General features: G+C 44.9%; 93 protein-coding genes, 2 pseudogenes and 2 riboswitches (2 of these 97 only partly in view). Of the genes and pseudogenes, 56 read left to right on the forward strand and 39 right to left on the reverse strand.

Annotation, left to right across the window (positions count from 1 at the left end):
• From ACXX53_RS06620 to ACXX53_RS06640, 5 genes are all read left to right on the forward strand, one after another.
• On the forward strand, window positions 1-336 hold the end of the coding sequence (locus tag ACXX53_RS06620; protein ID WP_458567841.1) for a sensor histidine kinase. The gene continues 1,122 nt to the left of window position 1, outside the view; only the last 336 of its 1,458 coding nucleotides appear in the window; its start codon lies beyond the left edge, outside the window; it ends in the stop codon at window positions 334-336.
• A gap of 331 nt (window positions 337-667) precedes the next feature.
• A complete protein-coding gene (locus ACXX53_RS06625; RefSeq protein WP_458567842.1) occupies window positions 668-1,477 on the forward strand; it encodes a transporter substrate-binding domain-containing protein in 810 nt (269 codons plus the stop codon).
• A gap of 94 nt (window positions 1,478-1,571) precedes the next feature.
• Window positions 1,572-2,225 (forward strand): amino acid ABC transporter permease, encoded by a 654-nt coding sequence (locus ACXX53_RS06630; protein WP_458567843.1) that lies wholly within the window; start codon window positions 1,572-1,574, stop codon window positions 2,223-2,225.
• A complete protein-coding gene (locus tag ACXX53_RS06635) occupies window positions 2,218-2,940 on the forward strand; it encodes an amino acid ABC transporter ATP-binding protein (protein WP_458567844.1) in 723 nt (240 codons plus the stop codon). Before ACXX53_RS06630 ends, ACXX53_RS06635 begins: the two co-directional genes overlap by 8 nt.
• A 259-nt stretch (window positions 2,941-3,199) precedes the next feature.
• Window positions 3,200-3,385: riboswitch (cyclic di-AMP (ydaO/yuaA leader) on the forward strand.
• 8 nt (window positions 3,386-3,393) lie between these two features.
• Window positions 3,394-4,188, forward strand: a complete 795-nt coding sequence (locus tag ACXX53_RS06640; RefSeq protein WP_458567845.1) for a 3D domain-containing protein — start codon at window positions 3,394-3,396, stop codon at window positions 4,186-4,188.
• Between the two features lie 55 nt (window positions 4,189-4,243).
• On the opposite strand, the gene ACXX53_RS06645 is transcribed toward ACXX53_RS06640, so the two are convergent.
• Window positions 4,244-5,254: a polysaccharide deacetylase family protein gene (locus ACXX53_RS06645; RefSeq protein WP_458567846.1), complete on the reverse strand. Its 1,011-nt coding sequence runs from the start codon at window positions 5,252-5,254 to the stop codon at window positions 4,244-4,246.
• Window positions 5,255-5,521: 267 nt separating this feature from the next.
• On the opposite strand from ACXX53_RS06645, the gene ACXX53_RS06650 reads away from it, so the two are divergent.
• The 7 genes from ACXX53_RS06650 (at window position 5,522) to ACXX53_RS06680 (ending at window position 10,222) form a co-directional block, all read left to right on the forward strand.
• On the forward strand, window positions 5,522-6,223 hold the full coding sequence (locus tag ACXX53_RS06650) for a dihydroorotate dehydrogenase electron transfer subunit (RefSeq protein ID WP_458567847.1): 702 nt from the start codon (window positions 5,522-5,524) through the stop codon (window positions 6,221-6,223).
• Window positions 6,204-7,136 carry a dihydroorotate dehydrogenase gene (locus ACXX53_RS06655; protein WP_458567848.1) on the forward strand — a complete coding sequence of 311 codons (933 nt, stop codon included), beginning with the start codon at window positions 6,204-6,206 and terminating at the stop codon, window positions 7,134-7,136. The genes ACXX53_RS06650 and ACXX53_RS06655 overlap by 20 nt, the downstream gene beginning before the upstream one ends.
• 1 nt (window position 7,137) lies before the next feature.
• Window positions 7,138-7,512, forward strand: a complete 375-nt coding sequence (gene lpdD / locus ACXX53_RS06660) for a prenylated flavin chaperone LpdD (RefSeq protein WP_458567849.1) — start codon at window positions 7,138-7,140, stop codon at window positions 7,510-7,512.
• 143 nt (window positions 7,513-7,655) lie between these two features.
• Window positions 7,656-8,348, forward strand: a complete 693-nt coding sequence (locus tag ACXX53_RS06665) for a PspA/IM30 family protein (RefSeq protein WP_458567850.1) — start codon at window positions 7,656-7,658, stop codon at window positions 8,346-8,348.
• Between the two features lie 163 nt (window positions 8,349-8,511).
• Complete coding sequence (locus ACXX53_RS06670) at window positions 8,512-8,916, forward strand: DUF350 domain-containing protein (protein WP_458568361.1); 405 nt, start codon at window positions 8,512-8,514, stop codon at window positions 8,914-8,916.
• Between the two features lie 41 nt (window positions 8,917-8,957).
• On the forward strand, window positions 8,958-9,467 hold the full coding sequence (locus ACXX53_RS06675; RefSeq protein WP_458567851.1) for a DUF4178 domain-containing protein: 510 nt from the start codon (window positions 8,958-8,960) through the stop codon (window positions 9,465-9,467).
• Window positions 9,468-9,478: 11 nt separating this feature from the next.
• The gene (locus tag ACXX53_RS06680) at window positions 9,479-10,222 is read left to right on the forward strand and encodes a DUF4247 domain-containing protein (RefSeq protein WP_458567852.1); all 744 of its coding nucleotides are present in this window, start codon (window positions 9,479-9,481) and stop codon (window positions 10,220-10,222) included.
• A 57-nt stretch (window positions 10,223-10,279) separates the two neighbouring features.
• On the opposite strand, the gene xerS is transcribed toward ACXX53_RS06680, so the two are convergent.
• Window positions 10,280-11,350 carry a tyrosine recombinase XerS gene (gene xerS, locus ACXX53_RS06685; protein ID WP_458567853.1) on the reverse strand — a complete coding sequence of 357 codons (1,071 nt, stop codon included), beginning with the start codon at window positions 11,348-11,350 and terminating at the stop codon, window positions 10,280-10,282.
• Between the two features lie 132 nt (window positions 11,351-11,482).
• On the opposite strand from xerS, the gene ACXX53_RS06690 reads away from it, so the two are divergent.
• Entirely contained in the window at window positions 11,483-12,850 is a 1,368-nt protein-coding gene (locus ACXX53_RS06690) for an MATE family efflux transporter (protein WP_458567854.1), read from the forward strand.
• Here ACXX53_RS06690 and ACXX53_RS06695 read toward each other — a convergent pair.
• Window positions 12,789-13,085, reverse strand: coding sequence for a hypothetical protein (locus ACXX53_RS06695; RefSeq protein ID WP_458567855.1), 297 nt, complete (start codon window positions 13,083-13,085; stop codon window positions 12,789-12,791). The two genes, ACXX53_RS06690 and ACXX53_RS06695, sit on opposite strands and share 62 nt — an antisense overlap.
• A 198-nt stretch (window positions 13,086-13,283) precedes the next feature.
• Between ACXX53_RS06695 and murB the strand changes: the two genes are divergently transcribed.
• The 6 genes from murB (at window position 13,284) to ACXX53_RS06725 (ending at window position 17,787) form a co-directional block, all read left to right on the forward strand.
• Entirely contained in the window at window positions 13,284-14,198 is a 915-nt protein-coding gene (gene murB / locus ACXX53_RS06700; protein ID WP_458567856.1) for a UDP-N-acetylmuramate dehydrogenase, read from the forward strand.
• Between the two features lie 251 nt (window positions 14,199-14,449).
• Complete coding sequence (locus ACXX53_RS06705) at window positions 14,450-15,388, forward strand: tyrosine-type recombinase/integrase (protein ID WP_458567857.1); 939 nt, start codon at window positions 14,450-14,452, stop codon at window positions 15,386-15,388.
• A gap of 253 nt (window positions 15,389-15,641) precedes the next feature.
• A complete protein-coding gene (locus ACXX53_RS06710) occupies window positions 15,642-16,046 on the forward strand; it encodes a CidA/LrgA family protein (protein ID WP_458567858.1) in 405 nt (134 codons plus the stop codon).
• A complete protein-coding gene (locus ACXX53_RS06715) occupies window positions 16,028-16,717 on the forward strand; it encodes an LrgB family protein (protein ID WP_458567859.1) in 690 nt (229 codons plus the stop codon). The genes ACXX53_RS06710 and ACXX53_RS06715 overlap by 19 nt, the downstream gene beginning before the upstream one ends.
• A 196-nt stretch (window positions 16,718-16,913) precedes the next feature.
• Window positions 16,914-17,105: a hypothetical protein gene (locus ACXX53_RS06720; protein WP_458567860.1), complete on the forward strand. Its 192-nt coding sequence runs from the start codon at window positions 16,914-16,916 to the stop codon at window positions 17,103-17,105.
• Between the two features lie 247 nt (window positions 17,106-17,352).
• Window positions 17,353-17,787, forward strand: coding sequence for a thiol-disulfide oxidoreductase DCC family protein (locus ACXX53_RS06725; protein WP_458567861.1), 435 nt, complete (start codon window positions 17,353-17,355; stop codon window positions 17,785-17,787).
• A gap of 86 nt (window positions 17,788-17,873) precedes the next feature.
• Here ACXX53_RS06725 and ACXX53_RS06730 read toward each other — a convergent pair whose 3' ends face one another.
• The gene (locus tag ACXX53_RS06730; RefSeq protein ID WP_458567862.1) at window positions 17,874-18,788 is read right to left on the reverse strand and encodes an aldo/keto reductase; all 915 of its coding nucleotides are present in this window, start codon (window positions 18,786-18,788) and stop codon (window positions 17,874-17,876) included.
• A 184-nt stretch (window positions 18,789-18,972) separates the two neighbouring features.
• Between ACXX53_RS06730 and ACXX53_RS06735 the strand changes: the two genes are divergently transcribed.
• From ACXX53_RS06735 to ACXX53_RS06755, 5 genes are all read left to right on the forward strand, one after another.
• Window positions 18,973-20,628 carry a PASTA domain-containing protein gene (locus ACXX53_RS06735; protein WP_458567863.1) on the forward strand — a complete coding sequence of 552 codons (1,656 nt, stop codon included), beginning with the start codon at window positions 18,973-18,975 and terminating at the stop codon, window positions 20,626-20,628.
• A gap of 405 nt (window positions 20,629-21,033) precedes the next feature.
• Window positions 21,034-21,537, forward strand: a complete 504-nt coding sequence (locus ACXX53_RS06740) for a GNAT family N-acetyltransferase (RefSeq protein WP_458567864.1) — start codon at window positions 21,034-21,036, stop codon at window positions 21,535-21,537.
• A gap of 24 nt (window positions 21,538-21,561) precedes the next feature.
• Window positions 21,562-22,446 (forward strand): SMP-30/gluconolactonase/LRE family protein, encoded by an 885-nt coding sequence (locus ACXX53_RS06745; RefSeq protein WP_458567865.1) that lies wholly within the window; start codon window positions 21,562-21,564, stop codon window positions 22,444-22,446.
• A 176-nt stretch (window positions 22,447-22,622) separates the two neighbouring features.
• Window positions 22,623-25,763: a GNAT family N-acetyltransferase gene (locus ACXX53_RS06750; protein ID WP_458567866.1), complete on the forward strand. Its 3,141-nt coding sequence runs from the start codon at window positions 22,623-22,625 to the stop codon at window positions 25,761-25,763.
• Between the two features lie 4 nt (window positions 25,764-25,767).
• Window positions 25,768-26,622, forward strand: a complete 855-nt coding sequence (locus ACXX53_RS06755) for an amidohydrolase family protein (RefSeq protein WP_458567867.1) — start codon at window positions 25,768-25,770, stop codon at window positions 26,620-26,622.
• 111 nt (window positions 26,623-26,733) lie between these two features.
• Here the strand turns inward: ACXX53_RS06755 and mgtA are convergent, their stop codons facing one another.
• Window positions 26,734-29,364: a magnesium-translocating P-type ATPase gene (gene mgtA / locus ACXX53_RS06760; RefSeq protein ID WP_458567868.1), complete on the reverse strand. Its 2,631-nt coding sequence runs from the start codon at window positions 29,362-29,364 to the stop codon at window positions 26,734-26,736.
• A 335-nt stretch (window positions 29,365-29,699) separates the two neighbouring features.
• A riboswitch (M-box (ykoK) riboswitch) is annotated at window positions 29,700-29,870 on the reverse strand.
• 386 nt (window positions 29,871-30,256) lie between these two features.
• Between mgtA and ACXX53_RS06765 the strand changes: the two genes are divergently transcribed.
• Window positions 30,257-31,108 (forward strand): DUF2785 domain-containing protein, encoded by an 852-nt coding sequence (locus ACXX53_RS06765; RefSeq protein WP_458567869.1) that lies wholly within the window; start codon window positions 30,257-30,259, stop codon window positions 31,106-31,108.
• 73 nt (window positions 31,109-31,181) lie between these two features.
• Here the strand turns inward: ACXX53_RS06765 and ACXX53_RS06770 are convergent, their stop codons facing one another.
• The 7 genes from ACXX53_RS06770 to ACXX53_RS06800 all read right to left on the reverse strand — a co-directional run bounded on the left by ACXX53_RS06770 (window position 31,182) and on the right by ACXX53_RS06800 (window position 40,796).
• Window positions 31,182-31,769 (reverse strand): DUF1273 domain-containing protein, encoded by a 588-nt coding sequence (locus ACXX53_RS06770; protein WP_458567870.1) that lies wholly within the window; start codon window positions 31,767-31,769, stop codon window positions 31,182-31,184.
• 179 nt (window positions 31,770-31,948) lie between these two features.
• Window positions 31,949-32,653: a peptidylprolyl isomerase gene (locus ACXX53_RS06775; RefSeq protein WP_458567871.1), complete on the reverse strand. Its 705-nt coding sequence runs from the start codon at window positions 32,651-32,653 to the stop codon at window positions 31,949-31,951.
• A 300-nt stretch (window positions 32,654-32,953) separates the two neighbouring features.
• Window positions 32,954-34,651 carry a DUF2339 domain-containing protein gene (locus tag ACXX53_RS06780; protein WP_458567872.1) on the reverse strand — a complete coding sequence of 566 codons (1,698 nt, stop codon included), beginning with the start codon at window positions 34,649-34,651 and terminating at the stop codon, window positions 32,954-32,956.
• A gap of 215 nt (window positions 34,652-34,866) precedes the next feature.
• A complete protein-coding gene (locus ACXX53_RS06785; RefSeq protein ID WP_458567873.1) occupies window positions 34,867-36,741 on the reverse strand; it encodes an Ig-like domain-containing protein in 1,875 nt (624 codons plus the stop codon).
• A gap of 16 nt (window positions 36,742-36,757) precedes the next feature.
• Window positions 36,758-38,872, reverse strand: coding sequence for a hypothetical protein (locus ACXX53_RS06790; protein WP_458567874.1), 2,115 nt, complete (start codon window positions 38,870-38,872; stop codon window positions 36,758-36,760).
• A gap of 36 nt (window positions 38,873-38,908) precedes the next feature.
• Complete coding sequence (locus ACXX53_RS06795) at window positions 38,909-39,289, reverse strand: RidA family protein (protein ID WP_458567875.1); 381 nt, start codon at window positions 39,287-39,289, stop codon at window positions 38,909-38,911.
• Between the two features lie 127 nt (window positions 39,290-39,416).
• The gene (locus ACXX53_RS06800) at window positions 39,417-40,796 is read right to left on the reverse strand and encodes an extracellular solute-binding protein (protein ID WP_458567876.1); all 1,380 of its coding nucleotides are present in this window, start codon (window positions 40,794-40,796) and stop codon (window positions 39,417-39,419) included.
• 367 nt (window positions 40,797-41,163) lie between these two features.
• Between ACXX53_RS06800 and ACXX53_RS06805 the strand changes: the two genes are divergently transcribed.
• The 23 genes from ACXX53_RS06805 (at window position 41,164) to ACXX53_RS06915 (ending at window position 73,877) form a co-directional block, all read left to right on the forward strand.
• Window positions 41,164-42,291, forward strand: a complete 1,128-nt coding sequence (locus ACXX53_RS06805; RefSeq protein ID WP_458567877.1) for an ABC transporter ATP-binding protein — start codon at window positions 41,164-41,166, stop codon at window positions 42,289-42,291.
• Window positions 42,291-45,278 (forward strand): extracellular solute-binding protein, encoded by a 2,988-nt coding sequence (locus tag ACXX53_RS06810; protein ID WP_458567878.1) that lies wholly within the window; start codon window positions 42,291-42,293, stop codon window positions 45,276-45,278. The genes ACXX53_RS06805 and ACXX53_RS06810 overlap by 1 nt, the downstream gene beginning before the upstream one ends.
• A 3-nt stretch (window positions 45,279-45,281) precedes the next feature.
• A complete protein-coding gene (locus ACXX53_RS06815) occupies window positions 45,282-46,289 on the forward strand; it encodes a carbohydrate ABC transporter permease (RefSeq protein WP_458567879.1) in 1,008 nt (335 codons plus the stop codon).
• Window positions 46,290-47,147 (forward strand): carbohydrate ABC transporter permease, encoded by an 858-nt coding sequence (locus ACXX53_RS06820; RefSeq protein WP_458567880.1) that lies wholly within the window; start codon window positions 46,290-46,292, stop codon window positions 47,145-47,147. It begins immediately after the preceding gene.
• An 18-nt stretch (window positions 47,148-47,165) separates the two neighbouring features.
• Complete coding sequence (locus ACXX53_RS06825) at window positions 47,166-49,193, forward strand: YIP1 family protein (RefSeq protein ID WP_458567881.1); 2,028 nt, start codon at window positions 47,166-47,168, stop codon at window positions 49,191-49,193.
• Window positions 49,186-51,468, forward strand: a complete 2,283-nt coding sequence (locus tag ACXX53_RS06830; protein ID WP_458567882.1) for a DUF5696 domain-containing protein — start codon at window positions 49,186-49,188, stop codon at window positions 51,466-51,468. Before ACXX53_RS06825 ends, ACXX53_RS06830 begins: the two co-directional genes overlap by 8 nt.
• A gap of 1 nt (window position 51,469) precedes the next feature.
• The gene (locus ACXX53_RS06835) at window positions 51,470-52,366 is read left to right on the forward strand and encodes a carbohydrate ABC transporter permease (protein WP_458567883.1); all 897 of its coding nucleotides are present in this window, start codon (window positions 51,470-51,472) and stop codon (window positions 52,364-52,366) included.
• The gene (locus tag ACXX53_RS06840) at window positions 52,363-53,346 is read left to right on the forward strand and encodes a carbohydrate ABC transporter permease (RefSeq protein ID WP_458567884.1); all 984 of its coding nucleotides are present in this window, start codon (window positions 52,363-52,365) and stop codon (window positions 53,344-53,346) included. The genes ACXX53_RS06835 and ACXX53_RS06840 overlap by 4 nt, the downstream gene beginning before the upstream one ends.
• 28 nt (window positions 53,347-53,374) lie before the next feature.
• On the forward strand, window positions 53,375-54,829 hold the full coding sequence (locus ACXX53_RS06845) for a M81 family metallopeptidase (RefSeq protein WP_458567885.1): 1,455 nt from the start codon (window positions 53,375-53,377) through the stop codon (window positions 54,827-54,829).
• A 60-nt stretch (window positions 54,830-54,889) separates the two neighbouring features.
• The gene (locus ACXX53_RS06850; protein ID WP_458567886.1) at window positions 54,890-56,203 is read left to right on the forward strand and encodes an aspartate aminotransferase family protein; all 1,314 of its coding nucleotides are present in this window, start codon (window positions 54,890-54,892) and stop codon (window positions 56,201-56,203) included.
• Window positions 56,204-56,216: 13 nt separating this feature from the next.
• On the forward strand, window positions 56,217-56,846 hold the full coding sequence (locus ACXX53_RS06855; protein ID WP_458567887.1) for a carbohydrate-binding family 9-like protein: 630 nt from the start codon (window positions 56,217-56,219) through the stop codon (window positions 56,844-56,846).
• 97 nt (window positions 56,847-56,943) lie between these two features.
• On the forward strand, window positions 56,944-57,789 hold the full coding sequence (locus ACXX53_RS06860; RefSeq protein WP_458567888.1) for an IclR family transcriptional regulator: 846 nt from the start codon (window positions 56,944-56,946) through the stop codon (window positions 57,787-57,789).
• A 219-nt stretch (window positions 57,790-58,008) separates the two neighbouring features.
• Window positions 58,009-60,345, forward strand: coding sequence for a hypothetical protein (locus ACXX53_RS06865; protein WP_458567889.1), 2,337 nt, complete (start codon window positions 58,009-58,011; stop codon window positions 60,343-60,345).
• A gap of 12 nt (window positions 60,346-60,357) precedes the next feature.
• Complete coding sequence (locus ACXX53_RS06870; protein WP_458567890.1) at window positions 60,358-62,658, forward strand: FAD-dependent oxidoreductase; 2,301 nt, start codon at window positions 60,358-60,360, stop codon at window positions 62,656-62,658.
• Window positions 62,659-62,729: 71 nt separating this feature from the next.
• On the forward strand, window positions 62,730-63,500 hold the full coding sequence (locus tag ACXX53_RS06875) for an SDR family NAD(P)-dependent oxidoreductase (RefSeq protein ID WP_458567891.1): 771 nt from the start codon (window positions 62,730-62,732) through the stop codon (window positions 63,498-63,500).
• Window positions 63,497-64,279, forward strand: coding sequence for a creatininase family protein (locus ACXX53_RS06880; RefSeq protein ID WP_458567892.1), 783 nt, complete (start codon window positions 63,497-63,499; stop codon window positions 64,277-64,279). The genes ACXX53_RS06875 and ACXX53_RS06880 overlap by 4 nt, the downstream gene beginning before the upstream one ends.
• Complete coding sequence (locus tag ACXX53_RS06885) at window positions 64,276-65,412, forward strand: hypothetical protein (RefSeq protein WP_458567893.1); 1,137 nt, start codon at window positions 64,276-64,278, stop codon at window positions 65,410-65,412. Before ACXX53_RS06880 ends, ACXX53_RS06885 begins: the two co-directional genes overlap by 4 nt.
• 544 nt (window positions 65,413-65,956) lie before the next feature.
• The gene (locus ACXX53_RS06890) at window positions 65,957-66,337 is read left to right on the forward strand and encodes a PadR family transcriptional regulator (protein WP_458567894.1); all 381 of its coding nucleotides are present in this window, start codon (window positions 65,957-65,959) and stop codon (window positions 66,335-66,337) included.
• 106 nt (window positions 66,338-66,443) lie between these two features.
• Window positions 66,444-67,304, forward strand: coding sequence for a methyl-accepting chemotaxis protein (locus ACXX53_RS06895; protein WP_458567895.1), 861 nt, complete (start codon window positions 66,444-66,446; stop codon window positions 67,302-67,304).
• Between the two features lie 139 nt (window positions 67,305-67,443).
• On the forward strand, window positions 67,444-68,214 hold the full coding sequence (locus tag ACXX53_RS06900) for a GNAT family N-acetyltransferase (protein WP_458567896.1): 771 nt from the start codon (window positions 67,444-67,446) through the stop codon (window positions 68,212-68,214).
• A 24-nt stretch (window positions 68,215-68,238) separates the two neighbouring features.
• Window positions 68,239-69,252 (forward strand): phosphotransferase enzyme family protein, encoded by a 1,014-nt coding sequence (locus tag ACXX53_RS06905; RefSeq protein ID WP_458567897.1) that lies wholly within the window; start codon window positions 68,239-68,241, stop codon window positions 69,250-69,252.
• Window positions 69,253-69,569: 317 nt separating this feature from the next.
• A complete protein-coding gene (locus ACXX53_RS06910) occupies window positions 69,570-70,370 on the forward strand; it encodes a hypothetical protein (RefSeq protein ID WP_458567898.1) in 801 nt (266 codons plus the stop codon).
• A gap of 240 nt (window positions 70,371-70,610) precedes the next feature.
• Complete coding sequence (locus tag ACXX53_RS06915) at window positions 70,611-73,877, forward strand: family 10 glycosylhydrolase (RefSeq protein WP_458567899.1); 3,267 nt, start codon at window positions 70,611-70,613, stop codon at window positions 73,875-73,877.
• 223 nt (window positions 73,878-74,100) lie between these two features.
• On the opposite strand, the gene ACXX53_RS06920 is transcribed toward ACXX53_RS06915, so the two are convergent.
• Entirely contained in the window at window positions 74,101-74,487 is a 387-nt protein-coding gene (locus tag ACXX53_RS06920) for a YmaF family protein (RefSeq protein WP_458567900.1), read from the reverse strand.
• Between the two features lie 146 nt (window positions 74,488-74,633).
• On the opposite strand from ACXX53_RS06920, the gene ACXX53_RS06925 reads away from it, so the two are divergent.
• From ACXX53_RS06925 to ACXX53_RS06940, 4 genes are all read left to right on the forward strand, one after another.
• A complete protein-coding gene (locus ACXX53_RS06925; protein WP_458567901.1) occupies window positions 74,634-75,329 on the forward strand; it encodes a response regulator transcription factor in 696 nt (231 codons plus the stop codon).
• A 3-nt stretch (window positions 75,330-75,332) separates the two neighbouring features.
• A complete protein-coding gene (locus ACXX53_RS06930; RefSeq protein ID WP_458567902.1) occupies window positions 75,333-76,268 on the forward strand; it encodes a sensor histidine kinase in 936 nt (311 codons plus the stop codon).
• Between the two features lie 138 nt (window positions 76,269-76,406).
• Window positions 76,407-77,330: an ATP-binding cassette domain-containing protein gene (locus tag ACXX53_RS06935; protein WP_458567903.1), complete on the forward strand. Its 924-nt coding sequence runs from the start codon at window positions 76,407-76,409 to the stop codon at window positions 77,328-77,330.
• Window positions 77,323-78,000, forward strand: a complete 678-nt coding sequence (locus ACXX53_RS06940) for an ABC transporter permease (protein ID WP_458567904.1) — start codon at window positions 77,323-77,325, stop codon at window positions 77,998-78,000. The genes ACXX53_RS06935 and ACXX53_RS06940 overlap by 8 nt, the downstream gene beginning before the upstream one ends.
• A 573-nt stretch (window positions 78,001-78,573) precedes the next feature.
• Here ACXX53_RS06940 and ACXX53_RS06945 read toward each other — a convergent pair.
• Entirely contained in the window at window positions 78,574-79,002 is a 429-nt protein-coding gene (locus ACXX53_RS06945) for a hypothetical protein (RefSeq protein WP_458567905.1), read from the reverse strand.
• Window positions 79,003-79,209: 207 nt separating this feature from the next.
• Here ACXX53_RS06945 and ACXX53_RS06950 point away from each other — a divergent pair, with 207 nt between their 5' ends.
• Complete coding sequence (locus tag ACXX53_RS06950; protein ID WP_458567906.1) at window positions 79,210-79,368, forward strand: asparagine synthase; 159 nt, start codon at window positions 79,210-79,212, stop codon at window positions 79,366-79,368.
• A gap of 114 nt (window positions 79,369-79,482) precedes the next feature.
• Here the strand turns inward: ACXX53_RS06950 and ACXX53_RS06955 are convergent, their stop codons facing one another.
• Window positions 79,483-79,695, reverse strand: coding sequence for a DUF378 domain-containing protein (locus ACXX53_RS06955; protein ID WP_458568362.1), 213 nt, complete (start codon window positions 79,693-79,695; stop codon window positions 79,483-79,485).
• A 391-nt stretch (window positions 79,696-80,086) separates the two neighbouring features.
• On the opposite strand from ACXX53_RS06955, the gene ACXX53_RS06960 reads away from it, so the two are divergent.
• On the forward strand, window positions 80,087-80,530 hold the full coding sequence (locus tag ACXX53_RS06960) for a MarR family winged helix-turn-helix transcriptional regulator (RefSeq protein ID WP_458567907.1): 444 nt from the start codon (window positions 80,087-80,089) through the stop codon (window positions 80,528-80,530).
• A 73-nt stretch (window positions 80,531-80,603) separates the two neighbouring features.
• Window positions 80,604-81,470: an SDR family oxidoreductase gene (locus tag ACXX53_RS06965; protein ID WP_458567908.1), complete on the forward strand. Its 867-nt coding sequence runs from the start codon at window positions 80,604-80,606 to the stop codon at window positions 81,468-81,470.
• A 297-nt stretch (window positions 81,471-81,767) separates the two neighbouring features.
• Here the strand turns inward: ACXX53_RS06965 and ACXX53_RS06970 are convergent, their stop codons facing one another.
• From ACXX53_RS06970 to ACXX53_RS07075, 22 genes and pseudogenes are all read right to left on the reverse strand, one after another.
• On the reverse strand, window positions 81,768-82,208 hold the full coding sequence (locus ACXX53_RS06970; RefSeq protein WP_458567909.1) for a DUF6097 family protein: 441 nt from the start codon (window positions 82,206-82,208) through the stop codon (window positions 81,768-81,770).
• A 491-nt stretch (window positions 82,209-82,699) separates the two neighbouring features.
• Complete coding sequence (locus ACXX53_RS06975; protein ID WP_458567910.1) at window positions 82,700-83,251, reverse strand: hypothetical protein; 552 nt, start codon at window positions 83,249-83,251, stop codon at window positions 82,700-82,702.
• Between the two features lie 402 nt (window positions 83,252-83,653).
• The gene (locus ACXX53_RS06980) at window positions 83,654-84,544 is read right to left on the reverse strand and encodes a phosphotransferase (RefSeq protein ID WP_458567911.1); all 891 of its coding nucleotides are present in this window, start codon (window positions 84,542-84,544) and stop codon (window positions 83,654-83,656) included.
• Window positions 84,545-85,022: 478 nt separating this feature from the next.
• Window positions 85,023-85,574, reverse strand: a complete 552-nt coding sequence (locus ACXX53_RS06985; protein WP_458567912.1) for a hypothetical protein — start codon at window positions 85,572-85,574, stop codon at window positions 85,023-85,025.
• Between the two features lie 56 nt (window positions 85,575-85,630).
• Complete coding sequence (locus tag ACXX53_RS06990; protein WP_458567913.1) at window positions 85,631-86,641, reverse strand: serine hydrolase domain-containing protein; 1,011 nt, start codon at window positions 86,639-86,641, stop codon at window positions 85,631-85,633.
• A 233-nt stretch (window positions 86,642-86,874) separates the two neighbouring features.
• Window positions 86,875-87,219, reverse strand: a pseudogene (locus ACXX53_RS06995) (IS110 family transposase); the annotation flags it as partial.
• Between the two features lie 250 nt (window positions 87,220-87,469).
• Entirely contained in the window at window positions 87,470-90,064 is a 2,595-nt protein-coding gene (ppsA, locus tag ACXX53_RS07000; protein ID WP_458567914.1) for a phosphoenolpyruvate synthase, read from the reverse strand.
• Window positions 90,065-90,893: 829 nt separating this feature from the next.
• Window positions 90,894-93,371 (reverse strand): DUF4855 domain-containing protein, encoded by a 2,478-nt coding sequence (locus ACXX53_RS07005; protein ID WP_458567915.1) that lies wholly within the window; start codon window positions 93,369-93,371, stop codon window positions 90,894-90,896.
• Window positions 93,372-93,710: 339 nt separating this feature from the next.
• Entirely contained in the window at window positions 93,711-94,547 is an 837-nt protein-coding gene (locus tag ACXX53_RS07010; protein WP_458567916.1) for a hypothetical protein, read from the reverse strand.
• A gap of 214 nt (window positions 94,548-94,761) precedes the next feature.
• Window positions 94,762-96,774, reverse strand: coding sequence for a Na+/H+ antiporter (locus ACXX53_RS07015; protein WP_458567917.1), 2,013 nt, complete (start codon window positions 96,772-96,774; stop codon window positions 94,762-94,764).
• Window positions 96,775-96,910: 136 nt separating this feature from the next.
• The gene (locus ACXX53_RS07020) at window positions 96,911-99,247 is read right to left on the reverse strand and encodes an FAD-dependent oxidoreductase (protein ID WP_458567918.1); all 2,337 of its coding nucleotides are present in this window, start codon (window positions 99,245-99,247) and stop codon (window positions 96,911-96,913) included.
• Between the two features lie 21 nt (window positions 99,248-99,268).
• On the reverse strand, window positions 99,269-100,372 hold the full coding sequence (locus tag ACXX53_RS07025) for a M14 family zinc carboxypeptidase (protein WP_458567919.1): 1,104 nt from the start codon (window positions 100,370-100,372) through the stop codon (window positions 99,269-99,271).
• Between the two features lie 66 nt (window positions 100,373-100,438).
• Window positions 100,439-101,947, reverse strand: coding sequence for an extracellular solute-binding protein (locus tag ACXX53_RS07030; RefSeq protein ID WP_458567920.1), 1,509 nt, complete (start codon window positions 101,945-101,947; stop codon window positions 100,439-100,441).
• Between the two features lie 51 nt (window positions 101,948-101,998).
• Window positions 101,999-102,859, reverse strand: coding sequence for a carbohydrate ABC transporter permease (locus ACXX53_RS07035; protein WP_458567921.1), 861 nt, complete (start codon window positions 102,857-102,859; stop codon window positions 101,999-102,001).
• Window positions 102,853-103,767, reverse strand: a complete 915-nt coding sequence (locus ACXX53_RS07040; RefSeq protein ID WP_458567922.1) for an ABC transporter permease — start codon at window positions 103,765-103,767, stop codon at window positions 102,853-102,855. Before ACXX53_RS07040 ends, ACXX53_RS07035 begins: the two co-directional genes overlap by 7 nt.
• A gap of 123 nt (window positions 103,768-103,890) precedes the next feature.
• Window positions 103,891-105,366 carry a response regulator transcription factor gene (locus tag ACXX53_RS07045; RefSeq protein WP_458567923.1) on the reverse strand — a complete coding sequence of 492 codons (1,476 nt, stop codon included), beginning with the start codon at window positions 105,364-105,366 and terminating at the stop codon, window positions 103,891-103,893.
• Window positions 105,344-107,143 (reverse strand): sensor histidine kinase, encoded by a 1,800-nt coding sequence (locus tag ACXX53_RS07050; protein ID WP_458567924.1) that lies wholly within the window; start codon window positions 107,141-107,143, stop codon window positions 105,344-105,346. The genes ACXX53_RS07045 and ACXX53_RS07050 overlap by 23 nt, the downstream gene beginning before the upstream one ends.
• Window positions 107,144-107,332: 189 nt before the next feature.
• The gene (locus ACXX53_RS07055; protein WP_458567925.1) at window positions 107,333-109,429 is read right to left on the reverse strand and encodes a hypothetical protein; all 2,097 of its coding nucleotides are present in this window, start codon (window positions 109,427-109,429) and stop codon (window positions 107,333-107,335) included.
• Between the two features lie 436 nt (window positions 109,430-109,865).
• A pseudogene (locus ACXX53_RS07060) lies at window positions 109,866-110,132 on the reverse strand (ABC transporter permease); the annotation flags it as partial.
• An 11-nt stretch (window positions 110,133-110,143) separates the two neighbouring features.
• Complete coding sequence (locus ACXX53_RS07065; protein ID WP_458567926.1) at window positions 110,144-111,013, reverse strand: pentapeptide repeat-containing protein; 870 nt, start codon at window positions 111,011-111,013, stop codon at window positions 110,144-110,146.
• Window positions 111,014-111,027: 14 nt separating this feature from the next.
• Window positions 111,028-111,357, reverse strand: a complete 330-nt coding sequence (locus tag ACXX53_RS07070; RefSeq protein ID WP_458567927.1) for a PadR family transcriptional regulator — start codon at window positions 111,355-111,357, stop codon at window positions 111,028-111,030.
• Between the two features lie 334 nt (window positions 111,358-111,691).
• Window positions 111,692-112,489, reverse strand: a complete 798-nt coding sequence (locus ACXX53_RS07075; RefSeq protein ID WP_458567928.1) for a phosphotransferase — start codon at window positions 112,487-112,489, stop codon at window positions 111,692-111,694.
• Window positions 112,490-112,676: 187 nt separating this feature from the next.
• Between ACXX53_RS07075 and ACXX53_RS07080 the strand changes: the two genes are divergently transcribed.
• On the forward strand, window positions 112,677-113,564 hold the full coding sequence (locus tag ACXX53_RS07080; RefSeq protein WP_458567929.1) for a GNAT family N-acetyltransferase: 888 nt from the start codon (window positions 112,677-112,679) through the stop codon (window positions 113,562-113,564).
• A gap of 112 nt (window positions 113,565-113,676) precedes the next feature.
• Here ACXX53_RS07080 and ACXX53_RS07085 read toward each other — a convergent pair whose 3' ends face one another.
• Entirely contained in the window at window positions 113,677-114,750 is a 1,074-nt protein-coding gene (locus ACXX53_RS07085; protein WP_458567930.1) for a phosphotransferase enzyme family protein, read from the reverse strand.
• Window positions 114,751-114,972: 222 nt separating this feature from the next.
• Window positions 114,973-115,343: the end of a CAP domain-containing protein gene (locus ACXX53_RS07090; RefSeq protein WP_458567931.1), read on the reverse strand. The gene runs 1,717 nt beyond the window's last position; only the last 371 of its 2,088 coding nucleotides appear in the window; its start codon lies off the right edge, out of view — the gene reads right to left on this strand; its stop codon occupies window positions 114,973-114,975.

Below are 115,343 nucleotides of genomic sequence, written 5' to 3' on the forward strand. Positions count from 1 at the left end.
CAAGTGCTGCTGAACTTGCTCGATAACGCCATTAAATTCTCGCCTTTACATTCTACGATTGAGGTACGAATGGTACGGGAGGAGAAGAGATGTGTCATTCGCGTCAAAGATCAAGGAATAGGCATCAGTGAAGATCATCTGACTAAAGTCATGGATAAATTCTATCAGATTAATCCTGAGCGTGGAGGTACCGGACTTGGTCTCGCGATCTCGAATGAAATCGTGAAATCGCACGGTGGAGAAATGACGATTGAAAGTGAAACGGGCCAAGGAACGACGGTTATTCTTACGTTACCTTGTCAAGAAGAACCACCTAAGATGATTATTGAAGATTAATGGATTATGAATAAAAGGACGTACGAAGGTAGAACCGCGTACGTCCTTTTTTTCTGTCGTCGATTATGAATTATATCTCTACAGCTTGTTTATGCTCATCATGCATAATAAGTGGTGTTCGTATGCATGACAAATATGAGAAAGGGAATCATACTTACATAAATAAAGGATAATAGGTCCAGTCTTGCCACTATCAAAAGTAGATGAGTTTTGATTAACAAAAAAATACATCTAGCAAAAGGGATTGTATAACTATGCATCCTATTGTATAATGTGTTTAGTCCAAGAGACAGTATTCAATTAAAATAATTCATATAAAGTGGGGATCATCATGAAATCACTCAAATTGTTGACAGTATGTGCATGTGTAATGGCATTGCTCGTTGGTTGCGGTTCAAAAGATAATGAAGAATCGAAGAGCGCGGATAAGTATGACAGTGTGATGGAGTCGAAGAAGCTAGTGCTCGCAACAAGCGCGGATTACCCTCCATTTGAATTCATTAAGATGGAAGATGGCAAGGAGAAGATCGTAGGCTACGATATTATGATCGCTGAGGAAATTGCGAAGGATCTCGGAGTAGAGCTTGTCGTCGACAATATGGGCTTTGATGCTTCTCTCGAAGCGATTCGAGTAGGTAAAGCTGATATGATGATGGCTGGTATGGATCGTAAGCCGGAACGTGAAAAGGTAATGGGCTTCTCCGATACTTATTATCAAGCAGAAGCAGGTGTTTTGGTTCGAGCTGAAGATGCAGATAAATACAAATCGCCAGAAGATATGAAAGGCTTGAAGCTCGGTATTCAGAAGGGCAGTACATTCGTCGATGTGGCGGCACAGGTGCCGGATTCGCAACAGGAATTGCTAGTAAAGGTCAATGATCTGGTGCTCGCCTTGGAAACGGGGCGTGTTGATGCGGTTCTTCTCGACAAGCCCGTTGCAGGGGCCTATGCGAAGAACAATAGCAAAGTGGTTGTCGCGCCAGTAGCATTGAATGCTGCTAGTGAAGGATATGTGGCTGGGTTCACTAAGGATAGCGTGAAGCTGAAGGAAGCTGCTAACAAAACGATCAAACGCTTGAAAGACGAAGGCAAACTGGATGAATTCTTTACAGAAGCCAATGCACTAGCAGAGGGCCAATAATCGTTAACATATGATGTATGAGAAAGTGCGGTATATACCGCTCTTTTTCATTTAATAAGCGAATAGGGAAGATGTGGAAGGCGGCGAATGATAGATGAGTATGTTTGAAGCATTATCGGAGTTTCATCTAAAGTATTTATCCGGAGTAAGCGTTACGTTAATATTATCATTAAGTGCGGTATTGGTCGGGGTTGCGCTGGGGCTTATCCTTGTATTGATGCGACTATCGAAGATTAAGCCTCTGAGATGGTTTGCAGTCACTTATATCGAGGTATTCCGCGGAACTCCGCTGCTCGTGCAATTGTTTATCATCTATTTTGGCCTTACGGAAATGGGTCTTGATTTAAACAAGTTTACGTCAGGTGTAATAGCAGTTGGTCTTAACAGTGCGGCATACTTAGCAGAAATATTCCGTGCCGGCATACAAGGCGTTGACAAGGGGCAGGTTGAAGCAGCGCGTTCACTTGGGATGAAGCAATCAGCAACGATGCGGTATATCGTTCTGCCGCAAGCAATTCGTTCTGTACTGCCAGCGATCGGCAATGAATTTGTAACGATGATCAAGGAGACCTCCATTGTGAGCTTTATCGGGATTGCTGACCTTATGTTCCAGACGGAGCAAATTCGCAGTATAACGTATACGGCAATGGGTCCACTGCTCGGAGCAGCTTTGTGCTACTTCGTTATGACCTTTACATTGTCCAAGATTATCGGTCGTTTTGAAAGGAAGTTGAATACGAATGATTAATATACAACAGCTGCATAAATCTTTTGGTAAACTGGATATTCTCAAGGGGATCGATCTGGAGATTAAGAAAGGCGAAGTTGTCGTGATTATTGGACCGAGCGGCTCTGGTAAGAGTACGCTGCTACGCTGCATTAATATGCTCGAGACTCCGACCAAAGGAGATATCGTGTTTGAAGGCGAGAAGATTAATAATAAGGGTCATAACATTAATAAGACACGGGAAAAGATGGGAATGGTGTTCCAATCGTTCAACCTGTTTCCCCATATGTCCGTGTTGGACAATATCATTATCGCCCCGATTAAAGTGAAAAATGTTCCGAAGGATAAAGCGGTGCAAATCGCAATGGATCTGCTCACGAAAGTCGGTTTGGCGGATAAAGCGAACGCATATCCAGCTCAACTGTCCGGTGGACAGAAGCAGCGGATCGCCATCGCTCGTGCTCTCGCGATGCAGCCTCATGTGATGCTGTTTGACGAGCCAACGTCTGCACTTGACCCTGAGATGGTTGGAGAAGTGCTTGAAGTTATGAAATCACTCGCTGCTGACGGGATGACTATGGTCATTGTCACACACGAGATGGGCTTTGCCAGGGAGGTAGGCGACCGGATCATCTTTATGGATGGCGGTCAAATCGTAGAGGATGGAACACCTGATCAGGTGTTTGGGAATCCCCAACATAATCGAACCAAGAATTTTTTGAGTAAAGTATTGTAAACCTTATATTGAACGATGTGAAATATTCAAAGAGCGCTGGTTGATCCGGCGCTCTTTTTATTTAGTCTCCTAACCTAAATTATGGATAATCCTACCCTGTTTTCATCCATCCTTACACCACTTCTGAATTACCGTAATCATCCTTATTTATTGTTGAAGCAGTCATTATTGTCATCGTGTTGTAATCTCTGAACCCGTTGTGCCCCAAGGATTTGAAGGATATTACATTATATAACATTTGATAGGTTACAAATCTGTGATAATATGTAAGCCAAGCCGAACGACAACGTACGGGGGACGCCTGATTGATGTTTCAGACGAGATTAATCGATCTGATCATCTTGGGGTGAATCGTATCGCAGCTCTCTATCGGAGAGAAGCGAACGTAGGGTACTCCTTAACCCGAATCCGACAACTAACCCCGGAGGCAGATTCTAAGGAGGTAATAACAACATGAAGAAGAGCTTAACACTTAAGATTACGGGCTTGATGCTCGGAGTAGTCACATTACTACAGATTATTCCTGTATATGCGGAAGGAAGCCAATCAACGAGCAATGCTACATTCTATCAAACAGCAGAACAATATAATGTGAGCATTGAAGGTTTTCTAGCAGATCATCCTGTGATCGAGAAGAAGAAGTTGTATGCTGGTAATGAAGTTATGGTTCCAGATGTGATGCAGAATAGTCCCGTCGCTAACCTAACGGTAGATGAGCAGGGTAAGAAGTCGGAAACTGCGACAGTAACAACTAATGCAAAAAATGAAGCAAAAGATAATGCAAAAGCACAAGCGGCAACTTCAAAAGCAGCAGCAGCTTCAGTGGCAGCAGCGGCTCCGAAGAGTCAAACATCAAAAGTTAAAGCTGCGTCAACAACAGCTGAGAAAGCTGCATCTAACACAGTAACTGTTGCAGGAAGAGATATGACGTATACGGATAAGCTTGACATGCGTGCGACTGCTTATACTGCAGACCCGAGCGAGAATGGATGGGGCGCGGTTGATGCATTAGGTAATCCACTGCGATTAGGTACAGTTGCTGTTGACCCGGATGTAATACCGCTTGGAACCAAGCTGTTTGTGACTGGCTATCAATTTAGTCATTTGCCTGGTGGAGGTTTCGTTGCGACTGCATCTGATACTGGCGGTACGATTAAAGGAAATAAGATTGATATCTTCGTTCCAGTAAGCAAGAGTACAGGTGATGAATTCGGTATTCAAGATGTACAGGTATATGTACTGAAATAAGGAAAAAGATACGAGCTTGTCCGTTGAAGGAACGGATAAGCTCGTTTGTACTTAATCAGTAATCTCTCTTTTCCTTATGATCATGAAGTAAATCGGGCAGTGTAACAAACTGATAATTCTGTTCGCGAAGCTGTCGGATAACCTTGGGCAGAGCTTGAACCGTGTTCTGCAAATATCCTGGTTTTCCTCCTCCGCCTGCATGCTGCAGAATGATCGAGCCGGAGCTGACTTGACTCATGATGTTCTGTTCAACACGACTAGACGGTATGCCGCGCCAATCATTAGAATCTACATCCCAATTGACGACGATATAACCATGGTCGCCAGCCCACTGAAGCTGCTCTTCGGTAATCTCACCGAATGGAGGTCTGAAGAATCGAGGTTTATAGCCTGTAATATTCGAGATGATCGTTTCTGTATTCTGGATCTGCTTGACGAATGATGACATGGTCGTCTTCGTAAGCAGCGGATGATCGTATGAATGATTTCCGATGATATGCCCTTCAGCTACCATTCGTTTGATCATATCTGGATTAGCCTTAGCTCGATGACCCTCAATAAAGAAAGTAGCTTGTATGCCATGTTCCTTCAATATATCAAGGATAACCGGAGTTACCGTTCTGTCTGGAACATCATCAAAGGTCAACGCAACTTTCTTTCCATTTCTGCTTGCAGCGCGGAACTTAAATATTTCGGGATACTTTTTCCATAGCTGTGCGATGTTTAATTGTTGACTTGTAGTGCTTCCCATCTCTGAGTAAGTTTTATATCGCATACTTTGGGCAGTTGAAGTTGATTGCTTTTCATACATATGTCCGGGTATATGATTGCCCTTGGATTTAGATGTTGTATCTTCATGATCGGATGATTGCTTATTGACAGTGTGAGGTTTCGATAGTTGCAACTTCACAGTAGGCAATAGCTTATCTTCTTGTCCTTCAAAGTGCTGGAGATGCTCAGTTGTTGGAGTCATCTCAGGCAACTGTCCAGCGGCTTTTTCCCCAATGGAGCATCCATTCATTATCATCATGGCAATTGCAATGATACCTAAAACGTTATTGCGCATGGATACGGCTCCTTTCCTCCCAGGTCTACGTACTCAGTAGTACATCTTTGTTATGTCCTTAGACAGCTAGAAATATGCCCCTTAACATTAAGGGAGAATCCTTCCATTTTAGAATTGCGGATATCCATTAAAATGTAAATTGCATTGAAAAAGAATCAATTTTTGATCAATTATCAAATTGTTTGCATGGATTGTGACTTTCGTCACGGTTAGAGCTCGTTCGACATGACATCATGTAAATGTTAAAGCTGAAAAAGGAGAGGGAATGTGCATACTATAGTTTCGAACGAACGCATAACAGAAGGTATTTACCTCATGACAATTGAGGGGTGTTTTCAAGCTCGGATGGGTCAATTTTACATGCTTCGTGCTTGGGGCAACTCACCGATACTTTCACGTCCAATTAGTATTTTTAATATTGAAAAGGACTGCATCCAATTCTTGTATAAGGTCGCTGGGGAGGGTACGCGCTTATTCGCCAACCTAAGAGCAGGTGATCAGATTCAACTTGAAGGCCCGCTAGGAAACGGATTTCCAGATGTTAAAGGTAAAACAGCGCTTATCGGTGGAGGCATCGGAGTTGCTCCGTTGTTATATACTGCGAAGCATTTGGATAAACCAGACATTTATTTAGGGTTTAGAGGTCAATCTTATCTTACTGAAATGTATGAGCCTTACGCGAATGAGCTTCATGTTTGTGTTAACGGAAACCTTCTAGAAGATTTGGATTTATCACAGTATGATAACGTTCTCGTATGCGGTCCCACTGGTATGATGAGGGCTGTTTCTCTCATGGGTGCTGATCTGGATACCAACATTTACGTCTCGTTTGAAAAGCGGATGGCGTGCGGAATTGGCGCTTGCTACGTGTGTTCGGTAACGAATAAAGATAGCAATCGTAAAGTTTGCGCGGATGGACCTGTATTTTTGTCGAAGGAGGTTAATTGGAATGCGGAGCTTAGCTTGTGAGGTAGCCGGCATCAAGTTTAACAACCCGATCGTAATGGCATCAGGGACGTTCGGTTTCGGTAGAGAGTACGCAAAACTTTATGACATTAATAAATTAGGTGGCATATCCTGTAAAGGTTTAACCCTGCATCCAAGAGCGGGAAACACAGGAACTCGTGTGTTCGAAACATCAGGCGGCATTATGAACAGTGTTGGTCTGGAAAACCCGGGAGTCGATGCATTTCTTCAGGAAGAGATGCCGTTCTGGGAAAATATCGAGCCTGTTAAGATTGCGAACCTCGGCGGCAGCAACATCGAAGAGTATGTGCTTGGCGCATTGAAGATTACACACGATGCAGAAGAGCGGCGCAAGCAGAATCGTAAAGCGATCGATATGATTGAGCTCAACATTTCTTGCCCGAATGTAAAAGAAGGCGGGATTGCCTTTGGCATCAAGACTGAAGTAGCACGTCAAGTCATTAGTGAAGTAAGACAAGTTACATCTCTGCCGCTTGCTGTCAAGCTGTCGCCGAACGCAGAAGACATCGTAGATATGGCAGTTATGTGTGAGCAAGAGGGCGCTGAGAGCATATCGCTCGTCAATACTTTTTCAGCTATGAAGATCGACATCTACCAACGCCGCAGCGTGTTCAATAATCTGTATGCAGGCTTGTCCGGTCCGGCTATTAAGCCGATTGCGCTTCGTATGGTTAACCAGGTATCTAAGGCTGTCAGCATTCCTGTTATGGGAATGGGCGGCATCTCATCCGCTGCAGATATCATTGAGTTTATTATGGCAGGAGCGTCTGTCGTACAGATCGGAACGTATAACTTCATGAATCTTCGTGCCGGTGAAGAGCTGTTAGCGGGCATCCAAAGCTATATGGAACTCGAAAACATTAATAGCCTCGATGAAATCAGAGGTATCGTTTAGCATGAACTGGTCAGTACCGGAGCTTTCGATACGGTGCCGCATCGAGCGGATCGGTCGAGATTGGTTGATTGTCATTACAGGCGGTGAACAAGAAGAACATCATCATATCGGAGCGGTCACGATCGCTTATCGAGATGATCTTCAAGCTGCCGTGAAGACTTCAACGCAGGTTGTACCAGGTCATAAGGAACATTATATAACGGAACCAATGGCTGTTGAAGCTATGCAAACGTTAAGTGGCGGCAATGTGACGGTAGTCGCGGGAATCCACTATGATAATCTGGATAAAGAACAGATTGAAACCGTAGTAGATGCAGCATGGAGCTGTTTTCGTCACGAGCTATTGCATGCATGTAACGCAAATTCCAGCATATGATATAAGGGTCGACATGATGATTCATGTCGGCCTTTCTTTTTAAAAAAATAAATAGGTTTGAAACGAAAAAACAATACGCACGTATTACATCAATAATAACGGATTAGTTATTAATCTTTCGTCATTTCAAAGGAGAGACCAACATGGCTTTATTTAAACGTTTACGTGATGTTACGATGTCCAACTTGTACGCTCTGATCGAGAAAGCGGAAGATCCTGTGAAACTGACAGATCAATACCTACGTGATATGCAAGAGGATCTGGAAGAAGCGGAAAAGGCGGTTGCTCAACAAATCGCAATTGAAAAACGCTTCAAAATGCAGTTGGAAGAGCAAGAAGCACTCGTTAAGAGACGTGAAGAGCAAGCGATGCTTGCTGTTGAAGCAGGCAATGTAGAACTTGCTCGTCGTGCGCTTGAGGAGAAGAAGGCGGCCGAACAGAAGGTTCAAGAATTCCGCACAGGATACGATCAGAACCATACAGCGGCTAACAATCTACGTTCGAAGCTTGATGAAATGCGCAAGCAATACACAGATATGAAGAATAAGCGTGAAACACTCGTTGCTCGTTTCAACGCAGCCAAAGCTCAGAACGATATCAACAAGGCAATGGCTGGTTTCAATTCTGACACAGCCATGTCCGGCTTGAAGCGTATGGAAGACAAGATGCTTCATATGGAAGCTCAAGCAGATGCTAGCAATGAGTTGAATGCTCCAGCTCGTTCACTTGATGATGAGTTTGCCAAGCTTTCAGCAAATTCCGGTGTAGAAGACGAGCTTGCGGCTCTGATCAGAAAAGCTGAGGAAAAGAAAAACGGTTCTGCTGACAACAACTAATGTCTTCAGCAATAACGGAGGACGCTTGCAGAAGCAGGCGTCCTTCTTAAATGAATGTCAGCTGAAGGATTGCATAATATTGTAGTAACAGCTTGATTAACACCGATGTGATCTACAGTATCTAGTGTTAGGAAAGGGGTACATGCTGTTGGACAGCTTAAAGATTGCTTTTGAACAAGTTCCGGCAATTGCCTTATGGACGGGTACCGGCGTCATATTGTTAGTTGTACTCATGTGGGTTGACGCATTATTTACGAAATATAACGACATGGAGGAAATGAAGAACGGAAATGTCGCGGTTACTACCCGCTTCATCATGAAGCTGTTTGCTCAAGGTTATATCTTATCACAATCGATAAGTGTCGCTTATTCTTTGGGTGAAGCTTTAATTATGTCTGTTATCTCCTTCGTGCTGCTGCTCATCATTGAAGCTATAGTACGGTTTGCATTGCGCGCAATCGCAGGGATCAACCTAGAAGAAGGCACAAAGAATGGGTTGATGTCGCATGCGCTCCTGGCAGGCTCACTCCATGTGGTCGGAGCGTTTATCATTGCGTCATGCCTGTAATACCCGAGAGCACACGTACTTGGTAGAAAGGAGATATATACATGAGCTTATGGAAGAGAGTGCGGGGTATCATGCAGAAACCAGAGCCCCCTAAAGTGGAAAAGACACCTCGGGACCTGGCACCTGGAGATATATGCGAAGTATCTTTAGTTACTTATGAAATAGTAGGGCGTACGGAGTGGAAAGCTCGCGCGTTGATATGGTACACCTTAAGAGATGGATCTCAGATTCGATATTTGCGAATTGAACAGCGAGAGAAGCTGGATATTTCCTTGTATGAAGCCATTGATGGCCGTTTAGATTCCGTTGATGAAGTTCCGAGCGAGATTGAACTTGACGGAAGTTGGTATTATCTAGAAGATAATTACAACGGCTTCGTGCAAACGAAGGGTGAGACTCCATTTGGCGTAAATGGAGAACAGTATGCATGGGAATATCAAGCGGATAATCGCAATCGGCTGCGTATTGTTTGGCATGACGGCCGATTTGGATTGTATGAAGGTGAATCGGTGCTGCCGGCTGATCTTCGAATCATTCGGCACACTTCCTAAGGAATGATAACATGAATAAACGATTCGTTAAAAGCACAGTATGGCTCGTTATCATCACACTTATCTTTCCTCTCCTTACTGCTTGCGGTCAGCTGGACCTCTCTGATACTTATCCGCTGGAATCTGTTGCTCGTGATGGCAACAGCACCTCATATGTGTATCGAGCAGAGAATACGACAGTTCCAGCTGCTGCCGCTGCAATAGCAGAGAAACGAAGTCCCAAAGAAATGTCCAAGGAAGATACGGAACGAATGTTCCTTGTCTACTCGGATGAGATGATCCAAGTCATGCAGGATCCGGAAGCCCCAGAGGATAGTCTTATTGAGGTTGACTCATTAGAATATGTCTCGCGCAATTATGATTATAGCTTTCTGCAGATGTATTTATCAGCGCAACTGCTGAATTCTGTCTTTGACGGGATGAGTAAGGTTGGGAAAGGTGCATACCGCGGTTATACGGACCGCAATGTGTATAAACCAGCCAAAACCTATAAGACGCCTACGAAAGAGGATTATAAGAAAGCGCCGCCGATCACAGTGGATAAAAAAGGATCTGTGACTCGCCGAGATACGAACAAGGACACAACTGTTGGCAGCGGTGGCAAGATAACGGAACGGACTCCTTCTTCAACTTCTAAAGGATCAATCAAGCGGGATCAGAGTGGAGGCAACTTTAACTCTAAGAAACCGACTGTAAAGAAGTCGAAGCCGCCGAAGACAAGTGTTGGCAAAGGTAGTGTCAAACGAAGACGTTAGTAATGCATATAAACAAGCCCCGATGAAACCTCCAAACAGGGATCAGCGGGGCTTGTTTTATTTATCGATCGCTTCGGACATCGTCTTGTCTGTCAGATGCGCATATATTTCCGTCGTCTCGGTTGAAGCGTGACCAAGCTGCTCTTTTGTTTTATAGATGTCATTTTGCAAATAATAGTCAGTGGCGAATGAATGGCGAAGCTTATGAATCGTCAGGGCGGGCTTGCCGTAGTGCTTAGCGTACTTGATGATCATCTGCTGCATGGCGCGTTTCGTCATCCGTTTTCCTTCTTTCTCACCATTCTTAATAGCCAGGAAGAAGGCTTTCTCACGCTTAGGTGCTTGGTATCGAGTGCTGCGCAATTCAAGATAAGTATCCAAATCCTCCTTCGCACGCTCTCGAAAGTAGACAGGCGTCTTAAATGTCTCGTCATTATTGCCCTTGCGATGCACATAGACCAGCTTGTTCTTCATATCGACTTCGTCCAAACTTAGGTTTACAACCTCGCTGACACGCAAGCCGGAATTCAAGATCAGACTAACGATAGCCGCATCACGAGCTGCGTTCAGCTCGTGAGCATATAGAGCTTGCTTATTACTGGCCACATCCTGTGCGTAGCCTTGCCGAATATATCGAATGAAGCTGTCCAGCTCATGCTCCTCAAGCAGCTTTCCTTTCAGCTTGGCGGCTGTATCTTTAGGCTTCTGCACGCGTTTGATCTCGATCTTGGCCATAATATTGCGTTTAAGCAGGGGATAGTAGTTCTCGTCTTCCGCAATCTGACTTAAATAATGAAAGAGCGAACGGAGTGAGGAAAGCTTTCGTGAGACGGTAACCCTTGTGTTCTTCTCTTCCTTGTAGGTCGTCAAGTAGATCCGGAAGGAAGTAACCTGCTCCATACGCAAGCCTTCTAGCTCGAGCAGCGTAACATCTCTCATCGATGCAGCCGAGCTGATGCCTTCCATGATGAGCCAGCCTAGGAATATCTCATAATCCCGCACATACTCAAGCAGTGTAGAAGGGGACAGGTCTGGCAGCTTGTACTCAATAAATTGCTGTATATACCAAGGCATCTCGGGTAATTTGCGATCAAGATGCTCGCGGTCTTTCAACTTCTGAATGGTCACGATAACGTACTCCTTTAGCTAACCAATATTTCTGTACATGAATATTTTATCATAATATGCAAATGACTTGGTTTTCTTTTCGAGCATAAAAGTTTACACTTAGATAGATCATGCTGCAGAAAGGTGCTACATATGAAACAGACTTACACGTTTAAACAAAAGGTAATTCAAATGCTCTACATTCTGCTGCCTATCTTCGTAACTCAGGTAGCTTTGCAATTAATGTCTTTTTCCGATACGGTGATGTCTGCTAACTTTAATCCGGAGAATATGGCAGGGGTTGCGATTGGAGTGAGCCTCTGGACACCGATCTATACCGGTATTAGCGGTATATTTTTGGCGGTTACTCCGATTGTAGCGCAATATCTTGGCGCAAATAAGAAAGACCGAATTGCTTATAGTGTTCAGCAGGCTGCTTATTTGTCGGTAGTTGTCGGCATTATTGTACTGATCATTGGCGGATTCGTGCTCGATCCAGTTATTCAAAGCATGCCTCTAGAACCGGTTGTTGCTGATGTAGCGACGAATTATTTAACGGCATTAGGCATTGGGGTCATTCCGATATTTATCTACACGGTGATGCGCGCATGTATTGATGGACTGGGGCAGACACGGGTTACGATGTTTATTACACTGCTGTCATTTCCGATCAACGTGTCCTTAAATTACATCTTTATATTTGGTAAGCTGGGTATGCCTAAGTTAGGTGGCGTAGGAGCAGGTGTGGCCACATCAACCACCTATATCATACTGCTCGTTATTGCAACATTTTTTATGAAACGTAATGTAACGTTTCGAGAACTCGGCATGTTCAGCCGGTGGGAGCCTGTCTCATTCAAGACGTGGAAAGAAACACTTCGAATCGGAACGCCGATTGGACTGTCGATCTTCTTCGAAGTGAGCATCTTCTCCATGGTTACTTTATTGATGAGTGAATATGATACAATCACGATTGCTAGTCACCAAGCAGCGATGAACTTTGCTTCCTTGTTGTATATGATGCCGCTTAGTATCGCGATGTCGCTCACGATACTTGTAGGCTTCGAAGTGGGAGCGAAGCGTTATCAGGACGCGAAGAAATTCGCACGAATTGGTCTGATTGCAGCCTTAACTTTGTCATCTACAGCAGCTGTATTTCTCTTCCTCTTCTCGTCGGATATCGCGCGATTATATGGTGATGATCCAGCACTATTAAGTTTGACCCAGCAATTCTTAATGTTTGCGATCTTCTTTCAGTTGTCCGATGCGATAGCGGCGCCGATTCAAGGCACACTAAGGGGCTATAAAGACGTAAACGCAGTCTTTATCATCGCGCTCACCTCTTATTGGATAATTGGACTTCCGATCGGATATGTGATGGCGAATTACACACCATTAGACGCCTTTGGTTATTGGATCGGTCTCATTACAGGCTTAGCAGCGGGGGCAATCGCACTCTTTATTCGATTGGCGACGGTGGAGCGTCGTGCTTCTCGCGGATTATGGAAGCAACAGGCATAACTGTTTCCCGGTGCGCAGCAAGTATTGATCGGTAAAGCTTAAGGCTCTTATAGAGGAGGTAGGCACCAAAATAGCTGCCTCCTAGGGCCAGCCAGTGGCTCAGTGTTAGTTTCTTGACAAAGAGGTAGACGACGGTACCGCCGATAAAGTCTATGACGAAGTAATCCTTTACTCTCGAGATCGGGATAACAATGACGATCAGGTTCGGATGCTTCGGAATGGAGGAACCTTTCAAGGCCCGCACCTCCTGTCATGATGGTCAAAAGCAATATCACAACATCGTATGAGGCAGCAAGATGAAACATGTTTGTGTTCAGAATAAATATGTAATAACCGACCTTGAATCTGCCGTATAGAATCAGATAATATAAAAAGGGTTAAGTATGGCGAGAACATATTGAACAAATAATAACGATAGAATAGGAAGAGCGTAATGAATAACGATTTATTTGATTATAAGGAAATCTTGAAGAAACTATCCACCCAGGATATAAAGCTTAATGAGCCAATTAAAAATCATGCGTATACCAAGCTCGGAGGCAATGCAGATGTATTTATTACACCGTCTAGTTATGAGGAACTCAGTGCCATTCTTCTTCTCGCTAAAGAAGAAGAAGTATCGGTTACGTTATTGGGACATGGTGCTAACCTCATTGTGAAAGATGGGGGGATTCGTGGGATTACAATTAACCTAAACAAAATGAATGAAATCCGCTCCGAAAATGGTACCCTGCATGCACAAGCTGGAGCTTCGATCATAAATGTATCTAGATATGCATTAGAAAGTGAATTAACAGGACTGGAGTTTGCATGTGGGATTCCTGGAACAGTAGGTGGCGCGCTATTCATGAACGCTGGAGCTTACGGTGGACAGATCTCGGATGTATTGGTTAGAGCGATCGTTATGAACGAAGCTGGTGAACTTCTTACCTTATCTAAGGAAGAACTTGAATTAGGATATCGAAAGAGCATTATTTCCGAGAAAAATTACATCGTGCTGGAAGCTGAATTTAACTTAGCGCCTGCTCGATATGCTGACATTAAAGAGAAAATGGATGAGTTCACAATGGCTAGGGAAAGTAAACAGCCTTTAGAGTATCCATCTTGCGGAAGTGTTTTTAAACGCCCTCCAGGTTATTTCGCAGGGAAATTGATTCAAGATAGTGGTTTGCAAGGATTGAGAATTGGTGGTGCGGAAGTCTCTACTAAACATGCGGGATTCATTGTGAATGTAAACAACGCTACTTCTAAGGATTATATCGATCTGATCAACGTCATTAAGAATACAGTGAAGCAAAAGTTTGGTGTAGAGCTAGAGACGGAAGTTATCATTATTGGCGAAGAATAGATGAAATGGTATTAAGATAGAGTAGAGAAAAGGATGGCGACAGTGCCATCCTTTTTTTGTTTGGCTAGGGAGGGTTAATATCACACATATGTGAAAAAATAGGTATGATTATATCGGAAACACTACGCAAATAAGCTGTGAAATGACCCGAACTAAGTATTATTTGCCTCATTAACATTAAACTGCGTATAATAATGATTATATGCAGTTATTTTCATGCTTAAATGAAGCAGTATTGGGGGCATAATTGTATGACAGCAGGAGATTGGAATCGACTCGAGTTGGAGGAGACCTACGAGGAAGAGCTGCAAGCATTTCGCTTATGGATGTCAAATGCCGGCTATACACAGCTTACGCAGCGCAATTATGTCGGTGATGTACTTCAATTTTTACGACGGTTGAATGGACAGTCTATATATGAAGTGAAAAATAAACAGATCTTCACACACCTAGCTTGGTTAAAATCCACAGGAATAAAGGATGCGACTCGTAATCGAAAGCACTGTGCATTAATCAGCTTCTATCGTGCGCTGAACGAACTGGAGATGACGGATATTAATCCTGCGCTCCAAGTCAAAAAATCCAAGACAGAATCCGCTCGTGCGCCGGTCTATTTGGATCCTCAAGACATTAAACGCTTGCTGCACTCGGTAGAAGGTAAATACAGCAATCGCAACTTAGCGATTCTCATGCTTATGTCATACGCGGGTCTGCGCGTTGGCGAAGTGCATCGGCTCAATCTGTCTGATTATTATTCAGAGCGGAGAGCTATTGAGGTATTGGGTAAAGGTCGAAAGTGGCGCACAGTTCCGCTCCCGGCTCCAGTGGCAGAGCAGATAGAGCTTGCGATCCAAGAACGCATTGAGCCTTGGCGTGCGCAGGAGGATGCATTATTTATATCGCAGAAGGGGCGACGAATATCTATTCGTTGCATACAATTGATGGTTCAGCAGTTGATTGATCAGCTGGACGACGGTTCAAGTGACAGGCTTCATGCTTCTAATTGGAAACAAGTATCCAGCCATAAGCTGCGTCACTCCTATGCAACAATGCTTGTTAGGAGCGGGACAGATATCCGTACGGTACAGGAATTGCTTGGACATGCTTCCATCCAAACGACGACGATCTACACCCATGTTAACGATAAGCAGAAAGAAGATGCTACCGCACGATTATCGGCTTGGATCTAAAGTGCTTCATTTCACAAGGAAAGCGCTACATAGTCTTTAAAAAGTAAGGAAATACGCGTTTGACAGCTGTGAGGTACAATGAACAGCTCTACAGCGCTCGATTTCCTCGTATGACCTTCGTAGCTTTATTAGGATTACGAGACTAATGGTGCTAAACTATTTAAGTTAGACCTTGCTAGATCCATCGCATATACATGCGGTGATAAGCAGTAGCAGACTAACATAGAAGAACGATCATAGAAGGTGGAAGGTCATGCAAGTCGCATTAGGATTTATCATATTATTTGGATTTAACGCAGCTGGTGTCTGGTTGCATCAATCGCTTCATATTCCGTTACCAGGTAATGTGCTTGGACTCGTTCTATTTATAGCTGCATTAATGCTTAAGGTGATTCGCTTAGAATGGGTAGAACGCTCTTCCGAGTTTCTCTTGAAGCATATGCTGTTGTTCTTTATTCCATATGTAGTTGGAATTATCGCGTTCTTTCCGGTCATTAAAGCGCACTGGTTCAGTATGTTTGCCGCTATTATCGGCAGTACGCTCGCTGTATTGTTTGCAACTGGTTATACAGCGAAGAAGCTGCAGACGGATACAGACAGCAAGCCAGCCGTAACGTCTCATAGCAAGGAGGATGCAGCATGGATACAGGAAGTGTAATACATCAACTATGGTTTGGGTTGACCGTAACACTTGTCGCTTATATAGGTGCAAAATGGGTTCATAAACGCATCCCTTGGCTGCACCCCATCCTAACTAGCTCAGGTGTGCTTATGGCACTGCTGCTTATCGGCGATATACCGCTGGAAACCTATAAAGAAGGGGCAGATCTGTGGTCCGTTATTCTAGGACCAGCTACCGTAGCGCTTGGAGTTCCAATCTATAAGAATCGAGAACATATCAAGCAGCAGTTTAAAGCAATCATTCTTTCTATTACGTGCGGCGCGGTCGTAGGTGTGGTAAGTGTAGCAGGAATATTGTCCTTATTTGACAATGGCGGTGAGCTTCTGCAAAGTATGCTTCCCAAATCAGTGACATCTCCAATTGCAATAGAGATCGCGAATACAATTGGCGGTGTACCGGAATTAGCGGCGGTATTCAGCGTGATTACTGGGTTTGTCGGCGCGCTAGCGGGAAATGCATTTTTACGAAAAGTGGGAATCCGTGATGAATTATCGCAGGGCATCGCGATGGGAACCGCAGCTCATGGATTCGGTACCGCAAAATGCTTGTCTGAATCAGATAAGCAGGGGATGTTTAGCGGATTAGCAATGGGCTTGATGGGTGTAATGACTTCAGTCTTGTTTGCATTTTTGCAATTTATCTTTTAATAGATGTAGGGTATTGGAGACTGCTCGATAGATGGTGTTGCAACCACTCGAGTATGTCTCTTTTTTGTTGAAAGCTTAGAAATGACGAAAAAAAAGTTAAAAAACGTGGCTTATTTTAATAGTGTGTGATTAAATTCACATGTTATAGTATAAATTTGTGATATAGTAAAGACATTCAAGAAGAGGAGTGATCATAATGAAAGTATTCAAAACATTTGATGATACGAATAAAGTGACTTCCAACTTTTTGCAATTTTGCTACATGTGTGATGATAAGCATAAATGTACAACTGAAGAGGCTTGCCGCCAATGCTGGGCTGACAAAAATGTCGACACAGAAGGCAACCGCAACGAAACAAGCGACATGCTTACAAGTTACTACGCTTAAGGTAAGTACGTATTTATTTAGCTAGTCATGTGAAATTTGTAACAACCTAGTAATGGGATATTGCTCATCCCGTTTACTTCTTTAATATTACGGTTTGAAGAATCCACTTGAAGCCTTCGGTCATTTCGACCGAGGGTAATTTTTTGCAACAAATAGGTTAACATAATGTATCATATGTAATCTTAGATCGTAACTATTTATTCTCTGTAATCGTAGTATAATAAAGAGAGCAAAGGAGGGATTGTCTGTGACAAAAGACACTACATCTGCTCGACGCATCGATCTGGAAGTGTGGTATGACAGCTGGTGCCCGATGTGCAGCGGAATTAAAGCTCGTCTTGAGAAGCTGGATTGGCTGCATGCTTTGCACTTTCGATCCATTCGAGATCACAACGCATTAATGCAATCGCCACTAAAGGACGTATCACCGACTTTACTGGAGCAGCGGATGTACATTCGGAATATGAGCACCGGAACAATTCGTTCAGGCATCGAGGCAATAGAGTCGATCTCGAGTGTCGTACCATTATTATGGCCGCTATGGCCGACGATTGTGGTTAGCAGGATGTTTGGCTTAGGACAGCGCCTGTATGATTATATCGCTTCACGCAGACTGATTGTGCCGACAGGCGCATGTGCGGAAGGCAGCTGCGAGTGGAAGCCGCCTTCATCAGACTCATAAGGTGCGACAGCCTGCATATAGAACGGGGAAAGAGCGCAGAGATAATCTCTGCGCTCTTCTGATGTAAAGCTCCGACACGGCATCGCTTATACTCGTTGAGGATGCTCGGCAGCAACAAGTCTTACTGATTCGGCGTTGCTGCTGACTTGGGCAGCATCTTTGCATCCCGGAATGACGCAGGATACAGCAGGGTGCTGCAAGCACCAAGCTAGCGCCCATTGCGCCATGTTGATTCCTTCCGGCACTTCTTCCTCCTGAATCTTCGCGACAACAGCAAGCTGCTGGTCGAGCCCTTCGCCATTCAGACGGGCACGCACATCATTAGCAGCGAATCGGGCGCCGGCCTTATACTTGCCGGACAATAGGCCACTAGCAAGCGGTACTCGCGCGAGGACGCCTAAATGTTGACGTTCGCATTCTGGAAATACGTCCTGTTCCGGCGAACGATCTAAGCGATTGTAGACGATCTGAATCGTACTTGCGCCAACCAGTGCCGCATTCGTCGTTTGATGCATACTATTGGATTTGTTAAGCGATAGACCCAGATGCTTTATCTTTCCTGCTTGCTTCTGTTTATCCAGCATCGTCCACAGCTCATCATTATCGAATGCTTGATCATTTCCGGAGTGGAATTGGTACAAGTCAATGTAATCAGTCTTTAACGCCATTAATGAACGATCCAATTGAATCAGAGCATCCTGTGTGCTATAGCCGTCTGTGCGATTCATATGGGAGTGAAAGTAGTGTCCAAACTTCGTTGCAATGATCCAGTCCTCGCGTTTATCACGCTTCAAGAAGTCTCCAATGAAAGCTTCTGACAAATGATCCCCATAGCATTCAGCTGTGTCAATGAAATTGATGCCTTCTTCTTTCGCCCGTGTTAATACTTCATCGACTTCTGATTGCGTATAATCATGGCCCCATTCGCCGCCAAACTGCCATGTGCCGACTCCGATAACAGAAACTTTCAGCTCAGTCTTGCCTAAACGTCGGTATTGCATATATGTAACACTTCCTTTCACAGGTATTGTTTGCACATTTAGTGTATAATCATCTTATCACAAACCTCACCAGCTTACGAAATCTACGAGCTTTTGAAAAATGTGATGAAATCCGCAATAATAGAGTAGAGTTGCCCTAAACACGATAACATGTGAATTATGAAATAGAAAGTAGTGAGAAACGATGACTAACCAGTGGATCGCAGAAAGATATGAACTAACGCAGCAGATTATGCAATCGGATGACGGTACTTGGTATCGCGCAATAGACACATCGCTTAAACGAGAAATTATGATACTAATAACAGATGCCGCAGAACATGCGACATTGCTGCAAGCCCAGCGGGACATGAAGGAAGCTGCCCAGCTCTCGAATGAGGAATTTTTACAAATACTTAACGCAGGACATGATGACCAGATCAGCTATATCATATTCCAAGCCATATCGGGAACACCTCTTTATCAATATGCCGAAAACCATGCGGTAACCCTGCGTACGGTGCTGCAATGGGTATTTCGCGCTGGACAATTGCTGCAGCAGGGGCAACTGTGCGGGCTGTCTTCCTTCTCGGTCAGCTTTGACAATCTGTGGATAACAGACGACCATGAACTCGTCGTGATGAATTATTGGAAACAAGCCAGAAGCAGCCGTACAGGCACGCAAGGCTTGCTTCAATTGCTCTATCAATGCTGTACATTGCATGCATTGGCGCCGCGTCAGCTTGATGTATTCATCAGCCGTATTCAATCATCGCTAAAGCATGAGCAGCCTGTTGTTCGCGAATCGGTTATTACGTTAGCGAAGCGAGTATATGAGGATGAGCCTTCTATCATGAGCTTCATGATCATGCTGAAGGAAATGATTGACCAGCCAGCCATACCGATAAAAGATGAACGGCCGCAATCTTATAACGAAGAGCCGACGGTGTCGGATGATACGATTATGTTTGCTTCTCCTGCTTTACAGCAGAAACAGCGTCCAGTACGTCCAGAGCCTGAATCGACTCCAACCGCAGCTGATGCTCGTCATCAAACAAGCAATCTAGAGGAGTTAATGACAGCGCCTGGAGCTAAGGAACGGAACAATCAGCAGACGCGTGACCATAATAATCAACCGTCCTCGACGAATCGTCGCTCTAGTAAGATGAAGATTATCGCAGCCATAACGGGTTGTGTGCTCTTCATCAGCTTGATCGGAGGCGCCGTATTATGGGCTAACTCACTTAGTAAAGATGACGAAACAGCTCAAAATACGGAATCTGTGACAGGAGCGCCTGTGGCTGGAGATACTGAAACTTCATCTAATGACCAGTCACAGAATGTAGCTGCGGATCAGAATGGATCTACCGATTCGACAGATTCGTCATCTCAAGATACGGAGAATACGGATAGCCAGAATCAAGCAACGGGGACAGAGGGGTCCGAGCTCAAACCGTCAGAGCCGAATTCGAACAATGGCAATAGCAGCACTGATAACAGCACCGAAAACAACAATAATAACAACAATGATCAGTCTAAAGTGAAACCAGATCAACCGAATCCTGTCGATCCTGGAACAACTGATCCTGTAACACCGCCTAATACAGGGGAAACAACGAAGCCGGAGACTCCACCAACAGGAGAACCAGCCCCTGAAGGTACTGCGCCTAACTTGGTTGGTCTTACATTAGAGGAAGCTGAGAAGCAAGCACGGGCGGCTGGCCTTAAATACAGCTATGAGAAGAAAAATGCTGAGGGTCAAGAGGCAGGCAAGGTATTTCAACAAGAGCCTGCGGCAGGTACACCAGTCAAGAAAGGCGATCGAATCACCTTCTACATCGCACGTGATCAGAAGAAATAAGATCATATCTACACCATGCAAGCTGGAGATGATGCATCATTCATGATAATGTATTCACATTTATGACTTAAAGTGGACGTTATCAAATGGATTATTATGTTAATATTAAATCAAGGAAATGAATGAAGCTCAATACCATCGGCTTCGATGAACATGACGCATAGGAAGTGTATCCAGTCCAAGGCTGATAAAGGTTGTGCAAGATAACAGGGTGGGGCGCAGTTAGCAATTATAACTGTTCCTCACTCTTTTCATTTTATATAGCTAATAAAGGCTTGATTATCGTGATAATTGTTATCATAATTGGAAGTATCGTGCAGATTGTCTCGATGTCGAACCTGGCAAAAGATAGTCATAGATTTACAGCTTGAAGCAGAATACAAACGGAGATGGAGGACCACCAACATGAGCAATACAGCCATTATCCCAATACTAGAGATTAATCAAATCCATGAGGCATGTGATATCGCACAAGCGATCTGGATCGAGCACTACACACCGATTATTGGCAGAGAACAAGTCGATTATATGGTTGATAAATTTCAGTCTCCGCAAGCGGTGAAAGAGCAGATTGACGCTGGTTATGAATACTTTTTTCTAACTTACGAGAATCAGAACGCAGGGTACTTTTCTATTAAACAAGAACAGAATAAGCTGTTCTTAAGCAAACTTTACGTCGATCGAGCTTATCGCGGCAAAAAAATCGCATCTAGCGCTATTGCATTTATGTTAGATACGTGTAAGAAGCATAAACTGCAGTTCATCTATCTAACTGTTAACAAGTATAATCATCAATCCATCGCCGCATATGAGCAGCTTGGCTTTAAAAAGGTTGATGAGGTTGTAGCCGATATCGGCAACGGTTACGTGATGGACGATTATATTATGGAAAAATGGATTGAAGCTTAATTCAGTGACGGAGGAGCGGGTGAGATGCGGCAATACGAAGCAGAACTGGTAGTCGACTCACAGTGTCAACTGGGTGAGGGACCCGTATGGGATGCGCGTACGAGATCGATCTATTGGGTCGATATTACGGGTAAGAAGCTTCTGCAGTATTTTGCAGATAACGGTGATATTCGATCAATAGATCTGGAGCAGCAGATTGGGTGCTTCGCCCTTAGGGATGACGGAACCGCTGTCGCTGCGGGAAGCCATGGGTTTCAATACATGAATTTGAGCACGGGCGCCTTGCAGGCGATTCATGATCCCGAAGCACATCTGCCAAACAATAGATTCAATGATGGGAAGTGCGACAGTCGCGGCAGATTCCTCGCGGGCTCGATCACCTCAGATAGCAGTCCAAACGGAGCATTATACGTGATGCACCCATCTGGTGAAATAAATCTGCTGCTGGATCAGATCGCATGCTCCAACGGCATCGCATGGTCACGAGATGAAACGAAGATGTATTATATCGATTCTCTTGCGTACGCAGTACATGCTTATGACTATGATGCCGAGACATGCGGGTTAAGCAATAAGCAGGCGATCATTACATACTCCATACCTGGTATCGTACCGGATGGGATGACTTGGGATCAGGAAGGCATGCTCTGGATCGCAGAATGGGGCGGCTGGAATGTAACGCGGTGGAATCCCGCGACTGGCGAGCGGTTGGCCAAGATTCAAGTACCTTGCACGTTTGTCACGTCTTGCGCATTTGCAGGAGATGGGTCAGACGAACTGTACATCACGACTGCAAGAGGCGGATTGACGGAAGAACAATTGGCTGAGCAGCCTCATGCAGGAGGACTGTTTCGTGTGAAGACAGGTGTAGCAGGGGTTGGTGGACATCTGTTCAAGGCTCAGGGGTAAAATAAACAATAATTAATGACATTAAATAAGCATATTCCTTCGCGGAATATGCTTATTTTTCTGTCTACTATTATCCCAGTTTAGTTATATTCATTTTCTATAAAGACAAATGGTTGTCATCCTCGTATAATAAACTCAATATTTCATATATATTGGCAAAAAAGGTGGTTAAACGTATGATAGAGAACAATATCCAAGTTTCGATCGTGAATTACCATCCCGACTATGCGCAGTCAATTGCAGACATGTGGAATAGCAGTCAAGATTCATGGGGTGGAGGCACATCGGTGCGAACCGCTGAGCAAGTTATCCAGCAGGAAGCAAGTTCAGATAACTTAGTCTTATTTCTTGCCATATGCGCTGATGAAGTAGTTGGTTACTGCAGTTTATGCGAATTCCGTGATGATATCGGAGCTTTATATATACAGCTGCTGAATGTACGACCGGACTTTCACGGCAAGGGTGTGGGCAAGCAGCTTGTGCTGCGCTGTGTTGAGGAGACGATTCAGCGAGGCTGGCGACGCCTGGATCTTCACACGTGGGGATCGAATATGAAGGCAGTTCCGCTCTATAAGCGTACGGGCTTCTTCTGGGAAGAACGAGATGATCAGGTGCACCTGATGAACTTCATTCCGAATGTGGTAGCTTGTGAAGCTCTTGCTCCTTATATAAAAGATATAGACTGGTATAAGGACTCGACTCGTATAATTGAAGTCAGACCCGATGGTGTGGTGGAGAATGGATTTCACACATACAGCTACACTTGGGAGAAGGATAGGCATCAATTGCGAGTGGACTTTGAGCGCCGTGGAAGAGGGATCTGTCTGATCGAGACAGAGGATTACCGCATATCCGCCCATGCCGAATCAGCTGAGCCTGTGTTCGGCAAGTCCTATGCGATCGAATATCGAGTTGTGAACAAATCCGGTGCTCCACTGCATATTTCTTTTCAAGGTATAAACGACGGAAACATCAAGTTTGATTGGCAGCAGACTGTAGATGTCATTGACGAGATGGCATTGAATGCCCGCTTCTATGTGGGCGAGATTGAGGAAGAGCCGCATGAATTCCGTACTTGCCCTGCCGTTACAGCCAGTGTACTCATCAACGGTCTGCAAGTCGATATGAAGCTGGGGGTTATTCCCCGCTTCCCAGCTAAGCTGAAGCTGCAGGTGCCTGATATCATGTATGCGCAAAATGGACGCTATGATTTCTATGTAGATGTGGAGAATCAATTTCCGAGCGCCGCAGAATTTTCCTTTATACTGCCTAAGGTTCCGTGGATGGAGCTGGAGCAGGATCAGTTCTCCATCCGTCTAGCTGCGAATGAGAAAGCATCCTTAACTGTTCCATTCCGTCTCTTGGATTACGGATTCTATGAGCCGCGAATTGTGGTTGAGTCAGTAACAGATACAGGAGAAAGCGTGTCCTTCTCACGATCAATCGGCGGCGGTTTCGGAGGCCCTGGCGCCGTATTGCTCGGGGAAAGCGACTCTAAACGTTACGTGTTGAACGGTCGCAGTCGACTCGTCATGTTGAAGGACTACAATCAGATTAGCTTGTACAACGTTGGGCGTGAGCAGAATCGCATCGTCGCTCTATTTCCGCGAATCGGCCTGCCTTATTCAGGAGAGTTCGGCAAGAAGAAGCCGACAAGTGTAGAGCAACTTGAAATGAAAGGAGCAGCAGGCTATAAGCATACGTATCATTCGGATGCATTTCCAAGCCTGGTGCTGCACACCTATACGCTGCTGCATGCTGACGGTACCGTAAAGATGTGGCAGGAGCTCGAGAATGTCGGAGAGTCACCTATACTATCCGACACCCGAGTATCTCAGCGAATCAATATGAGCTTGTACCGAGCTGTGCTGCCATATGAGGGCAGATATGTAGAGATGGAGACGACACATGGCAATGAATTCGATCATTGGGATGCTGACAAAGTATCCGAGCCTTGGATCTACTCGCGCGGAGAGAATTCAGGACTAGGCATATGTTGGTCTGACTCGCATCAGATGTCGTTCGGCAATTGGTTTATTGACTTGGAGTCCGCTATCCAAGAACTGAGTCCGCATGAAAAGAGAAGCACAGATGCGATCACTCTGACGATCGGCGGATTCGAAGACTGGCGGTCATTCCGCAGCTTTGCGCTCAAATCTAGCGATCAAGAGCTTCCGGCTCCAGTCGTTCAGGATATTGAACTTGAGGTGAATCAGGGCAATCCGTTCACAGCTTCTTCTAGTGACGGAATATCGGCAGTGCTGCGCGACCTCAAGAAGAATTCGTGGGAAGGCGAGGTCAAGGCGGAGCTTGCAGGCGAGGTACATAACTGCTCCTTCGCAGCAGATGACGATCGAACGGAAGCCTCCTTCATGCTGAACCATCCGAAACAAGACTTCGATACGTTACAGGTTGAAGCTAGGCTGGGGGTAAGGGATGAAGCTGTTCACGCAGCCTTATTCAAGATGTCCGGAAGCATCGATTACTCACAGACAGAGGATGCCGGACACATTATTCAAGAAGCGGATAATGGCAAGATTCGCATATCCGCTGCTGCAGGATACTATTGCGGCCTTCGCTCTCTTCAAGTGAACGGCCGTGAATGGCTCGCATCTGATTTCCCTAATTACAGCGCGAAGTCGTGGTGGAATCCATGGATTGGCGGGATATATGATCAGGTATCCAATATGCGCGCTCATAATTTGATTCCTGAAGAACGCTCCGGCGGGATCGCGTATATGATCGACCAACATGGCAATGAATGGTCTGGTATTCGCATGAGTCAGAGCATCAAGGAACACAAATTGTTTAAGGGTCTGAAGTGGGATACCTACTACATGATGCTGCCTGGAGTTCCGGCGCTGGCTATCGTAACTGATGTGCATCAGCGTACGGGCACGTATTTGGAAGAGGATCGAAGCTGGTATACCCAGATGTTCCTTCAGCCAGGAGAAGATCAGGATCACGGTTGGCTTCGTACGTATTCGGTTAACGGTAGCCCTATACGCTATCTTCTGGGTCAAGGCGAATTATATGCTGAGGAATCCACTCATTATGCCATCGGTCATCATGGCGAACCGGATATCATGCATGTCGTGACGGACGAATATCGAGTTAGCCCTTCGATACAGAGCAACAAGGAAGTTAGCGTACTTTCCTTTTCACGCAAGCTAGGTATACCTCATGGGAAGAGTGTGCGATTAACTCCAATCATTCTCGTATTTGCAGATGAGCTGCTGCCTGAGAGTTCGTTGAAATCATTGCGTGGACTTACATTTATCTTGAAAGAGAAGCATGCACTTGTCGAAGGAGTATGATCGAATGAAGATTATTGACGCACACATGCATTTATCGAACATTCATTCATTTTACGAGACTGCTGTTCGATCAGGGATCAACTATTCGCTTGAAGGAATACTGCAGGAATATGCGGACAATGACGTTGTGCTCGGAATCGGAATGGGGGTAACAGAGACGCCGCATGAAGGCTTTCCTGATCGCGGCGCTAGAACACCTATGGGGCTAGATCTGGAGGAGAATCTGCCTCCACAGCTTGTGTACTGTCCGGGTATCAATCCGTTTACGTTGGATCAAGCCGCACTTGATGCACTTGAACTCAGCTTGCAGAAGCCTGATGCTGTAGGGATTAAGATCTACCTCGGCTATTATCCGTACTATGCATACGATGATGTGTATCAACCGGTATATGAACTTGCGAAGCAGTATAAAGTACCTGTCGTTTATCATACGGGCGATACGTATTCAGAGCGCGGCTTATTGAAATACGCTCATCCCTTGACGATCGATGAAGTGGCTGTTCAGCACCGTGAAGTTAACTTAATGATGGCACACTTAGGAGATCCTTGGGTACTTGATGGAGCGGAGGTCGTGTATAAGAATCGAAATGTATATGCCGATCTGTCTGGATTAATGGTGGGGGATGCGGAGAACTGCAAGCGGCTGAAGGATTCACCACTCTTTTTCTCGCATCTGCGACACGCGCTTGTCTATTGTGATCATTATGATAAGCTGCTCTTCGGTACAGACTGGCCGCTCGCGCCAGTACGTTCTTATAAGGAATTTGTGATGGAGCTTATTCCTGCTGAGTATCATCAAGATGTGTTCTTTAATACAGCATTGCGTGTTTTCCCTAAGATTGCACCGTTAGTCAAATAACACATATGTCGAGCATGCTCATCTGTCCGACGATAGAAGAATGCCATTATATCATTACTGATACAATGGCATCTTCTTAACATAGCAGGGCATCATGCTGCCTCATCTTTTTTAGAGCCATTCTTTAAATTTGCGGATATACCATTTCTTAATAGCTTGAGTCAGGAAGCAGTAGCTTAGCAATATAGCTGCCAGCCAAGGGAAGTAGGAGAGGGGCAACGGCTGCAGGCCAACGCTGGCTCCGAAAGCACTGAACGGAATGAATATCCCCGCAATAATGATCAAGCTCGTTAATAAGAGTACAGGCATACTAGCTCTGCTTTGAATAAATGGTATTTTTTCTGTCCGAATCATATGCACAATTAAGGTTTGCGACAAGAGTCCCTCAATAAACCATCCGGATTGGAACAAAGACTGACTATCTACAGTATTCGCTGCGAAAATATAATACATCAAGAAAAAAGTTGCATAATCAAAGATGGAGCTGATGGGACCAATGAACAACATAAATCTGCCTACAGATTTGGCGTCCCATTTTCTGGGTTTACTTAGAAATTCCTTATCCATGCGATCCCATGGAATCGATAGCTGCGAGATGTCATAAAACAAGTTCTGAATGAGCAAATGAATAGGCATCATCGGCAGAAAAGGGAGGAATACACTGGAACCCATTACGCTAAATACGTTCCCGAAATTGGAGCTGGCCGTCATTTTGATATACTTAATGATATTGCCAAACGTCAATCGTCCCTCGATGACTCCAGATTCCAGGACCATTAGGCTTTTCTCTAACAAAATGATGTCTGCAGACTCCTTGGCGATATCGACAGCTGTGTCCACCGAAATACCCACATCGGCATCACGCAGTGAAGCAGCATCATTTATACCATCGCCCATAAAACCGACTGTATGACCTTTGGATTGCAGCGCTTTAACGATTCTAGACTTCTGCAAAGGATTTAATTTGGCAAAAACCGTTGTTTTTTCGGCTAAATTAGCAAGCTGCTCATCATTTAAACGTTCGATATCGTTGCCTAACACAATTTGGTTCACCTGCAGGCCAACATCTTTGCATACTTTGCGCGTTACCGCGGCATTATCGCCGGTTAATACTTTAATTTCAACGCCATTTTGCTTCAGAGCCTGAATGGCCATTTTGGCTGTTTCTTTTGGCGGATCAATGAATCCAACATATCCAACAAGGGTAAGGTTCAACTCATCTTGTTTACTATAAGACCCTTGTTTGGAAGAGATGGTTTTGACGGCAACAGCAATGACGCGAAGCCCATCGTTATTCAACTCATGCACCAATTGAATAGCTTTTTGTGTAATCTGAGGCGTTAGCTCAAGGATTTCACCCTGATCCACCACATGAGAGCAAACACTGATGATTTCCTCTATCGCACCTTTACAAATTAGGATATGGCCATTGCCGCTCTTCTCAAGTACGACAGACATCCGACGGCGGTTAAAGTCAAAAGGGATTTCATCCACTTTCACATAATTTTTCTCTGCTCCAAGGACATCAGTCAGCTCAACACGCTCCAATACGGCAACGTCTAATAAATTTTTAAGTCCTGTCTGATGATAACTGTTTAAATAAGCGTATTCGAGAACCTTAACATCTTCATCACCGTGAATATCCATATATTTTTCGAGAACAATTTTGTCTTGGGTAAGTGTTCCGGTTTTATCCGTACAAAGGATATTCATTGCTCCGAAGTTTTGGATTGCGTTGAGCCTTTTGACAACTACTTTTTTGCGTGCCATCACGGAAGCGCCTTTTGCCAGGTTGGTCGTTACAATAACAGGGAGCATCTCAGGTGTCAGACCGACTGCGATCGATAATCCAAATAGTAGGGCGTCCCACCAATCACCTTTGGTGAACCCATTGATGAAGAAAATAATCGGTACCATGATGAGCATAAATCGAATGAGGACAAAAGTAACACTGTTTACGCCTTTATCAAAACTAGTCAGAGGGCGTTTGCCCGTCAATGTTTTTGCTATCGACCCAAAATAAGTTGAAGCCCCTGTTGATACCACGACTGCAGTAGCTGTGCCGCTTATGATATTCGTACCCATATAGCACATGTTTTCGAGCTCTAGCGCGTTGGCTTGCCGAGGTCGTTTTGGCATATTGTGTTTGCCTGCTGAATGGGTATCTTGCTTTTCAACAGGAAGCGCTTCTCCAGTAAGGGCTGACTCGCCAACGAAGAGATCCTTGGAGGTTAGCAGTCTGACATCAGCCGGTACCAGATCTCCTGCGGACAAATGGACAATATCGCCAGGTACAAGCAGTTCCATATCCATTTCCTGTTTGTTTCCATTCCGAGTCACCGTTGCTGTTGTTCTTACCATAGCTTTTAGCTTTTCGACTGTACGTATAGAACGGAACTCTTGGGTAAATGTAATCAATACACTGATTACAACCATTGCGCTGATTACGATTATACCTTTTGTATCGTCTGTAAGAATCGAGAAAACATCCAGCGCCAAGAGAATAAGGATAAAGGGGTTCTTGAAGCATAACAGCAGCTGCAGGTACCAAGCAGGTGGTTTTTCATGGGCAATTTGATTCTTCCCGAAACGATTTAGTTTTTCTTTCACATCAGCATCTTTCAAGCCGGACTGAGACGTTGATAACTCTGTCAGCAGATCATCTGCCATACAAAAAGAGGCATCGATTAAACGATTTGTTATTTCTGGATTGGTTTGTTCGAATGGTTTGTTAGTTTTCATATTTCATTCCTCCACCTTCGTTTATATAAACAAAAAAAGCTCTCCTCGAAGGAGAGCCGTTGGCTTCGGAACCCGTTATGAATCAATCAACCAGAAATCTGCGTACTTAAATAAACCTGTCCTTTGGGCAGAAATGGACAAATTTGAAATAATGACACAAATGGGTGATCGAGAAAAACGAGTTCCTGCTCTTCACAGGACAATGGTGTTCATATTCATTTCTCTGCCTACTCGTACTACTGTCCATGTGAAAAATCACCCCTTTCAAAATGAAAATCCCCCCAGGTTCACCTAGAGGGATCATACATAAGCGCGCACAAAAAAACACTTATATGCCGTTTCCCCCTAGTCGAGCTTTAGCACTATACAACGTAAAGAGCGATTTGCTCTTAGCCACCTTAAGAAGAGCCTTAATCCGGCAATTCCTGTTCTACCCATTGGCATCTTTCGATATTTCCGGGCAGTGGCCTATGTTTGTATAGGAGCCTCACCTAACGAGGTCATATGTTTTACAGGGAAATACTACACCCGCAAATTATAATATGTCAACAACAATTTTTTGTTATCGGTTTTTCCCTAAATGTAAAATATGTATTAGAGCCTAGAAATCAGAAGTAATTAACTTGTTTTGAAAGGATCATCGCGATATTTGAAAACCTTTGTCGAACATATTGAAATGAGGAAGAATGTTGTTAATGCAGTTAATTTATTACGATGTGAACAACCTTTGAGACTCTAGCAACAAATAGATAGGGGAAGTGAAGAATCTTCTGATAGGATAAGAAAACCTGCATTCTTAAGGTAACATATAATGCATTATGTAAACAATCGTTCAAGGATAATGTTTTGCCGCAAAGAGCTAGATTAACGACGATGTAAAGGGGATTGACAAATGATCGATACAAGGACGAAATGTATACAGGACCTACAAAGAATACAGAAGGAGCATTACACCCTTCGCGAGGGTGAGCATGTTCAGGATTTCTTAACTCTGATGCTGCAATATATCGGCGATCCTCAACCGGAATTGCGGGATGATCTTATCTATCCGACATTCTATGAATGGATTCATGAGAAGGATATGTTTACTGAAGCGGAGCTGCGAAGCCTTCTTACTGTTCTAACCGATGGACAGCATTTGTTATATCATATTGGAAGCGAGGGAGACCAGACTGTATTTACTAGGACGTTCTCAATCCTGCCAATAGCTTTGATTGTGCGGCGTCACAGGTTAAAGCCGTTTCTGGACTTCGCTGATTTCCAGCATGTGAAGGATTCAATACTCCGCTATTATAAAGAGGAGAAGGATCTTCGCGGTTATTTGCCCGAAGGAGGCTGGGCTCATAGTGCAGCCCACGGAGCGGATGTATTGAATGAGCTGGTTCAGTGCTCAGAGAGCGATGCAGAGATGCAGCGTGAGGTTCTTGCCGCGATCAAGGGGATGCTGCATAACGGAATACATATATTTAACGATGAGGAAGATGAGCGGATCGCTACCATCGTTGATACGATGATGATCACAGGCTCGCTTCCTCAGCAGGAGATTGCGGACTGGATCAGTTGCTTAGCGCGATACGATTCCCAGACAAATAACCGCGCTCAGGTGATTGCCCGAGTGAACAGCAAGACCTTTCTGCGCTGTCTTTATTTCAGAAGGGGACAGGTAAGTCGAGAGACTTGTATCGCTAATGCCATCCTTGCTACAGAGACCAAATTGAACAAGTTTGCGATAAGCAAGTATTGATTTCGCTCATCTCAAAATTAATAGTTCCATGCGATAGTCGTGAGGTGTTGGAGTACTCTTGGTCAAATGATAATTACTGGGTGCTCCAATCCTCATTCTTGGCGTCATCATACTGCATCCAGTCTTCTTCGATCGATGCTGCTTGGATCTCATCTGCTCCGATACAATAGTAGGCATATCCTTCTTCCTCATGCTTCTTAAGCGCGTGTTCCTTCACATACTTAGGACTCGCTTCCCCAGCATCTTCATCATAGACAAGCAGGATACCATCCGTTTTACGAAATAACAGCTCGTCGCGAGCGATAAACTGCCATTTGCCTTGATAGGGTTGATTGCTGACTGCTGCATAGTAATCTAAGCTGCCTACAATCTGCTGAAAATACGCTTTCTTATCTTCATTCCATTGCTCCTCAGGATTGCGGAAGGCGGATAGGATAGAGCACCTCAACTGCGGATACTGAGCCTTCAGTGAGATTGCTGCCTCACATGCCCAGAGATCAACACCGTATTGGCCAGGGGTAATAATCCATTCCAAACCTTCATCCAGAAGCGGGATCAACCTTGCAGTAATGGCCTTCTTGATATATTCAATTCCTTTATGTTTGCTGCCATATATGCCGAGCTCATGCGCGCGATAGCCAGTAATCAGCAAATTCTTCAATCTTAGGTGCCTCCTTGCATGAAAATATCATCATCCTGTGACATCATCATACCTCGTTTTGGTGCTGGGGTCACGTCGACTCTTGACAGCTCCAAGAAGTAACAAAACGGCAGACCGAGGAAGTTGAATTCCTCATCTGCCGTTCAGATAACGGTTTACTACTGTATAGAAATATGAAGCTATTTTTGAGTTGTTGGTTCCGGGTATTCTTTGCCAAGGGTATCAACAGTAACTTTTTTCATCACTGGAGGTGTAGTAGGGCGATCACTACTGTCTCGATCCAACGCTACGATCTCATCAACGACTTCCATGCCTTCCGTTACCTTGCCGAAGGAAGCATACTGGCCGTCCAAATGTGGAGAGTCTTCCGTCATGATAAAGAATTGAGAACCGGCTGTGTCCGGGAATTGAGTTCTAGCCATAGATAATACACCGCGTGTATGCTTCAGATCGTTCTGAAATCCGTTACTGGTGAATTCACCTGCGATAGAATAATCCGGGCCGCCAGCGCCAGTGCCTTCAGGGTCTCCGCCCTGAATCATAAAGCCAGGGATTACACGGTGGAATATAGTTCCGTCGTAGAAGCCTTTATTTGCGAGCGAAATAAAGTTATTGACGGTGTTAGGTGCGACTTCTGGGTACAGCTCGGCCTTGATCTGCTTGCCGTTGTCCATCTCAATCGTAACAATTGGATGACTTGCATTCGGATCAGGTACATTCAATTTAGAATCAGTGTCGGTTGTATTCTGATTGCTTGCGCTGCCATTCGTGGAATCAGAAGCAGTTCCATTGCTTTCTTTGTTCTTATCTCCACAACCAGTTACCACCAACATTAATGTTAGTACGACAACAAGTATGGAAAGAGTACTCTTGCGATGTTTCATGTGGTGTTCCTCCCAAAGTGTAATTCTAGAGTTCCATGAGTTGTATCTTACCACATGTCGAACACTGTCGAGAAGCGAATGGAGAAGGAATCCATTCAATTTAAAGATAAAAAATTCTTAATGTAGGATCGTGAGCATATAGAAGATTCATAATTATGTATACGGAATTTGCATTATGTAAACTACCATGCAGCAACCAAGGTGACATTTTACAATAGACTCAAATAAAAAACTCCTCTCGTACACATATGAAATCATGCATAGTAGAGGAGTTTATATAGGGGTATTAACTAACTACAGCTAATCTTTGGTGTTCGGCTTATACAGAAAACGTGATACAGTTATGCCTATCGTCCCAAGACCGATGAACAGAACAGCGCGTATGGCCGTTGAGACATCGGGAAGATCAATCAGTATGACTTTCGCCAATGTTAGGAATAAGAATAACAAGCCTGCCATCCGTACTTTCTTTCGGTCTGCTGCTACACCATATACCGTGACTGATATCGCAAAGGCAACCCAAACAGTGGACAAGAGCAGGTGTTGAAGATCATAGGACAGCGATTCAGTCAACACATTCGTAATCTGTGTAAGGAAGAGCAAGAGCAGAAACGCGTTCCCCCATGCAATTATTCGAGCAAGAGAATGCTTAGCTATCGTATAGATCCATGTTAAAGTTGACATCAACACGATCCAGCTAAGAGATTCTACAGACAACACTTTCTCTATAGGCGTGCTAATAACGATGAATGCGCCAATAACGTAGATGATCGTTCCACTGACTTTCTGATTTGTTCCTTCATATTTATTGCTTATATATAGAACAAGTGCACCGAGTAACAGGTAGGAAGATGCTCGGTAATCGAAATGGACGATATCAAGCAGCCAGAGAAACCAGCCGAATGCAGCCAAGCTCATATAGATGTCTATCTGCTTCTTCTGGGTGAAGCGCCAAATGGACGTAACAGTGTATAGGATCGCAGCACAACTAATAACAATCGTATACACACCCGATATAAAGCCAACATTCAACACGTAGATCCAGCCCATCGTGATGAAGAAGCTAGTCAATAGAGTACCAGGGTGTTTAACGATCGCGCTGTTCAATGATGACTTCAGCGAGATCAGATAGATAATGAGATGCTGTAAGATAACAGCTGATGTAATGGCGATGCGTGCATCCTGACCAGAATAAGACACCATCATAAGGAATAACGGGAAGTGAAGTAAAAAGAAAGCAGTGTAATAGGATCCACTGAATGAGTAATAGTGGGAGAGTATGATCATGGTGATGGAGAATATGACTTCAAACATAACAGGTACCCATATATTGATATCGGACGAATCGATAATAAATGGGATTAAGTATCCTGCAGCCATGCTAATAAACATCAAGGATTCAGAATGATAGCGTATGGAGGTGTATACACCTAACGCGATAGAGCATCCATATGCGAGAAAGGCGAACCAATACGGGATAAGCCCATAAAGCATATGAGCTGCTGATACGGACAAGATGAATACACTTATGGATCCGCCAAGCAATACTTGTCCTAATGCCAGCCTATTTGCTTGCATCTGGCGCCAGCCGAACCAGTACATGATCGCAGCAGCAGCAACTCCCAAGAGGCAGCGAGTTGATTCTGTAATGATGCCGGCACTGACGGCTGCCGTAAAGCCCCACAGAACACCAATCAGCAGAACGAACATAAAGATTCTTGGAAGCCATACTCGAGTGAGCAGCACTTCCCAGTCAATCGATTTCTGTTCCATCTGTGGAAAGAAGGCAGGTGGATGTTCAGGTTGAGCTTGCTGGTGCGATTTAGACGGCTGCGTGCTTGCTATTGGTTCACGTTTTGTTGCAAGGTCTTCCATCGGTACAACGGTTGATGAAGCCGTAAGTGACTGTAATTGATCCTGCATCAGTGCTAGTTCCAGCTCCAACTTTCGTACCTTTAACTCAAGTATTTCGATACGGACTTGTTGTTCGTTCGACAATCGTGCACCTCCACATCAAATTCCAGTTTATAGACAATACTATAACATATGGAAGTTGAACCATTAAGCTATTTTTAAAGGTTAATTAATCTGATATGTTATTGAAAATAGCAGAATGTCGCACAATTGACTAGTAATCAGCCAACTCTGCGACATTCCTAGGTACATCATCATAGCCGTTCCCGGCGTTATTTGCCGCTAAACTACAAAAGTAATTAGTTTCCTTTTGGAACCGTTACTGTCGCAGTAGCCGTTGAGGTCAGTCCCGCATTATCAGTTACCGTATACGTTATCAAATATATACGGCCATTTCCGCTTCCTGATCGCTCTGCCCGCAGCATAAACGAAGTATCAGGCGTTCCATACTCAGCGTCTTGAATATCGTCATTCGTATTTCCATCATTAACGCCATTATCGTCTTCATTGCTGGTGATCGAGGTTAACTCGAATGAGGAGATGCCTGATATAAGGTCACTGTGCGTTATTGTAGCTTTAATAGGCACCATCTTATGATTCGGCTGCGACAATACGGTTTTGTCCAGGCTTAATCCGATCGTTGGAGCGGTTTTATCGATCTTAAGCTGAATGAATTGGGAAGCCTCTACATAACCTGCGCTATCAATGCCGCGATACTCTACAGTATGAACACCTTCCTCAGCTACGGTAAACGGAGAATTGTACACCATCCAATCTCCGTCATTGATACGGTATTCTGTCTTGTTCACACTTAACATATCACCGTAGGTGGCCATGGTTACGGTGACGTCAGATGTATACCACCCGTTATTGCCATTAGGTGATGTCGGATTCAGTATAACGTTCGTCTTAGGGCCTGCCGTGATCACCAGATCAATCGTTGAAGTCGCGGTACCGCCGGATGGATCGGAGACGATCACTTGGAATTGATCTTTACCGACATAATCTTGATTCGGCGTATAAGTCCATTTGCCGTCACTAGTCACATGAACCGAACCGTGAGAAGGAGCGGCTCCCAAGGAATAGGTTAGCGGATCTCCATCCGCATCTGTACCCAGAACGATACCGCTGGCTGGTGTATTCATCAAAGTGGTGTAGGTCGCATCGGTTACGGTAGGCGGTTCATTTTCTTGTAACAGTGAGCCTTTAATGTACGCTATGCGAAGATCTTCCGCGTCATAACGCAGTTCAAACCAACTGTTGACATGCTGGTACAACGCGTCAATCTCCGCTGCATTCATATGATCTAGATTCGAAATATGGCTTCCTTTTGCTTGACCTTCGGCTATTAATGGTTGTAGATAACGAGTATAGAAATTCTCATCATCCACATTGCCATTATGCCAGGTTGTGCTTAATTGAGCGGCTGTCGCGTTAAATTTATTCCAGGCTTTGCGAATGATATTTTTCTGAATAGCCATACGCTGATCTGTGGTCGGCGCCTGAAAATCAAGGGTGTTGAATCTTCCTACTTGATGCACACGTCCTCCCCAAGTAGGAGAGAAGCCAGAAGGGCCCCAACGGATCATACTGAACATCCAGTCCTCGCCATTAAGCGGTACATAGTCATAGTAAGTCTCCCAAGGAATCGTGATGACAGTGCCCCATCCCGTAGGGAGCTCTTCATTAACTACGGTCACATTGCCTTTGAGAGGGCGGTTGTTGCGATACTCCGTTTGCCATTCGTAATATTCGATCGGGCTGTCATTGGTAGGCACAATCATCTGGTGGTAGGGAAGATCCTCAAGCCCAGTTTGCAAGAAGAACTCTATTGAACTGTTCTTCAATATGCCGTTACTTTCTCTTTCCGGCTCGTTGGACTGGAAGAAAATGTTGATCCCATCATCGTTGTAAACGATATAGAATCCGGTATCGCGATTACCGCCAGGCGCGATCGGGGTTTCTACCCAATATTGGACGAACCGGTTTTCCTTATAGTTCGGATTATTGAAATAACTGCTGTTATACCAGTCCGATGGTGTTGCCAAATGCTCGGTCGTATATTTCACTTGGTAAACCAGCTTATTCACGTTCTGCGCCGCAGAAGCGCTCGGCATACCTGAAAAGATGAGCGGGAACGTTAGCATCAGCAGGCATCGCAATGTCTTTTTCACCAAGAATATCTCCTCCTTATTCCGCTTGGGCTAGGTTGAGCATCTTCATAATATGCTGGATCATTTCATATCGGATCAGATCCGAATTGGTCGAGCGCTCATCCGTTTCATCCAGCCATGTCAAAGCTTTGGTTGCAGCAGCGATGCGAGCCGCATCACCGGAAGCGAGCGCGTCTTGCGCGACCTGCTTGAGCTTAGTCGCATAACGGATATCGTCGATGCCTTCGCGGAATCCTTCCCAAGCAATCGTGTCGATTATATCCGTACGCGTCGGATAAACGAAGTTGAAGGCGCGGAACGTAGCATCTATGTACTCGCCCCATACGTTGACGTCTTGGCTCTCGAAGAACCAGATGTAGTTGAAGGTCGCATCGTAATTCGCTTTATACAGCCACATGCCGTGACGCTGGCGCATGAGATCCGGGTTCTCCGGTCCTGAGTGCGGGTAAGCGTAGTTCGTGATTAACTTATCGCTGCCCAGCGCATGCCAGGAGTCCGCTTTCTCACGAGTCGGTTCTCCGGCCCAGTCAATATATTCCTCCGTGATCGGAAGCTCTAAGTGTGACGCATTGCCCGTCGCGAACACTTTCGCGCCTATGTCTTCCTTAATATACTTCCAAAGAGGCTGCTGCCATAGCAATCGATTCCATTCTGCTTCATCCCAGCCGTCGAAGTATATGTTGGTATGGCCGACTGCTGCCGAGACGGCATTGAACGTCTGTCGAATGTAGTCCTTCGCAGGCTCCAGCGTTGCCAAATATGCGTTGTACTTGCTCTCCATCGCAGCTCGATTCGCATCCGTCGGATTCGCTTCATAGGCTCGCTTCGCAATTAAATAACTGCTCCATATGCTATAGTATTCATTCGAAGTAAACGCTGGCCCTACGCCAAAGAGCGGGTTCAAATCCAAACCTGCTTGCTCCATCAGTTCAAGCTGGCGGAGAAAGATCTGAGGGCGGTTGACTTCAAATGGCATGTTGGGCGGCAGGTTCAATACGTTATGCTCCGCTAGATTGCGATAGTGGTTCATCAGTGTCTGTTCCGCAAGTGCTGTATTTCCACCGTTCGCGTTCAATGCGTTCTTAAGTGTGGAGCCATGCATCATCATGACGTAGAAGTCTTTATTGAGATCATAATTGGTCTTCGGATCAGGCAGCTCGAACGGCAGGACATGAATGCTGAGTGTCAACTGTCCGGCAGGAGCTCCGTTAGCTGTTACATCAATCGTTCCTGAGTAAACTCCTTGGGGAGTACCGCTTGGCACTTTCGTTGTGATCCACATCTGTTTCGATTGTCCTTGCTTCAGCGCGATCGGCAGCAATACCGGGCTGTCTTCAACCGGTTGAGTCCAACGATTGAAAGGCTTAGGGGGACTTCCCGACATGTCTACATATTGTGATCCTGTTGGATAATCGACTCTCAGAAAATTTTTATGCTGAACATCGTCCGCCAAGACCAGATTCTCATCATGCAGAAGGAGTTCGGGTGTAAGTACATCCTTAGTGTCGTCAAAGAAATAACTTTGCCAAGCCGTTCCACCTTGGTACCAGGTCTTCACCACGTGCATGTCTACAGAACTTGCTGGGATCGTGCCGCCGCTTCCTTGAAGATCGTGGATCGTAAAAGTGACGGAGTTAACATCGCTTAGCGGAGCGAGTACGAACGAAGCAGCCTCGAATTCACCCTGTGCGGATATAATCTTCAGCTGGTCGCTTACTTTACCATCCTCAGGTAGGGTATCTGGCAGTCGCATTTCTGGACTAAGCGCTGCTGCTGAATATACAATGAAAGGTGTGTTGGCCCAGAGCTGAGCGGAGCCGCTGTCATTCGTATCATTCACCAGCTTCAGAGCGTACTTTAATGCCTTGTCGGTTGCCTGACCTTGCACATTGGAAATCTCCGCAGCACTCAACACGGAATTGGCTTGATCGCGTACACTTTCTAGAAACTGTTTCAATAGCGGACGGTTTATCGCTGCGATAGAGGAGTTGAGTATATTTACTTGAGCGGATAGTTCGCTTTCCGACCAGGTTTCACCTGCGGCATGAACCGCCGCAGGCAATCCGATCGAAGTTAGCATCATCAGCATCGTGCAGATCGTGATAGCAGCCAATAATAGGCGCTTTCGCATCATTTAACCTCCCAAAAACCTAATCGTTCGTCGCGGTTATCGTTCCTTTCTCAGCGTGGCAATCACATCAATCTCAACGAGCAGGTCAAAATTCAATTCGCAATAAATGAGAGTACGAGCAGGAAATGGCTGGGGGAGAAGTTTGGAGTAGATTTGATTAAATGGCTCATAATGGTTTCGGTCTGTTAAGAAGACATTGACTTTAACGATATCCTGCAGGCCCAAGCCGGATTGAGACAGAATACGTTCAATATTGCGAACAGTCGCAACGGTCTGCTCCTCAAGGTCACCCGACACAATCTCTCCCGTTACTGGATCCAGGCCGGCTTGACCTGATACAAACAGCAGCGTTTCCGATTGTGAAGTGTTAGAGAAAGGGGGGGCATCTGTTCCATACTTCGGTATATTATCGCTCAACACGTATGTTCCTCTCCAATCCTGATTCAATAATGAACGAGCAGTAAAAGAGAAGGAGAGGCTGCCTGAGATAAGCACAACAGCCTCATTCTCTCTCCGTGGTCCTAATTGTTGTCGAAACTGAAACTTACCACCCTAGTTGCGCGCGGGCCGCAGCCGCATTTTTATTATATTTTTCAACGAACGGAGCAATCTCGTTAAAGTCTCCTCCTTTAACAAGCGCGGTATTAACTCTACCAATAACACCATCCATTAAATACTGAAACTCCGTAATTGCAGAGTCTCTTGAGAAGACAGGCATATTGGCGTTCATCTTGATGGCTTCCACATTTTTACCTTTCCATACCTCAACTTGATCATAATAGCTGTCTAATTCCGGAGTTCTCACGAATGCGCCGGATCCATTTTCAATCATGACCTTCTGTGCTTCATCACTGAACAAGAAGCTAATATACATAAAGGCTTCTTCTTTATGCTTGGATGCTTTCGGAATTGCGATTGCCCCAGCTTGATGAACAGTAGCTTGAGTAACCTTTCCTTTCGGCATTGGGAGGACATCCCACTCGAACTTCGCGTTCTCTTTCAGGCCTGGCAAGTACCAGTCTGCTCCGATCATGAATAAGAAATTGCCTTTATAGAATGCGCCATCCTGATCAAAGCCCAACGATTTAGCTTCTTCTGGAGTTGGCTGGATGTGCCATTTGGTTATTAACTCTTGTGCCCACTTCAAATCTGCAATTACACCAGGTGTGTTCACTAAATTTGTAGTCATATCTTCACTCATCAAACGATAGTTTGCAGCATTGCCGTTCGCGATAGGCATGATCATCGCTATATCGCCAGCCACGCCGATTCCGCCCCATTCGTTTGCGCTAGGGTTTGTCGCTTTTTTAGCCATTTCGAGAAATTGATCATAAGTCCAATCGTTTGATGGCATCTCTTGACCGGATTTCTTCAGCAAGTCTTTGTTGACAACTACCCACATCGGAATATCGGAGTATGGGATTGTATATTGCTTACCTCCAACTTGAAACGCTTCCAAGAATCCTGGAACTGTTTTTGCATTTTTAATTCTCTCGTCCTTCTGAACATAAGGAGTTAGTTCTTCCAATAGGTCGCCGCTCATCCATTCGACTAAGCCGTTGTCCAGGAATAAGAGGTCTGATTCTTCACCAGCGACTATATTTTTAATGATTCCGCCATTAATCTTCGTAACAGGCTCAATGGTGATCCATGGATACATCTCATGGAACTTATCGAACAAGGCTTGGTTAGGTCCGACAAACCAAGTGTGCAGCTTCAAAGTTACCGGATCTTTCTTCTCGGGCTCAGGAGTAGGAGTTGGAGTAGGTGCAGGATCTGTTTTCTTCTCTTCGGTTTTGGCAGGCGGATTATCAGTGTTGTTCGTTGCGGTATTGCCACCGCCTCCGGAACAGGCCGTTAAGACGAGTAAGAAGGTGAGTACGACGAGCAATGAACTCCGCAGCTTGAACTTGCGTGATTTCATTCGAATTCCCCCTAAGAAATAAAATAGATTCAAGTACATGCAAAGCATGGGATTCTGTTTCCTTCTGGGACGTCTGAGCATATAGGACTTCTGTGAGTCCTGTCATCATCCTCCTTATGGAATAGTTGGCACCCTGAATGTCATGACTATAAAATGTATTAGGTGGGATAAAGTGGTTGTAGTTCTTGAGACGATTTTAACACGTTTGATTTTCATGTCAACAAACTTTATTCACATATACTAAAAATATTTTAATTATATTCACGTACATGAAATGATTTTATATTTACGATGATTATTTTATTTGCTATGATTATCCTAAATATGGGAATGCGGAAAATTTCTCGGTTCATGGGGGTATCGATCTATGGCAAACGTAGAGTTCAACCACGTGTACAAATACTACAAAGGAGAAAATAATCCTTCAGTTCATGATTTTCATTTATCCATTGATGATGGTGAATTTCTCGTCATGGTCGGACCTTCCGGATGCGGTAAGTCAACTACGCTGCGTATGTTAGCGGGCTTGGAGGAAGTAACTAGAGGGGATATTTATATTGATGGAAAATTCATTAACTATGTATCTCCAAAAGATCGCGATATTGCGATGGTGTTTCAGAATTATGCCTTATACCCGAACCTGACTGTATACGAAAATATGGCTTTGGGTTTGCAATTGCACAAGGTTGCGAAGCATGACATTGAATTGCGGGTAAATCGCGCGGCCAGAATGCTCGAAATCACACCGTATCTGACCAAGAAGCCGAACCAATTGTCCGGCGGCCAGAAACAGAGGGTAGCACTAGGACGCGCGCTTGTGCGTGAACCGAAAGTATTTTTGATGGATGAGCCGCTCTCGAACCTGGATGCCAAGCTAAGAACACAGACTCGAATGGAAATTAGCAAGCTGCACAAGCAGTTGAACACCACGATGGTATATGTAACGCATGATCAGACAGAAGCGATGACCATGGGAACGAGAATTGTCGTCATGAAAGACGGAAACATTCAACAGGTAGATGCTCCACAGCGATTATATGACTCCCCAGACAACCTATTTGTAGCTGGATTTATCGGCACTCCTCAGATGAACTTTCTTCAAGGAACGATAGAAACTCACGACGGTGACTATTTCTTCGAGAATAAGCGATTGAAGCTGCAGCTCCACGATTCCTACATACAACATATCCAGTCTGCCAAAAGCAATCGGAGAGAGGTGATCCTGGGGATTCGTCCAGAATACGTCGCTTGCGAAGGCTGGGCACTTGATGCATACCCGGAATGGCAAACGTCTGCAAACATCGACATGATCGAGCCGATGGGCTCCAATACGTTCTTATATGCAACTATTGGTGAAGAAACTATAATATCTCGAGCGGAGCCTTATACGCCGATCCAATCTGGCGAAACGGTAAAGCTTGTGATCCGGATGGATAAAGCTCATTTGTTTGATCGTGAAAGCGGTGTATCCTTGGCAGCTCGGGGGGATCGGTGATGACGAGAGTAAGAAATAGGTGGCTTGCCGCAATAGGTCTGCTGCTATTCTGTATCGTCCTGTTTTGGATATGGCGCTCACTGTCCGATAAAGCAGAAGTATTCCCGGAAGTCAATAAGGAAGCGCTTTATAACATATTTAGCAGTTCAGAGAATAAGCAGATGTCCTATATTCAATGGCAAATGAGCGATGACTACAGCAAGTTCATGCCTATACCTGAACGCCAAGCTGACATCGTCCTTCTAGCCAAGGATTATTCTGCTTCAGCAGATCAATCCAATATTGTAGTTCGCCATGATTCGGATAAAGATGCGACTGTTGTAGATTGGAACGATCAAAAGGGTTGGCTGGAATGGAATTTTCATGCACCCGAAGATGGCTTGTATGATCTGACTATCGATTACATGCCGATAAAGAGCAGCTACTCGCCAATCATCCGTGGGATTCAGATCGATGGAGAGTATCCATTCGTCGAGGCGGAACGAATCAAGCTGGATCGCAAGTGGCATGACAGTCAGTATCCATACGAACGCAATGCAATCGGCAATGAAATCCGTCCAATTCAAGCGGAGGTATTGGCTTGGAGTCCGACTCGAGCCTCAGATCATTCGGTATCCGCGGAGCCTCTGCGCTGGGCACTTAAGAAGGGGAATCACACGATCCGTATGATTGGCGTTAAAGAACCTATGTCTCTATATTCACTTACATTGTCAGCGCCAGAACGTGTTCCGACTTATAGCGAGTATGCTGCACAGAATGAGATGAGCGGCAAGATGGAAGATTGGTTTCAACTAATAGAGGCAGAGCAAGTAGAGCAGAAATCATCGGCCAGCATTCGAACACTAAGTGTGTCGGAACCGTTTGTGCAACCTGACCCGAAGGGACATATCGTCTATAACGCGATCGGCGGGGATTCATGGAAGGACGCGGGCGAAACACTAGAGTGGGAGATAACGGTTCCGCAAGCCGGTCGGTATGCAATCGATACGAAATATTTTCAAGGCTACAATGGGCATTCCAGTGTCTATCGAACGATCAAAATAGATGGCAAAGTTCCGTTTCAGGAGATGCTGCATTATCGGTTTGAGCCGAATTCTGAGTTGAATATCAAACCATTGTCAGACGCAGAGGGGAATGCCTATCAATATTATTTGACGGAAGGTACACATCGTCTTAGCATGACTGTCGATACCTCACTCGTTAGTCCTGCCATTCTGGCCTTAAATGCGTTGAATGAAAGAATGACAAAGATAGAATGGGATATACGCACGGTGTCAGGCAATTACGGCTTCGGCTCAGCGCAGAACATGGATTCCAGCCGTGTCTGGGAGATGAGTCGTTATGACCCGGACCTGGAGTCCAAACTGCAGTCTCTGCTCACCGACATGCGGACCGTTCGCGATTATTTGAATTTCTTGAATCAGGCTGAGACCGATTCAACAACAGCGCTAAGTTCTTCTATGAACAAGCTTGAAACTTTGATTGATGATGTGAATAACATTCCGAATAATATAACCGCATTTGAAGATATGAGATCGAGCATTAATACTTGGATCAAACCGATCGAGAGACAGAAGATACAATTGGATTATCTCGTCATTCGTACTCCTGAGACGAAACCAGAATTACCATCGCCGAATGCATGGGATAAAACAGCTTATTCGGTTTCTAACTTCTTCCGCACCTTTGTACAACGCTACGACTCCAACGAACCTCAAGATGACGACGCACTGACGATATGGGTACAGCGCGGACGCGACTACTACGATTTGCTACAGTTCATGATCGAACAGGACTTTACACCCCAGACAGGAATAAAAGTAAACGTTAACCTAATGCCCGACCAGAAGGTACTGCTGATGAGCAGCGCTGCAGGATCTCAACCTGATATTGCGCTGGGAGTAGGGATGGAGACGCCGATTGATTTTGCTATGCGCGGGGCTGCACAGGATCTGTCCGTATTTCCCGACTTTAAAGAAGTAAACAGCAGGTTTAATCCTGGCGTTATGAGATCTTATACATTCGAAGGTGAAACCTACGGCTTGCCTGAAACGCAAAATATGAACATGATGTTTGTTCGGACGGATATACTCGCGGAGCTTGGACTTCAACCACCGGATACTTGGGAAGATGTACTGACCCTTTTGCCAACTCTGCAGGAGCATGGTATGACGTTTATGTATCCGAGGCTGCCGCTTACCAATAGGCCTTTTATGCCGCAAAAGCATGATTTCATCACCGCATTCAGCCAGCAAGGAGCGGAACTGTACACTCCAGACGGCTTGAAGCCCGATCTTGCATCTGCTGCTAGCTTAGACGCCTTCAAGCAATGGACGGATTGGTACACGAAGTACGACCTGCCCAAAGATATTCCGGTGTTCCTCAATCATTTTCGGTCAGGAGATATACCGATCGGAATCGACGATATCAGTACCTATATTCAGCTGACGGTGGCGGCTCCAGAGCTCGCAGGACACTGGAAGATGCTGCCGATGCCAGGAGTCAAGCAGCAGGACGGCACGGTCTCGCGCTGGACCTCGCTCGGAACCACCTCGGCCTTCATGTTGAAGCAAAGCGATAAAAAGGACGAAGCGTGGAAGTTCCTGGAGTGGTGGACATCCGATGAAACGCAAAGCCGATATGCGAATGACATCGAATCGTTCGCGGGAATCGAATATCGATGGCATACAGCTAATTTAACCGCTTTGCAATCGGTTCCTTGGCCGGAAGAGGATCTGTCAGTGTTGAATGAGCAGCTGGTATGGGCTAAGAACATGCCGTTCGTGCCGGGATATTATTTATTCCCGCGTGAAATGGACTTTGCCTGGAACGATGTTGTGTTGAACGGCAAGCCTCCTAAAGAAGCTTTAGAGAAGGCGTATCAATCCTTAACACGAGAGATGACTCGCAAGCAGCTTGAATTCGGCATTACATCTAAAGATGATTTGTCCATTACCCCATACGATAAGCCGTATAGAAGGGAGTAGGCCATGAATACAGCCCCATTGCCTCAAGATGGCACAGCTGAAATCGTGAAAGCGAAGCCAACGTCACCGCGAGCTGTTCAACGCATCAAACAGTTTGCGAATGAATGCTGGAAGAGCCGCATGTCATATTTGTTTCTGGCGCCCTTCATGCTTTGTTTCCTATGCTTCATCCTAATTCCGGTATTTATCGCGGCATTTCTCAGCTTTACGAGCTTTAACGGCATTGAATTCCCGCGATTTATCGGCTTCAGCAATTTCCTAAACCTGCTGACACAGGATATAACATTTATGAAATACACTCTTCCGAATACGTTGAAGTTTGCGGTTATCGTGGGACCTGGAGGATACATTCTCTCTTTTGTATTTGCATGGTTGATCCATCAGCTGCCGAGCCGTATACGTGATGTGTTTACTTTAGCGCTGTACGCTCCCTCTATGGTTGGCGGGGTCGCTCTATCGGTCATATGGATTGCAACCTTCAGCGGTGATCAAGTCGGGTATCTGAACAATGTTCTGATGAGAATTGGATTTATTGATACACCCCAACTATGGCTGCAGGATCCTAAGTATTTAATGTGGGTCATGATCATCGTTTCTTTATGGACCAGTATGGGGGTAGGCTTCTTGGCCATGCTTGGCGGCTTACAAACGGTCAATACCGAGCTGTACGAAGCGGGCAGAATTGATGGAATCAAGAGCAGTCTGCAGGAGGTTTACTATATCACGATTCCCTCCATGAAGCCTCAGATGCTGTTCAGCGCGGTTATGGCGATTGTCGGTACATTGAAAGCTGGCGCCATATCCACCCAGCTGACGGGTCAGACGATTACACCGCAATATGGAGGCCATCTTATTACGAATCACATCGATGATTATGCCTTTCTAAGATACGAATGGGGGTATGCCTCAGCTTTATCTGTCATATTGCTAATTCTGAGTTACTTGCTAATTCTGAGTTACGGCTTGATGAAGCTGAGCTATGCCTTATTCAGAACGAAGGAGGACGAATAGGTGATACGTAAATTCCGCAGGCATGTAACCCTATCCCGAATAGTTCTCATCGTCTTCTTAAGCTGCATCGGTGTATTCATGCTGCTGCCGATCATATTTTTGTTCAATAATGCGTTTAAGCCGTTAAATGAGCTGTTCTTGTTTCCGCCAACGATATTCGTACAACAGCCAACACTGCGCAACTTCGAGCAATTGCTGCTGCATACCGCAGCAGGAGTCGTTCCGTTTACCCGCTATTTGTTCAACAGCATTCTGATTTCCGGTATAACACTCGCAGTGGTTGTGTTGGTCAGTACGATGGCAGGCTATGTGCTGTCGAAGCATCGGTTTCATTTTAAAGGGCTGATTATGGCTCTCATCATGATATCACTTATGTTTGTACCCGAAACGGTCATGATTCCGCGTTATCTGGTGATGAGCGGCATGCACCTTACTGATACTTACTTTGCGCATATTCTGCCGTTCATCGCTTCTCCTGTAGCTGTATTTCTAATGAAGCAGTTCATTGATCAGATTCCGAACGACTTAGTGGAATCCGCTAAGTTGGATGGCGCAACGGATATGACGGTGTTTACACGCATCATTATTCCTTTAACCGCTCCTGCAGTGGCAACGATATGTATTATTACGTTTCAGGCCGTTTACTTGGATACCGAGACTTCTACGCTGTACATGACGAGTGAGACGATGAAGACGATGGCTTATTATGTGACAGCGTTTACGACTAACATTCCAGGTGTTGCAGCTGCCAGCATATCCGCAGCAGTAGGCCTTCTCATGTTCGTACCCAACCTGATCCTATTCCTACTGTTTCAACGGAAAATGATTCAAACGATGCTGCATTCAGGCGTGAAATAAGATGGGGAGGTTAGCATTATGAGGCTTAAAATGAAAATCATGTTGTCATTATGCTTACTATGCTTGTTCTCCCCGTCGATTGCATCTGCGCAAATACCGTATGATACATTCTTCATCGACATCCAAACAGGTCAAGCGATCATGACCCAGCCCCTGTATGCGCCTGATAAGATCATTGACGGAAACAGCATAGGAACGCAGCTTTCCAGTCCTTCCGATATTTTTATCGCGAGCAATGATTACGTGTATATCGCGGATACCGGCAACAACCGAATCGTGGAGCTGGACCCATCCGGCAACTATATACGCAGCATCGGCGAACAGGAGGGCTTAGGCAAATTGAATCAGCCCGAAGGGGTATATGTCGCGGATGACGGCACGATATATGCAGCCAATACAGGCGACCAAACGATCGTGAAGTACAACGCAGACGGAGAAGCCGCGCAAGTATTCGCGAAACCGGAATCTCATCTGCTGTTCAAAGATTATTATTTTCAGCCGACTAAGGTGGTCGTCGATCAGCGCGGCGTGATGTATATCGTCGTGAAGGATACGTACCAAGGGCTGTTTCGGATGAACGCTAAAGGAGAGTTCACCGGATTCTTCGGAGCGAATAAGACTTCGCTTACGTTGATGGATCGTTTCAAACGTTTCATACTTTCGAAGGAACAATTGGCTAAAGAAGCAGCGAAGCGTCCGAATTCGATCGTCAATGCGACTGCTACTCCAGAACACTTTGTTCTGACAGCGACCGCAGGCAAAGACGATGGGCAGATCAAAAAGTTGAATGCCGGCGGCGCGGATGCGCTCAAGAACAAGGACTTCTGGGAAGAGCAATTAATTGACGTAGCTATTGATGAGTCTGGTTTCATGTACGCCATAGACCGAGAGTTCGGCATGATCAGTATTCATGAACCGAACGGGACGACTCTGATCAACTTCAGCCAAGGCAATAAAAATGCGCGTCAGCATGGCATTACGAGCTTTCCAACCAGTATAGCCGTCAACAGCAGCAAGCAGTTATGGGTTGCAGACAGCGCATTGAATATGATCCAAGTGTTCAGCCGAACAAGCTTCGGCGATTCCTTTCTAACGGCAGCTAAGCTGTACTATGACGGTGATTACGAAGCAAGCAAGCCTTATTGGGAAGAAGTGATTCGCGAAAACGGGATGTTGAATATCGCTTATAACGGCCTAGGCAAAGCGGCTCTTCAGAGAGGCGACTATGCTGAAGCGATCGCCTACTTCAAGACATCTCAAGATGCTGTCGGCTATTCTGATGCATTCTGGAATGTCCGCTACGATTGGCTGCAGAAACATTTCATAGTTGCGCTGGTTGTTGCGATCATCCTTGGGTGTGCTCTTATCTATGCAATACGTAGAGGGCTTCAATATGCTCGAACCAGAACATGGCCGAGCAGAGTGCAACGATACAGCACGGAACTTGGGGATGCTGTCTACTTGATCGCACATCCGTATGAAGGCTTTTATCGCATTAAGGAGCGACAGATGTCTTGGTTCGTGGTTATTTTCATTTTAATGATGGCTGCCATCGTTCATGTGTTGTCCTTGTTCGCATCCGGCTTTGTCGTGAATCAATTCGACCTTGCTAGAATCAATATTAAGTTCTCGATCGGCATCATGATTGTTCCGTGGTTAACATGGGTTGTCGCCAATTATCTAGTAAGCGCGATTAAGGGCGGAGAAGGCAGGTTCCGAGAAGTATTCCAAGCGAGCACGTATGCGCTCGTTCCTTACATCGTCATGACGATTCCGATCATTCTACTGACCAATGTCATCGTATTTGAAGAGATGATTGTGGTTGATCTGATGAAGCAGGTGATGTGGATCTGGATTATCTTGCTGTTCTTCGTCATGACGCAGGTTACTCATAACTTTGACTTTATGGAGACGGTGAAGATTGTTCTGATCACATTGTTTACAGTAGCTGTGATCTGGATCTTCTTCACGATCATGACAGGGCTGACGATCAACTTGCTGGACTTTATGAAGCAGCTTTACCAGGAGGTGACCTTCAGTGGCTAATGCAGCGAATGTGGCTAGACGATTATGGCCGAAGAGCGTAACGCTGCGGTTCTTAATAGGGCTTGCGGCAGCTATCTTTATGGTCGCGATAATCATCATGATCGCAAGATGGGATCGGTTACCTAAGCTGGAGGAAATGAGTATAACAGCTCCAACATCCATGCCATTCAAGGTTCAGCAAGACGATGAATGGACACCAACTGATATACAAGCCGATGGCTTTGCGAAGGCAGCGGATAATGAGCGTTATACGCTGCTGCTTGATCCGAAAACGAGTCAGATTGCTGTACGCAACAAAGAGACGGGTTATGTATGGAGAAGCAATCCAACTCCGGAAAGCATCGCACAAGAAACGGTCAAGGGCGCATTGCTCGAGAATCTTCAATCTCCATTTGTGCTGGAATATGTGGCGGAGGGAGAAACAAGAAAGATCTTATCCAATGCGATGGACACGAAGATGAAGGCTAGCTATATTCCGATGGAAGGCGGCATTCAGGTTACCTACACTTATGAGCAGGAAGAGCTGTCGTTCGTCATTCAATATCAATTGACAGATCAAGGTGTTGAAGTGACGGTTCCTGATGAAGGGATCAAGGAAGCGGGACCATTCAAGCTGTATTCGCTTGATATTCTACCATTCTTCGGAGCCGTATCGGGAACGGAGGAGAACGGGTATCTGTTCGTTCCGGACGGCCCTGGAGGCCTTATTCATTATGATTATGAGCGACCAGCGGTCGTTAAAGGATATGAATTCGCTATATACGGAGATGATCCATCGAACTTAAAGGATCACAACATGTGGCCGGTACAACGAGAAGCGATCAGCTACCCGGTATATGGCTTAGTTCGCGGCGATCAAGCTTTCACAGCGATTGTTGAGGAAGGGAAATATACAACAACGGTCAAAGCATCTCCATCAGGGATTGCTGCATCTTATCATTCATTGAGCGCCAGCTTCAAGTATCGTAACGAGTATGGCCGCAGAGTCAGCGGCTTAACGAACGAAGTCGTGAACACCATCCAGAAAGAACGGATGAAGTCAGATCATCGTGTACAATTCCGTTTTCTATCTGGAGAAAATGCGAATTATACAGGGATGGCGAAGGCATACCGCAGCTATATGCTGGAGAACGGCTTGCTTGCAGACACGATGCAGGCAGTGAATGAGATCCCGCTCCAGCTAGCGATTGTCGGCGGAGGAACCAAAGCTAGATTCGGCGGGTACAGCTACGAACCAGCAACGACATTCGAGCAGGCTGGCCAGATGATCGATGACATCATGAAGCAGGGTATCTCCAACATAACCGTTACATACCAAGGCTGGCAGGATAGTGGACGTATGTATTCGGATCAACGGCTGCCCATACAATCGAAGTTGGGAGGAACCGAAGCTGCCAAGACATTTATCGAGAAGATGAATAAGAACGGAATTAACGTACTGTTCGAAGACTTTATCGGTTGGAAGAACGAGGACTATACCCAATTCTCGATCAAGTCGGACGGTGTCCGCAGTATTGATACGACGGTGCTTCAAGAAAAGTACGGTATGATGGGAAATGAAAGCATATTTGGCAGTATGAAAACACGGTTCATCGTGAATCCGATTCTGGCTATTCGGAAGCAAAAGGATGTCATTGATGAGCTGAAGGATATCGGCGTTAACGGAATATTGTACACTGACGGGCCGGGGAACCTTGTCTATACCGACTATCAGACGAATGCGCCACTGACTAGAGCCGATACAGCTTATTATTATAATGCGCTGCTGGATTACACGAAAAAACAGCTAGGATCGGTTGGTGTTGGCCGAGGCCATGATTATTCGCTTAGTCATTCCGATTATGTAGAGGACATCACTTCCGCTCCAAGCTATGACTTTATGGTTGATGAGACGGTGCCGTTCTACCCATTGGTCATTCACGGCTCGATTCCGTATTCGACTGCTCCAGCTAATTTGCGAGAGTCCTACGAAGATGACTTCCTGAGAGCCATTGAGTATGGGGCAGTTCCATACTTCGAATTGACCTATTTGCCTAGCAGAGTACTGAAGGGCACGGACTACGGATATGTGTACAGCAGTGAATATACTGTATGGAAGGATCGCCTGATTGAAGAATATCATCAATTCAATCGGCTGGCATCAGTATACAATCAGCAAATGATCAATCATGAGAAATTGTCTGATAAGGTCTATGTGACAACCTATGCGGATGGAACACAGGTTACGGTGGACTACAATACGAAACAATTCAAAGTGACCGAAGGGGGGAAATAGGATGAACACGGTAAAGGAGCGACGCAAAGGCTATCTTCAGTTCCGTTGGAAAGAATACGGCGTCGGATACTTGTTCATGCTGCCTTGGATCATCGGATTCTCCTTGTTTGTCGCTTTCCCCATCGGTTGGTCACTGTATAACAGCTTCAACAAAATATTGATCACGAGCGACGGCTTTCAATACAAGTGGGTAGGTCTAGACAATTATAAACAAATGCTGATCGTAGACAACGCCTATCCGATCATATTGATCAGTTATTTTCAAGAAGTGATCGTGATCATTCCGCTCATACTCATATTTTCATTTTTCGTAGCGTTAATGCTGAATCAGAAGTTTCCCGGACGCGGGTTTATGCGCGCTGTATTCTTTCTGCCTGTCATATTTGCAACCGGTCAGGTACTGATGGAGCTGTTCACACAAGGCGCCGGAGAGCTCCCTTTTATTAAGGAATACAAAATTAATGAGTTGGTAGAACAAATATTCTACGGCGGACTCGCAACTACGATCATTCAAGTACTTAGCAAGGCAGTTATCATTCTATGGTATTCCGGCGTGCAGATCCTTATCTATATAGCAGGCTTTCAGACGATCCCGAAGACATTATACGAAGCGATTCGTGTAGACGGAGCATCACCGTGGGAAAGCTTCTGGAAGATTACATTTCCGAGCATGGTACCATTTATCGGTCTTAACTCGATCTTTACCATTGTTGATTTGTTTACATTCCCGTTTAATCCCGTCATGGAAATCGTCAGTCGAAATATGTTTAGTCCCGGCACGGGCTATGGTTATGCGAGCGCTATGGCATGGCTGTATTTCGCCATCATATTGCTCCTGCTTGGAGTTGTGATAGCTATTACCTTCAGGGCAGCGAAAAGAAACGGGGGATTGCGATGAAGCTGGCTGAAAGTTACCGGCAGATGAGGTTGGAAGTATCACAATTCTTCTCTAGCCGCCATACACAAAAGGTGAAGAAGCTCGTGCTGGGTCAACATGTGAATGATGGCATTCTTGCCAAGCTTATCATTATTGTCCTATTGACCGTCATTGCCTTCTTGTATCTGAAGCCTGTCATTTATATGATCTCGACCAGCTTGAAGAGTGTATCTGACCTGATCGATCCCACCGTCGGTGTTATACCGCGCGTGATACACATCAAGAATTATATTGAAGGCTGGGTCGGGCTTCGCTATCCCGAAGCCTTCATGAATACACTGATCATCGCCTTTGTTGGATCGATCTTGCAGGTATTTTCCTGCGCGATTACCGGCTATGCGCTGGCGAGATTAAAGTTCCCAGGGAAGAATCTATTTTTCTTTCTCATATTAGTAACTTTCCTTGTTCCTCCTCAAATCACGCTAGTTCCGATGTATATGGTATACAGCAAGTTAGGCTTATTGAATACGCCATTCGTATTTCTCATTCCTGCACTGTTTGCTCAGGGAATGCGAGGCGCCTTATTCATTATCATCTTCCGCCAATTCTTCTTATCGCAGCCTAAGGCTTTGGAAGAAGCGGCCAAGATGGATGGCGCTTCTGTGTTTCGCTTGTTCTTCCGAATTATGCTTCCGCTTGCAAGCTCGGCTTGTCTCGTCGTATTCCTGTTCTCATTCATCTGGTATTGGAACATGTACTACGAGCCGTCGATGTTTCTAAGCAAAGACTTTATCCCGTTGTCGTTGCGATTAAGCTCATTTGAAGCGGAGTTAATGGGGAATTGGGCTGTTAATTTCGACACGGCTGTTGGAAAAGACCCGGTATCAGAAGGTCCGAAGATGGCGGCGGCATTCCTGATCATCTTGCCACCATTGGTCGTGTATCTTATTGCGCAGCGATGGTTTACTGAAGGAATTGAGCGTTCAGGAATGGTTGAATAATTGGATACAGAATGAAGGAGGAGCTGCGATGAACATTGCGGTGGTTGGAATGGTCCATGAAACCAACACGTTCGCTCCCGGAAGGACAGACTTGCATGCATTTCAATCTGAATGGGTAGAAGGAAATGATGACTTCCTGTCACATTATGCGGGCACCCGAACTTCTATGGGGGGCGTCATCGACGCGGCTTTAGCTTATGGATTGGAATTGTCAGTCGGCTTCTACACCACGACGACGCCAAGTGGAATGATATCGTCTGAAACGGCTCAAGCATTAATTCAACATGCAGTGGAATCAGTAGATGAAGCTGCAGATGGGCTCCTCGTAATCCTTCACGGTGCTATGGTTGCAGAAGGAATCACGGATATGGAAGGAGAGTTACTCCGCCGTATTCGAACTAAGGCAGGCAAGCAAAAACCGATAGCCTGCACACTCGATCTGCACGCTAACATAAGCTTGGATATGGTTGAACTATCAGACATTCTAGTCGGTTACGATACGTACCCGCACGTCGATGTGTATGAACGAGCAGTAGAAGCTGTTCAACTGCTCGTTCGACGAATCCGTGGCGAGATCGCACCAGTTCGAGCGTACTCTCGCCCGAATATGCTGGTCGTTCCGCAGATGATGATAACGGAAGAGCCTGGTCCCATGCAAGAAATGATGGAGCGGGCTCATGCCATCGAACGAGAACGTTCCGTACTAAATGTGACAATTGCCGGAGGCTTCCCATATAGTGACGTGCCGGAAGCGGGAGTCTCAGTCGTTGTGACAACAGACGGAGATCAGGAACTGGCGGAGCGATATGCGGAGCAGCTGAGCCAGATGTTCTGGGAGCGGAGGGAGCGCTTCGAGTATACCGCTTTCGATCCTCGGACTGCGGTTGCAATGGCCTTCGCTGAGCCGAAAGGACCCGTCATTCTCGTAGAAGGCTCAGACAACGTAGGTGGTGGCGCCCCTGCAGACGCTACCCATGTCCTGTGCCAGTTGATCAATCCGCCTAAGAAGAGCCTAATTGTCATTCGCGATGAAGCTGCTGTTCGAGCTGCGCATCTCTTAGGTGTAGGCGGACGGTTTCAAGAACGCATCGGCGGTAAGTGCGATGCACTTCATGGTCCACCAGTCGAGGTATCTGGCAGAGTTAAGCTCTTAAGTGATGGTGAGTACACCCATATCGGTGCATATATGACCGGTCAGCGCGCATATATGGGTAAGACTGCTGTCATTGAAGCCGATAATCTAACCGTCGTATTAACGGAGCTCAGAACACCGCCATGGGATCCGGGTCACTTAAGCTCTATCGGAATTCGCGCACAGTACTATCATACGATTGTGGTGAAAGCAGCGATTGCTTGGAAGACCGCCTTTGGTTCCATATGCAAGGCGATCATTCCCGTAGATTCGCCTGGATGCTGCGGTTCTAATCTATCCGCACTCTCATACGAGCAACTAAGCCGGCCTATATTTCCATTCGATCAATAACAGCCCTTCATACAAAGTTTCATTAAGGGTTTCGAACCTAGCATAAGGAGGCAAAGCATAATGGCAGCTTTCAACGTTTCGATAAATAAATATGCTGAAGCACGAGCTTATGTAGCCGGTGGAGTGGCCAGCTCGCTTCGTGCAACCATGAAGCCGGTTCCGATCTATGTGGAATCCGCCAAGGGAGCGAAGCTCCGCGATGTAGACGGCAACGAGTACATCGACTATATGCTGGCTTACGGACCGCTAATATTAGGGCATGCTCATGAAGGCTTGACTGCCTCGATCACGGCCGCAATGCGGAACGGCTATACCTACGGTTTGCAGCATGAGGGAGAGATCGATCTTGCGAAGCAATTAATTGGAGTTCTGCCGTGTGCGGAAAAAGTAGCATTCAGCGGCTCTGGTACAGAAGCAGTCATGCTGGCGCTTCGCTTAGCGCGCGCATACACGGGTAAACGCAAGATCGTGCGTTTCCACGGTCATTATCACGGCTGGTCCGACTCCATTTACACTTCATTTCCCGGTGCAGGCATCATCCAGACCGGTGACATGAAGGGAGCAGGTTCTGTTCTCCCGGGAACGATGGGACAAAGCAACAGCAGCTTAGAGGATATCATCTTGCTTCCGTGGAACGACCCTGACGCGCTAGAAGCTGCACTGCGGGCGAATGCTGACGAGATTGCCGCAGTGATAACAGAGCCTGTCATGTGCAATTCAGGCTGCTTGATGCCTAAGCCCGGCTATTTGGAGCAGATGCGCCGATTGACGGAAGAGCATGGCATTGTGCTAATACTTGATGAGGTCATTACAGGCTTCCGTCTCGGATTAGGGGGAGCGCATGGAAGATTCGGCATCATGCCGGATCTCATTACGATAGGTAAAGCAATGGGCGGAGGAATCGCGATCAGCGCTGTTGCGGGACGCGCTGAACTGATGAAGCTGATCGATGATGGGCGAGTGAGTCATCTCGGAACGTTAAACGGCAACTGCGTTGCGACTTCAGCGGCCCTTGCGACGATATCAGAATTGGCTAAGGATAATGGCTCCGCATTCAAGGTTATGGAGGAGTTATTCGTTACATTGGCGAATGGGATACGCGATAGTCTAGAGAAGTACGGAATTAAGGGCGTCGTCAACCAAGCAGGACCTGTAATGCACATGATGTTCACAGAAGCAGATCAAGTGAATGATTTTGAAACGTTCAACACTAGGGATGCCGGGCTGTATGCTCGATTTGCCGAGCTCATGCTTGGTGAAGGAGTGCTGCTGCGTATGAACGGATTATGGTACATCTCAACCGCGCACACTCATGCCGACGTCGATCAGACTCTTCAAGCGGTTGACCGTGTATTGGGTCGATTGAAAGGATAAGCGGAGGTGGAGGATGCAAGAGGCAAAGTATCAATATACCTGTAAAAAAGTCGAGCTTCATCCAGATCACAGTAACGGTATACCTTGGGATGAGATGGAGGAGATGATGCTTGTCGAGACTGCGTCTGGCGCACCTGCCCGGATGTCAACAGCAGCTAAGGCATGCTGGACTTCAGAGCATGTATGTTTCTTATTCCGCTGCGAGGACGATTATATCGTCTCGAATTATATCAACCGGGACGATCCGATCTATGATGAGGATGTCGTAGAGATCTTCATCGATGAAGCAGGGGATGGAAGACGATACATCGAGCTTGAGGTAAGCCCGAAGCTTGTTGTATTTGACGCGGTCATTGAAAATAATCTATCTGGACATATCAAGCTTGATATAGCTTGGAATATTGATGGCTTGCTCACGAATGTGTATCAGTTGAAGGATTCCATGTATTCATTTGAATATGAAATTATGATTCCGCATCATGCCTTCTCAAGCACAATCTCGGCTAGGAAGCAGTGGAGAGTTAATCTATATCGAATCGATGAACAGGAAGATGGGACTCGAGAGTATCTGGCATGGTCGCCCACAAAAGCGATTGACTTTCATAAGCCCGAATACTTTGGATATATGACTTTTGATGAATAGTAACAAAAGATGCGGCTTAAGTGCATTTTATTGAAAATTACAATATTAGTTAGTTGTACACATGCTCATATAGCGGAAGTATGTAATTGCTGATAGAATGATTATTGTATGGTCAATTATTATCCAAAAGTACTATATTCATGTAACTATGGAAGAAGAGGAAGGATTCCATATGGAACAACCATCACCTAAAGTTAAATCTGCCGACCGAGTGCTGGACATCTTTGAATTGTTTACGGAAGAGAAGGATACCTATACACTTACAGAGATTGCGAAGTCGTTAAATATGCCATCCAGCAGCACCTATCAAATCTTGCAAAATATGCTGAGTCGAGGTTATCTGGAGACGGATAGCTCCGGCAAAAACTTTCAGCTGGGCAATAAAATATTTGAGATTAGAGTGAAGCATCGCCTCAATACGGACTTGACGAAGGAATTCTATCGCTCAGCAAGCAAGATTGCAGAGATCTTGAATGAAACTGTGTTTCTGAGCATTCGCAGTGGAGACAACAATGTGTACATCGCGGAGAAGCAGATTGCGCAGCCTTTGCGTTTCAACAACAATCTAGGATCTGTACTGCCTCTGCATGCGTCTGCCTCGGGTAAGATCTTGCTGTCTCGGCTGTCAGACGTTGAATTTGACGCTTTATACCCTAACGAGCAGCTGCTGACTTATACTAGTAAGACGATCTCGACCGTCTCAGCACTGAAGGCTGAGCTTATTAAAGTGCGCGCTGAGAATATCGCTTACAATTATGGTGAATCAATTGAGGGAGTACATTGCATAGCTGGACCTATTATCGATATGGAAGGCAATGTGGTTGCTTCCGTGAGTGTGTCGATACCACAAGCCCGTATAACCGAGATGTTATGGGAGAATGCGCTCCAAAGCATTGTGAACGCATGCAGCGAGATAAGCAACCGTTTGTATTTGCAAAACTAAGCTATGATGTGGAAACGATCGTGATCAGTGCAGGCTGAGAACGGTCGTTTTTTTATGTGAAAATGGGAGAACCGAGCGAAATCTTCCTGTTATTCACGATCCGTGCACGCACTTCATTTCACAGATAAGAAAAAGATAATCATATATGAAAATTAAATTGACTATATATGGCATTAAAGATAGAATTTGCTTAACGATAGCTAAGTTGGAGGGGTATAGATGACTTCTAATCTGCTTGCCGCGATTCCTGAGCATATCACGCGCTTTGTACAGCTGCCTAATGAAAAAGGACATAACGCGGTATGGGACTTTGTACGATCGCCTGATGATCGCTTCTACATAAGTGTATGCGGAGAGAATGAGAAACCGTTAACTGCCTTGCTGTACGAGTATTACCCAACAACCGGCGAACTTAGATTGATAGTTGATGTTGAAAAGGCTTGGATCGTTGATGCAGAGCAGATGCCCCCTAGCAAGATACATACAAGCATCGATTTCCTTCCAGATGGAAGATTGATCATGGCGACGCATAATACAGCCCCTGCGCCAGGGCATAAGCAGTGGATGTTCGAGCAGTATTATGAGCATCCGTGGGAAGGCTATCCCGGTTCCATTCTCATGATCGTGAATCCGGATACGAATGTAGTAGAGACTAGAGGTATTCCAGTTCCTAGGGAGAGCATATATGGCGGCATGTTGGGCAATGATCCGCGATACTACTATTTTCTAGGCTATATGAGAGGCCATCTCTATCGATTGGATCTGCATACGAATGAAGTGAAGGATTACGGTAAGCTGTCCGAATTCTCGTCCTGCCGCTTGATCAAGGATGATCGTGGACGTTTCTACGGAAGCTCTTATACGGGCGGGATCTGGAGATTCGACCCTGAGTCAGAGACGGTCACCGATCTTAAGGTCAGCTTCCATTCGCCGCATGGTCATAGACATCGAAGACAGTTTATATTTGGACTTCATACTCCTCGCGGCAGCTTGCTTATGGTTGATAACGTAGATTGTGAAATGATAGAGATTCATACCGAGACGTTAGAAGTAACTCGACATGGCCATATCCACCTGCCGGAGCAGATTCCGGTGGAACCTTATGGTATCGGAGGGTTAGCGGCTGATGATCAGTTTGTTCTGTATTACGGCCTCAAGACGAATGACGGCTATAGCCCGATCCGGTTGGTCAGATGGGACATTCTGAACGGAAGAAAGCCGGAGAACCTAGGCCTGGTAATACCGAACGGGAAGGATTCACAATACATTTGTGAAATGATCTTTGATCGTGAAGGCTGGCTTCATATGGTGGATGTATGCGGTGAATTCTCGCCTTATATTCTTGCTGTTGACGTGAATAGGCTGTCACCTCCAGGACCTGATGCGCCATCGGCACCACTCAGACCTTATTATGAACCGAGCTACAACGGTGTTGGTGTTCCCGCATATATGCATATTGTTGCAAAGAAGACACGCACGCTGCCGCTGCACCAGCATATGGATTGGCGGGATACAGCAGTCAGCCATGTGCGGGCTATCAATGACAAAATTTATTGTATAAGCGGAAAAGACCGTGTGCTGCTGACTGAATCCGATTATAAAGCTAGTTCGAACGGTAAGCTGTTAGACATAACAACAGTGTATCAAGGTGGATCGCCCATATCCTGTATCGACATAAATAATCAAACAATAGCTGTTCTAACGAGTGATCGTCACATCTTAATCGTCGATCTATTGTCAGGCAGCTGTACGAAATGCATTCCATTGCCAGCGGAAATCGAGCTGGCAAAGCTGCAGCTGCAACTTGATTCAGGAGAAATTCTGGCTAGCAGTACAGATAAAGCTCTGCATCAAATAGATTACATGATAGGCAATGGAGACTGTAATGTTCGAACGTTGAATAACATAGCGTTGCATACAGCAGATTCATTCGTGATTCCGCTGAGCAATCGCAGACTGCTGTTATCCGGATGCAATGATGACATCCTGCTCTACGATATCGACACTGCGTGTAGTGATCAACTTGAAGTGAAATCTTCATCGATTCAGGGAAGATCGTTTAAGGCCACGATTACAGGCGGCGCCGTATTAGCAGATGGAACGGTTGTGGCAGGTACAACCGATGGCATGCTGTTTACGCTATCTCCGGATCTAAGAAGACGGCGATCGTACGGCAGACTGTACTCCAGCGGACAGCTGCGAAATTTCATCAAGCTGAATGATCGGGAAGTCGCAGGTGTATATGGGGGGATTCGAGATGCAGGGCACGTATTTCACTATGAGAGCGAAAGCGGCTTTGTTGATCTAGGAAGACCTCGCGTATTAAAAGATAATGGCGAGCTGTCTGCTATCGATGCGGAGTGGGCGAGCATTCATTATATATCCAGCATCGCATACTCTCCAGATGATGATTCCCTGCATATTGCTTCAGGCGAGGAGTACGGCAGCGTGGTTCGTTTTACGGGTGTGCGAGTTCAGGGTGCAGGTTCCACAGCTGGCACGGGTGACGAAGTTGTCGAGAGCGTGACAAGAGCACAAGATCCTAAATTAACTTAGGAGCTGAGCAGAGTGAATTCACACGAGATGATGCGATCCGCATATCGCAGGATCGAAGAGACATATGATATCGTCGTTTGCGGCGGCGGGCTTGCTGGTTTATGCGCGGCTGTCGCCGCCGCTCGGCATGGTGCCAAGGTGTGCCTAGTACAGGATCGTCCGGTATTCGGCGGCAACAGTTCTTCGGAGATTCGTGTGCCTCCGCAAGGAGCTGCAAGCTCTCATGCCTATGCGCGGGAAACCGGTATTATATCTGAGCTGCTCATTGAGGAACGAGCGCGAAACCATGAGGATCCGACAGGTGATAATGGCTGGATCAACAGTGTCTGGGACATGGTGCAGTATGAGATGGCAATGGCTACTGCGAATTTGACTTTTCGGCTGAATACGCCAGTTAAAGGTGTGCTCATGAAGGATGAGCTGACTGTTGAGGCCGTTGTCGCCCAAGTTCATCATGCGGAAACGGAGCTCATCCTGCGAGCCCATACGTTCATCGACTGCACAGGCGACGGCATTGTCGCGGCGTTTGCTGGATGTGAGTGGCGCATGGGTTCAGAAGGACGAGATGAATACAACGAGCCGCATGCGCCGTTACAGGCCAGTGACGCGGTGATGGGCAACTCCATCCATTTCAAGGCGAAGGATATGGGACGCCCTGTTCCCTTTACAGCGCCTAATTGGGCGGTAAAGTATGAGGATCCAGATTTCTTCTACAAGCAGGGCCGCTGGCCGGGAGATACAAAGAGCGGCTATTGGTGGATCGAGCTATCGGTTCCTTGGCACACGATATATGACAATGAGGAACTCCGTCATGAGCTGACCAGGCATGTGATGGGGATATGGGATTGGATTAAAAATGGTGACAGCGAGTTCAAGGATATATCGGCGAACTATGCGCTGGACTGGATTGGTCAGGTGCCCGGTAAGCGCGAGAGCCGTCGTATCGTAGGCGAATACTGGATGACTGAGCATGATCCGCTGGAGAAAACGGTGTTTCCAGATGAAATCGCCTATGGCGGATGGTTTGTCGATCTGCACGAGCCAGGCGGCTTGCTGGCTCCATTCAGCGAGAGAACGACTAAGGATGGGCATGACAGCAGCTACGGCGCTAGAACCTACGTTGGCCCGTACGGCATCCCGCTTCGCATATTGATCGCGAAGGGAATGAACAATGTGATGATGGCTGGGCGGAATGTCAGCGTGACACATGCTGCCCTCGGCACAGTGCGGATTCAAGGCACTACGGCTCTGATGGGGCAGGCGGCGGGAACAGCGGCCGCAATCGCGAATCGGGATGGACTATTGTCCGTAAGACAAGTGCCAGAGTTAGCCGTCCATGAAGTTCAACAGGCCCTGCTTCGTGATGGGTGCTTTCTACTTAATACGCGTAACGAGGATCCAGGAGATCTAGCTAGATTGGCTGCTGTATATGCGAGCAGCGAGGCTAAGCTGTCAGGTGCCGAGCCATCGCTTCAAGCTGTGTTGGGAATAGATGAAGCGTTGGCCAAAAGGCGAGGACAATGGATTGCTGTCGGCGCTGAACGCATCGACAAGCTCTCATTATGCCTGAGCAACTTGTCCGACGCCGTTCAGACGGTTGAAGCTCGCCTCTATGCCGTTGAGCATATATGGGATTACCGCACAGAGCCAGGGGAAGCTCTGGCGGCAGCAGAACTTATAGTCGGTCCCGGTCATCACCAATGGATCGATTGGACGACAGACCTGGATGTATCCGAGCTAAAAGGTCGTTACATACGATTAGATCTGCTGGCTAATCCACTCGTATGTTGGCACGCCGCTGACAAGGTGGTACCTGGACATGTCAGCGCGTATGATCTTCAGAACGGCCAGATGCGTAAATACGGCAATGGACTGACCATGAGCTTCCGCATCATCCCGGAACAAGCCTGCTATGGCGCCAATCAGGTGATAAGCGGCGTCACGCGGCCATATCGCAGCACCAATCAATGGCGCTCGGACCCCGCTGAGTCGATGCCTCAGTGGATCGAGCTTGCCTGGACGGAACCCGTTCAAGTCAGCACCATTGAGCTGACCTTCCCTGGATATATCCTTCGCGATTATCGCAGTTATCCAGCCTTCTACCGCGATCCGGAGTGTCCTAGAGATGTGAAAGCAGAAGCACTCCTACAAGGACAATGGCTTGAGATCGGCAGTATAGGTGACAATTATCAGCGAAAGGCCACGATTCGACTGGAACAGCCCGTTCAGACGAATCGTGTGCGACTGACGGTGCTTGCCACGAACGGCGACGCGTCTGCCTCATTGTATGAGGTTCGTATTTACTCCACGTAGACGCTTAACTTTACTTTGCATCTAGGACTTGAACTTTCAGCCGTAAATGAATCTTATTGATTCGTAATCTGATGATAAAAGGTGATTGGATGCAAGTGCTGAATAACAAGGTTATATTGATCACTGGCGGATTAGGCAATTTGGGACGATCCGCTATTAAGATGTTTTTGGATAGAGGCGCTATCGTGTACGCTTGCGATCGCATCCCGATCGATACGTTTCCAGAGCTCCTACATCTACTTGATCAGTATGGTGAGACGAGATTTCGCTTCAAGCAGGCGGATGTGTGCGAAGAAAGGGATATGATCTCCATAGTTGAAGAGATTGAAAGCGCTTATGGAAGACTGGACGGGGCTTATCACACCGTTCATACGAATGTATGGAAGCCCGTATTGGAGCTGACGATGGAGGAGTGGGACGCTACGATTCGCGGAACGCTGACAAGCACATTCGTCGTGAACAAATATGCGCTGCCGTTAATGATCAAGACTGGCGGCGGATCTATCGTCAACACGTCTTCCATTCTCGGACAGATCCCTTCAAAGGGCTGCCTAGCGTACGGAGCCGGCAAAGCTGGCATTAACCAATTTACCAAAGTACTCGCTCTAGACTATGCCCAACATGGAATAAGAGCTAACGTGCTCGTGCCCGGTGATTTTAGATCAGTAGAGAGCTTAGCCGTTCAGTCGGAGCAAGAAAAGGCAGCCATGAAGAACAATTCCATGCTTGGACGAAGTGCCAGCGCAGATGAAATCAATGAAATGGCCTGCTTCTTGTTCTCAGATGCCTCCTCCTATACAACAGGAGCATTATTCACAGTGGATGGAGGGTTCCATCTATGAAGAACTATCTCATGCATCTATGCACCCGCGAAGAGATTGCAGAACGCGCGGCCCAAGGCTGCGCTGCTGTGATTCCACTTGCGGCGACTGAGCAGCATGGTCCGCATCTTCCTGTGTACACGGACAGTCTGATCTGCGAGCATATCATTCATCGCGCAGGTGAGCAGGCTGCACGTGAAGTTCCCATTCTGATTGCACCGGTGCTTCCAATTGGCTGTTCGCAGCATCACTTGTCCTATGGAGGTACCATCTCGTTCACATCCTCCACCTATATGCGAGTACTGAAGGATATCGGTGAAAGCTTAGTGCAGGACGGCTTCCGCAAGATCATCTTCGTTAATGCGCATGGCGGCAATGATCCGATAATGACACAAACAGCCAATGATCTCGCTGTCGCACATCCCATCTGGACGGCATCTGCTTCTTATTGGAGCGTTGCAGGTGAAGCGCTGCGTTCGATCAACGCGCGTGAAGTAGGGATGGTGCCTGGGCATGCGGGCGGGTTTGAAACGTCAGCGATCATGGCCATTCGGCCAGAGCTCGTTAGAGCCGATCGGATCGAAGATGAGCATATTAGCCGTGAGTGGATTAACTCCGGTCCTCCTGGTTCCTTTATCGGCAGGCATGGTGAGCTGACAGGATATGACGGATTCACGGACTCCGCACGTCCTGCAACTGCAGAAAGAGGACGAATCTATCTGGACACGATCATTGCAAGCTTATCGAGCTGGCTGATTCATACGGTTCATGCTATGAACAAAGGGGAGCGGAGCAGATGACCGAGCTTAACTTGAAGGGCAATTTTAACAATCCGAACCGTAAGCGAGTTGCGGCTATTGTAACAGAATACCGCTATAATTCACATGCCGACGTTATCTTAGGGCGGTTGTTGGGCGACTTCGATTATGAGCCGCAGATTGAAGTCGTCTCGATCTACACCGATCAAGTACCTTCTAGCGATATGAGCCGAGAAGCGGCTTCTAGATTGGGAATCCCGATCTATTCAACGATTCGGGAAGCGATTCGTAATGAGCATGGAACCGGCCCAATCGACGGAGTTATCATAATCGGCGAGCATGGAGCCTACCCATTGAATGAAAAGGGGCAGATGATGTATCCGAGACGGCGTATGCTCGAAGAAACGCTGATCGCGTTGGATGAGCTTCAATTGATAGTGCCGATATTCTCAGATAAGCATCTTTCATACGATTATCAGGATGCTGTATGGATGTATACGCAATTGAAAAGTAGAGGTATTCCGTTTATGGGGGGTTCATCGATTCCACATACCGAAATAGTTCCTCCACTTGATGCGAATAAGCTGCGCTCTGTAACCGAAATATTAGTCCTCAGTCATTCAACATTACTTGAAGCCTATGGCTTTCACGCCTTGGAAGTTTTGCAATCGCTGGCAGAGCAAAGAGAAGGCGGAGAGTCCGGGGTACTATCAGTACAATTCATGCAAGGACCTGAAGTATGGGAAAGCATGGACCGCCAGGAATGGCCAGAGGACTTATTGCTTCAAACGTTGCAGCTATTCCCAAATCTTCCTGCCATTCACCCGCGTTTGCTTGATTCCAACCCAATTCTTATGGTCATCAACTATGAAAATGGCTTAAAGGGCTATGTGATACAGCTTGAAAAGCTAGTTGAACAATGGGCGGCAAGCTTCCGCACGAAGCAAGCTGAAACGGTAGCTGTTCTCTATAACAGCGAGTTAGATCGTCCATTTGTTCATTTTGAGCATTTTACCAAGAAGATTGAGGAGTTAATGATGTCAGGTGTGCCGCCGATCCCGTTAGAACGTACACTGATGACGACTGCTCTGACCTGTGCGGTGGTTGATGCCGCTTATTACGGACCGAGCTATCAGTCGGAGAAGATTAATATTGTATATAGGCCTAATTCGTGAGCAGGTTATGAGGAAATTCGGAAATGTTTAATGGCATTAATGATAGTGTCGTGGACACACAGGCCGCTATTTGAGCCATATTGGGCTAATTCGATAGCTTAGCGGACCGTGGTTCCGCTATTTACACCTTTTTCGTTGGAAATAGTACGTTTCATAGCGAATAACGTCTCCTGTGTCCGCGAGATACGCGAAACACAGCGTTTTCGCAGAAATAAGGGCTGTACGGTCCGCTTCGCGTCGCTCGCGAATCCAAAAAGTCCTCTCCCACACGACCTTGATCGTTGGGAGAGGATTTTTTTCACAACTTGAATTCAAGTTGAATTTCCATCCTTGATAACATAATTTTGACCTAGATTCGGATCATGATGCGGAAGTAATATGGATGATAGACACGTTATATTAGCCTCAAGATAACACGTGCAAACACGTATATTCCTAGCACGTGTTATTTGCTTGCTTATTTATGTGATATATTGAAGATAGAGAGTACAATCCTTAGTCTATCAGCGCTCACCTAGCCTATTATTGCACAAGGAGTGAGAAGATGAGAAATCAGAAGCCTGTTGAGAAGGAACAATCGCTTGGCCATATTGTGAAGGTTCAGCAAGTCATCGACTTCATCGTCCTTGCTGAACTGCAGAAAGGCAGACGCTATGGAAAGCAAATCGATCAAGTAATCATTCAAACGCTGAGTGGAGTCGGCGTGAACGATTCTTATCTAGCGAAGCGCTTAAAGGTGCTTGCAGAGAAGGGGCATGCCACTAGTCAATGGGAAGATGATAACCGATATAATCGATACTATGAAATTACGGATTCTGGAAGAGAGTATTTCAATCAGTTGCTGCGAGATTTACCGGAGAAAGTAGAAATTGCTCAGAATGTGTATAGATTGTTTGATAAGGCATTGAAAAAATATAACATGTAGATTAACTTTATATTAATATCTCGCATTACTGTAATTGACAAAGTGGTAAATGATCATACATAAATAGGTTAAATCTCGAAACTACTAAGGATAGGACTGTGGTAAAGTGGAAAACGTTGCAGATTATAAGAAGCATGACACCGAGTTAATAGAAGCATTCGCAAAAGTAGCGCCATACTTGAACAAATTAATGCATGACGATATATCTGTTAGTGTATACAACACGGAGAGGCTGATGATCTCCGTTCCAGCCAAGACATTTTCACTGAATCTTAAGCCTGAAGAGCCGCTGTTGGAAGGAGATATTCTGACAGATGCCATTCGCAATAATAAAGAAATATCAGGTATAGTACCGAAGGAATTATTCGGTGTACCATTTGCTTCACGTGTTATTCCTATTCAAAATCAGCAAGGAGAAGTCATTGGCGGTGTTGGCGTCGGGACGAGCTTAGAGAAGGCGAATGAGCTCTATCATGTTGCAGAAGATTTATCCTCTATCGTGGAACAAACCGCTGTTTCCTTCTCCTCGATCACGAACTCTGTCGTGGAGCTGGCTAGTCGATTAGAAGAAGTATCTAACTATATGAATGATGTGAGCTCTGGCGCGCAGGAGATCGGGAAGATATCGAGCGTTGTTAAGGAAGTCTCTGATCAGAGCAATCTACTAGGCTTGAACGCGGCGATAGAAGCTGCACGTGCAGGTGATGCGGGTCGCGGCTTCGGAGTTGTGGCCGATGAGATCCGCAAGTTAGCAACGTATTCGAAGAATAATGCAATTCAGATTGATGACATTACGAAGAATATGCAGATCGCGATTCGTAATCTACAGCAAGCGTTCCAAGGAATCCATGATTACACGAACAATCAAGTCGCTTCGATTCAAGAACTGTCTGCAACCGTACAGCATATTAATCGGAACACGCAGCAGCTGTCGGAGATGGCGGAGAAGAATTTGATAATCGAATAGTTATCTATGAAACACAACATTACTAGCAGCAGCTTTTTTACTCTTAAGATTTATGGAGTTGAAGGCTGCTTTTTTTCTATCAATTAGGCTGTTTCTAGCATCATGCGGAACAGCCATCCTTATGGGGGAGGATATGAGGATGGACGTAACCAACAAGAAATGCGTTATTCAGTCTGTTCAATCGGTATTAGCAGCAGATCTCAGCTGTTCGACACATGATCTACTGTCTGATCATGTGTCTGTGCATCGAGCAGAACAACATGCTGGAGGCTTTCGTTTCCCATACCGTGAGCAATCTCTATCGATCTTGACTCTAGGAAAAGGAGCAGCTATCTCATGCAACGAAGAAAGAATGGCTTGGGCTCAACATGAATTAGGTCAGATATCGCGAGATCAGCTATTTTCGGTACATACGATGGGTCGAATAGACAACTATTTGCGACAGAACAACCAATATCTCGCTGGTCCTGATCTAAAATATGTATGTACGATTGAGGATCTCCGTGATCTTAATATTCCTCGAGATGTTACAATCACAATTCATGATTGCCATACAGTATCCAGCCTATATGCACATAAGCAATTTCAACATGCTCTCACCTTTAACCCGAACAGTGATCGTCCTGATATGTTAGCAGCAGTTGCTGAATATAAGGGAGCGACCGTGGGCATAGCAGGGGCTTCCGCAGATTGTGATACCATGTGGCAGATCGGGGTGGACGTGCTTCCAGAATATCAAGGCTTAGGAATCGGAAAAGCAATCGTTGGCCGTTTAACTCGAGCCATTTTAGAAGAGGGAATTATTCCTTATTATTCAACCTCATTACATAATCTGCAATCAAGACAGTTAGCAGTCAGCTTAGGCTATTGGCCTGCGTGGATGCAACTGTATGCTCGCTATCTTGAGTAATCGATATATCGGAGGACTTACATCATGGAACATTCGATTAAGGCAATCTTCAATGATGAGATCGCTGCAACAGCCGCTGCTAGATATGGAACGAGCATGGAGGAACTACAATTCGTTGGAGGCTTTCAAAATTTTATATACGAGTATCAGCATAACAACAAGTCCTACATCTTAAGATTCACGCCTAGTGCTCATCGATCCTCTAATCTAGTTCAAGCCGAATTAGATTGGATTCTCTACTTAGCAAGTAGCGGTATAGCAGTATCTGAACCGATACGTTCACTCGATGGCAGACTTGCTGAAGTGATCAAAGCACAAGGGATGTACTTTACAGCCGCTTCTTTCGAAAAAGCACAAGGAAGCAAGATTGGATATCCCGAATGCCTTCAGGACGATATGCTCTATTCCAGACTAGGGCAAATAACGGGGAGAATACATGCTCTATCAAGTCGCTATCAACCTAATGATAATACATTAAGAAGGGATGATTGGAGTCAAAACTATTATTTGCAGCATATTAACATTCTGCCGGACTCGCAATTGCGAATAAAGGATCGCTACTATGAGATAGTGAGCAAGGTTCAACAACTGCCGCAGGATGCTGCGTCATTTGGCCTTATACATGGAGATATAAATGTCGGGAATTTCTGTGTCGATGGGCAGGGGAAGATCACATTGTTTGATTTTGATGAGGCACAGTATAGCTGGTTTGTGGAAGATATCGCCATACAACTATATTATCTTGTCTATGTGTATGGTGGCGATGAAGGAAGAGCGAGTAGGGAAGAACAAGCTTTGCGTTTCATGAAGCACTTTATGGAGGGCTATCGTTCGGTGCATACGTTAGACGATTACTGGTTACAACAGATTCCTCTATTCCTGCAGTTAAGGGAGTTAATCGTTTATATCGGAGCCTTCCGCAACTATGACGGCGATGAAAACTTCAGCAATTCAGACAATCAATGGTTTAAGGATTGGATAGCTGAGTCTCGATACAGGCTGGAGAACGGAATCCCGATCGTTGACATCTGGACTTAATCTTGTTGAAAGTTATATAAGAAGAGCATGGTTTGAACTATAGCGGATCAGTCCATGCTCTCGAATTCTAAGTAAGCTATATACTGTGAACTACAATCTTCGCCAATTCAATCTTTCTCCTCTTAGCAACCTGTTCGCGACCTGATGTCCATATATCGAGTAAGATTACCGTCCCGAATACACCAATAGATATTAACTATGTATGGTTAACGTCCTTAAATAAATCTGTAATCTTTCTGTACGTTAGAAAACCAATATACAATACCGGCAAAATCGCCCCCAAAAAGGCTTGTTCTCTCTTCGAAAGAGACAGCCGTGTGATCAAGCATGCTGATGTTCGCATTCGACAAGTTTATGCCAATACCATCATTCGTTATATGAAAAAGAAGGCTACTAAAGATTTGGCGTTATCTACTTCTTTCCTAGGAGGGGACCGCATCATGAAGGAGCGTTTTTGGTTGATTTTTCACAATCAGACCAAAAAATCAGCCGCTTGGATTTCCTGCCTCATATTAATCTTAATCCTTGCTGGAGGCACTTTAGTCTCTTGTCAAAGCCAGTCCATTCAAAGAGAAGGTAAGGGTGGTTTTGCCAAGCTTTATACCTTATTCGGTTCATCAGAAAAGGATGTGTTTGCATCCTTATCACTGAATACAGGAGAAAATGTCGACAAAACAGTTTTAAGTCCCAACAGTACGGACTATCTGTTGAAGCAACCTGTTCAAGTATACGGTCATTCGAGTCAAGTGCAATTCGGTTTCTATAATGATGTTCTGATGGCACTGCAATATCGGTTTAACAACCATCAGGACGCATTTGATGTCAGTAAGTCGTTAAGAGATGAACTGGGTAAACTGCATGGCCAACCTAGTACGATTGATGGTCATCCAAACAAGCTGGATACATTGACAGCTTTGCCGAATGGACGAACTTTACCTGTAGACTTTTTGGAGGAATGGAGCATCACGGTCGATCCACAGATTTTAATAGCTTTATTCGGAGATACAACTCATTCTGTTAACCTGGAACTGCGACTCTCTTTGCTTGACGAAACCCATGCTTCCGTGACTGTACGCTATTCAGCGAATCGCAATAGTTTACTGAAGTCTAGTCCTTGAACGAAAGGTTGAAAGCGGTAGCCTGGGATGGGAAGATAAAGTCCTAGACTGCCGCTATTTTTTTGAAGAACCCTTTTAGGTCCATTGGATTAATTTGATCATTTCTACAAAAGACGACACAGATGTGCTTATTACGCTATGTACAAGCCTGCATGAAATTTCTATACTATCAATGAAATAAAAAATGAAATTTTATTTCGCGAATAGAAATCCAGATCCCATGTTGAAGGAGGCTCAATCATGAATGTTCCTCATCAATTAAGACGGAAATGGCTAACAGCAATCATCATTACTAGTTTATTCTTCACAAGTGTTGTCAACATTTCGGCGGCGGCATCACAATCACGTTCTAGCAACTCGGACACTACTGATATCCAGATTAACTACGAAGGACCACCAGAGTGGATGCCGCAGATTGAACCGGATTATTCACTCGAATTGCCTGTTTCCTCTTCATCTACAGTCAACAACGCATTTGCCTCCAATGTTATGTCCTCACTGTTGGAAGACTTCGAACAGACGAATCACTTATCGGCATCTTCAGTTAGAGCTGTACTGGGATCGGTGACATTGAAAACCTCAACCAGACCTTATCCCGTCATGCACGGCAATCAGGCTGTCCAATTAAACTATGATTTTACAGGAACAACGGGAACATCCGCAGCCTATCTGAACTTCAAGGCTCAAGATGGTTCTATCGGCGTACCTATGACAGATAATCCAACACAAATTGGATTATGGGTCTATGGAGACGGTCAATCTCATTGGCTTCGCGCACTGATACAAGATGCGACAGGTGCTAAAGCTACAATCGACCTTACGGCAAGCCGGGGATTGAACTGGAAAGGATGGCGTTACATAACGGCTGATTTGCCGGCAAATGCCGCAGCTCCATTACGACTCAATCAGATCTATGTTGTAGAAACGAATGATCTGAACAAGAATGCTGGTGCCATCTTATTTGATGATATACGGACGGTGAGCGGCAGCACCAATATTTATGAAGTCACGATCCAAGGTCTCAAGCCGATGCAGCTTATGGAAAGTCAAACTGTTCGTATCTCCGCTGCTAAGAGTGGAGTGGCAGCCCCGCTAGATGTCAGTCACCAAGCTCAGCTTATTAGCAGCCATCCGGATATCGTGCGGGTGAATCAAGATGGATCACTTACTGCTGTATCTGCTGGTACAGCATCGATCCAAGCGGTTCATCAAGGCATATATTCTGAACCGTACCAGGTGAATGTGACAGAGGTTGCACCGCATTTGCAATCCCTGAAGCTCTATGGGTTACCTAGTCTGGAGATCGGCATGATAAATCAAACTGAAACGTTTGCCCTTTACGAGGGCACAACGAAGCCAGTGAAGATGCTTAATGACATTAAATACACCAGCTCAGCTCCACATATTGCTTTGATAGATCCAAATGGTGTTGTATCAGCACTACAATCTGGTGAAACGGTCATTCAAGCCGTTTACGGCGCATCAGCTTCATCCTATACTTTACAGGTTACAGCCCCAATTCCGACGCTAGCTGAGATCAAGCTGTCAGGTTTGAGGGCGATGCATGTGGGTGAATCGCTTGCTGCTAAAGTCGTTGGCACTTATACTAGCGGCGATCAAAAGGAGATTACAGAAGCCATCACATTCAGCAGCAGCGCGCCTAGTGTGGCAGCGATTGATTCACAAGGAAATGTTACTGCATTAAAAGTAGGAGTGAGCCTTATAACAGCCACAGTGGATGGTAAGAAGGATTATACAACGCTTGTCGTATATGAATCCGAAGCAGCACCAAAACGAGAGCTTAGAGCCGCTTGGATCGCTTCAGTTGTCAATATCGACTGGCCACAAGCAGGTGTGGTGACGAAGGAAGAACAGAAGAAGGACTTTATCGATCTGCTTGATCAACTGAAAGAGATCGGAATGAATGCTGTCGTTGTTCAGATTAAACCGACTGCTGATGCCTTCTATCCATCTAAATACGCACCTTGGTCCGAATGGCTGACTGGGGAACAAGGTAAAGATCCAGGCTATGATCCACTTGCCTTCATGGTAGAAGAAGTACACAAGCGGAATATGGAATTCCATGCATGGTTCAATCCGTACCGTGTCAGCATGCAGCCAGATATCAATAAGCTGGTAAAGGATCATCCTGTACGTCAGAATCCGGACTGGGTTGTATCCTATGGAGGAAAATTGTATCTGAATCCAGGCATTCCAGCTGTAAAACAATACGTTACAGATAGCATCATGGAGGCTGTTCAGCTATATGATATCGACGCGGTTCATTTTGATGATTATTTCTATCCTTACAAAGTGGCAGGTGTTGATTTCCCAGATCAGCAAGCCTTTGAACAATATGGTGCTGGCTTTAGCAGCAAAGATGAATGGCGCCGCAACAACGTAAATACATTTGTTGAGCAGTTGTCTATTAAGATTAAACAGGCGAAGCCTTATGTCAAGTTTGGTATTAGTCCTTTCGGAGTATGGCGCAATAAGTCTACTGATCCTGAAGGGTCGGATACGAGCGCTGGTGTTCAAACCTACGATGATCTATATGCGGATACACGACTCTGGGTTCGCAAGGGATGGATTGATTATGTAACTCCGCAGATCTATTGGAGCTTTGGCTTTACACCTGCAGCATATGAGAAGGTACTTGATTGGTGGACGAATGAAACGAAAGGAACTAGAACCCAACTATATGTCGGCCATGCCACCTACAAGGTAGGGACGACTGGTGATCCCGCGTGGTTGAATCCAGAAGAATTACCGAATCAAGTTAACTATTTGCGCAGCGGTAAAATGGCAGATGGCAGTATATATTTTAGTACAAAAGATGTGTTAGCTAATCCGTTAGGCTCAACCGATCGTTTAAAGCAGGAGCTTTATCGGACGAAGGCATTAGTTCCAGAGATGCCATGGTTGAATGTCGCGCCTCCTGTTGCGCCTAAGGTGCTGACTGCGTTAGTAGATCATCAAGGAGTACAGCTTACTTGGAATGGTGACCTGCGTGACAACAATACCTACTACGTCATTTATCGAGCAGAAGGGAACGAAGCTCCTGACATTACGAATCCAGCCTTCATATTGGATACAGTGAGACCGAAAGCAAAGCAGTTGAATCCAATCATCACCTATAAAGATACGGCTGCTGAGCGTGGTAAAGTCTATACGTATGTAATAACAGCAGTTAATCGCGTGCATCAGGAGAGTAAACCAACACCAAGCGCTACAATTATGAATGAAGAGATTGTGAAGCTCATACTGAAAGGTAAAACTAGTATGAAGATAGGTGAAACGCAGCAACTATCTGTAGTCGGCATAACCAAAAGCGGAACTGAAGTTCAAATGGATGATGCGGTATCGTTCCATACAGGAGAGAATAAAGTGGTCGACATCGATAAAAATGGCGCAGTAACCGCACTGAGGAAAGGAACTTCCGCCATTATGGCCAGATATGGTGTAATGGTCTCACACCCGCTGGTTGTTAGGGTGAGCGATAAGTAGAATAATGTAATTAAGAAAGCTTCACTCTCATATGAGGGCGAAGCTTTCTTTTTTGATGAGATCGGGGCAGATTGAATTATAGTTTACATAATATATGTTATGTTGCTCTATGATTGCGAGTGGAGGAAATTTTCGTTCATTAACATTCAATTGCAATCGTTTATGAGGCATCGTAAACTTGGAATATATTATCTTCGTTTACAGATATGGTGTCTGTATTGAATTAAGTACTAACGACATTTCCTGTTTGACCGCGATAGGCATGCGAATGAGGGTGGGCGCCATTAATTGTCGTATAGCCCTCAAATAAGTGATAATGCCCACCTCCAGGTAGAGTAATAGCTGGGCCAGTCGTTCCCTGAATAATATGCGTATGGCCTTGATCCAATGAAGTAACCGTATTGTATCCATGTACATGTGGTACTCCTGTAGGGGCAGGTGCAGTCCAACTCGAATATTGATGTGAATGTCCATCATTCATAGTAGTAACACCGGAAAAGCCATGTACGTGGACAGGGTTGCCATTCCAAGATGTTATATATAGTTTGTGTGAATGATGCAAATCATCATCTCCAGAATCCATCACGAATCCGGTAACGGGAATTTTCATGTGGAACTCCTTTCGGTAAGTAGTTGTAGTATGGGAATAGCTTATGAATCATGACGTTTGTCTGGAAACGGCTATAGCCTATGTAATATGAAGTAAGCCCAGCACACTGGCGTGGGTTATCAGAATAAATGAATGGAAGTGCTTACATGCAAAAGGTTATTCTTCTTGTGGAGGACGATCGAGAAATTAGTCAACTGGTTACGAGCCACCTAAGACAGGAGAATTATAATGTACTTACGGCATTTGATGGAGAAGAAGCGTTGTCTCTATTTGAAAATAATAAGATAGATTTAATCCTGCTGGATTTAATGCTTCCCAAGCTAAGCGGAATGGAGCTGCTTAAAAAGATAAGAGCAACAAGCTTGACTCCCGTACTGATTCTTTCCGCTAAAGGAAGCGATCTTGATAAGGCGTTAGGCCTTGGCTTTGGTGCAGATGATTATGTTAGCAAGCCTTTTTCAATGATTGAACTTGTAGCTAGAGCTAATGCCGTCATTCGCAGGGCCACACAATATGTTCCTACAGTAGAACTCCCTGCTTCACATAAAATTCAATTTAAAGATCTCTCCCTTGACTTGGAATCCTTTACCGTGCAAGTTCAAGATAAAACCGTACAACTCACATCGAAAGAATTTCATATTTTGAAGCTGTTTCTCACCAATCAAAGCAGAGTATTTACAAAGGAACAAATATTTCATTTTATATGGGAAGAAGACTATTACGGCAATGAAAATGTGATTAATGTTCATATTAGGAGACTTCGCGAAAAAATCGAAGTAGATCCCTCAAATCCGGAATACATTCGAACAATATGGGGAATCGGCTATAAGTTAGGTGATTAGTGTATGGTCATAAGTTTATGTATTCTCATTGTCATTCTGCTTATCGTGATTGGACTCCAGTATCATTCGAAGAGAACAGTGGATAAACAGCTTACCGAAATACTGAACAAGTTATCGGATATAGTTGATCATGAATCAGCTGAAAAGGTGTTAATGCCAACCGATCAGAAAACGATTAGACTCTTCCTCGTTCAGATCAATCGCCTGTTAGATCGCAATCAAAAGGTCATCGCAGACTATGCGAGATCGAAAGATAGCTTAAGGAAAATGATGTCCAACATGTCACACGATCTGAAAACACCATTAACAGTCATTTTAGGCTATGTGGAGCAATTAAAATTAGGTCATGGTATGAGTGAGGTAGAACGGAGCGATGTAACTTTCCGCCTTCACCAAAAGACAGTTAGTGTCATTACGCTGCTGAATCAATTCTTCGATCTTGTGAAACTGGAATCTGATGATTTCATTCTCCCTTTGAGTAAAATCTGTATCAATGAAGTTTGCAGAAAGAATGTGCTCGAATATTATGCACTTTTGCAATCTAAAAACCTTAAAGTAGAAATTAACATCCCTGAGGAGAATGTTTTTATTCTTGGGAATGAAGCAGCCTTAAATCGAGTCTTCAGCAATCTAATCTCCAATGCGATTCGTTATGGAAGTGATGGAGGAGTGTTTGGTTTAACGATCCGAGAAGATGGAGACTCTATCGCCATTGATATCTGGGACAAAGGCAAAGGGATAGATGAGATCCATCAAGATCGGGTGTTTGAACGATTATATACATTAGATGATGCCAGAAATCCGAATTTTCAAGGAAGCGGACTGGGACTGAGTATAACGAAACACTTAACGGAAGCCATGAAAGGTTCGATCTATTTAAAAAGCAGGCCTTATGAGAAAACCGTTTTTACTTGCATGTTTAACCGAATCTCGTATTAATCGATTACAAGAGGGTGCCCGTGGGAAACATCCTCTTTTTCATGTTACATATTCCAAACTTAAGAAATTTGTAAGGATTGAGAAAGAAATAAGAAAATACTGATCTGTATGATTAAAGTACAGAGAGGAGGAGACCGGATGAATTATGTTGTGAAAACAGCCGGACTCACTAAACGAGTTAAGGATAAGGATCTCGTAACAGATATTAATCTTCATATTCGAAAAGGTGAAATTTACGGGTTACTTGGGCAAAATGGTGCTGGTAAGACAACTATTATGAAAATGATCACCGGAATTACGAAGCCAACAAGCGGTGAAATCCAATTATTTGATCAGACGCTAACAGAGCGCTCCAAGTCAGTTTTAAAGAGAGTAGGCAGTATCATCGAATATCCGATTTTGTTCGAACATTTAACAGCATTAGATAATTTGAAGCTGCACTGCGAATATTTGGGGTATTACGATGAAAAAGGGATGATGCATGCGCTGGATATGGTTCATTTAAGAGGAGTTGAGAATAAAAAGGTAAAGGAATTTTCCCTTGGAATGAAGCAGCGGCTTGGTCTGGCAAGAGCAATCGTAGTAAAACCAGAACTCATTATCCTGGATGAACCGACAAATGGTCTAGATCCGATTGGTATAAAGGATATTCGAGATCTAATCATGATGCTTAACAAGGAATATGGGATTACCTTTCTTCTATCCAGCCATATATTAGGTGAGATGGAGCAGGTTGCAGACAGAATTGGCGTTATCAAGAATGGAATGCTTGTCGATGAGGTAAGTTTGGAAGATATACGAAAGCAGCATACTGATTATATCGAGCTACAGACAACGAATGTGGAACAAACCGTTTATTTACTTGAGAAAGAGCTTTGTATAACCAATATGAAAATGATCCATGGGAACAGAATTCGAATCTACGATTTGTCTCACACTCAAAATGACATTTCCAAACTGTTAATTGTGAATGATATCGGATTAGAAGAGATCCAGAAGCATTCCAGTTCATTGGAGGACTATTTTTATAGGCAAATCAATGGGGGTGGGATGAATGACTAAGTTGATTCGATTGGAATGGAGAAAACTAAACCAATTAAACGTTTGGATGGAGTTACTCATTTACATGCTCATCCTTATGTTTTTGCCGGTATTTTTTATTAAGCAGGTTATACCTGCCTTCGGACAAAGTTATGCTGCAGCCATTGAACTAAACGGATTCATCCAGATGGGCTATGTGTTGTTTGGTGGATCGTTAATCAATCATGTCTTTATTGAAGATTATAAGAACAAGACCATCTCGCTTTCTTTCGGATATCCGATCAGCAGACAAAAGCTGTTTACTGCAAAAATACTGTTCATCGCACTCTTTGTCTTTTTGGCCACCATCATCTCATTTATTTTATCTGGATTGGTAACGTATGTGGTGGATCAGGTATATCCCATTATTAATGGAGAGCCTACAATTCAAGATATGTTGAAGTATTTGAACACTATGGTGATTTACTCGATTATGACGACTCTAACTAGTTTTATTCCGCTCTTTTACTTTGGAATATGGAAAAGGGCAGTTGTGCCAACCATCATATGTTCGCTCTTTGCCATGCAATTGCCCAATTTTTCAACATTTATGAATCTCAATCCTGATGTTGTCGTCATCATACTGAGTATATTAGGGGCATTAAGCATCTTTCTTTCGATAAAGACTACGGAAAGTATAAGTGAGATATAGAAGATAAGTTTCCACTATATAATAGTAAGTGAAAAAGGGGATAGAAACACCCTGAGGAGAAATCATTCCAGGGTGTTTTGAATTATTTAGTTTGAAATTAGGCAAAAGTTAGAAGTATGATCTTAGTGCAAAATGAAAAATACAAGAAATGCTTCAAGATTCATAGTGGCCAATACGGATATTGGATTGATGAATTTCTTAGGCATATTGAAATCAATCTAAAAAGGATCACAGAATTAAGTAATTATCATAAACTAGCTTATACAGATGGTGAAAGATTAACTCTGAGCTAAATTCATAAACTTGCACACATAAATACGAATTAATATGGTTAGTTTGAGGTGAATGTAATATAAGTTCAGAATATATGTAATTGGACAAATTTAGGGCTGATCGATGTGCCTCAGACATATTCCGTTAATACTCTTTCACAAAACCCGTATTTTGTACATATGTCTATAAAGTCAGATCCGTCCTTTTTCCGTATACTCTTTTTGGGACACTGATGATATTACTATCTTCCAATGCCCTTCTATATGGTCTATTTCTATACCTCTCATGGCTTGGTGATCTTTACAGAAACTTTTTTAATTGTTGAATGTTATTTTCCTCAAACCTCAACAGCTTTTCCATGAGACCTACAATCTGATGTTCTGCCTGTTGATATCGTTTGATGTTCTTCACCGCATCAATTACACCCATATTACTTCCTATAATTAGAATTTCAGAAATATGAGAAGGTGTTTTGTTGGTCAGCGTTTGCATGTTGATCATCAGATAGGTTTTGATTTTGTCAAATGTGCTAATCCCTTTTTCATCATATCCGTTATTATTTAATAGTGACCTTGCAGTATTATTAATTTCTTGGTACTCATTCAACTGGGAATGTAAATGTTTCTTGAAATTTTCATCTTCGACAATGCCAATCAACTGGTGTATTGTATCTACCCCCATTTGAGAATTCTGATATATAAAATTCAAAAGTTCTGCATTTCCACTCATGTGATATCACGCTCCTTTAACGTTTAGTATGAGTGCCAATCAACTTAAGTATTCATAAAAATTACAGCACCAACAGGAATGTAACCAATCCTACCCGGTTGCTTAATCTTCTTCCTGCAAAAAAACTTCCATTGAGAATTGAATATTTTATTTTATTTGATTCATAGTAATTTCTGTCTTTCAACAAACCAAACAGGAGTGATTACATTGCGTGAAGGATTGGTCCCTACAGTTCTTGGAACAGTGGTTACGGCTTCAGCGGCTTCACTGCTTGGAAGCAAGTATAAACTTGCTGCCGTAGGTGTGCTTGGTTTTGGTCTAGCACATGTCGTATTGGGTGCGATTGACCTATTTGAACACCGGTAATCATCACTTGGAAAGACCAGGGAGAACTTCTCCCTGTTTTTTTATTTTCTCAACCTTAGCTAAAAGGCCCAAAACAAAAAAACATGCCGCCTGATGAGCAGCATGTTACATATTTTACTTGGCTTCTGCGCCGTTACTCACATCATTAATAAATTTAAATGAGTAAATTGCACATATGCCAACGATTATATAGATGGTACGTGCAAACCATGAATCCTGACCGCCGAAAATCGAAGCAACCAAATCATACTGGAATAATCCCACCAAAAGCCAATTAAGCCCACCTACAATCAACAAAATCAAGGCTATGACGTTGAAAGTTTTCATTTTTTCACTCCATTTCATGTAAACATTTTTTTGTCTCAGGGAAAGAAATCTAATAATAGGTTTGCCCTATTCCGCATTTTTATTCCATAATTAAACAAGTTACGATAAATATTTTGCCAAATTTTTCGACAAACACCTAACCACTCAGACAGACTCTATCACTTGAATTATTAAACAAAAAAACCGCGAATTCCGAGACTTCGACGAGCGTGTGTTTGGTTCAATTCAAGATATGAGTCATGATATGAGCGCTCTCATTCATACAACTCCGTTTCAAAGGATAATAATTTTTTTTATACGACTTTGTTTTTATCGTATTGACTTCCCCTAAACTAGTTAGTACACTAACTATTATGGAGAGATTCATAAAACTTGAACAATGGAGGTTGAAATGAAATTTGTCGGTTATTTAATCATGAAAATCGCCAAGGATCTTCGGTATGAACTTGCAAAGGAGCTTGAATCTTTGGATCTAACACCCGCACAATGGGCCGTTTTAAAGTATATTGATATGAAAGAAGAAATGAATAACTCCTTAAATGAACGAACTTCTAAGTCCGTTGCACACGAGCTTGAATTTGATAAACCAACCGTTTCAGGTATCATTAATCGTTTAGAGATGAAAAATATGATCCATAAGCAGCCTCATTCCCAGGATAAACGATCCTTTATATTGTCACTAACAAAAGAAGCAAAGCAGCTTATTCCTCATCTTGAAGAAGCAAGTGAGCGCGTTATGATAAGATCACTGTCTGATCTTTCCCCTGGAGAATGTACACAATTTCTTGAATATCTCCAAAAGGTGAATTCTACACTACATCATGCAAATGTATAAGCACTCTATAAAAATAATTATGTAGTAAGTGCACTAACTAAGTAGTTCGAAATATTCTTTAGGAGAAGTTGATATGACCACCATATTAGTAACAGGATCTACAGGGAATATCGGGAATTACGTTGTAACTGAGCTACTCAAACGAGAGGCAAAGGTTCGAGCCGTAGTGACCAACATAGAGAGAGCAAAAACATTTTTTCAACCGCATCCCAATTTAGAAATTGCACCATTTGATTTTCTCCAACCCTCCACCTATCCAGCAGCGCTCAAGGACATAAAAAAAATCTTCTTAATACGTCCACCTCAACTAGCAAAACCAAAAAAGGATATACTCCCCTTCCTGCAAGCTGCTAAATCGGCTGGAGTTGAGCACATTGTATTCGTATCTTTAATCGGCGTGGAAAAGAACCCTGTTGTTCCGCATCACAAAATCGAAAATTTGATCCTTGAAATAGGCTTTACCTACACTTTCTTGCGTCCAAGTTTTTTTATGCAGAATTTGAATACCACACACCGTGAAGATATTTCGATTCGCAACGAATTATACATTCCTGTAGGGAAGGCAAAAACCAGTTTCATTGATACACGTGATATTGGAGAAGCCGCTGCAATATGCCTTACCCATGTAGGACATGAGAATAAGAAATATGAATTAACAGGTCTCGAAGCCCTTAGCTATGATGAAGTCGCTACCATAATGTCTAGAATCTTAGGTCGCAAAATTGTATATATAAACCCAAATGTTTTTGCATTTAGAAAAACATGTATTAAGCGAGGCATGCCAAAGGGGTTCGCAAATGTGATGACAATGCTCTACACGATGACCAAGTTTGGTACCGCAAAAACGATAACTCATGACCTAGAAAAAATTTTAACTCATAACCCCATCACCTTTGAGCAATATGTTAAAGATCATAAAGGAGACTTCAATAAGAAGTAGAAAACAAGGAGTACTAAACCTTGGAACAGATAAATTGAATATCCTCATAAATGCAATCAGCGTCTGGAAAACGGTCTAACAAATCTTAAAAGGTGTCACCAAAGAAAGGATAAGGACCCCATTGCTCAGAAGAGGAGAAAGCATGTTTCCTGCTGGCTGCTTCAGATACCCTGGGGAGTTATCTAAGTTCTAAACGAATTGGTATCCCATCGATACGAGATCAACCGATAGCGGCTGATCTCAAAATCCATTACAACCGTGTCCAAACTCTAGGAAAGCAGTTTGCCCGAGGGTCAATCAGATGACATTCATCTGCAATTTATATTTCAGTTCGGGGTAAATACGGCCATACAGCTTCCGCCTCAACAACGAATGAAACGCGGCCAGCACCAGGGTCACTACGATCAGCACCGCGGGCACAATATACAAGACAGGATGCTCCACGAAAAAACCGAATACATCATAGTCCCGATTGATCCAGCGCCCATAAACAAAAGCGGCGGCCACAATCAGCAGTACAGGCAGGGCGAATAAACCAGACAGGATATTAACCCTTTTCATTTTTTTGTATGTAGATTGAAAAGTATCTTCGCTGAGATATTGTTCGAGCAGGATGCACTGATTATCAAAGGAATCGCTTTTTTGTACCGGCAGCTGGCTATGAGTAATATGCTTATGCAGCAAATCCAACTCATGGCTGAACTCCAACGAACTTAGAACAGCTCCTCCTACATTCATGATCGTCACCTCCCTTCACTTACAAACTCCGGCGTCATCGACAAAGTGCCGAACCAGGATTTTCCGAACATAATATTGAATTATAACGTACATTCCTGGTTTCGACAATAAATGAGAGTGAATATCAAGATTGGCCTACTGCGCCTACTGGATGCGGCTGTGCCCTAACCGGTTACAAATACCCCCTAGACTACTTGGATTCAATCGATTAAATTGTTTCGCTAAGTACTCCATCAGCAGAGTTAAAGTTATCTCGATTATATCCAGATCACCGAGTACCTTCATCAGCATTTTGTGCTGGAGAGCGTATGCTTTCAATGTTTACGAACTAAATCCTTGGATACGTTTATCAGTCTCAGACAGTCGCCACAACTCACTTAAGATCATAATGTTAGTTGAACACTTTGCTTTGGACATCAGTAAAACGCCCTTCATTTATCAATGCAGATTAACTATCAGGGCAATAATACCCGTCCAGAATATCCGACAAATCAGATGGCAGCTTGAGCCAAGTACTGCTCCACGATTTGTGCGGCGTTTTCCGCAATTTCGAAAGTTCCGTCAACATGTAGAACGGGACAGGAGAGTGTCGCCGCCCATTGTTCATGAACCCTCCGGCACGGCGATCCATCTGAATCATAACGGCGGATCATAGCGAGGAAGTCCTTATGATTCTCGAACATGTCGCCACCCGGAAGTATCCTCTCATCAAACCTAGCAAACTCTCGGGCGTTAACGCGCTCGACTCGCGTCTCAACGGGTGCCGAGTTTAACACAGCCAAGTCAAACAGCGGAACGAAAGGCGCATTATAGCTATCCATCGAGCCGGACATGACGAAGTGCGGGAACTTGGATATATCGCCCATCAATAGCTCGATCCGCTCCTCCCTTGGCTTTGTAACCGTAAATGGGATCTCAGTATCCCAACGCCATAAATAGTCGTCCAGATCAAAATGTTGAAATCCGAGCCGCTTCGCAACTTCCCTGCCAAGCGTAGTCGTCCCTGAGCCGGAGGAGCCGAATATAATAATCCCTCTTGCCATTTAATTACCGTCCTTTGTCTCACGTATCATACTCTACTAATATAAATAATTCCTACTTAATTATTTCTTACCAGTTTACCTTGTGACTCTTTAAGAATTTCCACATTTTAATTACTCGCGAAGTGATCACACAATCCTGCCCGTTAGCTTCATGAAGCATCGTCAGTCTAATACTCTATTTTCTCAGTCTACAACTTTATTTGCTGGGTCTAACACTTTATTTTTCAGTTTAAAACTTTATTATCTCCTGACAATTTGTCCTCCTCATTAAACATTGCAAATTGACTTTTAAGCCATATTTGATTCTGAACTGCAACATATTGCTCCAGATGAATGATCATATTAATTAATTTTACTTACGTTCTCCTATAGCTCAAATAAAGCTCAGGAGCTGCCTCTTTTTTACCTAAAATGATTCACCTGTTCTACCGCTTTCTCCAAAGTTGCCCACAAACCTCTCCAATAGGACCATGCCTGAAGGTATCCCCCTAAATCATTCGGATGATAGAAAATACAGCACGCCATACGTCTGTACAGAGCCAGCAGCACCTCCCTGTGCAAACCTGCGGTATCGACCGGATGCCAGTCCTTCAGCATTGCTGCAGCTGACTGGATTGTATCCAGGTCCAAATCGTCAGGGGTAGAACAGAACGCATAGACCAGATCATAGATCAACTCATCTTTCGCCGGAATCGGATCAATGACGCCGGTCAGACGCCCCTCATCGAACAGAAAGTTGTGCATGCCGAAATCCCCGTGCAGCAGATAGGCGGTCCGAACCTTTTTAATCTCCACCGCCTGCCTGCTAAGTTCGACCACAAACTGGTAGTCCCCCTCTCCGAGATGCTCTCCAATGACATCGCGTGCCCATTCAAAACCACTGATTGAACAGGATAGTCTTGCAGAGGGCTCTGGAGCGGAATCCCCAGGCACTTGCACATAGTGATTCAACACATCCTCCACCAGCGTACACATCCAGTCCTTTTTTTTCACCCGCCGCTCATCTGTCACACCTGGAATATAGCGATAAATCATAAACCGGTGACCCGAATCGACATAATGCAACGTGGGAAACAGCGCAACGGTTTCATAGGTCTTTAAAAAAGCCGCCTCCGCCTGGATGACGGCAGGCTTGTTCATTTTCACCACGAAGCGCGGCAATTTCGAGTCAGCATATCCGACGGATACAAGCGTGCTCACGGTTCCTCCTGTTAACGGAGTGTAGTCAAACGGAACCGGAACCAGCTCTCTGGACCGGACCTCCGCTAAAACCTCTTCTATTGTAATGTTCATGCAAACCATCCTCTCTTCTCATCTTAAACAGAGGGCTATTGGCACGAAGAATACGGCGAACGTCAGCCCAAAACTGACTAGCCCCAGTATATGCTGTATGATGTGGGCTTTTTTTTCTTCCCCCCAACGACCTATCTCATTCAGTATAACATGCTCTTATTAAACTAAACTGCCCGGTAGCTTAACGAAGTACTGGTAGTCTTACATATCATTTACTCAGCAAATCGGTTAACCATTCAAGTTCTAGTCCATTTTCGGCAAACCATACAAGTTCTTGTCCCAAGGAAAAGACAAGAACTTGTATGGATAAAAATAAAAAACCGCACAGCTTGCGGATTTCAATCGATATAAGTTTATGTCCTTCGAACTTCACAAATTAGTTCGTATTTATATATTACAGATTTCCCTACAGATACAACGAACCGCCTCAATCCTGGATTGGATCTGGCGGTTCAAATGATTTCCTATTGCTTAGTTGTCACGATTTATACTTCACGAAATAATCGCCATAAACCATAAGTTTTTTATTCAGTGGTTGATACCCTTTTTGGAGCAAAGATCCAATTCTTTCTGAAGCAATCGGTATCGCTTTTGTGAGAATGGCATTAACATCAAATACTTCATAAAAATTCTCATCAGCGATATCCAATACCTCATTAATTATAGATGGAACTTCGTGCTTGCTCTTTAGATCAATTCTCAAAACGCCGTAATGGTTAAATTCATCTTCGGCGCTTCTATGAAACATTTCGATAGTTCCTATTTTCTCATGAGTCTCATTTAAAATAATGGTCCATCTAACAAAATACTTGTGTTTATAGGAGTAATCCCAAAAATCTATTACCTTTTTCATCCTCTCCACCGTTTTATAGTGGAAATCATCCCCATTGCAATTGTCAGAATTAAATAATGGAACTGCTTTTTCATCAGAATAGCACCCAAGTAATTCTTCTGCATCCCCTTCATTTGTTTGCCTTATAGAAATTTGCATTTTTTTATAAGACGGACATTCTTCATAAACATTGATCATAAATGAAAATACCTCCAAATAGTTATTTTCAAATACCTCACTTATAACGTCATCAGTTACGAATGATGGTTTAAAGCCTGTGCAATAAGATTTCCAAACCTTTGAATATCAGAAACGTAATCGAACCCATTCTTCCCGCCAAAGGTCCATAGACTATTCGTCATTCGTACAACCACCGCATTGTGTTCAGGGATTACAGTACATGAGCAACCCGACGCCCCTAGGATTTGGAATGTTCCTTCAGGAAGTTCTGGTCCAATTTCGGAGTTTGTAACCTTCTTGTTTTGTATCCACCAAAAATATCCTATTCTAGGCAGTTGAACAGGCAGTGAATTAGGAGTCTTAACAGAAGTAACATCTTCAAATAAAGCCTTAGGAAGAATCTGTTGCCCTTGTATAGTCCCCTTATTCAGATGCAGGTTCCCCCACAAAGCAAGTTCTCTTGCCGTTATGTAAAGATTACGATCACTACCTTCATTTGACTCGAGTCTCAAAGTAGGATAAGTATTAGGATCATTTATATCACAGACCAGCGTTTCCTTTCCTTCTGTTCTCCACTCCGTTTGAGTAAATCCTAAAGGTTTAAACACTCGTTCACTAATGATTTCAGCGACAGTTTTTCCTGTAGCTTTTTTAATAATCTCAGCCAAAACCTCGGGTTTTTTCCCTTCAAATGACGTACCTTCTGCAAACTTACGTACTACTACGCTATTCCCCTGAAATTGTAACCCAGTTGTTCTTGTAACTAGGTGTCTTATTGTGGTGTTACCGAGAATGCTATGATCGTAGTTCTTAAGATAATTACTTATTGGCTCATCCAAGCTTTTTATTGCACCATCGTTTATGGCAATAGCAGCGGCAAGCCCAATATACGTAACTCTAGTTGAATAAACATTAAATTGAGAATATTCATCGACCTTCCTAGCACCTTTATGGAAATGATGATAACCAGAATACCATTCATGTATAATCTTGTTGTCTTTCATCACGCATATTGCAGCTGCAGAAGCAGCGATACGGTCTTTGATTTGATTTGTATATTGATCCAAATCATTAAAGAAATCCATTCTATCCACCTCAAAATGGGAATGTTTGTTCTCTTTAATGATAACATTTTTGTTAAATACTGAAAAGGCAGAAAAACAATTAATCTCCCTCTATGTTCTTTTGTTTTTTTAAAATACTAGCTTTTTCACAGCATTTCTGAGTGGACTGTGCAGACAATACGGGTTAATGTTCATCCTAGTTGAGCATCCGGTGAAAAAGGGCGAGCGCAAACAAGGGATTTGTGTACGCAGACTAGGGCTGCTTTACCCTCCCATTCCTTGAACACCTCAGTAAACTCAGGGAAAAATCGATCTAGCCAGTTGTGAACACGCTCTTGTACACGCTTCGGGTTCTTAGACAAACAGTCTCTTTCATTCATTCCCTCCCGTAAGTCGGTGTATATATCTTCAGGAGTGTGGGATACGGTGTACCTTCCGTCTTAGACCAGTTGCGAAATGACGCGTGCATCCTTTTGGTCGCTTTTGGTCGGGTTGTTGTCCCAAGGTTCCTTCGTCTTTTTCACATGCATCGGATTGACCAGAACGACCTGAATCCCTTCGCGACGCAGGAATTGAACTAGATTCATCCAGTAATGGCCCAATAGTTGAGAAAACGGCTGCCGTCGTGTCATCATTGAGCTATCGTTTCCAGGTAAACATCGCGAGGCTGTCGCGGAGTTTGATACGGCAGCCTCGCTGTGCCAGCTGGCTTTTTTTGAAAAACTCGAAATTATCACTCTACAGGAATGCTATCGTCTGATGGATTGCTACCCACATTGAGGACTTTTAGTTTGAGAAACAAGCTCAGAGATCAATGAATCAGAGATACTTACATGACGTATTCAACCATTACAAGATTTCAATGTACCCTTCTGTTCCATTCACGCGAATTCGTTGCCCGTCATTGATCAATCTGGTAGCATTTTCAACTCCGACAACTGCCGGCAAGCCATATTCACGCGCGATAACCGCTCCATGGGTCATCAGTCCACCCACTTCGGTGACTAGACCTTGTATGGCAACAAACAAGGGTGTCCAGCCAGGATCGGTAAAGGAAGTGACTAATATATCCCCCTCTTCCAGATTAGCATCCTCCATGTTTAAGATGACCCTTGCCCGTCCTTCTATCACTCCAGAAGAAACAGGCAGACCTGCAATCGCATTAGTCGGTAGATGTTCTCGTTTGTACTTACCTGCAATGATTTCGCCTTCCGAGGTGATAACACGCGGGGGAGTTAGTTTTTCGAAAAATTTGTAGTCCTCTTTTCGTTTGTGGATGATCTGATAATCCAGCTTGTTCGTACGCACGACTTCGTGAAGCTCCTCGAAAGTCAGAAAATATATATCTTCTTGCTCATGAATCACGCCGGCTTGTGCGAGTTGTTCTGCTTCTTTCAGCATAGCTTGCTTATAAACGAAGTAGCGGCTAATCATGCCGTATTTAGGATATTCGCGATAACCGATGAAATTCCGGATTAGGCTGATCATCCGTTTTGTCTCTTCGGCCTTTTGCTTACCATCCGGTAATGGCTTCAACCGATCTAATAACTCTTGCTCTTTTGCCAAAGCTTCCTGGAGCCCCTGCTCAAATTTTCGCTTGCCGGCATTCGGCTCGATGTTCTTGATATTACCCAGAATCATGGGGACAAGGGTAATTGGTTTTTCACTCCAACGAGTTTTCGTAATATCGATTTCTCCGGCGCATCGCATTCCGTATTTATGGAGAAAAGCACAGATCGCATCTTGAGCTTCCTGTCCGCCATCCAGCTGAACCAGTTCATCCAAGAAGTGGTCATCCTTGGCATGCTGCAAATAATCAATCACTTCTGGATAAAGTCGAATTACATCCGCGACATCCAATAGCGCTAGACCCATTTCCGACGTAATATTGTTGGGTACAGATTGAGAAAGAGTATCTGCTGCGTTTTTTTCGCCTAACCACTTGTTCATGTTTTCATTGATCCATGATGAAGCATTTATAGCAGCCATAAACACAGCCGTACTTTGTGGGTCAAATAAGATCTTCTTTAATTGCTGGATATCTTCCAGAATGAATTCAAACAAATCCGAGCCCGATTTCGCTTGGATGTTTTGTTTTAACTCTTCTATCGATGTTTGACTACGCTTAATCAAATCAGAAACGATTGTCGGATCGTTCTCGAATTGTGTCAGCATATCTGTATTACTTCTGTTGGTAATCGGTGCTGTTTTATCTTCTGGTAACATTTTTATAAAATCTCGTTCTATTATTGTTATGAGTGCGCCTTTTATGAGCGGATCGGATCCCATGGTATTTAATAAAGTTTCCCGGCCGACAGTTGTAGCCAGCCTAGGTGCAACATCAACAAACAACCTTCCACCCGCTTTACGCATCGGTGCAGGAGTAATTAACAGGTAAAAAGACAATCCCAATGGTTTTATGGGATCTGTCATCATTTGTTGATGACCAACAGATAGATAGACGTGTTTTTCTTGATCATTCGCTTCAGGGATCGGGTATAAAGTAGTGATCGGTCGACTCTGGACAATATAAAATGTATCATCAGCTAAACACCATTCGATATCTTGCGGGCAACCAAAATAAGCTTCGATCTGTCTTCCGATGAGTGCTAGCTGTAAAATTTGTCGCTCAGTGAGAGTTTGAGACATCTGCTGATCAGGATGAATCTGCTTTGTCTCTGTTCCGCCTTCTTCCCTTCCATAGACAGCCAATTTCTTTGTTGCGATCCTCTTCTCGACGATTTCCTCATTCCGCACTTTATAACAATCGGCAGATACCAAGCCGGAGACCAGGGCTTCTCCAAGTCCAAAACTGGCATCGATGGATAGCAATTTTCGATTAGAAGTAATGGGATCTGCGGTAAATAATATCCCTGAAGCCTGCGGGAAAACCATCTTTTGGACGATAACCGATAAATAAACTTGTCTGTGATCGAATCCATTCCGCATACGGTAGATTACCGCACGCTCCGTGAACAGGGAAGCCCAACATTTGCTGATATGCTGCAAGATCGCATCTTTGCCGATGATATTTAGAAAGGTATCTTGTTGTCCGGCAAAAGAAGCATGTGGCAAATCTTCAGCAGTCGCGCTAGAACGCACTGCATAAGCATGTTCCTCACCAAATTGGGAGAGATAGTGAGCAACTTCTTTCACAACATCGATAGGGATTTCTGCTTCCGTAATGACTTGTCGAATCTTTCTGCTGATTTCTACAATTTGGTCTCGATCCTCTACTTTTAGCATGGTTAGTCGATCCAACAAAACATGATACGTTTCGTTTTGTTCGATGGCCTGTTGGTATCCCACTGTTGTAACACAAAATCCTTCCGGTACTTGTATCCCTTGAATGTTTGATAATTCCCCTAAATTCAATCCTTTTCCGCCAACGAGCCAAAGCTGCGTTTTTTCTATTTCTTGATAATCGAGAACCAAAGTACTCATTCAACATCTCTCCTTACCATTTGATTGAGAAAAACAATTGACAAGAGCTTACCAGCATGGTAAGCTTAATTTATAAGATGAAATAATTGTGTTCATCTGACTAAACACAGTCGTGGTCTGATTATAACATCGTGTCTGTTTAAGTGCAATATATAAAGAACCTGGTACTCCAGGTTCTTTTCTGATTTTCTGCTAACATCTATCTCATCAAAAACGTGGTCCGAGCCTACCTTAGCCACTTTCCTTAAGATATGCAGCCTACTACCCCTTAATATTTTTTTATTCCTTTGACAGGCCCCATATATTTAATTCTCTTCTTAACGGAAATGCTAATTTTGGACTTAGAAAACGTTTCTTACGTGCTTGTCTTCTGTATGCACCATATCTCGCAAAAATGAATTTATTGAATTGAAAAATGGAGCCCCATATGGGCTCCATTCATTATTTGTTCTCTTCTTGAGATAATCAAAATGACTTTTAGCCAAATTTGATTTTGTACTGCAAAATATTTGTTCCAGCTGAATTATCATGTTAATCAGCAGGGCTCGTTTCTCAATCCTCGTATTTCTTCATAATAGGAATGCTTCCCGTTACTTCAATAAAACAGGCAGCCGAACATTCTAGCCGGCTGTCTCCGTGTTCTTTTTCAGCTATTGTGTCTCGTTTAACAAAGCCTATTTCACAGTAAACTCCGCAAAAGCAGTTGTCTTGTTCCAGTTCACCTGTATCGTATATGACCCAGGTTGTAAGTTCTTAAATATCTTCTTATCCTTGTATTCTTCCCCAACTCCCAAATCAATCCTTTACACATGTTCTTAATGTCGAGTATTTACGGCGTCGTCGGCAAAACCACGGCTCCATTCGCCATGCCGTCAATGCCGAGAACTTCGATTTCATCGATGAATACCCAGACGTTGATCGGGAATTCGACTTTGACGTAACGGGCATACACTTTATCAGCTCCCGGATTCCCAGGCACGCCGTCTATTGCGCCGTTCCATTTCATGAAGTCGGCCGAGACGCCATTTTGCGATGGTGTCTGGGAAACGGTTGCTAGCTTACCCCAGGATTGACCATCTGATGAAACGGATATGACGACGTTCTTAGGGAAATAGATGCCGGGTGCCGCATCCTGAAGGAAATGGGCTTTAATTTGGCCAATCGACTTGTCTTGACCCAAATCAAATGTGATCGTGCGGCTTCGTTCCTCAGGGTAGTCGCTGCCTGCATATCCCTGCCACTGTTCGTTACGGAAATCCGCACCGCCGAATTGGCCGTTGGTGAGCTCATTTCCGGAATCGGGATAGCCACTGTTGGCCGGCTTGGAAATCGTATAACTTTGACCAAGAACCAGGTTGCTAAGGCCCCAACCATCAGACCAAGCGTGAATGAGAACTTGTGCGTAGGAATCAAGCACTGTTGCAATTCGGGCGGAAATCATTCCTTGCGCTTGGACGGCTGGGTCGTGAATATGCGCGAGAAAATCCTGCATATACGTTACGGCATCATTTGGATTGTTTTCATCCAGGAGCTGTTTGATGATCTGCAAACGATAGGATAAGTCTTTGCCAAAAGCCGGATCGATCTCTTTCAAAGCTATATAACGATTTACTAGCTCCGCCATCGTCTCCAGAGATACATTCGTATCATTCTTTTGATAATTTTTGGTTACGAATAGATACATCATATCATATAGAATGCGATTATTCGGGTCATTGCTTCTTGCGCTGTCGAGCAGCGCGACATTACCTTGATAATAGGCTTTGTAGGCATCGTTCATATAACCGTAGTCGACGCCGCCGTTCAAATATTCGATGTAGCGGTCCCTGAATTTTGGAAACGAATTCATCCGTTCATCGAATTCCATCTCCACGCCGATGCCGTATTGCTTGACAAGATTGGTCGTATCTTTAATTCGGGACGGATCACCCGGCTCATCGAAGAAGTAGTTCGGCTGTTGTGCTACCGCGTCGAAGCCAAGCTTCTCCCAAGCGGATATACCATTGCCGAAGAAATAAGGGATCCAGAAAAACTTCTGCTTTTCCTGGTGGACAAGCTGACTCGTATGTTGGATGATCTTCGTATTGTTCTCATCATAGAGGTTGGCGCTTTCATCCATCCAATACATCCCGGCCAGCTCGAGGTTGGAATAATTTTGCTCGGCCCAGCGCTGTTTCACCTGATGCATATACCAATCAATGGCTTTTTGCTTGTCGGCGAAAGCCGCTTCTGTGCCGACCTGATCCGGATTGAAGTTCTCCATCACACCGTCGCCGTCAACATCGCCGAACTCGCCAACCGCATCGCCCGGATTCGGAACCATTAGCACGACCTTCGTCTTGTGCTTCGGTTCGCCCAATTTTACGCTAACCTCTTTGGTCCCTTCATTGAGCTGCCACATATCGCCTTGCGGGGCGAACGTTTTGTCCAGATACCAGTGCCAATCTTCAAGCTTGGCACTCGAGCCAAAATCCCGCTGCCCGTCCTGCGTTCTAATGCCGAGATAAAGTACGCCGTCGTACAACCAGTCGACCGGCTCGCCTTGCGCGTTCACGTAGCTGATGTACGGGATGATATTGTCTTTCGTCCAATCACCGGCACCGCTATCGTAATGTCCATTGTACAGCAGCGCAAGATTGCGGATGCCTCCCGTCGCTTTGCCCGGCTGCAGGTAAGCTGGCTGTTCCGGCTTCAGCTTGACGGCGTGCTGAGCTTTGCCGTCGACGCCCCAAATTTCGATTTCATCGAGAAAGGTCCATACTTGGGTCATGAACGTAACTTTTACATATCGCGTATACACGAACTCTGCATTTTTTTTCTCTTTCGGCAAGCCGTCAGCCGCAATATCCCAGACAAACGTCTGATCTGTCGGTGGCCCCGGCAACCAAAGCGGGATCGCGGTATCTTTGTGCGACAGCGGCGCCCAATTCACGCCGTCATCCGACACGTACATGGAAACCGTATTCGGATAAAAAATACCGTTGCCCGTGTCCTGCATAAAATGCGCTTTCACGGCGTTAATCGATTTAATATCCTGTAAGTCAAATACAACTTCGCGCGTAATTCCCCGAAGGTGCCCCTGCCAGGCGCTATCCATGAAGTCCATCGATGCATACATGCCATCGGTCAATTCATTTCCGGAGTCAGGGTAGCCCTCATAAGGGGCGGCAGAGAACAGGTAGCTTAAACCTGTAGCCAAGTTTCTCGGATCTTGCGTTTCTTGCTTTGCAAATGCATTTGGAACAAGAGAAAATAACATGACAGCGGCTAACATGAGGGTGAATCCTGTTTTTTTGACAGAAACCATTACACAACCTCCCGACTTAAATCTATATTGATATTAAATCAGCCGACGATGCCTCCTCTTTGCGTATCCTTCCGCATTTGCCAGGTGATCCGGTGTTTCCCGGGAATTGCGGAAGCGATTACATCTTCTCCTTCCGATTATAGCAGTCATGCCCGCTTCTATACTTTCACTATCGTACAAACTTGTTGGGTAATCGTACGAACAGAGAAGGCTAGTACCCTGACCGGGTGTAATTTTAGGGTATAGACTCAATATTAACTTCGTTATGATTTCATCACTTTTATTTTGCCAATGAAAATAACCGCCTTCCGTAGAACGCGGTTATTTTAAATCTGAAGATTAAAGTATTTGTATGGCATAAAGCTTAAGATCCATAATTAGTTCACATGCTTCGAGTCTTACAGCTCTATCGATAGTATGCTTGCCGATTAAATACTTTACAAACTCACAGCCAAGGTAATATCCTACGTCAGAGTGATTATGAAATTTGCACCAATCACCGAAGAATTCTTGAGTACTCTTTTCAGTATTAATTCTGTGAAGATATTCCTTTTTGATAATGTCTTCATTCGAAGCACACCAGTTTAACCATCCATTTTTATCTTGATGGTAGAAATTCATATCGCCACAAAGCAACTGCTCAAAATACATTGCAACGCCCTCTTGATACAATTGTAAAATTGAACGTTCCCTTTGGTTTTGTGCGATGTCATATCTTCCATTTTGTTCGTGCCAGATATGTCCGAGTTCGTGATATATTAGTGCAGCAAAATCCCGAGGATTATCCCAACCTAGTTCAAGTATTTTTTCTACTCCAAGCAAAACTACATTGCGTTTATTTATTTTCGTAGCCCATCCAGCACCGTTACAAAGACCTAAATAAAAAACAATGTCAACATCTGGCTCAACCAAACCATGTTTATCAAATGTTGTAGAAAGAGAATCCACCACTTCTAAAAAAATTGAATGTAGGACTTCGAGAGCATCCCTTTTATCATATAATGCATTGATCACTGGAATTACATCATTTCCGAAATCGTATTCTGCCACATCCCCTTCACATTTAACTGCGAGACCCTCACACACTTGATTTGCATATGTCCGCCATGTCTCAAGATTAAATGGTTTGAGATTAATAAGACCCAGTATATCTTCATAGGAGTCGATAATCCTCATAGCTAGGTACCTCAAATGCTTATGTATTTTACAATTATATTTTCATAGTTGTCTGAAGAGTAGCATATACTAACAAACTGACACTATGAGATTTCTTATTTGTAAATAAACTTGACCATTTCAATGCAATGAATAACATCGAAATGGTCGTTTGGCAGACCGAAACTATCACATAAGCAAATAAGCGGACTCTCCAACATCATTCGTTTCCCACCTATTCCGTATGCTCGAAAAGTGTCACGCTCTCGATGGATATGATGATTCTTCTCAAATCTTTCGCTTGTTCGTTACTGATCTCTCCGTTTTCGTACATGCGGTGAATCTCAGCACGTTCTGCGTCCATCACCCGTATCCGTAACTCCTCTTTTTGCGCTTCGACAGTCTCATTGTATTGGGATGATCCTTTAAGTCGCTCGATCAATAGCTTGTAGTCAAGAATAACTGAATAAACGATGCTCTCCTCATGCTCTTTAATATGAGCTTTCAAATACTCGAGTGCTGCTTGTGATGCTTTCAGCTGGATGTCCCTTCCTATTTGCCGTTTGGCTATTCGATCTTTGTCACGATTGCGACGAAATTTGCCGGTTGAAAACTTCCAGTTTCGAAAGGCGTTTCCAACAAGAAATTTGAGTCGGGAGCCCCCATTTCGAGATAATGCTTCTTCACGCAATTCAAGAACCTTCAAAAAGATCTCGAATAATTCTTCATCCAATTCTTGCTGATCCATTGCATTCTCTATGTATCTTCTCTCAGCTTTCAGTGCCATCAATCGAACTTCGACCATTTTTTTCTCGAACTCGTTGTCATCTACAGAATTCGTTCGATTGAATGCATTCGTATACCCATCCATCAAACTATATACCGCGATTTTGTTGTCTTCATTTAATTCTGAGCGGATCTGATTCATAGCAGTAACTAAGAGCCTGTTTTTGGCTTTTTCAATATCTAAATAACCAGACATCTCTCCTTCTGACGCCTCTCCATTGTTTAATAAAGGTAGAAATATGGTAGCAATGATCAAGGTGAACAAGATGACGCCCGCCGCTAAGAAAAGAATGAGTGAACGTTCGGGAAACGGCGCCCCGCTCTCGACCAGCATCGGTATGGACAATACTCCGGCCATAGTTATGGCCCCTCGAACACCTGTGAAGCTCATCAGCAAAGCCATTTTAATTGTCGGTCTGCTAGTATCTTCATTTCCTTTAATAAGATGCTCGTAATATGAAAAGATGTACGACCATACGAACCGGATCGCGAGTATCGCTGTCCCGATCACCAAAACATATCCGATAGCGAGACCATTGTTAATGAATGGGTCCTCAACTGTTGAGCGAATGGACGGAGGAATGTTCAAACCGAGCAACAAAAATACAACCCCATTCAAAATAAATAACACCGTGGACCATATGTTCTCTGTAAGAACCTGTTCCTCCGCATACAAAGGTTCTGCTCTCTCTCGGAGCAAGGAGTGGACGATCCCTCCCACGACGACCGCAATGACACCGGAAGCGTGAAGCATCTCCTCTGTAACGATATAAATTAGGAAAGGCGTTAATAATTGAAGCAAAGAATGCAATGTTACGTCACTGATTCCTTTTTTGCGCAGTGTAAAGCGGGTCCATGTCATCAGTAAGCTAAGCATAAGTCCAAGGACAGCCCCGGCGATAAACATGTATGTAAAGTCTAGTATCGCTTCGCGCAGCGAGAAGTACCCCGTGACGACTGCGGCCACAGCGTAATTAAAAGCCACAAGCCCGGAAGCATCGTTGATTAGCGATTCCCCGCGCACGAGATTCAGTACTTTCTCCGGAAGATGGATACGCTTTGCGATGCCATTCACCGCAACCGGGTCTGTTGGCGACAGGATGGCAGCTAAAGCGAAGGCAGCGGCAAGTGGAATGCTAGGGATAAGCCAATGGATAAAGTATCCGCCGCCAATAGTTGTTAACAGAACCAGAATAATCGCATTTCCGAAAATAGAAGCTCGCATTTTCCATAATTCATCTCTTGGAAAATGCCTGCCGTCATTGTAAAGAAGCGGTGCCACGAAAAGAAGCAAAAACCACTCTGTTTCGATTTCCAATTGAATTTCCTGAAAAACGATTGTGATGATGATACCGAAAGCAATCTGCGTCAATGCGGTAGGAATGGATGGCACGTAGTGGCTAATGATATTTGAAATCACTAAACACACAAGCAACAAAATCACGGTCATTAGTACTTCCAATACGTTATTCCTCCTAGACGAAGTCACTATATAAATTTCGTAAATAACGCCGACGGACAAATATCATCACATCGGCGTTTTATTTATTATTCGGAGATTCAACCATTTTTATCCGGCTCCCAATCCTGCTCAGATCCTACTCATACACGCGGATTTCCGTCAGCGCCGCATGCGGACTGCCGTTCGTACGTTCAATGACGACGCGCAAACGATCGGCCTCAACAGGGGTGAAACGATGGATCCGTTTTCGTTTTCGGTTCACTGTCTCCCTGTGCAACGTTATCCAATGTCCGTCTACATGTGCCTCAAGCCGATAGTCCGCGGCCAGCTCGGGAAAAATATCGAACGGCGTGCGCATAAAGTGAAGATTGATCAAATATTCATTCACATCGTCGTTCCAGGTTAGGTGCACTTCCGACAAGCGAATCGGGCGATTCCAGGACAATTGCAGCCAGGCTTCACGTCCTGCAGACTCATTTCCTGCATCCGCGCTTTCCGTACCATTCGTGCCAGCTTCACTTTCCGCAGCGATACAATGAGCTGCACTTTTATCAGAAGCGGTCAAAGGATCGGACAACCATACATGCGGTCCGCCATATGGACGGTTGTAGCCGTCGATCACTTTGTCGGCGCTATATGCCGTTGTTTCTCCTGCGACGCGGAAACAGAACGGCTTGCGGACAACGGAGCGCATGTTCCAGTCCCTTACAGGCTGGGCAGCGTACTGCCCCTCGCTCAACTTGGCAACAATAGGCTCCGGTTGCCTAACAAAACCGAGCACGCCGAACAACGGCTGATAGGACAACCACAAGGCGACATGCGGATTCGCCTTGACGATGACGAAGGCGTTCTGATCCTCCTGAGGTCTCCAAGATAAATCAGCGGAGATCCATTGCTGCTTTCCGGGGCGCACTTGTATGCTGCAAGCTGCAATGAGCGAATGCGGTACATAATTTTCCGCTCGGCCGGTGTCCCACAGCTCAATTTCCAGCAAGGTTTCCGCAGCGACATCCGCCAACAGTTCGAGACCTTCAAGCTGGGGAGCGACCGGAAACAGCAAACCCGCATCCTCGTGCAAATGGTGAAGCTCTTGCGGCTGCTCGACGACGATGTGCCTTAACGAACTGGAAGAGGTCACTGCAGCGCCAAGCGCCAAATCGTGCGGATCGCGATTTGCTATGCCTATGATGGCTGCATCCTGACGTAGCAAGGTCTGCTGCAGTTCTTCCAGATGATCGCGACATAATTCCCTTGGCGTAATGCCTTTCTGAACACAGAGCGCCGCACCAGTCCCAGCTGCCTCGCCCATTACCGCGCACGTCGCCATGACTCGCGTCGTTCCGAAAGCAACGTGTGTTGCGCTAATGTTCCGGCCGGCCATCAGCATATTGTTGACATTGACCGAGTAGAGTGAACGAAACGGAATATGGTAAATACCGTCGGAACACAGATGTTTTGAACCCTCTTCTGCCGCATACATCCCTTGCGGCGGATGCAAGTCGATCGACCATCCTCCGAACGCAACCCTGTCGAAGAATCGAGTCTGTTTGATAATATCATGCTGATGGAGAATATAATCGCCGACAAACCGACGGTATTCGCGCTTGCCCGGGATGGCCCCGACCCATTCCAACGTCAGCTGCTCCGCTTCATAGTTGCCCGAATTTTTAATATAATCCCATATGCCGTAAATGACCGACCACAATTCGTCGCGAATTCGCTCATTTTCATGAACAGTGTCCAATTCGCCACCCCACTCAATCCACCAATAGAAGCAGCCGGAGTCGCCGCTCCGGATAACTCGCCGCATCGGAATCGACGTTTTGGCAATATCTTTAGCGAACGCAGGCGGTACATATTTGACCGGGTAGCCAACGTCCTTCGTATAGAACAGCAATGTGCTGCCGAGCGTAATATCATCGGCCGACTCCGGCGCCCATGGTTCACCGAATTCGCTTCTTGCTTCCCGACCCAGCCGGTACTGAGCCCCGGACAGGAAACCGACCAGTCCGTCCCCTGTACAGTCCAGGTACATGCTGCTCTCAAAACGAATTTTCCGTTCCGATCCCATCATCCATCCGGTTACCGAGCGGATTGTCCTGGACGCTTCTGTGCCTACCGCTTCCACTTCGTGCACATCGGTATTAAGAAACAAGCGGATGTTCGTCTCGGCAAGTACGGTCTCGAGGACGACGAGATCCCAGTAGTACGGGTTGCCATTCGGATTGCGGTACTGGTTCTCAACGAGCATTTCGCCGATAATCCCCGTTTCCCTGGCGTATCGCTGCGTGCCTGTTGATGTAGCACCGCTAACCCAAACCCGCACCTCGCTGCTTGAGTTGCCGCCAAGCACGGGACGGTTCTGCACAAGCGCCACCGAACGGCCGAGCCTGGCCGCTGCCACGGCTGCGCTAACACCCGCTAAACCGCCGCCAATTACCGTAATATCGGTTTTAACTATTTCGAACTTCATTCAGGGTCACTCCCTTATTCATCAAATATGCAGCAAATACGCTTCCAGCGCCCGCGCAAAATCGGCACCGAATTGGCGGCAATTGTCCTGAGAAATTACCATATTGTGATTACCGAAATAGGGTAACTCAAATGAAAAGGCAAGCTGTGCACCCGTTCTTTCAAAAAATGCGCTGCAAGTCGCTCCATTCGGCTGATTCCAATCTTCACCCATCTCGATATCATGTATTGAACTATAAGAAATCAGCCCTGATGCAGCACGACTGCGAGTTGCGTCAGCAAGACATGCGTTGAACCGTTCAATTTCACCTTTCACGGGCGATCCCCTTTTAACGATAAAAGGGAAATCGTTTCGTTCTCCCCATTTGTATGGGCTATGCAAATCAATCCCTGCTGCCAGCTCAAGCGATTCCGCATATTCTGCGATGGCTGCCGTAGCCTCATAGTGAGGGGTAGCGACGTAATCCCGGTTATGGTCGTGAGGCTGGCGCGCTTTGCCCTGATCGCCGTTCTCTACGCCATCCAGATCAACGAATGGGACACAATGGATGGCATATTGCTGCAATACCGGCGATTCAGTTTGCGACAAATAATAGTACAACAGCCCTTCCAGCATATAAGAGGGCGGAGACTCGCATGCGTGATGTCTGCAAGTGAACATAATATGTTTGCGAGCTGCAGCATTGCCGATGACAAGCATCGGGACGTGCCGCAATTGTTCCGAAAGCGCAAGATCTAGCCGCCGAACAGCAGGATTATCGGAGATGCGGGAATAGAACCGTTCAAAATGATGCAGTTGATACGGCAACGAGAAACTGAAGTAGGCGCGCTCCCCCTCAGTGAACGAGTATCGGAACGATTGCCGGGATACTAGCGAATCGGTTCCAAGCCATTGCCACCTAATGCCGTCCGTGCTGAAAGCAGGCCCCCATGGACCTATGACTTCACCGTTGAGAAAATCAAATACGACTGTCTGCGCCTGATCCGCTTCCGCGCGGAAATTCCAATAAAACCACCAGCCTGACGTATCTCGGATGTCCTGCTCCAACTTCACCAGATCGCTTTCTTGCGCAATAACACGAATATTTCCTCCTGCGTAGTTGTCGGTAATTCGAATATTCTCCATCAGCTTCATACTCCTGACATGGAGCAGGCAACGGAAAGTGTATTTACTCCCCGTTGCCCGTCCTTCCTAGTTTATGATGCCAAGTTCCTTGAGCTGCTTCTCGGCGGAATCCAGCATCAGCTTATATTTGAACGTTGTTTCCAATGTTTTCAGAAAGTCTTCATATTCGCTAAGCGGGCGTTTGCCGTATGCAAATTTCATCAATTCCTCCAGCATGTATCGTTCGGCGTCCGCAGGATTGTATCCTTCCGGAAGATCAAGCAATCCGTTATACACTTCGATGCGCGGTGTGTTGGCTGCAAAATCGATCGCTTCAGCCGGATAACCGGATTGCAAATATTCCATTTCATTTCGACCAAGCAGTTGATACATAAAGGCATGTTCCTTAGCCCTTAGTTCGGTCCTGACGATTTTGCCGTTCTCGCGATTCCAGTGGCGGCCTTCTTCCCCATGGGCGACAAGGGTGGAACCTTCCGGGCTCGCCACGTAATTAAACAGATCGAGTATTTTCTGCAATTTCTCCGGATCTTTCTCTACCGACTTGGAAATCGCATGCATTCCTGGTGCAATGCCGATATCCCAACCGCCGGCATATTGTCCACCCGGACCTTTCAATGCCGGAACTTGCACCCATTCAGCGTCAGGATTTACCGCCTTGTATTCTTTCACGCGCTCGGGGAAAGTCATTCTCGGGAAACCATGCCAGATCATGCCGACCTTCCCTTGAAACGCCTTCTGCTCATGCTGGGTGCCTGTATTAGTAAGAAGATCCGGATCAACAACGCCGGCATTCACCAGCTCATTGATAAATTTCAGCGCATCTTTCATCCCCGGATCGTAGAAGGAATTCATCAATTTGCCATCCTTCTTGTAAAACGTTCCGAAAGTACCTACGCCAAAAGCGGTGAAAATGGGATCGAAGGCAGCCAATCCCGTTCCGGTAATGCCGTAGGTGTCTTTCTTGTTGTTGCCGTCCGGATCATTTTCTGTAAATGCTTTGGCTACTTCAACAAACTCTTCCAACGTTGTCGGAACTTTTAGATTCAAATGATCCAACCAATCTTTCCGGATCCATATGTTAAAGAAAGGAAAGGAAGGCTTTTTCGCCAATGCGTATACTTTCCCGTCCACGGTTCCTTTCTTTAGACTATCCTCTCCGATAAATTGCTTCGCCTGCTCCAGCTTTCCCATATACGGTGTCAGATCGAGCAGCAGTCCTTTTTTGGCGAACTCCTGCATCGATGTGCGGTTAACCGAAATGACGTCCGGATAATCTCCGGCAGCCATGCGCACATTTACCTGATTATAATCATCGAATAAAGACAATTGGATATCGGTGTTCAATTTCTCGTCAAGCCTGATTTTCATCCGGTCATTGTCGCCCTCCGGCAATTTCGCACCGCCACTGTCCGTCATAATCTCAAGTTTGATTGGTGAGGCTTTTGGAGCATCAGAGGAAGATTCGGTTGAGGCAGGGGAAGCGGATTGTCCTGTATTATCTCCGCATCCGGCGAGCATTGTGCCCAGCAACAATATGGTAGCCAAACATAGCGACACCCATTTCTTTTGTTTCATGAAAACATCCTCTCTTCCATGTTAGAATGGTTTGCGAAACAACGGATCGAATCAGCCTTTGATCGAACCGATTAACATGCCTTGCGTAAAATACTTCTGCACGAATGGATAAACAACGATCACAGGCAGACAAGCGATAATGACAGAGGCCATCTGGACCGCTTCCGTAGGCAAAGGAACTTCAACATTCTCAATAGGGTTTTGTGCTCGCGTCAGAATGTTGCGGACAATCACCTGAATCGGATGCAGCTTCCTGTCGGTTATATACATAATTGCGCTAAAGAAGGAATTCCAGTGGCCAACGACATAGAAGAGGCCGACCGTCATCAGCACGGGGACAGACAACGGGATGACCATCTTCAGCAATATCCGCCATTCCTTGGCCCCATCGATCCGCGCCGATTCAAACAATTCTTCGGGAAGATTCTCGAAGAAACTTTTCATAATCAAAATGTTGAACGCGCCGATCGCCCCGGGGATAATCATCGCCCAGACCGTATTCAGCAGCCCTGTCGCCTTGACAACCAAATAGAGCGGAATGAGGCCACCACTGAACAGCATCGTAAAGGCGATTGCCAGCAGCAGAAAGCTGCGTAGTGGCAACGTTTTGCGGCTTAACGGATAAGCCATTAACACAGTCAGCACCATATTGATTGCTGTTCCGACCACCGTGATGAACAACGTTACCGAGAATGCGCGCGGGATTGCGGAGTTACCCAGTAATTCCTTATATGCGTCAAAAGTAATGCTGTGGGGTATGATGACATAGCCTCCATTTTTCAACACTTCGGACATCGGTGTAATAGAAACGGAAACAACATACATCACCGGAAAAACAGTCGCCAGCCCAACGAACAACAATATCGTATAGACAATAAAATCAAATACACGGTCTTCGATCCCTCTTACCAAATCCCTTCCCCCCATCGTTTCGCCAATTGGTTCGCTCCCACCACAAGAATGAGACCGATGAAGGATTTGAACAAGCCGACCGCCGATGCAACGCTGAAATTCAACTGTTCAAGACCGGTGCGGAATACCCAAGTATCGATAATATCCGCAACCGAATAGACCTGAATATTATAAAGGATATAAATTTGATCGAACCCGGCATCGAGGATATACCCCAGCCTCATGATCAGCAGCAGCACGATCACATTACGAATACCTGGCAATGTAATGTGCCAAATCATACGCAACCGGCTCGCCCCGTCCACTCTTGCTGCTTCGTACAACGCCGAATCGACGCCGGCAATTGCAGCCAAGTAAATGATCGCCCCCCACCCAGCGCTTTGCCATATATCCGAGCCGACTAATATGCTGCGGAACCAATCCGTTGATTGCAGAAATGGGATTGTATCGAGCCCCCATTCGGTCATCCAGCGGTTGAAAAGACCTGTCGATTGCGAGAGAAAGGCTAGCAGAATCCCGTAGATGATTACCCAGGACAAAAAGTGCGGCATATAGCTCAACGTCTGGACCACACTCTTAAACCATCGTTTTCGGCATTCATGAAACAGCAGTGCCAGTATAATCGGAGGGATCGTGGAGAAGATCAGTTTGTAAAAACTGATGACAAACGTATTTACTAGCAATTGCGTAAAATAAGGCGAATCATAAAAAAATTTGAAATGCTTATACCATGGATCCGCCCATGGACTCGCCAATATTCCCCGTAACAAATCATAGTCCTTAAATGCGATGATTGCCCCATACATCGGTACATACTTGTAGATTACAAACCAAATCAATCCAGGCATCAGCATCACGAAAAACACCCGGTGTAGCCATACTCTTCTGACAAAAGCGATGGCCTGCATCCGTTCACCTCCTTCACAACGATTGGCCTTGCATATTCAAACTTTAGCACCATACCGCGGCTTAATACATTCACGTATCTGTGTTCTTGATAGAACATTTTTAAGCAATTTCATTGATGGATTTCATACCGCATTCCTGTTTCTGTAGTGAGCCGGTGTCATCCCTGTCCGTCTTTTGAATATTTTGATGAAGTAATTATCGTTGGCGAAACCAACCCGCTCTCCCACCTCATTGACCGTCAGTTCGGTATGATCGAGTAAATTTTTCGCTTCCTTGATCCGGACGCCGTGCACATAATCGATGAAATTCCCGCCTGTTTTTTTCTTGAACAGATTGCTTAGGTAATGCTCGTCCAAAGCAACAAATTGGGCCATCGATTTGAGCGTAATATTGGAATTGTAATTTTCATGGATATAATCGAGTATTTTGTTGATCTCGTTATGGTTGGTCAGAGGTTCCTTGGTTCCATGCGTATGCCTCACGCTTGTTCTTAACCTATCTACCAGCTTCGCCAGCAATTCCTTATGATTCGTGCACATGGTCAGCTCGTTCGTATCGACGGCCGGCATATTGGCGATGCGCAGCAGCAAGCTGTCAAGTTGCAGCGCCGTATCTTTCACCACATACATGGGGAGCAAGCTTCGCTCCATTCCGCTCCATATCTCGTCTAGCAAAGATTCGCATTCCTCCAGTCGCGCCTGTTCAAAATAATGAATCAGCATGCGTTCCTGCTTCCACGGCACATAATGGCCGCCACCAAATAAGCGTATCCCAATCTCGAAAAAATGAACTTGTTTTCGCCCGCTATACCAGAATTGGTCTAATTGCGCGAGCGTATCTCTCCACCCCTCATACAACTGTTTGCCTGGAGCGGGCGCACAGACAACCGTAGGATATAGCGGCTCTTCGTGGGAGAATGGCTTCAGTTCGATATTATTCCGATGCCAGTAGAAGAATGTCGTTTGACCAAAAACGGAAAATTGGTGAATGGCCGCATGCCTGTCAGGCACGACAATACCGAAGGCAGAGAAATCGTCAACCGTGACTGGAATGTCGCCGTTCAGCATCGAGCAGATCACTACATGGGACCAGCGGCCACCATATTGCTCCAGCTCTTGCCCGGTTAACCGATATTCCTTGCGTCGAATGAGCGCTTCCCACATTTCATGATAAATTTGCTGGAAATCAACGAAAAATATGCGGGAAGTTTGTTTAGCAGCGTGGTTTAATTCAGCGTCAACCTTCGCCAATATCTCCTTCATCGTGGCGATATCCATGGAAAGCTTCAGGATGTAATCGAACGCTCCGTGCTGCAGAGCCAGCCGCACGTATTCGAATTCGTTTAGACAGGTCAACATGACGAACAGGCATGGCAATCCCGCCTCTTTCGTCTTTTTCAACAATTCGATCCCGTCCATAACCGGCATGATAATGTCACATATGACCAGGTCCGGCTGCTCAGCCTCGATAAATTCCCACGCCCTTAATCCGTTACCGGCCTCGCCAACGACTTCGAAGCCGCTTGCTTGCCAATCGAAACTTGATATTAACGACTTTCTTACATGAACTTCGTCTTCAACGATCAGAACCTTCCACATGAAGCATGCCCTCCAATGCATAAGGAATGGATACAAGCAATGGTATAGTCAACTTCACTCTTGTTCCCGGCGTTAGGGAAATCAGTTGAATATCCGCATCCTTCCTAAACAACAAGCGGCATCGTTCTCTCAGGTTTGCCAGGCCGATGCCCTTGCGGTTCCGGATGGGCAGTATAGACTTCGGCTTGTGCAAACCGATGCCGTTATCCTCCACTTCAATTGTCAGCTTGTTCTTTTCCTTATATATGCGGATCATGATGATTCCGCCGCTTTCCATGTGCGACAGCCCATGGTGTATCGCATTTTCTACAAGCGGCTGCAAGCCCAGTTTCGGTACAAGGGCATATTCCAGAGTCTGATCAACATCGTAAAAGATATCAAACAGTTGGTCATAACGAAATTTCTGAATATGTACATAAGCGCGAAGCAATTCAAGTTCACCTTTAAGATGTATAAGCTCGACATCGGAATTTAAGCTTGATTCCAACAATTTTCCGAGGGAGAGGCAAATTTCCGAGATCGTATCATTTTTCTGTTCCAGCGCGATCCACTTGATGGAATTAAGCGTATTCAATAGAAAATGGGGGTTGATCTGGTTCAGCAGCATCTGCAGGTGAATCGCCTCTTTTTGCCGCTCTTCGATCTTCAGCCGATCTACGAGATCGTTTATATCCTGCACCATTCGGTTGAACGCCTGATTCAGCCCAAGAATTTCACCTTTGTGAGCGTTTTCGGGAATGTGAACTTGCAAATTATGTTTGGCCATTTCTTTCATCGTTTTTTGCAATTTCTGCAAGGGACGGGTAACGGAAGCGGAAATAATAAAAGTAAACAACGTAAATACGCCGATCATAATATACAACGTAATCAGCACCTGGTTGCGCATCGCTTTCAGATCACCCAGAAATATATCGAGCGGAAATACGTTAATGACATACCATTGAAGCGAGGATAAATAACGGATATCGATAAGGGAATTGGTTTTTTTGTCCATATAATAGGATATGTTCTGTCCGTTACTTAATTGGGATATGAGTTTTTGAAAGATGTCGGATTGCACTGTGACCCCGCTGCTTGTCCTGGCAATGACCGTTCCGCCGGAGTCGGTTAAGAGGAAACTTTGACCTGAGGAGATTTCCCTGGCAGCAGACTTGAACCACTCGTTGTAATCAACACGAATTCGCAGCATGCCATACGGTTCATGATGTTCGTCTTTGGCTACAGAATAAAGCGTGAACAACGGAGCGTTGTTCCACAATGATGCGCTGGCTTTCTTATCAAGCAGCAAGAAATAAGAACTATCGCTGCTCAGCAGCTCGGCCAATTGCGCCTTGGGCATAATCTCGTCGAGCGGTTCGTTATGTTCTGTCTTGTACGACATATAGCGATTCCCATGAAAGTCCGCGAGCGTAAAATGCACGTAACTGCTGTATACATATTGTTGCAGCTGTTTGTACCTGTCCTCGATGATGTTGTTTCTTTGCAATTCATCATATTTGCCCGGATGTTGCAAAATGGACATGACAGTCCTATCCTTTTCCAACGTCAGCATCGACATTAATATTTTGGTCTTCATTCCTTCGAATGAATTTCCGATCTGCTCCAATTGATTGTCATTCAGCTGACTGACCCGCTCCTTGATCAGATTCTCCATCATTCTGTATTGATAGATGTGAATAGCAGCAATCGGGATGAGCACAAACAGGATTAAAGCAAAGAAAAAACGGTATTTCAGTTTGGCCGGGATCAATCGATAAAGGAAACGCTTAACCATCATGACAGCTCACCCTTACTCAAAATCATAACTCCGGATTTGCACACCAGCCGAGCGACCTTTAACAATCAACGGCAAGACGAATCGAATATCGAAATCTTGATCCTTCGTTGCCGTTTTATCGGACCAATAATTGGTCAACTGGGCTGCGCCCGGCTGGTGAACAGGACAATAATTGCGCAATACCTCTGCCTATTGCGTTTTCTTTTCCAAGTCAATCATATGCAAAATATGACGGATCATCTCTAACCGCAGCAAATCTTGATTCGTCGAGCGCTCATCGACTTCCTCCAACCAGGTTAAGGCGTTGTTTGCGGCGTTTGCCCGTTCCTGCTGACCCGAGGCAATGGCATCTGCAGCAAGCTGCTTGAGCTTCGTCGCATAGCGAATGTCGTCGATGCCTTCGCGATAGCCTTCCCAGGCGATGGTGTCGATCAAATCCGTTTGGGTCGGATAAACCAGATTGAAGTTGCGGAATTCATCCTGAATGGAGTTGTCGTTCCAGATGTTCGGAGGTCCTTCATAAAAAATATAATTGTAAGTAGCATCATAATTCGCTTTGTATACCCACATTCCATGACGTTGGCGCATCAGGTCAGGGTTCTCGGGACCTGTGTGCGGGTAAGCATAGTTAGTAATGATCTTGTCGTCGCCGAAACTATGCCAGGTCTCCGCTTTCTCCCGCGTCGGTTCGCCAACTATATTCAAGAAATTTTCTTTTACATCTAGCCGGTAGTGACTCTCATTGCCTGTAGAAAATACTTTGAACCCTTTATCCTGTATATATTTCCACAGCTCCTGCTCGTACTGAAGCATCGACCAGCCCGGTTCATCCCATCCGTCGAAATAGAGATTGGTATGGCCGACATAATTGGAAACAAAATCAATCGCTTCATCCAACGACGCTTTATGGTCATCAATCCCTTTACGCCAATCAGTGTAAAGTTTATCCATCTTAAGCTTGTTCTCTTGGGTCGGGTTCGCCTCATAAGCGGCTTTAGCAGATAGATAACCAGTATATGTCGTAAAAATATGATAAGGAGCAAATGTCTGCCTGACGCCAAAGAGCGGATTCAGGCTGAGTCCGGCTTGCTGCATCAGATCGATCTGCTTTGTGAAGGCAGCTTTGTCCTCGATTGAATATAACGGGCCCGGAATGTTGAGTACGTTATGGTCTACCAAGTTGCGGTAATCGTTCAGCAGCTTGGTTTCTACCAGTTTCATATTCCCATTCGCCGTTTTCAAATTTTCCTTTACGCGGCTTTGATGGTAGAGCATGACGTAAAAGTCTTTGTTCAAATCATAATACGTCTTTGGTTTGGGGAGCTCGAACGGCAGCACGCGAATCTTCAATGTTATTTGTCCAGCAGAAATTCCGTCTGCTAAAATATCGATCGTGCCTGTATATGTACCCGCCGGTGTATCGCTGGGGACATGTGAGGTCAACCACATCTGCTTGGACTCTCCTTGCTTTAGCGTGATCGGAAGAAGTATAGGGCTATCTGCAACCGGCTCATTATAGGTGTTAAACTTGGTTGCCGGGATATTAGATATGTCCACGTATTTCGCCCCATCAGGATAATCGATACGCAACGAATTTCCCTTCCGGGCATGATCGACTTTGATCAAATTTTCGTCGTGCAGCAACAGTTCAGGCACCAGCACACTTTTGGCAGAGTCGGCAAAGTAGCTTTGCCATGCCGTCCCGCCCTGGTACCAGGTTTTTACAACATGCAGATCTACCGCATTTGCCGGAATCGTGCTTTTCTCGCCCGTCAGATCGCTCACGGTAAAGGTAACTGCATTCACATCGCCAAGCGGAGCAAGCACGAAAGAAGCCGCTTCAAATTCGCCTTGCGCCGAAATGACGGAAAGTTGGTCGCTGATTGCCCCGTCTTCAGGGAGCAGGTCCGGAAGTCGCTTGATCGGGCTTACCGCCGGAACATTATAGACGACAAAGGGAGAATTCGTCCAAAGCTTGCTGCCAACCGTTTTAAAATCATTTGCTAACTTCAGCGCATAATTCAGCTTCTTCCGGGTATTAGAGCTATCTTCTTGGGTAGTAGGAGAAGACAATAATTCATTAGCTTGATCACGCACACTTACAAGATATTGTTTCATCTTCAATGAATCAATCATATCTATGTCCATATTCAGTTGTCCGACTTGTTTGTTCAGATCACCCTTAAACAATGTCTCGCCGGAAGCTCTTGTCTGTGCCATGGCAGGCGAAATCACCGTTAGTGCAACGCAGGTCATCAAGACAACTAGCATTAGACGCTTTCCCATAAATTCATCACTCCCTTTGCAAATTCAATTCATTGTCCTCTGCGTGGCGAAGTACACATGGGTGTCGGCATACTCTCTTGTCAAAAACTCTGCTTTGCTTAAGTTCACCTCTTTCATGCAATTTGACTTGCATGTTCACTATAGCACCAGGATCTAGCATAATACATTCACGGATCTGTGTTCTCGATAGAACATTTTTAAGCAATTTCATTGATCTAATTAAATTTTAAGAGTACAACCATCACCTCGATCTTGGGGATGTTGATATGTGAGCCTCTCGATTTTAGGTTAGGCTGTAGTTCATAAAATTGTATTCGGTATATATCCATTAATTACCTTTTGGGGTCGCATTCGAATTTTTTATACAAGTTCTTTTCATTGGCTTTTGACAAAAACATTTATCGTTAAAAGAAAAAAAGCCGCAACTACGCGACTATTAAGCATATATGTTCTTATACACCCTCATCGCAAAAATATATGCCACGAGCATGATTCCGACGCACCATGCAAGAGCGACCCATATATCATTGCTCACCGGCTGATCTAACAGCAATGCACGGATGGCTTCTACGATTGAGATTGGGTAGGAAAAGGTGCTTGCGCCATCGACCGTTTTTACGAACAATCCGGCAATTGCTGCGACCCAAGTTAAGGCCAGAGTAAACAGCGCGAGTATGCCGGCGTCGGCAAGCCATGACAGCACTATTCTCCTCCTTATATAACCGTAACTTTTGACAAATCGACGACCCATAGGCCTTTAAGCGCAGCATAGGTCAGCTTATCCATCGTCGCGCCGTCAAAGCAGACGGTTTTGAAAGCAAGGTAAGATTTGTTTGTTACGGAAAAGGGTAGACGGAATGACACGTTCTTGAGTGTCGCTCCCCTAAACGAAACGTCGTTCAGTGCAGACTTGTCAAACTTGACACCGATGAAGGTCTGCCCGTCAAAACACATTCCTCGCAGGTCGGAATATTTGAAATCCACGCCAGTAAAGATACAACGATCAAAGATTGTTTTTCTAAGGTCGGTCTTGGTTAGCGTGACGTCGGTCAGTTTTACGTCTGTGAATTTTGCTCTGTCTAGTCCTGATGTGTTGAAGTTGGTGCGTACAAGGATCGATTTATTGAAGCTCGCATCCGCAAGATCTGTGACGGAAAAGTTGCAGTCTGTTAGAATTGCGCCGTCAAAATTGGCTTCACGCGCATTACTGGTTGCAAACGAGGTACCGGTCAAGTCAGCTCCAGCAAAGTCGGCTCCGCGCAACGCGGCCACTTTGAATTCTCCTTTGTGTAAAATAACGCCCGCGAAGTCACTCTCTTGCAGATCGATCGCACGGAGGTTTATCCGCACTTGCCGTTCCAGCGAGCGGGAGAGGTTAGCGACCTCCTGTACCGTTTGCTCAATGTCTCCGATGCTATCAATGGTCATCTCAAAAGCCGTTTCATCGTCCTTGCCCTCGGCTTTGAGTTCACGGAACCGCTCCTGCAAATCGGAAAGCAGGTCGTACTTCAATTCGGTGACGCTTTTTACCCCATCGTACGGTGCGAAAACGCCGTTCAAATGGTTGGTCAATTTCTCATTCATAACCTCAACACTCCTCATAATAAGTTTTCAAGCACGCGTTTTGCATACTCCCAGTTGCTTTTGTTGCGAGAGTATGTATCCTTGCCCTTTTCGGTAATCCGAAAATACTTGCGTCGTCCGCCCTGTGATTCATCGCCCCAATACCACTCGATATCACCGTCAGTCTCAAGCCGGCGTACGCTGGAGTACATCGTGGCTTCCTTTAATTCATACTCACCACCCGAGCGCTCGGCAATTAGCTTGACAATCTCATAACCGTAGCGGTCAGCTTCGGACAAGAGCCGTAAAATCATCGTGTCGGTATGGCCGCGTAGCAGGTCTGATGTAATTTTGTTATCGCTCATACAATCACCTCCACAATTGCATGATACGATATACTACTGTGACTGTCAAGGTAGTGTTTTGATTATAATACACTGTCTGAAGTAATTGGTGCATCCATAATAAAAACTGCGCAGGGCGCGGTTTACCTAGGAGTATATTTGCGATGTCTCACCTTCGAACCTTACATCTCATTTTCGAAATCAAGTATTCTCTAACGAAAAGAATACTGTTGGATCATGGCATAGTTAATCAAACTTATAACTAAAGAATAAATAGTAAAACCTTCTAATAGAGCAACTAATTAATTCTAGTTTGCCTCTAATAGAAGGTTTCGTATGCCCGTATATTCGATTACTATTTCCAATCATTGAAATGATCTTTTATAAAAGGTATCTCTTTCTCATAGTGAGCCAAGTGACCCTCATCGATCATTTTTTGAAAGGCTTCGTTTCCGTTAGCGGCAAATTTTTTAATCGTATCACACAGTACAATCAACCGTTGAATAATCCACTCTTGCAGATTATTGGGGACAGGAATTCCATAGGATTCAAAAAACAATTGAATTCGCCGACGTCGCTCTGCAGCATGTTTATCACGCTGGTATGCTACTATATCCATTGTTCCAGAAGAACGGTCAGGCGTGAAGCCGCCAAGAGGAACCGATGTGTAAAGAGTATAGGCAATGTCCCACAGACGCGGACCTGGGCCTGCCATGTCAAAATCAATCAGCGCCGCTGGCTCCCCATTTCGATTGACAAGATTGTAAAACGCTGCGTCATTATGACAGATTACTTCGTACTCGGCTTCATTTGCGTATTTAAGCTGCCATTTATCCTCGCTATTGAAAGTGAACGATTGAGTCGCATCATGGAACTGACGCAAAAGGCACGCCAAACCAGCAAGCGTTTCGTCCGACCAGATGTACGGTTCAAGTTCTGGTTGAGCAACATCTCCAGTTACAAAAGTCAATATTTCACGACCAGAATCATCAATTCCGAGAAATCTTGGTGCTCCCTCAAAGCCTTGTTTTTCTAAATGTTTGAGCAGTTCATGAACACTTGGACTCCAATCCCCCGTAGGGCGGCGAACAGTGTTTCCTATACGGACAATATGATTTACATTTCCGCCTTTTAGCACTTCTTCATGGGACATAGGGTTTCATTCCTCGCTTTTCATTGCACTTTCTATTGCAGATTTTATAGAGACACTCACCTGATCATAGCAAAATGTTACTGATATCGTTAAATAAAGAACAACTATAATAAACATTTCTCTTGTTATAGTTTAGATCAAGAACAATACTTAAAAGGGATAGTTAATGATAAAGGAGTTATTGATTATGGAACAATGTATCTATAGTAGAAGATATAAACTTCTTAAGGATTTCTCTTCAGTTCATCGTTTTCTTACGGATATTTATTCATTTGATACATTGAACAGTTACCTTTTGCCACAGTTTTTTGAATACGCACATACGCATCCATGCTTTCATCACCAGTTAACACACCGTTTCGGTCTTTGGGAAAATGGCAGTAAACTTGTCGGTATTGCTTGCTTTGAAATGAATATCGGTGAATGCTTTCTGGTAACTGACCGTGAGCATACATTTCTTTTGTCTGAAATGCTTGCATATGCAGAAAAGGAGTTGTCTGTAGTTGATAACGACAAGCACACCCTTTCTGTTTGGGTAACTAATAAGGAAACAGAGAAGATTGAACTATTGTCTAGGAACGGTTATACAAAGGTACATACCGAACCAGTACGGATATTTTCCTATAACAATTCGTTCCTAAATGCCAAGTTACCAGAAGGATTTTCTATAGTTTCCTTAGAGGATGAAAACGACTATAAGAAAATCCATGATTGTCTCTGGAAAGGCTTTGACCATGGAGATAATCCTGATAACGATATTGACTGCCGAATGCTGATGCAAAGCGGTCCAAATTACAGAAAAGACCTTACAACAGTAATAAAGGCTCCAAATGGCGATTATGCCTGCTTTGCAGGAATGTGGCTCGATGAGACAAATAAGTATGCATATCTTGAACCTTTAGCCACCGTTCCTAAATATCGCAAGATGGGACTTGCCACTATTGCACTCACTGAAGGAATGAAAAAATCAAAAGCGTTAAGTGCAACCTATTGCTTCGGAGGTGTTCCTGAATTTTATACCGCTATCGGCTTTGAAACCAGCTGCTACCGTGAACTATGGAAAAAGGTATGGTAATAGGCTCAAGGCTGCCGATTGATTGTTGCACCGGCAGCCTTGTATATGTTGAAGGTATATTTCTTATTTATAAAATCCTCTATATAAATTAACAATGACTGATACAAAAAGACTAAATATCTCGTTCCTCATACTCAAAGGGTTCTTCACACGAGTAAATCTCATGGAAGAATCCCATATACGGGATATCGTCTTCCAAACATTTTATGAGGTACGACAGTTCCTCGTCACACTCCGGTTCCTCACCGTTGTTCTGCATCACTTCGAATGCATCAACAATATTTTCCATGAAATTTACCTGAATAAATAAGGGTAACTTATCCAACATCGAATCTTCGATCTTGGTCTCGGATCTGTATCCCGCGAGGACGATTTCAAAATAATCATCCATAAACTTTTTACGTTTACTGACGTCTGGTTCGAATTGTATCCAGCCCACTCCGCTTCTCCAGAGACCTGCCAGGTCAAACATATACCAACAGTTACATGAATTATCGAAATCATAGACGGTGATTTGCCCGGTATCAAAATCTATTGAATAATTCCCATCGTTATAATCAAAATGGACCATACCAAAAGACTCATGGTTCTTGTCCAATCCTTCTAAGGTTTTAAGGAGCTCTACCAGCTTCTTCTTGAGTAGTGATAACGAGTCGGGGATCAGTTTATCGATATAATCAGCATTGTATTTATCAAAAAAACTATACCGACTATGGACAGGAGTATACCCTTTCGATATTTGGTGCAGTTTCCCCAGGACTTTACCGCAATTATAATAATATTCGGTAATTGGAGCTCCTTCCCGGTATTGATAGTGATTTTCTACCAGCAGTTTTCCATTAGCCTTTTCAAACAGGCAGACATAAAAGGTGTGATTCTGATGAGTTATCTCTTCCAGCAGATTCCCCTGCCGGGAGCTGATGACATTTGAGACGCTGCCACCGTGCTCAAATAGATACCTCACATATTCCATTTCACCTAGAAAATCTTCCCGGCTCCTGTCAGGCAAGAATGCAATTCGAAGTATTTTTGCGCCCACGCCTTCTTTCTCACAGGTATAGACGACATTCCGGCCTCCTTCATGTGGCGGAATCTGCTGAATTGCATAGCCTTCTAATCCATACAACTCTGATATTAATGGAAGTAAATATGCATCACCGATTTTAACAACCTCGTTATAAGTCATAGCATCTCTCCTTTAGATCGTAACGTATTTATAATAGATATATGTACAGTTTAACAGTTTCTACTGATAAACTGATTAGCAAAAACAATTATAGTTGAATTATCCTGCTTCGTTAGTTCAGCGCTCCATTTAGCAAGAACCCATAAGAACGAAATAAACCTTCCCCGGAGATACGTACCGGGAAAGGAATGTAGGTTAGATCATCATTTTAAAATACTATGTTTATGAATATGTCTCCGTATTAATTGTCCCCCGAGTCACATTGATGTTATAGTAGGTGTTTATTTTCATAACCTTCAGGAAAAGAACCAGAGCATCTTCATCATAGGAGGTCGGCGCCTTGAATGTGAAGTTTCCCTGCTCGTCCGCCGTGACCTCGAACTCATGAAGCGCTTCTACCTTTCCGGTTTCAGGATTCTTTTTTTGCACCAGCAAGGTATGGGTTTCCCCGGCAATGTTCTGAAATTTCCCCTCCACTATCAAGATCCCTTCAGTTGTATACTCTGCGTTAATCGATCGGTCTTCCAGTTTGTCAGGCTTTTTATAATATTCATTAACAGGCATCTTAGGCAGCGCCTCATCTGGCGTTATGG

The organism is Paenibacillus marinisediminis, from assembly GCF_054343325.1.

Bases quoted from the DNA above. Each gene is read 5' to 3' on its own strand.
- ACXX53_RS06745 (WP_458567865.1), top strand. From the start codon at position 21,562: ATGCGGCAATACGAAGCAGAACTGGTAGTCGACTCACAGTGTCAACTG.
- ACXX53_RS06715 (WP_458567859.1), top strand. From the start codon at position 16,028: ATGGATACAGGAAGTGTAATACATCAACTATGGTTTGGGTTGACCGTA.
- ACXX53_RS06930 (WP_458567902.1), top strand. From the start codon at position 75,333: ATGGTCATAAGTTTATGTATTCTCATTGTCATTCTGCTTATCGTGATT.
- ACXX53_RS07020 (WP_458567918.1), bottom strand. From the start codon at position 99,247: ATGAAGTTCGAAATAGTTAAAACCGATATTACGGTAATTGGCGGCGGT.
- ACXX53_RS06860 (WP_458567888.1), top strand. From the start codon at position 56,944: ATGATTATTGTATGGTCAATTATTATCCAAAAGTACTATATTCATGTA.
- ACXX53_RS07050 (WP_458567924.1), bottom strand. From the start codon at position 107,143: ATGATGGTTAAGCGTTTCCTTTATCGATTGATCCCGGCCAAACTGAAA.
- ACXX53_RS07025 (WP_458567919.1), bottom strand. From the start codon at position 100,372: ATGGAGAATATTCGAATTACCGACAACTACGCAGGAGGAAATATTCGT.
- ACXX53_RS07080 (WP_458567929.1), top strand. From the start codon at position 112,677: ATGGAACAATGTATCTATAGTAGAAGATATAAACTTCTTAAGGATTTC.
- ACXX53_RS07005 (WP_458567915.1), bottom strand. From the start codon at position 93,371: ATGGTTTCTGTCAAAAAAACAGGATTCACCCTCATGTTAGCCGCTGTC.
- ACXX53_RS06885 (WP_458567893.1), top strand. From the start codon at position 64,276: ATGACCGAGCTTAACTTGAAGGGCAATTTTAACAATCCGAACCGTAAG.
- ACXX53_RS06645 (WP_458567846.1), bottom strand. From the start codon at position 5,254: ATGCGCAATAACGTTTTAGGTATCATTGCAATTGCCATGATGATAATG.
- ACXX53_RS07085 (WP_458567930.1), bottom strand. From the start codon at position 114,750: ATGACTTATAACGAGGTTGTTAAAATCGGTGATGCATATTTACTTCCA.
- ACXX53_RS06815 (WP_458567879.1), top strand. From the start codon at position 45,282: ATGAATACAGCCCCATTGCCTCAAGATGGCACAGCTGAAATCGTGAAA.
- ACXX53_RS06940 (WP_458567904.1), top strand. From the start codon at position 77,323: ATGACTAAGTTGATTCGATTGGAATGGAGAAAACTAAACCAATTAAAC.
- ACXX53_RS06630 (WP_458567843.1), top strand. From the start codon at position 1,572: ATGAGTATGTTTGAAGCATTATCGGAGTTTCATCTAAAGTATTTATCC.
- ACXX53_RS06690 (WP_458567854.1), top strand. From the start codon at position 11,483: ATGAAACAGACTTACACGTTTAAACAAAAGGTAATTCAAATGCTCTAC.
- ACXX53_RS06905 (WP_458567897.1), top strand. From the start codon at position 68,239: ATGGAACATTCGATTAAGGCAATCTTCAATGATGAGATCGCTGCAACA.
- ACXX53_RS06665 (WP_458567850.1), top strand. From the start codon at position 7,656: ATGGCTTTATTTAAACGTTTACGTGATGTTACGATGTCCAACTTGTAC.
- ACXX53_RS07065 (WP_458567926.1), bottom strand. From the start codon at position 111,013: ATGAATGAGAAATTGACCAACCATTTGAACGGCGTTTTCGCACCGTAC.
- ACXX53_RS06720 (WP_458567860.1), top strand. From the start codon at position 16,914: ATGAAAGTATTCAAAACATTTGATGATACGAATAAAGTGACTTCCAAC.
- ACXX53_RS06955 (WP_458568362.1), bottom strand. From the start codon at position 79,695: ATGAAAACTTTCAACGTCATAGCCTTGATTTTGTTGATTGTAGGTGGG.
- ACXX53_RS06825 (WP_458567881.1), top strand. From the start codon at position 47,166: ATGAGGCTTAAAATGAAAATCATGTTGTCATTATGCTTACTATGCTTG.
- ACXX53_RS06775 (WP_458567871.1), bottom strand. From the start codon at position 32,653: ATGAAACATCGCAAGAGTACTCTTTCCATACTTGTTGTCGTACTAACA.
- ACXX53_RS06965 (WP_458567908.1), top strand. From the start codon at position 80,604: ATGACCACCATATTAGTAACAGGATCTACAGGGAATATCGGGAATTAC.
- ACXX53_RS06805 (WP_458567877.1), top strand. From the start codon at position 41,164: ATGGCAAACGTAGAGTTCAACCACGTGTACAAATACTACAAAGGAGAA.
- ACXX53_RS06935 (WP_458567903.1), top strand. From the start codon at position 76,407: ATGAATTATGTTGTGAAAACAGCCGGACTCACTAAACGAGTTAAGGAT.
- ACXX53_RS06735 (WP_458567863.1), top strand. From the start codon at position 18,973: ATGACTAACCAGTGGATCGCAGAAAGATATGAACTAACGCAGCAGATT.
- ACXX53_RS06920 (WP_458567900.1), bottom strand. From the start codon at position 74,487: ATGAAAATTCCCGTTACCGGATTCGTGATGGATTCTGGAGATGATGAT.
- mgtA (WP_458567868.1), bottom strand. From the start codon at position 29,364: ATGAAAACTAACAAACCATTCGAACAAACCAATCCAGAAATAACAAAT.
- ACXX53_RS06800 (WP_458567876.1), bottom strand. From the start codon at position 40,796: ATGAAATCACGCAAGTTCAAGCTGCGGAGTTCATTGCTCGTCGTACTC.
- ACXX53_RS06835 (WP_458567883.1), top strand. From the start codon at position 51,470: ATGAACACGGTAAAGGAGCGACGCAAAGGCTATCTTCAGTTCCGTTGG.
- ACXX53_RS06985 (WP_458567912.1), bottom strand. From the start codon at position 85,574: ATGATCAATGTTTATGAAGAATGTCCGTCTTATAAAAAAATGCAAATT.
- ppsA (WP_458567914.1), bottom strand. From the start codon at position 90,064: ATGAGTACTTTGGTTCTCGATTATCAAGAAATAGAAAAAACGCAGCTT.
- ACXX53_RS06980 (WP_458567911.1), bottom strand. From the start codon at position 84,544: ATGAACATTACAATAGAAGAGGTTTTAGCGGAGGTCCGGTCCAGAGAG.
- ACXX53_RS06900 (WP_458567896.1), top strand. From the start codon at position 67,444: ATGGACGTAACCAACAAGAAATGCGTTATTCAGTCTGTTCAATCGGTA.
- ACXX53_RS06730 (WP_458567862.1), bottom strand. From the start codon at position 18,788: ATGCAATACCGACGTTTAGGCAAGACTGAGCTGAAAGTTTCTGTTATC.
- ACXX53_RS06765 (WP_458567869.1), top strand. From the start codon at position 30,257: ATGATCGATACAAGGACGAAATGTATACAGGACCTACAAAGAATACAG.
- ACXX53_RS07040 (WP_458567922.1), bottom strand. From the start codon at position 103,767: ATGCAGGCCATCGCTTTTGTCAGAAGAGTATGGCTACACCGGGTGTTT.
- ACXX53_RS07045 (WP_458567923.1), bottom strand. From the start codon at position 105,366: ATGTGGAAGGTTCTGATCGTTGAAGACGAAGTTCATGTAAGAAAGTCG.
- ACXX53_RS06855 (WP_458567887.1), top strand. From the start codon at position 56,217: ATGCAAGAGGCAAAGTATCAATATACCTGTAAAAAAGTCGAGCTTCAT.
- ACXX53_RS06890 (WP_458567894.1), top strand. From the start codon at position 65,957: ATGAGAAATCAGAAGCCTGTTGAGAAGGAACAATCGCTTGGCCATATT.
- ACXX53_RS06655 (WP_458567848.1), top strand. From the start codon at position 6,204: ATGCGGAGCTTAGCTTGTGAGGTAGCCGGCATCAAGTTTAACAACCCG.
- ACXX53_RS07075 (WP_458567928.1), bottom strand. From the start codon at position 112,489: ATGTCCCATGAAGAAGTGCTAAAAGGCGGAAATGTAAATCATATTGTC.
- ACXX53_RS06705 (WP_458567857.1), top strand. From the start codon at position 14,450: ATGACAGCAGGAGATTGGAATCGACTCGAGTTGGAGGAGACCTACGAG.
- ACXX53_RS06865 (WP_458567889.1), top strand. From the start codon at position 58,009: ATGACTTCTAATCTGCTTGCCGCGATTCCTGAGCATATCACGCGCTTT.
- ACXX53_RS06925 (WP_458567901.1), top strand. From the start codon at position 74,634: ATGCAAAAGGTTATTCTTCTTGTGGAGGACGATCGAGAAATTAGTCAA.
- ACXX53_RS06740 (WP_458567864.1), top strand. From the start codon at position 21,034: ATGAGCAATACAGCCATTATCCCAATACTAGAGATTAATCAAATCCAT.
- ACXX53_RS07030 (WP_458567920.1), bottom strand. From the start codon at position 101,947: ATGAAACAAAAGAAATGGGTGTCGCTATGTTTGGCTACCATATTGTTG.
- ACXX53_RS06810 (WP_458567878.1), top strand. From the start codon at position 42,291: ATGACGAGAGTAAGAAATAGGTGGCTTGCCGCAATAGGTCTGCTGCTA.
- ACXX53_RS06710 (WP_458567858.1), top strand. From the start codon at position 15,642: ATGCAAGTCGCATTAGGATTTATCATATTATTTGGATTTAACGCAGCT.
- ACXX53_RS06640 (WP_458567845.1), top strand. From the start codon at position 3,394: ATGAAGAAGAGCTTAACACTTAAGATTACGGGCTTGATGCTCGGAGTA.
- ACXX53_RS06845 (WP_458567885.1), top strand. From the start codon at position 53,375: ATGAACATTGCGGTGGTTGGAATGGTCCATGAAACCAACACGTTCGCT.
- ACXX53_RS06790 (WP_458567874.1), bottom strand. From the start codon at position 38,872: ATGCGAAAGCGCCTATTATTGGCTGCTATCACGATCTGCACGATGCTG.
- ACXX53_RS06840 (WP_458567884.1), top strand. From the start codon at position 52,363: ATGAAGCTGGCTGAAAGTTACCGGCAGATGAGGTTGGAAGTATCACAA.
- ACXX53_RS06875 (WP_458567891.1), top strand. From the start codon at position 62,730: ATGATAAAAGGTGATTGGATGCAAGTGCTGAATAACAAGGTTATATTG.
- ACXX53_RS06945 (WP_458567905.1), bottom strand. From the start codon at position 79,002: ATGAGTGGAAATGCAGAACTTTTGAATTTTATATATCAGAATTCTCAA.
- murB (WP_458567856.1), top strand. From the start codon at position 13,284: ATGAATAACGATTTATTTGATTATAAGGAAATCTTGAAGAAACTATCC.
- ACXX53_RS06880 (WP_458567892.1), top strand. From the start codon at position 63,497: ATGAAGAACTATCTCATGCATCTATGCACCCGCGAAGAGATTGCAGAA.
- ACXX53_RS06970 (WP_458567909.1), bottom strand. From the start codon at position 82,208: ATGAATGTAGGAGGAGCTGTTCTAAGTTCGTTGGAGTTCAGCCATGAG.
- ACXX53_RS06680 (WP_458567852.1), top strand. From the start codon at position 9,479: ATGAATAAACGATTCGTTAAAAGCACAGTATGGCTCGTTATCATCACA.
- ACXX53_RS06675 (WP_458567851.1), top strand. From the start codon at position 8,958: ATGAGCTTATGGAAGAGAGTGCGGGGTATCATGCAGAAACCAGAGCCC.
- lpdD (WP_458567849.1), top strand. From the start codon at position 7,138: ATGAACTGGTCAGTACCGGAGCTTTCGATACGGTGCCGCATCGAGCGG.
- ACXX53_RS06915 (WP_458567899.1), top strand. From the start codon at position 70,611: ATGAATGTTCCTCATCAATTAAGACGGAAATGGCTAACAGCAATCATC.
- ACXX53_RS06975 (WP_458567910.1), bottom strand. From the start codon at position 83,251: ATGGCAAGAGGGATTATTATATTCGGCTCCTCCGGCTCAGGGACGACT.
- ACXX53_RS07070 (WP_458567927.1), bottom strand. From the start codon at position 111,357: ATGAGCGATAACAAAATTACATCAGACCTGCTACGCGGCCATACCGAC.
- ACXX53_RS06960 (WP_458567907.1), top strand. From the start codon at position 80,087: ATGAAATTTGTCGGTTATTTAATCATGAAAATCGCCAAGGATCTTCGG.
- ACXX53_RS07055 (WP_458567925.1), bottom strand. From the start codon at position 109,429: ATGGGAAAGCGTCTAATGCTAGTTGTCTTGATGACCTGCGTTGCACTA.
- ACXX53_RS06635 (WP_458567844.1), top strand. From the start codon at position 2,218: ATGATTAATATACAACAGCTGCATAAATCTTTTGGTAAACTGGATATT.
- ACXX53_RS06850 (WP_458567886.1), top strand. From the start codon at position 54,890: ATGGCAGCTTTCAACGTTTCGATAAATAAATATGCTGAAGCACGAGCT.
- ACXX53_RS06750 (WP_458567866.1), top strand. From the start codon at position 22,623: ATGATAGAGAACAATATCCAAGTTTCGATCGTGAATTACCATCCCGAC.
- ACXX53_RS06625 (WP_458567842.1), top strand. From the start codon at position 668: ATGAAATCACTCAAATTGTTGACAGTATGTGCATGTGTAATGGCATTG.
- ACXX53_RS06990 (WP_458567913.1), bottom strand. From the start codon at position 86,641: ATGGATTTCTTTAATGATTTGGATCAATATACAAATCAAATCAAAGAC.
- ACXX53_RS07010 (WP_458567916.1), bottom strand. From the start codon at position 94,547: ATGAGGATTATCGACTCCTATGAAGATATACTGGGTCTTATTAATCTC.
- ACXX53_RS06755 (WP_458567867.1), top strand. From the start codon at position 25,768: ATGAAGATTATTGACGCACACATGCATTTATCGAACATTCATTCATTT.